This window comes from Vreelandella neptunia (assembly GCF_034479615.1).
GTDB classification, from domain to species: domain Bacteria; phylum Pseudomonadota; class Gammaproteobacteria; order Pseudomonadales; family Halomonadaceae; genus Vreelandella; species Vreelandella neptunia.
Window position 1 is genome coordinate 3,442,015 of record NZ_CP140255.1, and the last position, 115,343, is coordinate 3,557,357.

The following is a 115,343-nucleotide window of genomic DNA, read 5'->3' on the forward strand; positions in this document are numbered from 1 at the left end:
GCCATCCAACGCCTGAATCACGCCATAAGCCACCAACACATACACAAAATCTTCGCTAAGACCAAAATAGAATCCAGCTACCGCGGCGACAGGCAGCGTAGCCACCGCAGCACCGATATAAGGCACTAGCACCGAAAGCCCGACCAACACCGCCAAGAGCGCCGTATACGGCAAGCCAAAGAATGCAAAGGTAAAGAACGCCACCGTACCCACGATGATGATTTCAATAAACTTACCGCGAATATAGTTGGCAATTTGATCGTCCATCTCACGCCAAATACGCGATAGCAGCGTACGCTTCTGGGGCAGCAGCGAAAGCATAAAACCGACCAGCACGTCGCGATCCTTGAGCATAAAGAACACCAGTATCGGCACCAGCACCAGGTAAATAATCAGCGACATGATATTGCCGAGCGAGGCCAGTGAAAGCGTTAAGGCGCGCTGGCCTAGCTGGCTAATCTCGCGGCTTGCTACGCCTATCCAGCTCTGCATCTGATCCGGCGTAATAATGTTCGGGTAGCGCGCCTGCAGTTCATCCAACCAGCCCTGGCCACTGGCGAACATCCGCGGCGTCTCCTGCACCAGCCCCACTAGCTGGTTCCAGATCAACGGCATAAGAATAAACGCCAGGGTGAGCAGCACACTGATAAAGGCTAAAAAGACCAGGATCACCGCCAGCAAATGCGGCACCCCCCGCCGGGTAAACGCGCTTACTACGCCCTGCAACAGAAACGCGATCACCAGTGCGGTAAAAAATGGCGCCAACATGCGACCAAACCAGATGATCGCGGCGAAACCCGCCACCAGTACTACCAGTAGGATGAGTGCTTCCTCATCCGAGAAGTAGCGCTCAACCCAGCTTTTCAGAATCGTGCGCAGGGTCATGAGTGCGCATCTCCCGCTTTTCTAATCCAATACACATAAACATCGCCGCGCTGTTCCCGTCCCTCAAGGGCATGCGCACTCTGATCGGTAAACGATGCCATATCCCGCCACGACCCAGCATCCGTTGAACGTACTTCAAGCAACTGGCCTGCCGCCAAGCCTGACAGGGCCTGCTTAGCTTTTAGCAGTGGCAATGGGCAGTGCAGCCCACAAGCGTCAAGCACCGTGTCGGGTTGAAAGCCCCCGGTTTGCTCAGACATACATACTCCCTCAAGATGACCTGCCTATTTCACGGCGTAGATTTATACACGTCGTTGCATAAACATTGTTTAATAAACGCTGCGGCATAAACTGTCTTTAGCGATTGATTTCACTAGGCTGTCGATTTAACGGCACTTCCCAGTCTTTATCAATGTCACACTTTTAACCAATGCCACACCCAGACCACTTTGCTTAACTATTATTTATGAGGATGCCATGCCGACCCTTCGTACCACTTACCCAGGCTGGATATGTGCGTTCGCTTGTGCTTGTGGCAGCCTACTGTTTAGTCCGCCAAGCGTTGCTACCAATGATTACGGCTTGCCAAGCTTAGGGGCAGCGTCTACCTCCGTCAGCAATGAAGAGTACCGCTTGGGCCGCGCCTGGTTGCGCCAGTTTCGTGCCCAAGCCCCCCAGTGGCAAGACCCTATAACCAATGATTATTTGCAAAGCCTAATTGCCCGACTGGCCCCGCATAGTGATATTAACGGCCTGCGCACGATCACCGTGATGGTCGATAACGCGTCACTGAATGCCTTTGCCGTCCCAGGCGGCGTGGTAGGGATCAACTCTGGGCTATTCGCGTTTGCCGAAGATGAAGGTGCCTTTGTCTCGGTGCTAGCTCACGAGCTGGGCCACCTCTCCCAACGCCACTATGCCCGTGGCAGCGCCCGCGCGGCTCAGACCCAACTGCCCGCTATGGCGGCCATGCTGGCAGGCATGCTGATTGCTGCCAGTGGCGGCGGCGACGCTGGCATGGCGGCTGCCATGGGCTCCCAGGCGGCGCTGATTCAGGATCAGCTTAGCTACTCACGGCTGTTTGAACAGGAAGCCGATAACATCGGGCTTCAGGCCATGGCCGATGCAGGCTATGACCCCGAGGCAATGGTGCGCATGTTCTCGGCCATGCAGCGCATGGCGCGCCTTCAGGGCGATACGCCACCCGAGTTCCTGCTTACCCACCCGGTCACCGACAATCGTTTAAGTGCCGCGCAAGCCCGCGCCGCCCAGCTCAATGTCGCCGATGCATATACCAGCGACACTCTCTACGACATGATGCGCGCCCGAGCGTTGCTAAGCATTTACACTAACACACCGCAGCAAGCTGCTTCGCGCCTTGCTCAGGAAGGCGCCGAACAAGCCGCTCAGGACTACTTAGCCGCACTCATTGATGCTCGCAACGGTCAAACCGATAGCGCTCTGGGGCAGCTGGATAGGCTTGCTAACGAGCATCCCGACTTTGCCATGCTCCCCGCCTCTGCAGCCAGTGTCGCTCTGGAAGCAGGGCGCTACGATCAGGCGATTCAGCGCAGCCAGCAATTGCTACGCTTTATGCCCAACTACCTACCTGCCCAACTGGTACTGGCCGAAGCGCAGCTGCAGCGCGACCCACAGGCGGCCTATGACCTGCTGCGCGACATCACCTCCCAAAACCCGGAAAACCCTCAGGGCTTTAACCTGCTGGCGGAAGCCGCCGGACGTAGCGGACACGACAGCTGGGGGCATTTAGCCCGTGCAGAGCACCTTCAACTGACCGGCCGCGTCGATCGCGGCATTCGCCAGCTCTCCATCGCCCGGGATGCCGCGGAGCGGGAAAACAACCAGCAGGCGTTGGCAAGAATCGAGCAGCGCAGAGAAGAGTTTATTGAGTATCGTGAAGCGCTGGAAGATTTTAGTTGATGTCCTGAAGCATGCAAAAGCGCCCATGCGTTAAGCAGCACGGGCGCTACATGCTTTTAGCAGGCTCAGCCTTAAGCTATGGACTTCAAGCTATGATCTTCAATTCATGCATTGAAGTTAAGCATCCGCTCAAGGGGCTTTAAAGCCTGCAGGCGCAGCGCTTCATCCACCTGAATTTCTCCACTTCCCTTGCGCAACGCACCCGCCAGGTTATCCAGCGCGTTCATGGCCATCCAGGGGCAGTGCGCGCAGCTGCGGCAAGTAGCACCGTTGCCTGCCGTCGGCGCTTCAAACAGCGTTTTATCCGGTACCGCCTGCTGCATCTTGAAAAAGATGCCCCTATCCGTCGCTACAATCAGCTTATCGTTGGGCAGCTCTTTCGCGGCCTTAATCAACTGCGAGGTGGAGCCTGCCACGTCCGCCAGTTTTACTACTGACTCAGGCGACTCGGGATGCACCAGTACCGCGGCACCTGGATAGATGCGCTTCAGGTCTTCAACGCCCTTGGCCTTAAACTCTTCATGAACGATACAGGCGCCGTCCCACATCAGCATATCGGCGCCGGTTTTGCTCTGGATATAGCCGCCCAAATGCTTATCGGGCGCCCAGAGAATTTTCTCGCCCTTGGCCTGCAGGTGCTCAATCACCTCGACTGCAATCGACGAAGTCACCACCCAGTCTGCCCGTGCCTTAACGGCTGCAGAGGTATTGGCATACACCACTACGGTACGGTCAGGGTGGGCATCACAGAAGGCGCTGAACTCATCGGCGGGACAGCCAATATCCAGTGAGCAGGTGGCTTCCAAGGTGGGCATCAACACGCGCTTTTCAGGCGAAAGGATCTTGGCGGTTTCGCCCATAAAGCGGACACCGGCGACGACCAGCGTGGTGGCTTCGTGGCGAGCACCAAAGCGCGCCATCTCCAGCGAGTCAGCGACACAGCCACCGGTCTCTTCCGCCAACTGCTGAATGGCATCATCGGTGTAATAGTGTGCGACCAAAACGGCGTTATGGGCCTTCAACAGTCGTTTGATCTCTTCAACCCGGGCCTGATCTTCCGCCGGAATGCGGGTCGGGCAGTAGGCTGTGGGTAGCGGAGCCTCAAGCTTCGCTTGAGTAGTCATAATAGTCATTGTGTCTACCACTGTGACGAACAGGGAATCCCCCTGTTAAACACTGGGCTACGGCGCAGTACGTCTTGCACATGCGCCGCTCGTAAGGGCGATGAGCCGCTGCGTCTCTCGCGATGGCCATCGCTTAAAATCTGTTCTGAACAGATTTATTCTAAACCATTTTGGCGGGGAATAGCGTTTGACTGCAAACAGAATGTCACACACAGCAAAACGCCCCTGGCAGCTAAACTGCCAGGGGCGTTGAATTTGGTGGGTCGTGCAGGATTCGAACCTGCGACCAATTGATTAAAAGTCAACTGCTCTACCAACTGAGCTAACGACCCAAACTTGCTGTGCTGTTCACTGACCAGCTTTGCTAAACCTACTGTTAGTACATATACCTTAAACGTTCATCACCGAGTTCAAACTGACTTTTTCCAAACTGATCAGTCGTTTGAATGGTGGGTCGTGCAGGATTCGAACCTGCGACCAATTGATTAAAAGTCAACTGCTCTACCAACTGAGCTAACGACCCGCCTGAACGGATGCATATCCTACGCTTACACCTTATTGATAGCAAGCGTTTTTTCTCTTTCACTCTACAATAATGAACCATTTGCGAACCTGCTAGCGTCACTCAATGCTGACAGGCACGCTTATCAGCCTAACCGCTAACGACTGACCACCAAGCGGTTCAACAGGCTCTGCAAGGCGCGTTTAGCGCGCCTTGCTCTTCGGTTTGCGCAGTGCCTGTACCGGCTTACGCTTGTGCTTATCGCGGTTCCAGCGATTCTTCTCATCTGGCGTCAGGGCGGGCACTTTGCGGCTCTCTAAGTTAGCCAGCGTGGCCAAGTCATCCACTTCATCCTGGCTAAGCTCGACCCATTCGCCGGCTTTCGCCCGCTTATCTAGGAAGATGTTGCCGTAACGTACGCGTTTAAGGCGACTAACCGTCAGCGCCTGAGATTCCCAAAGACGACGCACTTCGCGGTTACGCCCTTCCAGAATCACCACGTGGAACCAGGTGTTGATACCTTCGCCACCAAACTCCTGAACATCGGTAAAGCGCGCCGGGCCATCTTCAAGCATGACTCCATCGACCATGGCCATGATATGCTCACGCTTCACTTCACCCATCACGCGAACCGCATACTCGCGCTCCACCTGGGTAGAGGGGTGCATCAAACGGTTGGCCAGCTCACCGTCGGTAGTGAACAGCAGCAAACCGCTGGTGTTGATATCCAGGCGACCGATCGCAATCCAGCGTTCGCCTTTAAGGCGCGGCAAGCGGTCAAACACCGTGCGGCGGCCTTCTGGATCCTTACGGGTGCACAGCTCGCCTTCCGGCTTGTTGTACATAATCACCCGGCGCGGCACTTCTTCTTCTGGTCGCAGTGCCACCGGACGGTCATCAAAACTGACTTTGTCCCGCGCTTCAACGCGGTCGCCCAGCTTAGCCACTTGGCTGTTCACTTTAACACGGCCGGCGGAAATCGCCGTTTCCATCTCACGACGCGAGCCAAGGCCTGCACGGGCCAAGACTTTTTGCAGCTTTTCGCTGGAGGGGGGCGTGGTGTTATTACTCTGACTCATGGTCGTCTGACCTCACATCGGTAGTCTCCGTGCTTTCGCGCTCGTCTTGTTGGCGCTTGGCACGTGCCGCGAGCCGAGCCTGTAGGTCGGCAAAGCTCAGCGGCTGGGTTAACGCCGTCTCGGCGTGCGTGTCGGCTATCTCAGCCGAGGTTATCTGTTCTTTCTGGGGTGGCGCATCCTGCACCGTTTTGATCGTTTCGTCTAGTGCTTCATCGTCTGAACCGGGGTCATTTTCTTCCTGAATGCCAGTATCCTTCGTCACCCCCGGCTCTTCAGGTAGTTCGTTTTCGTCCCAGCTTGCCAGGGTGTGCATGGGCGGCAACGCATCGAGGGTTTTTAACCCAAAATCGTCTAAAAAGCTGCGTGTAGTGGCGTATACCGCCGGACGACCGGGCACATCACGATGACCAACCACCCGAATCCAGCCGCGCTCTGCCAAGGTGCGCATAATGGAGCTACTTACGCTGACCCCACGCACCTCTTCAATATCCCCACGAGTAACCGGCTGCCGATAGGCAATTAACGCCAGCGTTTCCAGCAGCGCCCGCGAGTAGCGCTGGGGGCGTTCATCCCATAACCGCGACACCCACTGGGAAAGCCGCGGACGAATGCGCAGCTGATAGCCCGAGACCGTTTCCAGCAACTCCAGTGCACCGCCGGAATGGCGCTGCTGCAAACGTTCCAGGACGTCACGGAACTCTCTGCGCGTTGGGCATTCGCCCTCCAGAAAAAGCGTTTCCAAGCGCTCAAGGGGCAAGGGTTCGCCTGCGGCCAGCAGTGCGGCTTCAACAATGTCATCTAAAACAGTGTCATCTAACGCGGTGACGGCGTTACTCATGGCGCCTCCTCGCCAGGTTCAAAAGCGGACTCGCCATAGGCATCCTCATCTATCTCGCTCTCATCAAAAGCGCTCTCCTCGCCGTCAGCAAGGGCAGCGCGCCGCGCGCGCACGTGAATTGGCGACAGCGGCGCATTTTGGACAATTTCAATCATGGCTTCTTTGGCTAGCTCAAGAATCGCCATAAATGTGACCACCACGCCTGCGCGCCCCTCTTCTAAAGTAAATAGCGCTTCAAAGGGGGTATAGCGCTGATGGGCGTCATCGTGACTTAGCTGCTCCATAATCCTGAGCATGCGCTCGCGAGTAGAGAGTACTTCACGACTGATCTGGTGGGCCTGCACCAGCTCAGCGCGCTTGAGGATATCGGAGAGCGCGCTGAGCAATTCATCCAATTCCACCTCGGGGTGAATCACACGGGACTCCAGTGGCGGTAAGCCCGCCTGCACGCTGAACCAGTCACGCCCCATACGCGGTAGCGTATCCAGCGTCTCTGCTGCCTCTTTAAGGCGTTCGTACTCTTGCAGACGGCGAATAAGCTCAGCGCGTGGATCCTCCTCGTCATCGCCCTCAGCCTTCGGCGGACGGGGCAACAAGGTGCGCGACTTGATCTCAGCGAGCATAGCGGCCATGAGCAGATACTCCCCCGCCAGTTCGATCTCCATAGCCTTCATCAGCTCCACGTACTCGATGTACTGGTGGGTGATGGTGGCCACGTTAATGGTCAGAATGTCCAGGTTTTGGCGGCGAATCAGGTAGAGCAACAGATCCAGAGGGCCTTCAAAGGTCTCTAGAAATACCCGTAGCGCCTCGGGAGGAATGTATAAATCCTCCGGCATTTGCGTAATCGGCTCATCAAACAGACGCCCAAACGAAGCTGCCACTGGCTCGGTGGGTTCGGGATCAGGGCTCTCTATATCAACAGTAGCGCTTGGCGTCTCGCTCACGCGGGTCGGCTCTCTTGAAAAGTGGAAATCAGCACAGGCAAACAGTTTAGCAAACTCAGCGACATTCGCGTCTCTCTATCAAGAGGGTAAAACTAGCGTGATTACCCCGCCTCCACCGCTTTGCGGAAACGGCCAGCATAGTCAAACAGCTTGTCACGGATTTGGAAATGGCGCCCCACTTTGCGGCCTACGACGAAATCAGGATGGCGTAGGAGGCGCTGTTCGGCGACGACTTCCTCGGCGCTTAGCGGCTGCCATTTACCTCCCGGTGCGCGCAGATGGTAGCGCAGAAAGGCGGCATAGAAAGCGCGCCGCTGAGCGGGGGTTTCCAGCGCGTACCACTCGGAAAGATGGGTGCCATCTTCGTCATGATAGGTGACTTTTAAGCGCGGCAGGCCGCGGCCGTTGGTGGTCGCTTCCAGCTGCATACCGCTTACCCGCAGTACCTTGGCGTCTTTCAACTTTAGGGCGTCTTTGAGTTTATCATCCGCGTCTACCAGTAGTTTTTCGCAACCATGGCAGCGGCGAGCAGCAATATCATTCTCGGCGCCGCACTCATCGCAGACTTTGAAGCGGAACCTGAAGTCGCATTGGCGCCGCTTTCCTTCATCATCTTCAATTAGCCCCTGACAGCGACGGCCAAAGTGCTCAATCACTAAATCACCGTCGCGCTTACCCCAGTAAAGATTGGCATGACCGCAGTCAGGGCACTCTACCTGAACCGGTTCGCTGTCACTATCCGGCTTCGGCTCACCCACTTCCGGTGCGTAGATATCCCAGGGGTTCCCGGCGTAATCAAGAATCAGGCAGTCGCTCTTGCCCGGCGACAGGCGCAGCCCCCTGCCTACCATCTGCTGATAGAGACTCACCGATTCGGTAGGCCGCAAAATGGCGATCAAATCCACGTGAGGCGCATCAAAACCGGTGGTCAACACCGCCACGTTCACCAGGTATTTCAACTCCCGCGCTTTAAAGGCATCGATCAGCGCAGTGCGCTCTTTAGACGGAGTTGCGCCTGTGATTAACGCGGCATCTGCCCGGGGTAAATAACCGATAATTTCTTCAGCGTGGGCCACGGTGGCGGCAAAAATCATCACGCCCTGGCGATCAACCGCGCGCTCGACGATTTGCGCGATAATGCCCGGCGTCGCACGGCTCCCCGCCACCACACGATTAAGTTCTTCCTCTTGGAACAGGCCGCTTGAAGAGGGTTTGAGTGCAGAGAAGTCGTAGCCCTCAATCGCCATATCCAGGCGCTTGGGCGCGGCGAGGTACCCCTGCTTTACCATCAGACGCAGCGGCTGCTCGAAGACGCAGTCACGAAAAAAACTCTCTTCACTGCCCCGCACCATGCCGTGATGGTGGCGGTAATAAATAAACCCCTGCCCCAAACGGTACGGCGTAGCGGTTAGTCCGAGTATTTTAAGCTGCGGATTGTGCTGGCGCAGGTGCTCAATCACCTGACGATAGCTAGCGTCTTCGTTGAGCGATACGCGATGGCTCTCATCGATGACCAGCAGGGTAAAATTAGCGTCGTTAAAGCTCTCCAGGTTACGCACCACCGACTGCACCGAGCCAAATACCACTTGGCGACTCGCCTCTTTGCGCTTTAAACCAGCGCTAAAAATGTCCGCCTCAAGCCCATACGCCTGATATTTAGCGTGGTTCTGCTCTACCAGTTCACGCACATGGGCCAGCACCAGCACGCGCCCACGCGCTAATCTTGCCAGCTCAGCAATTACCAGGGATTTACCGCTACCGGTGGGTAGCACGACCAAAGCCGGATCGCTGGAAGCGCGAAAGTGCACTACCACGCGCTTGACCGCCTCCTGCTGATAGGGGCGAAGCTGGGGTGTTAGTGAAGTGGCTTGTGAGGAGCTAGGTGTCGACAAATTAATTAGCCCGCTACTGAACCATTACGACTTTCGTCGCGTCGTAGTAGTGATGGTTTAAATAATCCCTGAACTCGCAATGTTTATCAGCGAGAAGAGAATAGTGAGGTGAGCCATGACTACCAACCATTTCAGCCCTGAGTGCCCGGAATGCAGCAGTCGCTTAAAACGCCTTCCCGCCACGCGGCGTGGCAAAGCCCATGTGTTCTGCATGGATTGCGGACATGATTTTGGGCGCTTTGAATACCTCGTTGAGCGCTACCGGTTAGAGCTTGAAACGCTGGAGGCTAAACTAGGATTGCCGCCCGAAGGAGCTGATAAAACTCCGGCTAGCGCTCCCCAGCGGCACTCTTAATGACTGTTGTCACGACTCGCGTAACTGCTAACGGCGGAAAAAATCCGCCGTTAGCATGGGCGCTTAGGCCCAACGCACTATCGGGAGCATTACTGGAATCAGTTGAGCCACACCCGAGCGTTGCGGAATAGCCGCAGCCAGGCGCCATCTTCAGTCCACTCTGCCGGGCGCCAGGAGTTGGTGACCGCTCGAGCAACGCGCTCGGGGTGGGGCATCATAATGGTCACCCGGCCATCCGGCGTGGTCAGGCCGGTAATGCCCGCAGGCGAGCCGTTAGGGTTTGCCGGGTAGCGCGTGGTCGCCTGGCCGTAGTTATCGATGTAGCGCAGGGCGATTTGGTTACTCGACTGCATGCTGCGCAGATGAGCGCTGTCGCGGAACTCCGCCTGCCCTTCACCATGAGCAACGGCGATAGGCAACTGAGAGCCTTCCATACCGGCCAGCAGAATCGAGGGACTCTTTTCAACCCGCACCATCGAAACCCGCGCCTCAAACTGCTCGGATTCGTTGCGCACAAAAGTCGGCCAGTTTTCAGCGCCAGGAATTAGCGACTTCAACTGCGAGAGCATTTGGCAACCGTTACATACGCCCAGCGAGAAACTATCTTCACGGGCGAAGAAGGCCGCAAACTGCTCCTGGGCGCGCTCATTAAACAGCACCGACTTGGCCCAGCCACCGCCTGCGCCCAGCACGTCGCCGTAGGAGAAGCCACCGCAGGCCACCAGCCCTTTGAACTCTTCCAGCGAAACGCGTCCTTCCAGGATGTCGCTCATATGCACATCCACTGCCTCAAACCCGGCCTTATCGAAAGCCCAGGCCATTTCTACCTGGCCATTGACGCCCTGCTCACGTAGCACGGCCATGGCAGGCTTGGCAGTGTTAACGAATGGCGCGCTGATATCTTCATTAATATCGAAGGTGGGCGTGACAGATAGCCCCGGGTCGCGGATATCGAGCAGATTGTCGTATTCGTTCTTGGCGCATTCGGGGTTGTCGCGCAGCGCCTGCATACGGTAACTGGTTTCTGCCCAGGTACGCTGGGTAAGCTGGCGGGTGGTTTCCAGCAAGGGCTCTTCAAACAGTGTGACGCGCACTTGGTCATCGTAACGCGGGCGGGCGATAACGCCGCAGGTTTCGATACCTGCCACGGCAAACTGCGCCAGCACTTCTTCAGTGTGTTCACGATTGACCTGAATCACGGCACCCAGCTCTTCCGAGAATAGCGCGTTCAACGCCTCCACTGGCTCGTCGATCATCCAGTCGAGCTTGATCTCAAGCCCTGCGTGGGCAGCAAAGGCCATTTCCAGCAGCGTTACCAGCAGGCCGCCGTCGCTACGGTCATGATACGCCAGCAGCTTGCCGTCGCGGTTCAAACCCTGAATAACTTCGAAGAACGCTTTGATATCTTCCGGGTCGTCCACATCAGGGCAGTCATTGCCCACCTGGCCATACACCTGGGCCAAAGCGGAGCCACCCAACCGATTCTGACCGTTGCCCAGGTCGATCAAAATCAAATCCGACTCGTCTTGATCCAGATTGATCTGCGGCGTGAGCGTCGCCAGGGCGTTGGTCACAGGGGCAAAACCGGTCACCACTAGCGAAAGCGGCGAGGTGACGCTTTTGTCTTCGTGTTCACCCTCCTCTTTCTCATCGACCCAGGAAGTGCGCATCGACATGGAGTCTTTGCCCACCGGAATCGCAATGCCCAGCGCCGGGCACATTTCCATACCTACCGCATATACCGCATCGTAAAGGGCCTGATTTTCACCTGGGTGATCCGCCGCGCTCATCCAGTTAGCGGAGAGCTTGATATCGCTCAGTTTGGCAATCGGTGCTGCCGCCAAATTGGTAATCGCTTCGGCAACCGCTAAGCGAGCGCTGGCCGCAGGGTTGATCAAGGCGACCGGCGGACGCTCCCCCATGGCCATGGCTTCACCGGTGTGGGTATCAAAGCTTGCCGTGGTCACCGCCACATCGGCTACCGGCACCTGCCAGGGGCCAACCATCTGGTCGCGAGCCACCTGGCCGGTGATCGAGCGATCGCCAATGGTGATCAGGAAGCTTTTGGAGGCCACTGTGGGCAGACGCAGCACCCGATCCAGCGCTTCACGCAAGTCAAGGTTATCCAGCATTACACCGGAAAGCTCAGGGTCGTGACGCTCAAATTCGCGCTGCATCTTGGGCGCTTTGCCAAACAGTACACTCATCGGCAAATCCACCGGTTTGCTGTCAAAGTGGCCGTCGCGCACTTCAAGATGGTGTGCTTCCAGCGCTTCGCCGACGACCGCATAGGGGCAGCGCTCGCGCTTACAAAGCGCGTCAAAGGTGTCCAAATCCTCGGGTGCAACCGCAAGTACGTAGCGCTCTTGCGCTTCGTTACACCAGATCTCCAGCGGGCTCATGCCCGGCTCCGCGTTAGGTACTGCGCGCAGATCAAAGCGGCCGCCACGGTTACCGTCTTTGACCAGCTCCGGCAGCGCATTGGAAAGCCCACCCGCGCCCACATCGTGGATAAAGCGGATCGGGTTATGATCACCCAGCGCCCAGCAGCGGTCGATCACTTCTTGAGCACGGCGTTCAATCTCAGGATTCTCACGCTGTACCGAAGCAAAATCCAAATCGGCGCTGGATGTGCCGGATGACATGCTGGAGGCTGCCCCGCCGCCCAAGCCAATCAACATCGCCGGGCCACCCATCACAATCAGCTTGCCGCCGACGGGGATATCGCCCTTCTGAACATGGTGGGCGCGAATATTGCCGTAACCGCCGGCGAGCATAATAGGCTTATGGAAGCCGCGACGCTCAATGCCGCCCTCGTTAAGCGACTCCTGCTCGTAGGTGCGGAAGTAGCCGGTTAAATTGGGTCGACCAAACTCATTATTAAACGCAGCGCCCCCGATGGGGCCATCGAGCATAATATTGAGCGCCGACTGCATCCGCTCGGGCTTGCCGTAATCAAACGCCTCCCAGGGCTGTACGAACTCAGGGATGCGTAGATTGGAAACGGTATAGCCTGAAAGGCCCGCTTTAGGCTTGCCGCCAATGCCGGTAGCACCTTCGTCACGGATTTCACCACCGGAGCCGGTCGCCGCCCCCGGGAAAGGGGCAATCGCGGTGGGGTGGTTGTGGGTTTCCACTTTCATCAGGATATGAATGGGTTCCTGATGAGTGGCGTAGAGTGCACGCTCGTCATCAGCGCCGGTTAATGGCGTGGCAAAGAAGCGTCCGGCTTGGCTGCCCTTAATGACCGCAGCGTTGTCGCTGTAAGCCGAGAGCACGTTGTCCGGCGACGATGCAAAGGTATTCTTAATCATCTTAAACAGCGAGTGGCTCTGCAGCTCGCCGTCGACCACCCAATCGGCGTTGAAGATTTTGTGGCGGCAGTGTTCAGAGTTGGCCTGAGCAAACATCATCAGTTCAACGTCGCTGGGGTTACGCCCCAGCTCATTGAAAGCATCGACAAGATAGTCGATTTCATCTTCTGCCAGCGCCAGCCCCAGCGCCTGGTTGGCCGTTGCCAGCGCGTCACTACCACCCTCAAGAATATCTACACTGCCCAGCGGTGCCGGCTCGTGCTGGGTAAACAGCTTAGCGGCGTCCGAGGCATCGGCTAGCACGGTTTCGGTCATACGGTCGTGCAGCAGTGCAGCCAGCGCGCCCAAACTCTCTTCGTCCGGCATAGCGGTGAAGCTGACCCGGTAATCGATGCCGCGCTCGATGCGGCTAATTTGGCGCAAGCCACAGTTGTGGGCGATATCGGTGGCTTTCGACGACCAGGGCGACTGGGTACCTAGACGCGGCACCACCAAAAAGCGCTGAGCACGCTCAGGAACCTCTACGTTTGAGTGAGTACCGTAATCCAGTAACTGCACCAAACGTTCGTGGGCAGCGTCATCTAACTCGTCGCGGCGGTCATGGGAGTGAACATCGATAAAATGAACATAGTGGGCAGACAGCGCTTCCACCTCGGGAACACGTTCACGCAGCACCGTTAACAGCCGAGCATGACGGAAGGCAGAAAGGGCGGGCGCGCCTCGCAGTTCGAGCATATCCAGAAGCCTCTAGAGCAGGGAAATTCGAGCAGGGAAATCACCGGGCCGCTATGCGACCATGCTTTTATGGTGCCGAAAATAGCCTATGATACTGGAAACCAGCCGCCACACGAAATCAACAAGGTGACAGCCTGCCCCTGGCTGGGTATCGTGGCAGCTTGTTTCATGCCGACAAGACGCCATGCTGACGTTGATTTGCCGACATTTTGTAGCCTGCGCCAGCGCTTATTATGCGCTGATCGCTATTACGCTGCTGACTTTGGTACCGACTCTCTCCCTGGTTCCTCCCGGCGAGCATCTGACGCAGATCACTGCAAAAGATTTTATTACCGTTCATACCCGTAACACCCCTACTACTTATTACGAAGGTCGCCAAGGCCCTACCGGCTTTGAGTACGAGCTAATGCACCGCTTTGCCGACTACCTTGGGGTCAGCCTTAACCTTAACGCCCGCCATCACCCTGAAAGCGTGCTGCCGGCGGTACGTGAGAGCGGCGACCTGGGCGCGGCTGCACTCCCCCTGCTGCCCAATCCCCCTGGCGTTTACTACACCCGCCCGATTATCAAAATGCAGCCGCTGGTGGTATACCGGCGCGGCCTTAATGGTATTAGTGAACCGAGCGACCTGGTCGGCCTGGAGCTTGGTACGCTTAGCGAAGCGGGCACCAGCGAAGCACTGCGCGATCTGCAGCATCGCCACCCGACGTTGAGCTGGAAAGAGTCCCATGAGCTGGAGGTCGCTGAACTACTGGCCCGGGTTGAGAACGGCACCCTGGACGCAGCGGTTATTTTTGAACACCAGTTCCGCTTGAACCGGCTGTTTTTCCCTAACGTAGAGCGTGGTTTTATTCTCGGCGACCCGCTCTCCATGACGTGGGCCGTGCCCAGTGGTCGCGGTTTGGGTTTACTCGAAGCGGCTAACCGTTTCCTCCAAGACCTGCAGGAGAGCGGCACGCTAGACCAACTAGTCAGCCGCTACTTTGGCCATGACGACTATTTAGAGTATGTCGGCACCCGTACCTTTCTTGATCACCTGGATGCACGTTTGCCCCGCTACAGGGATCAGTTCCAGCAGTCTGCCCGCGAAACGGGGTTTGATTGGAAGTTACTCGCTGCCGTGGGCTACCAGGAGTCTCACTGGGATCCGGATGCAGTCTCGCCAACCGGGGTGCGCGGTTTGATGATGCTGACCAACCCCACCGCAAGCGAGATGGGCGTCAGTGACCGTACCGATCCGGTTCAGAGCATTGATGGCGGTGCCCGCTATTTACGCAGCATCAAGGATCGCCTACCAGAAAGCATCACCGGTGACGACCGCCTGTTTATGGCCATGGCTGCCTATAATGTGGGCCTTGGTCATTTATACGATGCTCGCAAGATTGCTGAAATGCGCGGCGGCAACCCCGACAGCTGGGTGGATGTGCGCGCTGCGCTGCCCCTGTTACAGCAGCGTGAATGGCATAGCCAGACGCGTCACGGCTACGCCAGAGGTGGCGAGCCGGTGATATACGTTCGCAATATCCGCCGCTACTACGAGATGATTGAGTATGTTGAGCGTAGCCGCCAGCAGTTTTTCCAACTAGAACAAACGCCTGTCAACGATGATCCGCTGCTATTGTTCGAGCTTGTGCCGCCGCTTAATTAACGTGAGGATGCAATGCCTTTTCCCATTGCTCGTGCTGCACATTGGCTACCGATTATTGCTGCCTTTTGTGCCGTTACACTTGTAGCGCTTCATCCTAATATTAGCTCTATCGCGCTGATGCTTGTGGCGCTAGCCCAGCTGAGTACGCTGAGTGGTTATCGTTGGCTCACCTACCTGCTGTGCAGTAGCGCTATTGGTTTACTGTTGCCAGGGTTTATAAGCTACTTAACCCCGGAAAACTGGGTTACCACCGCTAACTGGCAAGCACTGGTCTCCTGGGCGCATCCCGCCACGTTTGAAAGTTTCCGCGCGCCGCTACTAATGACCCTGGCTCTTCAACTGAGCGCCTTGTCGATACTGCTCCACCAGCGTGCCCGCTTAGGCGCACCGCTACTGCTGGTCGCAACTCTGCTACTCATTGGTTTACAGCTCGCTGCCAGCAGCCAAGCATTTACCCCCCTGCTGCGCTATGAGGCAGACTGGCCTAGTCTGCTCACCCTGGGCATAGTCCTGCTTGGGCAATATCTGCAGTCAGTTCAACACTGGCGCGACAAACACTGTTTGACCAAAGCTCTTTGGCCAGCCTGTGGGTTGCTCGTTGCGGTACTGCTACTCTGGGAGAAACTGCACAATGAGGCCGAACAAACGCTGTATCAGCAGGTTGAAGCGCGCGCACTGCAAGCGACCCACCAGCTCTCCCAAGAGATTGAGACCCACTTAAATGCCATGCGCGGTTTCGCCCGCATTTGGCAACTACAAACGACGCTACCGACTTCCCAGCAGTGGACGGATCAAGCGGCGGGGTACCGCCAGGACTTTACCTATTTAATCAATATTGCCTTCATCACGCCTGACAGCGTCATACGCCACGTGTACCCCATTAACACGCCCAACTTAAGCCTCTTGGGACGACGCCTTTTTGACGTTCAACCGGCAGGGCGAAACGTGCTTGAACCAGCACTCCGGGGGCAGCAAGAGGGCAGTACCGATGTGATTGAACTGCTCCAGGGTGATCCAGGCGTCATCCACTACTTCCCGGTACTCAATGCGCAGGGCGTCCCTTTAGGCGCAGCGGCGATGGCGGTGAGTTTCCCGATGTTCGCGGAAACGCTGTTTGCCCAACTGCCCGCCGAGGAGGGAGCTGTCCGTTGGCACGACGGAACTAAACTGCTGGCACACCACGGAGACGCTACCCTCCCAGGCCCCTGGGCATACGACTACCCGGTCAATTTATTGGATAAAACGCTTACGCTCTCCTATCAACCGCGCTGGGAATACCTCGTCAGCCAGCTTTCACGCCTGCCTACGATCAGTTTGGTTACTGGGCTAATACTGACGTATTTACTCTATCTCGTGCTGTATACCTTTCAGCGCCTGGGGCAGCAGCACAGCGCCATGCAGAACAGCAACATTCACCTGCAGCAGGAGATACACCAACGCAGTAAGTTGCAGCAGGAGGTCGAATGGCTGGCGCGCCACGATGAGTTAACCGGTATTGCTAACCGACGACACTTTTTAGAACAAGTCGAAGCCTTGCAGGGGGTACGCCCCATCAGTCTTGTATTGTTCGATATCGACTATTTCAAACGAATCAACGATCAATTGGGCCACTTAGTTGGCGACGAGCATTTACTCTTTTTTGCACAACTGGGCAAATCACATATCGAGCAATATGGCGGCATCTTTGCCCGCTATGGTGGAGAGGAGTTTGTTGCCTGGTTACCCAGCCACCACCAGCCATCAGCGTTTCAAGTGGCGGATGAGCTGCGTCAAAAATTGGCTGCCTCAAGCCTCTCACATGCCGACGGCAAGCCACTCACTTTAAGCGCCGGGATCGTGACCATCAGTCACCCTGAAAACGTTGATCTTGCGCGCATGATGCAAGCCGCCGACGAAGCGCTTTACCGCGCCAAGCACAACGGCCGCAACCGCGTCGAGTGCGGTGAACGCAATACCACAGAAGGGGCTTAACGCCTACTTACCGGCCAACTCTCGCCGCGCGGCAAAAAAGCTTTTTAGCAATTTTTGCGAAGCCGATGCCAACACCCCGCCAGTCACCGACACCTGATGGTTAAACCACGGCTGCGCCAACAGGTTAGCTTTGGATTCGACCATTCCCGCCCGAGGCTCAGCAGCACCGTAAACCAAACGGGCTAGACGTGCATGTATCATCGCCCCTGCGCACATCATGCACGGCTCTAAGGTAACAAATAGCGTGCAGCCCTCCAGACGATAGTTACCCTGCTGCTGCCCCGCCTCGCGCAGCGCACGAACTTCCGCGTGGCCGCTAGGGTCGCAGCTGGCCACCGGGGCATTGCAACCAACGCCAATGATTTCCCCCTGCGCATCGACAACAACCGCCCCTACGGGCACCTCATCTGCCGCAGCGGCCAAGTGGGCTTGGTCAAGCGCCCGGTGCATGTAAAATTCATCGCTGCGCATAAACGTAAACTCCGCTAAGGTAGCTAAACGATCGTATGAAAGGGTTGCCCCCTGTCCTAGCAACTCACTTTCATCGACAGCATTCGATTGAGACAGCCGCAAGGATACCGAGAATGACAGACGCGCTGAATAAACTGGTAGCGTTACTGGAGCTAGAAACGCTGGAAGAGACGCTATATCGTGGCCAGAGTCAGGATCTAGGCTTTCCTCAGCTCTATGGTGGCCAGGTACTCGGCCAAGCGCTTGCAGCCGCCGCACGCACAGTACCCATTGAGCGCCAACCGCACTCTCAACACGGCTATTTTCTGCGCCCTGGTGACCCCCACCGTCCCGTTGTTTATCAAGTGGATACCATTCGCGATGGCGGCAGCTTCACCACCCGTCGCGTCACCGCCATTCAAAAGGGCCGGCCGATCTTCTTCTGCAGCGCCTCTTTTCAAAGCGAAGAGGCAAGCTTTAGCCATCAGCGCGCCATGCCGGATGTGCCAACACCGGAAGCGTTAATCGAAAGCGGCGAGGCCAAACACGACCGCTTTCCCGGCCACCCCATTGAGTTTGTACATTTACCCGGCAACCCTGACCACGGCACACCTGCAGGCCAATGCTTATGGTTTCGTCTTTCCGGCACGCTGCCAGACGACCCGGCGTTGCACCGCCATCTGCTATCTTATGCTTCTGACTTCAATCTGCTGACCACCAGCCTGATTCCCCATGGCATTGAGTACCGAGACCCCAAGCTGCGCATCGCCAGCCTTGACCATGCCCTGTGGCTCCACCAGGACACCCGCCTGGACGACTGGCTATTATACGTTATCGATTCACCCTGGGCAGGCGGCGCCCGCGGGCTGGCGCGGGGGCATATTTACAGCCGCGATGGCCGCTTAGTCTCCTCCACCGCTCAGGAAGGGCTAACGCGCTATTCACAAGACTAAATAGGCAGTCTCTCAAAACACTTACGCCCGCAAGAAGCGGGCGTAAGTAATGGCGAGAGCGCAGCGATTTAGCCGCCATAGACGTCGTTAATTGACTGCAGCGGGTAGTGTGCAGGGAAAGGCTTACGGGCGACACCAGAATCAACCGCGGCTTGCGCTACCGCCGAAGAGACCCGTGCCAGCAGTCGGATATCGACCGGCGTGGGAATGATGTACTCGCGGCCAAAGCTCATTTCGGTGCGCTCGTAGGCGTCCAGCACCTCCTGAGGAACCGGCTCACGGGCCAGGTCTTTCAAGGCATGCACTGCGGCCAGCTTCATCTCTTCATTAATCCGCGTGGCGCGAACATCCAAAGCGCCGCGAAAGATAAACGGGAAGCCCAGCACGTTGTTGACCTGGTTGGGAAAGTCCGAACGGCCGGTGGCCATGATCACATCAGGGCGCACTTCTCGGGCAACGTCAGGGTGAATTTCCGGATCCGGGTTGGTGCAGGCAAAAATCACCGGGTCAGGCGCCATTTTCTTCACCTGCTCAGCAGAGAGCAGCCCCGGGCCTGACAGGCCGATAAAGACGTCAGCGTTGTCGATGGCATCGTCTAAGGTGCGCATCTCTGTATCGCGGGCGAATTCAGCCTTATATTCATTGATACCTTCGCGATCGGTATGAATAACGCCACGCCGATCCAGCATTATCAAGTTCTCTTTACTTGCACCACATGAGACCAGCAGCCGCATACAGGCAATCGCCGCCGCCCCTGCACCCATGCAAACGATTTTGACGTTCTCAATTTTTTTGCCAGCGATATCCAAGGCATTAAGCATGCCGGCTGCTGTCACAATTGCGGTGCCGTGCTGGTCATCGTGGAAGACCGGGATGCTGCAGCGTTCAATCAGCGCTTTCTCAATTTCAAAACACTCCGGCGCCTTGATGTCTTCAAGGTTGATGCCGCCCCAGGTATCGGCAATGCGCGCGACGGTATCGATAAACGCCTGCGGGCTCTCCGCATCCACTTCGATATCCACTGAGTTGATGCCAGCAAAGCACTTGAACAGCACGCCTTTCCCTTCCATCACCGGCTTGCTGGCTAGCGGGCCAAGATTACCCAGACCAAGAATAGCGCTGCCATCGGAAATAACCGCGACCAGGTTACCTTTACCGGTATAACGGTAGGCATTTTCAGCTTCCCGGGCAATTTCACGCACTGGCTCAGCCACGCCTGGGCTATACGCCAGCGCCAAATCCCGTGCAGTCGCGGTGGGTTTGGTCAACTCCACCGAAAGCTTACCGGGAATCGGTTTCGCGTGATAATCCAAAGCAGCCTGCTTATTTGCATCCGTCATGGTCAGAGTCCAGTTAACATAAAGTAGATAAGTCGCGTCAGAATATAGAAAAAACCATAGCGCCTCAAGCGCGCCGTCAACTTACGACAAAACGCTCGTTTAACTGAATTTTCCCTTCACATTCGTCACTTTTAGCCACTATTTGCAGAAACTTATGCAAATAGCCTTTGCTCATAACGCTTTACTTATTGCTGCATCACAGCATTTATGGAAAAATTTTCCACATACGGCTCATGCAGCAAGTATACCCCATTAACAAAAAACCCACGCCGGGGCGTGGGTTTTGCGCGAGCATAGCCTTATAGGAATAACCTGATATGAACAGGCATGCTGGCGATATGGCTATCCGACTGGGATTAGCCGCGCTTAACAGCAGCGCCGAAGCGCTTGTTGAAGCGCTCTACGCGGCCACCAGTGGTCGCTTGCTTCTGCTTACCAGTGTAGAACGGGTGGCAGTTAGAGCACACATCCAAAGAGAAGTCTTGACCAGAGGTCGTGCCTACTTGGAAAGTGGCGCCGCAAGAACAGCTGGCGGTGACCGTGTTGTAATTCGGGTGAATACCTTGTCTCATTTCGAGCCTCACGAAGCTATATGCCGCCACCTGATCTCGTGCCAGGTACCGCATACGGGTTTGGAAAAAACGACTAACCGGTTAGCCGCTCTGTCGTTACGATAGGTCTTTACAAATGGATCGGTAAAGATCGTTAGGATTCAGAGCGGTCGCATATTCTAGCAAAACTAACGCCGGAGGCCAATTGGCTGACTCTTTTTCTTCACAGGCATCTTCGCATAGACCGTCTCAAAGACCTTCTCAAGCACTCGGTCAAGTGCTCAAAGTGGCCCTGCCTTCGCCGCTGCGCCGCCTGTTCGACTACCTGCCATCCAGGGAAGCTCCCCCCTGCGGCTGGCAGCCGGGGCTGCGAGTGCGGGTGCCCTTTGGGCGGCGCGAAGTCGTCGGCGTGGTCGTCGAACTAGCAGACCGCAGCGACCTTCCGCGCAGCCAACTGCGTAGTATCAGTGAAGCGCTGGATGATGCCCCGTTGCCGGAAGATTGGCTGTGGCTATGCCGCTTCGCCGCCCGTTACTATCAGCACAGCCTAGGCGACACCTTGCACCATGCCATGCCTGCGCGGCTTCGCCAGGGGCACCCCATGGCGGGTCGTACCCAGACCCTCTGGCTTGCCCAAGGCGAAGGCGCAGAAGAAATGCTCAGCCGAGCGCCCAAGCAAGCCGAGCTGTATGCGCTGCTGCGCCAACATCCTCATGGGCTGCCAGGCCGAGCGGTTAGCGCCCACGGTTTTGCCCGCGACCAGCTGTTAGCGCTGGAGAAGAAAGGCCTGGCATCCAGCCAGGAACACATTCTCACTGCCCCAACGCCCCCCAGCGGCAACTTACTGGCAACGCCGGCTCTCCCCCTTAACCGTGAACAGGCGACAGCGCTAGCCGCACTGCATGAGAAGCTCGATGGCTACCACCCCTGCTTGCTCGAAGGCGTCACCGGCAGCGGCAAAACGGAAGTCTATCTGCAGCTTATTGAAGCAATCGCCGCCAAGGGCAAGCAGTCGCTGGTATTAGTGCCGGAAATTGGTTTAACACCACAAACGCTCGCCCGCTTTAGAAGCCGCTTTCGGGTACCCGTGGTGGCGCTGCACTCAGGTCTCACCGACCCCGAGCGACTAGACGTGTGGGAAGCCGCCACCAGCGGCCGGGCGCTGATTATCATCGGCACCCGCTCGGCGATTTTCACCCCGCTGGCCAACCCCGGCGCGATTATTGTCGATGAGGAGCACGACGGCTCCTACAAACAGCACGACGGTTTGCGCTACCACGCCCGCGATTTAGCCGTGGCGCGAGCCCACTACCATAAAATTCCACTGCTGATGGGCAGTGCCACCCCCTCCCTGGAGAGCCTGCACCAGGCGCTTAGCGGCGCCTATCGCCATCTGCGCCTGACCCAGCGCCCCAGCCAGCACCCGCCAGCTAAACTGGAACTGATTGATCTACGCCATCAGCGCCGTCAGGGCGGCCTGTTGCCCGCTGCCATCAAAGCGATTAAAAGCACCTTGAGCGCTGGTAAGCAGGTGCTGATTTTTATCAATCGGCGCGGCTTTGCACCGACACTTGCCTGCCACGCCTGCGGCTGGATGGCCGATTGCCATCAGTGCGATGCGCGCATGACGCTACACCGCCAGCCTCCCCTACTGGCTTGCCACCACTGCGATAGCCGCCGCGCCCTGCCGGACGCTTGCCCCGAGTGCGGCAGCGGCGATCTGCGGGCCTTGGGTAGCGGCACAGAACGCACCGAAGAGACGCTGCAAACGCTGTTCCCGAAAACCACTATCCACCGCATCGACCGGGATAGCACCCGGCGAAAGGATAGTTTTGAACAGGTACTCAAAGAGATCCAACGCGGCGAACCCTGCGTACTGGTCGGCACTCAAATGCTCGCCAAAGGGCACCACCTACCCCACGTCACACTTGTCGTGGTGGTCAATGCCGACGGCGGCCTCTACGCCGCTGACTTTCGCGCTCTGGAGCACAGCGCCCAACTACTTGAACAGGTGGCGGGCCGTGCCGGTCGCGCCGCCCACCCAGGCCGAGTACTGGTGCAAACCCTGCACCCCGACGACCCTCACTTGGGCCAGTTGGCTGAACACGGCTACGGGGCGCTCGCACGCAACATGCTGGAAGAGCGACGCATTTCCCAGCTGCCGCCGTTCTGTTTTATGGCGCTGCTACGCATCGAAAGCCCCAAGGAGGAGGCCGCTTTGGCGCTGGCGCAACAGGCAGCCCAAGCCCTACGCCAGTGGCTAAAAGAGTCCGGCGTAGCCACCCGCTGCCTGGGGCCGGTGCCCGCACCGATGGAAAGACGCCAGAACCGCTACCATTTACACGTTATGCTGGCAGCCGATAAGCGCAGCCAACTACACCCGGCCGTTAGCTGGCTGGTGCAGTGGCTGGAAGCCAATCGCGAGGCACGCAAGGTACGCTGGTCGATTGATATCGACCCACAAACCCTCGCGTAGCGCTTATCTCTTTATCTCTTGGTACTTGTTTAGCAACACGCCTTTGAAACTGCGGCTCAATTGCCGATAATAGGCCTATTCGTCATCTAGCGTGGGCTTAAGATTAATTGGCCATTTTATGTCTCACGGTTCAGATCGAAACACTATGCCAACTATATGTTGTGGGAGGCCGCTTCAGCGGGCGATGGGTGCCACAGGCATCCTCAAGGCTATCAGGCTAAATAGTCGCGAGCTAAAGCTACCTCCCACAGCTCAGTTATCAGGCTGGCAGAAATAATTGACGAAGAGCCGATAATAGCCGCCTTGTTGGCACACCTCGTACAGATGCACGCCACAGACGTAACCGGATACCCACATGAAAGATACGATAGTTTCTCTGCTCGAAGGCGCGGTCACCGCGCTCAAGCACCAAGGCGTGCTGCCAAACGACCTTCAGCCCACCATCAAAGTGGATCCTACCAAAGACAAGGCCCACGGCGATTACGCCACCAACTTGGCGCTGATGCTGGCCAAACCGGCAGGTCAAAATCCGCGCGAATTAGCCAACGCGCTGGTAGCCGCGCTACCCGAAAGCGACGCTATCCAAAAAACCGAGATTGCGGGGCCCGGCTTTATCAACTTTTTCGCCGCCGCCGATGCCGCGGCGCAAATCGTTGCCCAGGTGCTCGACTGCGGCGACACCTTTGGCCGCAGCATGGTGGGCAAAGGCGAGAAGGTTCAAGTCGAGTTCGTTTCCGCCAACCCCACCGGCCCGCTGCACGTAGGTCACGGCCGGGGCGCGGCCATAGGCGACTGCCTATGCCGCCTGCTCGAAGCCACCGGTTTTGATGTCACCCGCGAGTTCTACTACAACGACGCGGGTGCCCAGATCGCCAACCTCGCGCGTTCTGTACAAGCCCGGGTGAAAGGCTTTGGCCCTGACGACGATAGCTGGCCAGAAGATGGCTATCGAGGCGAGTATATCGTCGATGTGGCCAACGACTACCTGGCAGGTAAAACAGTAAGTGCCGATGACCGCGAAGTCACCGCCAAAAAAGACCCGGATGATTTAGCCGCCATTCAAGAGTTTGCCGTGGCGTGGCTGCGTCGCGAACAGGATCTGGATCTAAAAGCCTTCGGCGTGGAGTTTGACGTCTATTTCCTAGAGTCCTCACTCTATGAAGATGGCAAGGTGGACGCCACCGTTGAAAAGCTGGTGAACGCGGGCCACACCTATGAAGAAGATGGCGCCATGTGGCTACGCACCACCGACTTCGGTGATGACAAAGACCGCGTGATGCGCAAACAGGACGGTGGCTACACCTATTTCCTCCCCGATGTGGCCTACCACCTGGACAAGTGGCAGCGCGGTTTCAAAACCGTGATCAACGAACAGGGTGCCGACCACCACTCCACCGTCACCCGCGTACGCGCCGGTTTGCAGGCGCTGGAAGTCGGTATTCCCAAAGGCTGGCCCGACTACGTGCTCCACCAGATGGTCATGGTCACCCGTTCAGGCGTCGAGGTAAAACTCTCCAAGCGCGCGGGCAGCTATGTCACCGTGCGCGACTTGATCGACGAAGTGGGCCGTGATGCCACGCGCTTCTTCCTCGCCGCTCGCCGCGCGGACTCACAGCTCACCTTTGACATCGACCTGGCCCGCTCCCAGTCAAATGACAACCCGGTCTACTACATCCAGTACGCCCATGCCCGGGTCTGCAGCATGCTGCGCAAGGCCCAGGATGCTGACCAACCGTTTGATCACGCCTTAGCACTGGCCAACCTAGCGCTGCTGGACAGCGACCAGGAGAAAGCCGTACTTAACCGGCTAGCGCGCTTCCCTGAAGTAGTGGAAACCGCCGCCAGAAACCGCGAGCCCCAGCAGGTTGCCCAGTATTTGCTCGACCTTTCCGGCGACTTCCACACCTGCTACAACGCCGTCAAAGTGATGGTCGAGGACGACACCCTACGCAATACGCGTCTGGCGCTGGGCCTCGCCACCCGTCAAGTGCTTCGCAACGGGCTTGATTTAATGGGGGTTAGCGCCCCAGAGGAGATGTAAGCAATGGCTAGCCCGCGCAAAAAGCCCGCCCCCCGCCGCGGAGCCACCTCGCAGCGCAAGTCCAGCCGCAGTTCAGGCGGGGGCTTTCGCCTCCCCGGCTGGCTGTGGGGCCTTGCCGGTATGGCGGCAGGCTTCTTTCTGGCTCAGCACCAGCACGGCACCGCCCCCTGGCAAGAGCAGAGCGAAGCGCCTCAGGCCACGGTGCTACCCAAGCCCTCGGGTAGCGAAGAGCGCGCCGCCGCTCGGGAAACCGAGGAAGCCGCCGAACCTTCGATGCCGACGTTTGAGTTTTATACCCTGCTGCCGGAAACCGAGGTCATTGCCCCCGGCGTCACTCTGCCGTCAAGCGTTGTGCGCCCGGAGGCTCCTGAACAAACAGCTGATAGCGATGCGGGCGCTGCAAGCGACGACCCTATTGCCCAGGTCATTGCTGCCAATACCCGGCCTGAAGATCAGGTATCGGCAGCCCAAGAGAATGAGGCAGCCACCAATACCCCAGGGCGCTATATGCTTCAGGCGGCCTCATTTCGAGAGGCAAGTGATGCCGAACAGCTGCGCGGCCGACTGCGCAATTTAAGCCTGCTGGCGGAAATCAGCGAAGTACAGGCGGATGGCAATACCTGGCACCGGGTACAAGTGGGGCCTTACGAGGACACCCGGGAGTTGAACCGGGCCCAGGATTTAATGAATACCCAAGGTATCGAGCCCCTGCTTATCCAACTGCAAAACTAATATTCCCTCCTGGAATACCCTGCGGGCGGTTGATTTTTTATCAGCCGCCCGCATTTTGTTGTGAACGCTTAAACAATGGTCGCTTATTGAGTGGCCTGCCAGTCATCGGGAGTTCGCCTCCCCCAAGGAGTTATCTCCATGACCACTATTGTCTCCGTTCGTCGTGGTAATCAGGTCGCCCTCGCTGGCGACGGCCAAGTATCGCTGGGCAATACCGTAATGAAGGGTAACGCCAGCAAAGTTCGCCGCCTCTACCGCGGCAAGGTACTGGCCGGGTTTGCGGGTGGCACGGCGGATGCGTTCACCCTGTTTGAGCGCTTTGAAGCACAGCTTGAAAAATATCAAGGCCATTTGACCAAGGCAGCGGTGGAACTTGCCAAAGATTGGCGCACTGACCGGGCGCTGCGCCGCCTGGAAGCGCTGCTCGCCGTTGCAGATCACAGCGCCTCGCTGATCATTACCGGTAACGGTGACGTAGTCGAACCCGAGCGCGGCATTATTGCCATTGGCTCTGGCGGCAACTTCGCCCAAGCCAGTGCCCGAGCGCTACTGGAAAACACCGAGCTGTCAGCGCGTGAAATCACCGAGAAGTCGCTTTCGATCGCTGGTGATATCTGTGTATTCACCAACCACCACGTGACCCTCGAAGAGCTGTCGATTGACGATCGCTAATCAGCTTACGCGATCCCCTAACGCCGCTCATTGCACACTAAGGTTACTTATATGACTCAGATGACACCCCGCGAAATTGTTCACGCTCTAGACCAGTACATTATTGGCCAGCAGGATGCCAAACGCGCCGTTGCAATCGCTCTGCGTAACCGCTGGCGCCGTATGCAGCTCGATGACGACCTGCGCCCAGAAGTCACCCCCAAAAATATTTTGATGATTGGCCCCACAGGTGTGGGTAAAACCGAAATTGCCCGCCGCCTTGCCAAACTGGCCAAAGCGCCGTTTATTAAAGTAGAAGCGACCAAGTTTACCGAAGTTGGTTATGTGGGCCGTGATGTTGAGTCGATTATTCGCGATCTCATGGAAGCGGCGATCAAGATGGTGCGCGAGCAGGCCAAAGAGGAAGTTAGCCACCGCGCCGAAGATGCTGCAGAAGACCGCGTACTGGATGCCCTGCTGCCGCCGCCACGGGGTCAGGAAGATAAGCCGCGAGAAGAGAGCGGCACCCGCCAGACCTTCCGCAAGAAGCTTCGTGAAGGACAGTTGGACGATAAAGAGATTGATATCGAAATCGCCTCCCAGGGCCCCGGCATCGATATCATGACGCCGCCAGGCATGGAAGAGATGACCAGCCAGCTGCAGAGCATGTTCTCCAACATGGGCCAGCAGAAGCGTGAAAACCGCCGCGTAACGGTCAAAGAGGCGCTGGTACTGCTACGCGATGAAGAAGCGGGCAAGCTGGTCAACGAAGAAGAGATCAAATCCCGCGCGGTCTACTCGGTCGAGCAACACGGTATCGTGTTCCTGGATGAGATCGATAAAGTCGCCAAGGGCAGCGGCCAGTCCAGCGGTGGCGAAGTCTCCCGTGAGGGCGTCCAGCGTGACCTGCTGCCACTGATTGAGGGCTCCACCGTCTCGACCAAGTACGGCATGGTAAAGACCGATCACATTCTGTTTATCGCCTCCGGTGCCTTCCACCTGTCGCGCCCGTCGGATCTGATTCCAGAGCTACAGGGCCGCTTGCCGATCCGGGTTGAGCTTGACGCGCTAACGCCCAACGACTTTAAGCGCATCCTCACCGAGCCCTCTGCCTCGTTGACCAAGCAGTATCAGGCGCTGCTGGCCACCGAGGGGCTGGACGTTGAGTTCACCCCCGACGGAATCGAGCGCATCGCGCAGATCTCCTGGCAGGTAAACGAAGGCACTGAAAATATCGGCGCCCGCCGCCTGCACACGGTGATGGAGCGGCTGTTAGAGGAAGCCTCTTTCCGAGGCGGCGATATGGAGAGCCCGCTGGTGATTGACGGCGACTACGTCAATGCGCAGCTTGGCGAACTGGCGGTCGACGAAGATCTGTCGCGGTATATTTTATAAGCTACGTCTGCCGTTATTATCAGCACTGGTAGCGTCAGCAACAGCAAGCCCGCTCTTGGCGGGCTTGCTGCTATGTTCGTAAGCCATGGATACTTAGCGATGAGGTCTCATCATGAATGCCCCTACCCCCACTCGGGTTCACTACCACAAGCAGAACCGCGAACTGGAACTTGGCTACGCCAATGGGGAGAGTTTTCACCTCCCGGTTGAATTTTTACGCGTCTATTCACCTTCCGCCGAAGTGCGCGGCCACGGTGGTGACACGGCGGTACTGCAAGTGGGTAAAAAAGATGTCGGCCTGCAAAATATTACTCAGGCAGGCAACTACGCGCTGAAACTGCACTTTGACGATGGCCACGACAGCGGGCTGTTTAGCTGGAACTATCTGTATGACCTGGCAACCCATCAGGAAGCTTACTGGAACAACTACTTGCAACGCTTAAAAGAGGCCGGTGCCTCACGTGAGCCCGCCAGCATTCAATTCAAGCAACTGTGACTACCTGACTCAGCCCTATACAAGAAGCCAGGCAGACAAGGCTGGGTGGACAAGGCTACAATGGCGTTAACTTTTAATCGCGTCGGGCTTAAGGTCAAAAGACCTAAGGCCGATTTGCCACCGCCTCGAATTCGGGAGCTACTGCCCAATGAGCCCCACAGAAAAACGCACCACTGACTTTGGTTTTCAAGAAGTTCCTGTTGATGAAAAAGCCTCGCGAGTGGCCGATGTTTTTCACTCCGTGGCTGCCCGCTACGATGTGATGAACGACCTGATGTCCATGGGCATACACCGAGTTTGGAAACGCCTTACCATTGAACGTGCAGGGGTGCGCCCAGGCCACCACGTACTGGATATCGCGGGCGGCACGGGGGATTTAACGCTTAAGTTCTCCCGTTTGGTTGGCCCCCGGGGCAAAGTCGTACTGGCCGACATCAACGCCTCAATGCTCAAAGTGGGCCGCGACAAACTGATGGATAACGGCGTAGGCGGCAACGTCGAGTATGTTCAAGCCAATGCTGAAAGCCTGCCGTTTCCCGATAACAGCTTCGACTGCATTACCATTGCCTTTGGCCTACGCAACGTCACCGACAAAGACGCCGCGCTGCGCTCCATGGCCCGGGTGCTCAAGCCGGGTGGTCGCCTGCTGGTGCTGGAGTTCTCCAAACCCAACAATCCGCTGCTCTCCAAGGCCTACGATGAGTACTCTTTCCGCCTGCTGCCCAAAATGGGCGAACTAGTGGCGGGGGACGGCGACAGCTACCGCTACCTGGCGGAGTCGATTCGCATGCACCCGGATCAGGAAACGCTCAAAGCCATGATGGAAGAGGCAGGGCTTGAGCGGGTTGAGTACACCAATCTCACCGGCGGTATCGTCGCTCTACACCGCGGCATTAAGCTATGACGGTTTGCAACCTGATGTCTCCTGCCAAGAGGTCAGCATGCTGGTAACCCCGACCCTGCTGCTGGCCGGTTGTGAACGCACGCTCAACGCCCTACTCGCCCGCGACCCTGCGGCCCCCGCACGGCTAGCGGCACTGGCGGGCAGCCGTCTACTGGTGCGCCTTGAGCAGCCTCACTTAGCGCTGGTCATTCACTACCATTACGCCGGGCTCGACCTGATGCGCGGCGATGATGTTGATGAAACCGACGTAGATGCAGTGGTCGAGCTCACCCCGGAAACGTTTTCCGAGTGGATCAGCGGCGCTTCGATTGAGCGCCTTATGTTTGACGGCAAGCTGGCCGTGCGCGGGCGTATTCATCTGCTTGAAGCCACTCGAGACCTGCTCTTCGACCTGGACATCGACTGGGAGAGCGAGCTGGCCCGCTGGCTGGGCGATATGCCCGCCCACTCCCTGGCCGAGGGCCTGCGGCGCACTGCCCGTTGGGGGCTGCGCGCCAAAGACGAGCTGATGCAGGATGTGTCTGAATATGTCTTTGAAGAGGCACGCCTGCTGCCAGGGCCGCAGCAGCGTAGCCTGCTTCGCGAGCACCTGACCGAGTTAGAGGTGGCGACCGATCGCCTGGAAGCACGTTTAAACCGTTTACAGCGCCGGCTAGAACAGCTTCAGCCCGCGCCGCAGGAGTCGCGCCCATGAGCATGCGTCTGCTGCGGATAAGTTGGGTGATCAGCCGCCATAGACTGGACACACTGCTGCCGCTAGAGCGATTGCCCTGGTGGCTTCGGGCGCTGCTATGGTTCTCTCCGCTACGTCTTATCCCCGTTGGCAAACGCTCACGGGGCGAACGTCTGCGCTTGTCACTAGAGGCGTTAGGGCCGATTTTTATTAAATTTGGCCAAATGCTCTCGACCCGTCGCGACCTGCTACCAGCAGATATCGCCGATGAGCTAAAGCGTCTTCAGGATCAGGTGCCGCCTTTTCCCGGTGATCAAGCCGCCGCTCGCGTCGAGAAAGCCCTGGAAATGTCGCTGGAAGAGGCCTTTGCTGAGTTTGACCGAGTCCCACTGGCCTCGGCGTCGATTGCCCAGGTGCACGCGGCAAGGCTCCACGGCGGTGAGGACGTGGTGGTAAAAATTATTCGCCCCGGCATTGATCGCGTGATGCGTCAGGATATGGCACTGATGTACCAAGTTGCCAAGCTATTCTCCAAAATCCCCGAGGCGCGTCGCCTGCGTCCGCTGGAAGTCATTCGCGACTACGAAGCCACGCTATTTGACGAGCTGGATCTCTACAAAGAGGCCGCCAACACCTCGCAGCTCAAGCGTAACTTTAAAGACTCACCGCTGCTGTTTGTACCCACCATCTACTGGCCCTTCACCCGCCGCCATGTGATGGTGCAAGAGCGCATTCGCGGTATTCCGGTCGCCGATTTAGATACCCTGATTGCTCGTGGCACTAATTTGAAGAAGCTTGCCGAACGCGGCGTCGAGCTTTTCTTTACCCAGGTATTCCGCGACAACTTCTTTCACGCGGATATGCACCCGGGTAATATCTTCGTCAACTGTGACAACCCCGAAGATCCCCAGTACATTGCCATCGACTGCGGCATTGTGGGCAGCCTGACCCGGGAAGATCAGGACTACTTGGCGCGTAACCTACTGGCGTTTTTCCACCAGGACTATTACGAAGTCGCTGCACTGCATATTGAATCCGGCTGGGTGGGTGAGAACACCCGCGCTAATGAGTTCGCGGCAGCGATTCGCACCGTTTGTGAACCGATTTTAGAGAAGCCGTTGAAAGATATTTCCTTCGGCCAGGTGTTATTAGGACTGTTTCAAACCGCACGACGCTTTAATATGGAAGTGCAGCCGCAGCTGGTATTGTTGCAAAAGACGCTGCTCAATATTGAAGGTCTGGGCCGCCAGCTCTACCCAGATTTAGACCTGTGGAGCACCGCCAAGCCCTATTTAGAGCAGTGGATGAAAGAGCGTGCCGGGGTCAGCGGTTTATGGGAGTCGTTAAAGCGCCAGGCGCCGGAGCTTTCGCATCAATTGCCCGAACTGCCCGTACTGGCTCATCAGGCGCTAAGCCGTATGGAGCATGAGCATCGCCAGCGCCACCAGCAGGTCGACTCGATCAACGCCATGCGCGTGCAGATGGCGCGCCAGGGCAAACGCCTCTACCGCCTTCGGCTCGGCTTTATTTTGCTGGCGCTGGCACTGGCTTGGCAGCCATTAAGCGGTTGGATTGCGCTTCAAGAGTGGCCGATACTCGCGGCCGCAGCCATTGGCCTACTGCTGCTGGTGTGGCAATAGAGTGACGCACTCAACGTTTACAAGGATTCCCATGGACAGCAACGCATTATCGCCTAACAATTCGACTAGCCATACCGATGTACTGGGTACGCTCAATGAGGTGTTAAAGCAACGGCGCCATGCAGCGGCAGAAGAATCTTATGTTGCCTCCTTGCATCATAAGGGTTTGAACAAGATACTCGAAAAGGTGGGCGAGGAAGCGACAGAAACAGTGCTTGCGGCAAAAGATGCCGAGCATGGTAGCGAGGCTGATCGCCAAGCGTTGATTTCTGAAACCGCCGACCTGTGGTTTCATAGCTTGGTGATGCTGTCGCACCTGGGAATGGATCATCAGGCCGTTTTAGACGAACTGGCCCGGCGCTTCGGCATTTCCGGACACGAGGAAAAAGCCGCTCGCCAGCCTTAGTTGCCACAAATGGCTGTCGCATAGTGGTAACGCGCGTACTGTAGTACTGCTCCTAGCCATTGGGCTCGTATTCACTGGCTCAGTGGTAAAAGAGATAGCACTCAATTGATTGTTAACCTGCTCCCATGAGGAAACGCATATGTTAGGTGGTATTAGTATTTGGCAGTTGCTGATTGTGCTGGGCATCATCATTCTGGTTTTCGGCACCAAAAAACTGCGTAACGTGGGCACCGACCTAGGCGGGGCTGTCAAAGGCTTCAAGAAAGCCATGCACGATGAGGAGAAAAATAAAGACGCGGACAAAGAGGACGCCGACCAGCCCCATGCCAAAGTGAGCCATGACGAGCCGGGCAACACTTACGACGTTCAAGCTGAAGAGAAACAGGCCGCCCACGACCGCAACGAAGAGCGCAAATAAACCATGCTGGATATCGGCTTTCTTGAACTGATGCTGATTGGCGTCGTCGGGCTGTTGGTGCTTGGCCCGGAGCGGCTGCCACGCGCTGCCCGAACGGCGGGCATGTGGATTGGTAAAATCAAGCGTACGGTATCCGGTATGCAGCGTGAAATCAGCGCCCAACTGGAAGCAGAAGAGCTGCGCCAAAAGCTCAACGAACAGCAAAAGAAGCTCGATGACAGCTTGAAGAAAGCGAAGCTGGACGTAGAGAGCATTGCCGATAGCCCCTCAGACGCAGCGCCAGCGAAGCAGAGTGACACTGAGCAGCGCGTTGCCCAGGCCAGCTCTCGATTGGATGACGCCTTGCAAACGGTGCGAGAGGAAACGGTGCGTGAAGAAACATCTTCGTCATCATCTGCACCTGCCTCGACTACGCCCACCCGCGAGGCCAAACCTGAAACGCCTAACCCTGAGTCGGCTATACTTAATAAGGATCGTAATCACCAATGAGTATGTCTGGCGATTCAAAGGAGCCGCGGGAAGAGCCGAGCCAAGCCCCCCTGATTGAGCACCTGATTGAGTTACGCTCACGGCTTATGCGCGCCGTGATCGTGATTTTGGTGGTCTTTTTAGGCCTTTACTCCTTTGCCAATGATATCTATACCTTCGTTGCCGAGCCGTTAATGGCGCTACTGCCTGAAGGCTCGCAGATGATCGCCACGGAAGTCGCTTCGCCATTCTTAGCGCCGTTCAAGCTCACCCTGGTGGTCGCGGTATTTATCGCTATACCCTTTGTGCTGCATCAAGCCTGGGCGTTTATCGCGCCAGGGCTTTACGACAATGAAAAAGCGCTGGCGATACCGATTCTGGTTTCGAGCATTGCGCTTTTCTACGGCGGCGCGGCGTTTGCCTACTACGTTGTTTTTCCGCTGTTGTTTGAGTTTTTCACCCAAACTGGGCCGGAAAACGTCGCCGTGATGACCGACATTAACCAGTACTTGAACTTCGTGCTCAAGCTGTTTTTTGCCTTCGGTGTAGCGTTTGAGATTCCTATCGCGACCTTCTTGCTTATCTTATCTGGCGCCACGTCGGTGGAAAGCCTGTCTAAAAAGCGCCCTTATATTCTTTTAGGCTGCTTTGTTGTCGGCATGTTGCTAACGCCTCCGGATGTGATTTCTCAGAGCCTGTTGGCGATCCCGATGTATTTGCTTTACGAAGTTGGGCTGCTATTTGGCCGCCTGGTGCGCAAGCGTAAAGAGGAGAAGGAGGCTGCTGAAGAGCAAGAGGCTGACCTCTAAGCACGGGTTCAACGTGCAGATATTTAAAAGCCGCCGCCGTTAACGGCGGCGGCTTTGGTATCAGCACAGCGTCGAGCTTAATCCATCATTTCTGCAATGCGATCTACCAGCTTAAAAATACCGATAGCAGCTTCGCTAATACGCGTTGCCAGCATATAGGCAGGCGTAGTGACCACGCGGTGCTCAAGATCCACCACGATATCTTCTACGCCGCAGCTACGGTGCAGGCCGCCCATGGCGCTAATGGCCCCGGAAATCGCCGGGTCATTGCCCACCGTCACCGCAATGCCCTCGTCCAATAGGCGAGGCACCAGTACGGGGGAAATACACATCAAACCAATCGGCTTGGCCTCTTCACGAAACCCCACCAAGGCCGCTTTTAAAGCCTCTAGCACCTGCATGCTGTCACCGGCACTGGCGAAGTCCGACAAGTTCTTGGCGACGCCAAAACCGCCGGGTACGATCACTGCGCCGAAGCTGTCAGCATCTAACTCCTCCAGCGGGCTGATCTCACCCCGTGCCAAGCGGGCGGACTCCAGCAGCACGTTACGCTGCTCGCCCTCTACCACCTCTTGAGTGAGGTGATTGACCACATGGTGCTGCTCTATATCTGGGGCAAAACAACGGTAACCTATACCCAACTGATCCAAGCGCAGCAGCGTTAGCGTGGTCTCATATATTTCTGAACCATCGTAAACGCCGCAGCCGGCCAAAATCACTGCCACCTGTTTGGTCATGCCTATCTCCTTATCCCAGGGTCTGCCGAACGCAATACAGCAAAGCAATCGCCCACTTTAGTCAGTCTGCCGTGTCGCCACAAGACGGCTTTCGCCGCAAGGTATGGCTGATATACTGACGCCAGGCCTTCGGGCATGTTTATTTGCGACCCTGAGTGTTCACGTTCGCTGATCTTTACGACCTCTAATGGAGAACTCCCTTGAGTACACCCACTGCCCGCCATTTTCCCGCCACGCGCATGCGCCGTATGCGCCGCGATGACTTCTCACGTCGGTTGATGCAGGAGAACAGCCTGACTGCGTCAGACCTAATCCTGCCGGTGTTCGTCCTTGAAGGCACAAATCAGCGTGAAGCCGTCGCCTCCATGCCCGGCGTTGAACGGCTGTCTATCGATTTACTGATCGAGCAAGCTCGCGAGGCGTATGAACTGGGCATTCCAGCGCTGGCGCTGTTTCCTGTGGTTGGCCCCGAGCACAAGAGTGAGCTTGCTGAAGAGGCCTATAGCGCTAGCGGTCTAGTTCAGCGCAGCGTGCGCGCTCTCAAGGAGGCGCTGCCCGAATTAGGCATTATCACGGACGTAGCGCTTGACCCTTATACCAGCCACGGCCAGGACGGCATTCTTGACGAACACGGCTACGTGCAGAATGACCGCACGGTGGATACGCTGCTCAAACAGGCGCTCTCCCATGCTGAAGCCGGCGCCGACGTGGTCGCCCCTTCTGACATGATGGATGGACGGATTGGCGCTATTCGCCTGGTGTTAGAGCAGGAACATCTGCATAACGTGCGCATTATGGCTTATAGCGCCAAATACGCGTCACACTACTACGGCCCTTTTCGCGATGCGGTCGGTTCGGCTGCTAACTTGGGCAAAGCGGACAAGCGCACCTATCAAATGGATCCCGCTAACAGCGATGAAGCATTACACGAAGTGGCCATGGATATCTCCGAGGGCGCTGATATGGTGATGGTCAAGCCAGGAATGCCCTACTTGGATATCGTACGCCGGGTAAAAAGCGAACTGCAGGTACCCACCTTCGCTTATCAAGTCAGCGGCGAGTACGCGATGCACCGCGCCGCCTTTGATAACGGCTGGTTGGAAGCGGAGCCGGTAATACTGGAGTCGCTGATGTGTTTCAAACGGGCAGGCGCGGATGGCATTCTCACCTACTTTGCCCTCGACGCAGCGCGTTTACTTCAGCAGCGCTAAGATGACAAACAGGTGACACCTATTTGTCATCTTCTCCCCGCATACTGCACTGATATACAAGTATCAGGCTATGATACCTTCGAGCTATCAACGCGGGGAGATCCACCATGGACGAACAAGCTTCAGATTCCTTACCACTATCGTCTACCGATCACACCAGCAGCGACGGCGATATGCCGCTACGGATTAATCGTACCCCGACCGGCGTCCAGGCACGTGAAGCACAGCCTGAAACCGACCTCGACGATACCCAGCTCTACTTCAACCGCGAGCTATCGCATCTACAGTTCAATATTCGCGTGTTGGAGCAGGCGTTAGACGATGCTCACCCGCTGCTCAACCGGTTAATGTTCCTGCTGATTTTCTCCTCCAATATGGACGAGTTTTTCGAGATTCGCGTGGCGGGCTTAAAGCATCAAATTGCCCTGGGCGACGACACTACCGCCGCTGACGGCCGCCTGCCCAAAGCGGTGTTGGCAGAGATATCGCAACTTGCTCACGCGCAAATTGACCGCCAGTATCAGATACTCAACGACACCTTGTTACCCGCGCTGGAAACCCATGGGCTGCGCTTTCGGCGCCGCGATCAGTGGACTGATGAACAGAAAGCTTGGGTTAAAGATTTTTTCGATAACGAAATTATGCCGGTCATCAGCCCGATCGGCCTCGACCCCTCGCACCCTTTCCCGCGTTTAGTGAATAAAAGCCTCAACTTTATAGTTGAGTTGGAAGGTAAAGATGCGTTTGGTCGCGCTGGTGGTATGGCCATTCTACCCGCGCCGCGCTCGCTACCGCGCCTGATGGCACTGCCCAAGGAACTCTGTGAAGAGGGTTTCTCGGAGTATGTTTTTCTTTCGTCGATGATTCATGCCCACGCCGAGGAGCTATTTCCCGGCATGAGCGTACGCGGCTGCTACCAATTCCGGCTGACCCGCAACGCGGATATGAGCGTTGACCCTGAGGAGGTTTCGGATCTCGCCTCAGCGCTGCGCGGTGAACTGCTGGCGCGCCGCTACGGCAGCGGCGTACGCCTGGAAGTCGCCGACAGCTGCCCTGATGACTTAACTGATTTTTTGTTGCGCCAGTTTGAACTGGAAAGCGACGACTTATATCGCGTCAAAGGGCCGGTTAATTTAACCCGTATGATGTCGGTGCTGGGTGATGTGGATCGCCCCGAACTGCTCTATCGGCCATTCACCCCCAGCATTCCCAAAGCGCTCAAAGCGGGTAGCCTGTTTGACGCTATTGCCAAGAACGACATCCTGCTCCATCACCCCTTCCAGTCATTTACGCCGATTGAAGACCTGCTGCGCGAAGCCGCCCGCGACCCTCATGTGCTGGCAGTAAAACAGACCCTTTACCGCACTGGCGCTGACTCAGCCATCGTTAACGCGCTGGTAGAGGCGGCCAGCCAGGGCAAAGAGGTCACTGTGGTCATTGAGCTGCGCGCGCGCTTTGATGAGGCCGACAACCTACAGCTGGCTTCACGCTTGCAGGAAGCAGGGGCAATCGTTGTCTACGGCATTATGGCCTACAAGACCCACGCCAAAATGCTGCACATCGTTCGCCGGGAAAAAGGTGAGCTGAGCTATTACGCCCACCTGGGCACCGGCAATTACCACTCTAAAACTGCCAAGCTTTACACCGATTACAGTCTGCTGACCGCCAATAAAGCGCTATGTGCGGATGTGCATAAAGTATTTCAGCAGCTTTCGGGGATGGGCCGGGCACGCAAAATCGACACGTTGTTGCACGCGCCCTTCACGCTACATGAGCGGCTGGTGGAAATGATCGACCGGGAAGCGCAAATAGCGCGCAAGGGTAAGCGCGGGCACATCATCATTAAGTGCAACTCGTTAACCGAGCCAAAGCTTATCAAAGCACTCTACCGGGCCTCGCAGGCAGGCGTAGAGTGCGATTTGATTATTCGCGGTATGTGCTGTTTGAAGCCAGGGGTGCCGGGGGTTTCCGACAATATTCGCGTGCGCTCGATTATTGGCCGTTTGCTGGAGCATACCCGAGTCTTCCACTTCCACAACGACGGCAAATCGGAGACCTGGTGCTCAAGCGCGGACTTTATGTCGCGCAATATGTTCCACCGTGTGGAGACCTGTTTTCCGCTGTTGGATAAGAAGCTCGCCAACCGGGTGCGTAAAGACCTGGAGACCTACCTGGTGGATAACTGCCAGAGCTGGCTGCTTCAGACCGACGGCAGCTACCGACTCCAGGATCCGGGTGACAGCGATGCCATCAGTGCCCAGGAAACCCTGCTCTACGCCTATGCATCGAAAAGCTAGGCGTCAAAAAACTAAGCGCCGAAAAGTCAGTCCCCCGCTGCTTAGAGCAGCGGGGGTGATTCTGACTTCTTCCCGTTTATGCATAGCGTTGGCGTAACACCTTCGCCGCTTTCACCATATTGGCTAGCGCTGGCTCTACTTCCGCCCAACCACGGGTTTTGAGCCCGCAGTCCGGGTTTACCCACAGCCGTTCGGCGGGGATTTTTTCCAGGGCTTTCTCCATCAAATCGACCATCCAGCTCACTTCGGGAATATTCGGTGTATGGATATCGTAAACCCCTGGGCCGATTTCGTTGGGATACGCGAAGTCCTGGAAGGCATCCAGCAGATGCATATCCGAACGTGACGTTTCGATGGTGATCACATCGGCATCAAGTGCTGCAATCGCGCCAATGATGTCGTTGAACTCCGAGTAACACATATGGGTATGAATCTGAGTGGCATTAGCCACGCCTGCGGCACTCAGCTGGAAGCTCTCTACTGCCCAATCAAGGTACGACTGCCACTCATGTTGGCGCAGCGGTAACCCTTCGCGCAGCGCTGGCTCATCGATTTGAATAATGCTGATCCCGGCCTCTTCCAGATCCAACACCTCATCGCGCAGCGCCAGGGCAATCTGGCGGCAGGTGGTTTCCCGCGGCTGGTCATCGCGCACAAATGACCACTGCAGAATCGTCACAGGGCCGGTCAGCATGCCCTTCATGGGTTTGTCGGTCAGGGTTTGGGCGTATTCGCTCCAGCGCACCGTCATCGGTGCAGGCCGCGATACGTCACCGAAGATCACCGGCGGTTTAACGCAGCGTGAACCGTAGCTCTGCACCCAGCCAAATCGGGTAAAGGCAAAGCCTTCAAGCTGCTCACCAAAGTACTCCACCATGTCATTACGTTCGGCTTCACCGTGAACGAGCACATCGATATCCAGCGCATGCTGACGCTCAACGGCGTAGACGATCTCGGCCTGCATACGGGCTTCGTAGTCGGCTAACGCCAGCTCACCGGCCTTAAAAGCACGCCGGGCGGCACGAATTACGTCGGTTTGCGGAAAAGAGCCAATCGTCGTGGTAGGAAATAGCGGTAGCTTGAGCGCCCGGCGTTGCGCCTCGGCACGCACGGTGTAAGGCGCCTGGCGCTGACTATCAGCAGGGCGAACCGCCGCCAAACGCTCACTGACCACAGTCTGGTGAATACGCGTTGACTCGCGCCGGGCATCCAGCGCTCGAGTGGCCTGATCCAGCCGCTGCTCGTCGACTGGCGTAGTGCGGTTGTCGATCAAGCGCGCCAGGGTGACCACCTCGTCAAGCTTCTGCCGTGCGAAGGCCAGCCAGCTGATTAGCTCATCACCAAGCTCTGTTTCCTGAGCCAAATCCACCGGCACATGCAGCAGCGAGCAGCTCGGCGCCAACCAAAGCCGCTGGCCCAGACGCACTTTTAATGGCAGCAGACGTTCCCGCAAGGCAGCCAAATCGGCCCGCCAGATATTGCGGCCATCCACAAACCCTACTGATAGCACCTGATGGGGGCCAAGGCGGTCAATTACACTCTCGACTTGCTGCGGTGCGCGCACGGCATCAATGTGCAACCCCGCCACGGGCAAGCGGGTCGCCAGCGAGAGGTTGTCGCCCAAGCCGCCGAAGTAAGTGGCTAGCAATAGCTTTAGCGGCGCAGATTGAAGGCGATGATAGGCACGCTCATAGGCCTGCTGCCATGCCAGCGGCAGATCCTGCACCAAAGCAGGTTCGTCCAGCTGAACCCACTCAATGCCTTGGGTAGCAAGCCGCGCTAATATTTCGCTATACACGTCGAGTACGCTGTCGAGTAGCGTCAGGCGGTCAAAATCCCCGCCTTTGGTTTTGCCAAGCCATAGCCAGGTCAACGGCCCCGTCAGGGTTACTTTCGGGGTAAAACCCGCGCGCAGCGCCTCATCCACTTCGTCAAACAGACGGTTGGATGCCAGGGTAAAAGTTTGCCCCTCGTGCAGTTCGGGGACGAGATAGTGGTAGTTGGTATCGAAGTATTTGGTCATTTCACAGGCTGCGGCGGGCTCCCCCCTGGGCGCTCTACCCCGGGCCATACGAAAGGTGGTGTCGAGATCGATATCGCCACCAGCGACCTCTGCTTGGGCGTTAAAACGTGAAGGCACAGCTCCCAGCGCCACCGAAACATTCAGCACTTGATCGTAAAAAGCGAAATCGCCCACGCTAACGAAATCCAAACCCGCATCCTGCTGCGCCTGCCAGTGGCGCAAACGCAGCTTGCGGCCGGTGCTTTCAAGCTCGCTACGCGTGCACTCGCCTTTCCAGTACGCTTCCGTGGCTTTTTTAAGCTCGCGCTGAGCGCCGATGCGGGGATAGCCGAGAATATGAGAAACTGTCATGATGAACCCTACCAACGTGAATAATTTCACACAGTCTGGTCACCACACTCTAATGAATCAAACTAAAGTTTTTAATACTAAAGATGAAAAATACTCACAATGATAGAGCCACTATATGATTGAGTTACGACACCTCCGCACGCTGCTGGCTCTGCGCGAAACCGGCTCTCTTGTCGATGCTGCCGATCGCGTGCATTTGACCCAATCGGCGCTTTCCCACCAGCTCAAGGATCTTGAGAGCCGCGTGGACAGCGCGCTTTTTGTGCGTAAAACCCGTCCGGTGGAATTCACCCGAGCGGGACTGCGGCTGCTCGCCCTGGCCGACCAGATACTGCCTGAAGTACGCAAGGCGGAGCGTGATTTAACGCGCCTGGCAGGCACCGAGCAGGGGCGCTTGCATATGGCCATCGAGTGCCACAGCTGCTTTCAGTGGCTGATGCCTACGGTGGATTATTTTCGCGATCACTGGCCGGAAGTGGAAATCGACATTCCCAGCGGTCACCACTTCGACCCGCTTCCGGCGCTTGCCCGCGAGCAGCTGGATCTGGTGATCACCGCCGACCCCCAACCTCTTGAAGGGATTCACTACGCCCCGCTGTTTCGCTATGAGGGGCTACTGGCCGTCGCCCGCCAGCACCCTTTTGCAGGCCAGGGCTATATAGAGCCCCAGGCGCTGGCCGAGGAAACGTTGATCACCTACCCCGTTGAACAATCGCGGCTGGATATTTTTACCCAGTTTTTGCAGCCGGCGAATGTGCGCCCTCGGGAAATTCGTACCGCTGAATTGACGATTATGATGATGCAGCTGGTGGCCAGCGGGCGTGGCGTGTGTGCACTACCCAACTGGGCGCTGACCGAGTATTTGCAGCGCGATTATGTGAGCGCGGTGAAGCTAGGAGAGGATGGGGTATGGAGTACGCTGTATGCAGCGATTCGCGAGGAGACCCGCGAAGCACCATGGATGCAGGATTTTTTACGCACGGCGCGGGAGACTTCCTTTGCGGTGCTAACGGGGGTCAAGCCAGCGGATCGCGGCGCGGAACCAGCAGCGTAAACCGCGCGCCGCCCAAGGTGGGACTGGTATCGATGGTCACGCTGCCGCCGTGCCCGGCCATAATTTTCTGCACAATCGAAAGCCCTAACCCGTAACCGCCAGAGCTGCGGGCGCGGCTGTCGTCCAGCCGGGCAAACGGCTTGAAAATATCCGCCCGCGCTTCCGGCGGAATGCCGGGGCCGTCATCTTCAACGTCTATACGCACCAGATTGGGTTCATCCCAGAGGTGAATCACCACCTGGGACTTGGCATGGCGGCAGGCATTGCCGACTAAGTTCTGCACCGCGCGCTGGAGATAGCGCGGCTCTGCCAGCAGCTCGATTTCTGGCCCAGGCGCCAGCGCCAGCGCTAAGCCCTTATGCAGCGGCGACAGCGTATCAATCACCCGTTCCGCCATGGCCCGACACTCTACCAGCGCGGTTTCAAGCTCAGCGCCGTTAACCGTTTCCCCACCTAGGCGTGCATAGGTGAGAATTTCATCGACCAATTCATCGAGTTCGGCAATGTCCGCATCGATACCCTGTAGCTGACGACGAATAGCGGGTTGGTCGGTCATATCCTCGACCATCTGCACGGCAAAGCGAATGCGCGCGACGGGGGTGCGCAGCTCGTGGGAAACCGCCCGTATCATTTCCTGCTGGCCGCGCAGCAGACTTTGCACCTGATTGGCCATGCCATTAAAAGCCATGCCCAAGCGACCTAAAAAGTCGCCACTCTCTACCTTCACCCGGGTTTCCAGGCGGCCACTGGCAATCCGCGTGGCGGCTAGCTCCAGCCGCGCCATGCGGGCTTCAATGCTGCGCATAATCAAATAAATAATCAGGCTGAGAACGATCATTAGCCCCATCAAAAGGGGTAAGTGCAAATTTACCGGTAGGGTGTCGCCACGGGAAATAGGCCCCGCTTGCAGCCATTGTGACTCGTCTGGCAACTGGTAGAGCAGGGTAATAGAAAGCTTATCAGAAACGAGTCGGGTGATGACGTTGCCCCTGGCCAGCTGGGCCTGCTGCGCCGCCGTTAGGCCCGCAGGCAACGAAGGCAATAGCTGCAACGGCCAACTCCCTGGGCGCAGTTGGGCAATGCGATCATCACGCTCTTGCGCGGGCGCTGCAGCGAGCCACTCACCAAGCAGCTCAATGCTGCCATGCCACTGGTGCTCGCTCCAGTCATCAAGGCGTGCTTGCAGCAGCCAGGTGTCGCCAGGCAAACGCTGCTGCAAAAGCCAAGGGTCTTCGGCAACCAGTATTCTGCCTTGCTCCAGCCGAGACCGCTCAAAATAGCCCAAATCCGCCTCATTGACGGGCTGCAGTGTCAGTTGCAAATCGAGCTGCTCTGAAAAATGCTCAAGCACGGCATCTCGACGTTCTACAGGCGTCTCGGCTAGCTGCCGCGTCATCAATGACATGGGGAGCGCGGCGAGCTGCTCACGATAGTCTTCGCGGCGTACTTGTTCGATAAAGGAACGCCCCGCTAACGCGATCACAAACACCACTAATAGCGCGATGCCCAGCAGCAAATAGAAGCGTAAAAACGAGCCGTTACTGAGCACCCGCCGCATGATGCCGTCCCTCTGAATGATCAACTATCTTTGACGAAGAGATAACCTTTACTGCGCACGGTTTTGATCCGGTGAGGCTGATTAGGATCATCGCCAATTTTGGGTCGAATGCGCGATACGCGTACATCAATAGAGCGGTCTTGGCCGTCGTACTTAATGCCCCGTAAGTCGCTGAATATCTCTTCACGGGTGAGCACTCGGCCTGCGTTACGCCCCAGTAGCCAAAGCAGGTCAAACTCGGCGCTGGTTAAATCAATACGCTCACCGGAGAGCCATGCTTCGCGAGTCGCGTTATCGATCTCGAGGTTTTCAAAACGCAGCCGCATTTCGCCGTCCGGTGCAGGCCCGTCAGCGCGACGCAGTAGCGCTCGCATGCGCGCCAGCAGCACTCGCGGCTGAACCGGCTTAGGCACATAGTCGTCAGCGCCCATTTCGAGCCCCAAGACCTGATCGAGATCGTCGGTACGCGCGGTGAGCATCATAATCGGGCCGGCAAAATTAGGTCTAACGCGGCGACAAATCGCTAGACCGTCCTCCCCTGGCAGCATTAAGTCTAGAATCACCAGATCAGGCTGCAGGGTTAAAATACGATCGACCCCTTTTGCGCCGTCTGCTTCCAGCGTTACTTGGAAGCCGTTCGCTTCCAAGTAATCACGGGTAAGCTCGGCCAGACGCTGGTCATCTTCGATGATCAAAACATGATCTTGATCGGGATAGTCAGGCGTTACAGACTCTTGCGACTCAAGCGCCTGAAATTGCTGTTCCAAATGATCTACCATCCTCTTTATGCACTCCGCTTAGGCTGTTTGTTTTCTCACCTGCTCACCCAATATCAACGCAGGCGCCCATGATTGGCACTCAGGATAACTCAAAACCACCAAAACACCCGCTTCTGTCGTTACAACTGCGCGTATTGATGGAAGCGTGTGGCCGGACACTTGATTCTTCCTCAAGCGAGGACTAATGTGTAAACGCTAACTGTCGACAATCTGACAGGGGGAGCCTGCCATGGGAAGTAGCAAAACGAAAAGTGTTATAAAACGTGTTTACGTTCCAGCCCAAGTGCGCGACCTGCCCAATGGGGAGAAGTTAAAAATCCCGGGGCATTATAAGGCGCCGCCCGGGGAAGGAAACGACACCATTGAGTAATGTATTCAGCAACAATTGCTAAAGCATATCAAAAAGGCAGACCATCGGTGGTCTGCCTTTTTTTGGACTACTTTTCTCAACTACTTTTTCAGCTATACGCTTTGATACATTACTCGGAACGAGTACTTTTCAGCCGCTACCCTTTGGGCCCAAACAGAAACCATGCGATTAAGCCGACTAGCGGGAAAAACAGCAACACTAGTATCCATATCAGCTTACCCAGGCTACCTGCCCCACTTTTAGCCACTTTGACAATGGCCCATATCACAATGATGAGCCAAATTAATCCTAATAATCCACCTACTTCAATGCCCATAGCAACTCCTTGTCGTGTTGGCACTCGTGTCAATTTAGACAATCATATCAATGGCACATTCACAAGCTGGACTCACTGCTCGGGAAGGCTCAGAACCATCTCACCCGACTGTATTTCAATCGAAAATAAATTCAGAAAGCTCATGCCGAGGAGTACGGTGTCGCGCTCCATGCCGGGGCTGATTGACCCCTGCACATTCTGCACTTTAAGTCCGCCCAGCGAAACCTCATCGAGTTCGGTTAAGGTACCTTCTACCCGGCCATTGGCAGTATTGAACCAAGCGCTACGTCCAGGTTCGAGGCCTAGCTCGCTTGCCAAGTCGGCAGGTATGGCTACATAAGTGGCGCCAGTGTCGAGCAAAAAGGTCACCGGCTTGCCATTAATACTACCCGGCGCCTCAAAGTGCCCAGCACGATTGCGCTTTAGAGTAACCGGTTCCCCCGCAGGCAGCGTATGCACAATATTCGCATTGGGCCGCATCATCTCTTCCAGACCACCGTGAATCCACCAAGTGCCCACCGCCATTAACAGTACCCAAAAAAGCAGCATCATAACGATACCGCCACCCTGGGCTCTATGACTTGCCATGTGCGTTGCCATACTCCACCTCACTGAGGTCAGGGCGCCCTTTCAAGCTTTATAGTTGTTGATATGACTATTGGCCTCCCAGGCAAGCGCGGCCTCCCGGCCACGACGCTCGTTGACCCTGGCGCAAATCAGCATCGCGGTAACGAACAGGGCAACACATAATAGAATAGACGCTTGTAAGCCAATCAGCGTTTGCAACACCCCCAACATGACGATACCCAGAACGCCTGCGAGCTTATTAGCCAGCCCCCAGAAACCGAAAAACTCGGCTGATTTAGCCAAGGGTGAAAACAGCCCCACCAGAGCCCTGCTTGCCGATTGGCTAGAACCAAGGCTTAGCCCCGCCAGACAGCCGACCACCAGGAATACATGCTGAGCCTGCCACTGCAGTCCAAAGCGCCCGTTTACCCACTGAGTCACCTCGGGCGTTGCCCAGATGGCAATGATCGCCAGCACCCATAGCGCCAGCGTCATTTGGTACGTCCGCTTGGCGCCTAGCTGATCCTGTATCCAGCCGAACCCCAGTGCTCCCGCCGCCGCGGTGATTTGAACAATAATGAACATGATATTGCGCACGCTTTCATCCCAGCCAATCACTTGAGCACCATAAATGAAGGCGAAGGCGATGATGATGTAGACACCGGCCATTGAGAACAGCAATGAAATCAAAAACACGGTCAGATCTTTAAAGTGGCGCAATTCGTGAAAAGTGGTTGTGACGCGATTGAGAGCAATATGCCGATAAGAGACGCCGCGAGGCTGGGGCGTACCGCGCTCCTTTAGCCATAAAAAAGTCGGAATAGCGGTAATCAGAAAAAATCCGGCAGCGAAGGGCCCCACCCAACGGATGCGCTCAAAGTTATCTGCACTGGCCTCGCCTAGCACCACTAGAGTGAAGCCCGCCGCAAATAAACCACCAATGTAGCCTAACGCCCAACCAAAACCGGAAATTTTGCCCAGCGATTGCGGCGGCCCAAGCTCGGGTAAAAAGGAGGCGATAAATGACTCCCCCATGGAGTAAGCGTAGTTAGACAGCACAATCAATAATAAACCGATTATGACGTAGCCCGGTTCAACGAAGTAAAGCATCGCCGTGGTGACTACGGTGGCTAGGTAGCTAATCAGCAAAAAGCGTTTTTTCTCCGCCCGGTAATCCATCACGGCGCCGCATAGCGGCGCCGTGATCACTACCATTAGATAGCTTACCGCCAGGGCAAGACTCCATAGGAAGTTGGCAAGCCGGAAGTTATCGCCGCGATCCCCCACAATGACGGTGGTAAATACCTCACCAAATACCACGGTAATAATCAGTAGCGTGTAGGCCTGGTTGGCAAAATCGAACATCGCCCAGCCGAATATTTCACGACGCGATGCGTAGCCATCCGTCGCCTTAGCAGAGTTAGCAGACAGCATTAGTTTTCTCTCACAGGGGAAGCCGTAAGCCTAGCAGGTGCAGCCAGGAGGACGCCACGGCTTGCGTTGGTAGATTAGAGGTGACAGCCGACCAGCGTTGCTCTAAGTTTGATTGATTGATAAGTAATATGGATAGACTGCGATGGGATTAGCCCAGCCATCTCCACGGCGATTATATCGACCAAGATTAAATAGGTTGATGGTCGTGCTATGCCTCTGGCTGGCAAACGTCGCAAACGTAGAGGCTGACGCGTCCGATACTTTGGCAACATTAACCTTTATTACTGAAGAGTACCCGCCCTACAACTATATCGATGAGCAGCAGCTGACCGGCGTATCCATTGATTTGTTGGAGGCTATTTTTGCGACGACAAAAACGCCATTAAGCCGTCATGACGTCCGCTACTACCCTTGGGTTCGTGGCTATGAGCTGGCACTAAGCCAACCTAATACGGTGCTATTTTCCACCACTCGCACCCCAGCCAGAGAGTCCAGCTTTCACTGGGTGGGGCCGATTGCTCAAGACCGGGTCGTGCTGCTTGCCCACCGTGACGCACCGATGGTGATTGCTTCTTTGCCAGAGGCGATTGATCGCAGCCTGACCGTGGCAGTCATTCGTGAAGATATTGGCGCCCAGGCGCTGTTGGAAGCAGGCTACCCAGAACGACTACTGATACCGGCCATTGATAACCGTAGCGCGCTCAATATGTTGAATCGTGGACGAGTTGACTTATGGGCTTACAGTGAAGATGTGGCTGGCTGGATAGCTGAATCCGAAGGTTATCCTAAAAGTAGTTTAATCCCGATACACACCCTCAGTGAATCTTCGCTATACTTTGCCATTAATCAAGCCACTGACCAACGCTTGGTAACGCTAATGCAGCAGGCATTAGACAGGGTGCTAGCGGAACGGCCCCGGAGGTAGTCGACGATGACTAATCTGATAACTCACCGGTGGCGGTTCTGCATGGGCGTTGCTCTGCTAACGACTGTCGGTAGTTTTTCCCTGTCACTGCACGCGATGCCGTCAGAGGCTATGTCAACGGAAGCCCTGCCGCTAACGATCAATACCGAAGAGTACCCACCGTTCAACTATGCGGACGACCAAGGGCAAATTATCGGCAGTGCAACGTTACTGCTGCGGGATGCGCTACGCCAGGCAGACATTGAGGCTCGTTTTCGGCTACTGCCTTGGGCGCGCGCTTACACCGAAGCACGCTTGCGCGACCATCACTGCGTCTACTCCACGACGCGCACTCCAGAGCGTGAAGCGCTGTTTCACTGGGTGGGGCCGCTGGTGGTTAATGAGTGGGCCGCGTTTAGTTTAGCCGAGCGCGAGCTCAGCATTGCTTCACTTTCAGGTCTACACGCTTGGCGAGTAGGCAGTTTTCGCGAAGATGCCGTCGGCGATTACGTTGCCGCTCTCGGCATTAGCGTGCTGCTTGCTCCCTCGGAGCGAGACAATATCCTGCGTTTAGAGGCGGGCCTGTTAGATGTGATTGTGACAGGCAAAGCAACCGGTGAATTTATGGCACAAGAACAGAACATAGCGCTAGCGCATTTATTTACGTTTCACCGCGCACCGCTGTATCTCGCCTGCCATCCCAGCGTGTCGGAAGCACTGCTGGCGCGATTGCAAACGCAATTGGATGCCCTGCATAGTGATATGCAGAAGGACATGCAGTGATGATCCCACGTCCCCGATTTCCTCTTTCGGCCCCTGGCGCGGGGCCTAAAAAAGGCAGCTTGACCACTAAGCAAGCGCTACTCACCCTGCTGATCGCTATGCTGATTAGTAGCGTAGCAGGCAGTATTGAACTGCTCAGCCACGCCAATAACATGCGCCAGGAAACCGAACAACGCATCCAACAGCAGTTAGCGGTGGTCAACGGCGCAGCAGCAGAAGCCGCTTTCCAGCTTAACCCCGACCTCGCCCATCAAATAGCCTATGGGCTATTTAGTGATAGTGAGGTTGCCTGGGTATCTATTCGTGACGACTTTGGCCGCTCGCTCGCTGAATATGAGAGTCCCGAGCAGGCTGATTCGACCTGGCTCAGCCAGTATTTATTTGGTGACATACTGCACCATCAAACCGATCTCGCCTACTACATGGGCAGCGATATGCCGGAAGCGGTCGTCGGCAAGATTGAGCTGATGCTGGCAGAGGGTTATTTAACCCAGCAGTTCCTGGCGCGTATTTACACGGTGGTCGGGGTGAGTATTTTAGAAGCGTTTATTTTAAGCATACTGGTGATCGCTTTTTTCCATCTGTTTATTACTCGTCCGCTGCTCAAAGTACATGCTGCTATTACCCAAACGGATCCTAATCAGCCAGGCCAGTGGCCTAAGCCAGCGTTGCGTGGCCACCAGCATGATGAGCTGGGGCATCTGGTGGATAGTTTGGATCACCTGTTAAAAGCTTTCCAGCAAGGTTTAGAGCAGCGCGACCAGCTCCATCACCTTTCCAATATAGATGGCTTAACGGGCGTGGCTAATCGCCGCCACTTTGATGAATTTTATCAACGTCACTGGCATTTGGCACAGCAAACCCAGCAGCCGCTATCGGTGATTTTTATCGATATCGATAACTTCAAAGAGTTTAACGATCACTATGGTCATGCCATGGGCGACGATACGCTGCGCGCCGTGGCTAAAGCGCTCAATCAATGCATTGACCCCGCCAGCGACTTACTCGCCCGCTACGGCGGCGAAGAGTTTGTCTGTGTACTGCCAGGCCAGGATCATGACGATGCAGTGGGCGTTGCCAACTGTCTGCGCGAAGCGGTGCTCTCGCTGGCTATTCCCCATGCTTTTTCAAGCACCCATTCAGAGCTCACCGTTAGCATGGGTGTTGCCAGCATGTCGCCCGGCTTTTTAATTAGCGCTGAAGCGCTGATTGAGCGTGCCGACCAGCACCTTTATCACGCCAAACGGCTGGGCCGAAACCGGGTTGAAACACGCAAACGCCCGGCATAAAGCCAGGCGTTAAGCACACATATTGCGGATAGCAGGTACTTCAAAGCAGCCAGTGAGCGGCCACAGCAGCCAGGCCAATAATCATCGCCGTTAGCACCGCCACTGTGACTACCTTATCTAGCCAGCGATCGAAGGAGACTCCTTTAGCTTGCCTTCGTGTCGCTCCATGGCGCCCTTGCCGCGCCATCAGCATTTTCGCTTCATGTGTCGCTGCTCCCCATCTACCTTGCCCCGCAATCGAAGGCTTGGTCGCTTTTTATTAGTACTGATGAGTGATGCTAACTATTAATGCGCCGGTTGACCACACTCGGTGCACGACGTAAGCGCTCTTCTTCACCTAACAGCTCGGCTTCAAAAGCGTCCGCACCCACCGGCGTTTCGCCATGGCGGCGATAAAGCTGCGTTAACATCGCCTTGCGGTCTGCGCGCAGTTCCTGGACTAATACAAACACCATCATATACAGGATAAAGGTGAACGGCAGCGCCGAAAGCACCGAAGCCGACTGCAGCCCCGTCAAACCACCCGAGGCGATCAGCGTGAGACAGATAGCGGCGATCAGCACACCCCAGATGATGCGTTTGTAAAGCGGCGGATTGATCGAACCATTATCGGTCATTTGCGCCACGATATACGAGGCCGAGTCAGCGGAAGTGACCAGGAAAATAAAGATCAGCAGCATCGCGACAACCGACAGCAGGCCGGTGAAGGGCATCAGCTCAAACATCTCAAACAGCGCGACGGTTATATTATCCTGAGTCGCGGCAGCTAGGCCGATATCGGTGCCGTTTAACTCCATGTGAAGCGCCGCGCCACCGAATACGCCAATCCACAAGCAGGCGAGTAACGGCGGTACAAACAGCACCCCAAACACATACTCTTTGATGGTACGGCCACGGGACACCCGGGCAATAAAGGTACCGACAAAGGGCGACCAGGCAATCACCCAGGCCCAGTAAAAAATCGTCCAACTGCTCGCCCACTCATTATCGCTGTAGGGGGAAATGCGCAGGCTCATGCCGATAAAGTTCTGGAGATAGTCACCAATCCCCACCGTGATGGTCTCTAATATCGCCACGGTTGGGCCAGTAAACAGCACATACAGCATCAAACCGATACATAAAATCATATTCAGGTTAGAGAGGCGTTTAATACCTTTATCCAAGCCTGACCAGGTGGATGCCATATAGGCGCAAAACATCACGAAAAGAATCACAAACTGCCAAAAACCGTTTTCCGGGAGGCCAAACACGGCGTTTAAACCGCCGTTCATCTGCAGCACACCCAACCCCAACGAAGTAGCCACACCCATTACGGTGGCGACCACGGCAAACACATCCAGCCAGGAAGCATAGGGGCGAATTTTAGGATTCTTAGCCGTTATTGACGACAATACGGACGATACCAGCCCTGCCTGTCCCTTGCGGAACTGAAAATAGGCGATGATCAAGCCGACAATCGAGAAAGCCGCCCACTGGTGTATCCCCCAGTTAAAGTAGCTGTATTGAATAGCGTAGCGAGCTGCCGCTTCGGTTTCAGCGGTTCTGTCGCCATAAGGCGGCTCGATGAAGTGAAACATGGGTTCTGCCATGCCATAGAAGACAAGCCCCACACCAAAGCCTGCCGCCAGCAGCATGCTTATCCATGAAAAAAACGTATAGTTAGGCCGACTGTCCTGGGGGCCTAAGCGCACCTTGCCGTACCTGCTAAGCGCCAGGCCAAACAAAAAAATCACAAACCCAAAAACCGAAAATAGATAAAACCACCCGAATAGCCCGGTAATGGTGGACAGCGCCCCCTCCGCAGCGTTGGCAAATCCTTCAGGAAATGACGCTCCAACAACTACCAAGCCAAAAATAATCACCACCGATGAGATGAATACCGACTTGCCTCCATGATTAGCCATATAACCGTCCTGTTAGATGAGCTCTGTTTAGATAAGCACGACATATTAAGCGCATGCTTGTACAACTAAACTTGTCCTGTACAGCTTAATGGTAACAGTTGAAAAACCTACTCGCACTGTACGTAAGAATTGGAGGTATAAACCCTACGTAGAACCTGACACCTAAAGAATGGCGACACTACTGCCTGTTATAGCCAAGCAGTGAACTTGCTAGAGCACCTGTGTTCCAATGTGTGCGAACAACCCATGGAGGCTCTCATGCCACAGATGAATCGCGACCAACGCAACGCTGCATGGCAAGCGGCAAACCAATGGCGCGCCCGTGCTGCGCAAACCCAGCCCACCGGCTTGGCGGGTAGCCTTAAGCTACTGTTTACATGGCTGGCGTTTGGCGCGTTAATGATTGTAGGCGTGGTACTCGGCCTGTTTTTCTTGCTCATTGGCTGGGCAATGATGCCGTTTATGCGTCATAAAATGAAAAAGCGCATGGAGCAGATGCGCGCTCAGCAGGCTCAGGATATCGGTGGTGGCTATTCTCAAGGACATTCTCAAGGGCATGCTTCCACGCATTCGTCTGCGCAAAACCGTCCTGGTCATCAGGATGTCTTGGAAGGCAGCTACGAAGTTAAAGATGATCGTTAAGTAACCAGTTAGTCACTTTTTCGTGCCACCCAGTGCTAGGTACTTTATTAAAGTGGTGCGTAAACCCAGGTAAATGCCGCGGCCAAGGTCAGCGGCATAACTACCAAACTCCCCAGGTTACCAATCAGCACCAGCGAAGCCACTTTTTGTGGTGCCAACTTATACTGCTCCGCGACCAGGTAGTTCAACACTGCAGGTGGTAGTGCCGCAAATACCAGCAGCACCGCCGCCTGCAATTCGTTAAGCGGCAGCAGCCACATCAACGGCAAGGCAATCACCAACCCGGAAAGCGGGCAAAGCACCGCCCCCAGTATCCCCGTACGCCAATCGCTAAAATCGATCTCCAAGAGCCGCACCCCTAGCGCAAATAGCATCAGCGGAATAGATACTCCGCCCAGCATGTGCATTGCCTCTAGCAGCCAGCCTGGCAGCGGTAGGCCACTGATATTCACAGTAAGCCCCGCCAGACTCGCGAGCACAATCGGCATGCGCAGCATTCGCCATAGCGAAGTGCGCGGGTTAAGCATGTAGAGCCCCACCGAAAAGTGCAGCAGCATTTCAACGATAAACACCACCACCGCAGCTGGAAGAGCCTCAGCACCAAATGCCAACACCAGTAGCGGCACCCCCATATTGCCCGCGTTGTTGAACATCATCGGCGGCAGGAAGATTTTGCTATCAAGCTTTAGCCACTTAGCCAGCGGCCACAGCACAATCCCAGACCCCAGCACCACTGCCATCGCCGCCGTGGCAAGCCAGGCGTACTCGGCTAACGGGGCTTGACGGTCGGCCAGCACGGCGAACACTAATAACGGAACGAACAGCTCCATATTGAGCGTATTGAGACTGCGAATATCCGGCGTACGGTAGCGCCCATAGGCAGCGCCACACTCTGCAATTAAAAATACCGGCAATAGCGTGGCCAGAATATGTCCAATCATGCGGGCCGCCCTACCCTATTCCTTGTGATCACTGTTGATTCCTGGTTAGTAAAGCCGTCTACCTAGCTGTTATCAGCGGTGGAGGGTTCAAGAAAGCGCTGCCAGAGCGCGGTGACTATATCGCGATGAGAGCGGAACTCCTCGCCATCGCTGAGTGCTTTCTGACCGGTAAGCGCTGCTCGGTGCGTAGCGCTGCGATAAGCCAGATAAGCCTCGCGAAGACGTTCCGCCTCTTCAGCTGGTAAGTGCCCACTCTCCGTTAGACTCTCTAGAATGCGGATATTATCGCTATAGGTAAGTAACGCAGGCGTTTGGTGAGCAAGCGCTAACACCGCGTATTGGCAGAGAAACTCGATATCCACCATGCCGCCCGCATCGTGTTTGACGTTGAAAGTATTGCTGGTGGTTTTGCTGCCCAAATGGTCGCGCATTTTCTGGCGCATCTTGACCACCTCTTCGCGCAGTGCAGCTTTATCTCGCTCCTCGCCAAGAATATCGCCCCGCAGCTGACTGAATTTCTCGGCCAGCGCATCGCTACCCGCCACCACTCGGGCGCGCACCAATGCCTGATGCTCCCAGGTCCATGCATTCTGACGCTGATACTCGGCAAAGGCTTTGAGTGATGTCACCAATAGACCGGAATTACCCGAAGGCCGCAGGCGCATATCCACTTCATAAAGCGTGCCGGTGGGCGTTACCGCGGTGAGCAGGTGAATAATGCGCTGACCCAGGCGGGTAAAAAATACCGGTGTATCAATGGGCCGTGGGCCGTCAGTAGTGCCCTGCCCATCGCTGTCATGAAGGAAAACCAGATCTAAATCGGAGCTGTAACCCAGCTCAATACCGCCCAGCTTGCCGTAGCCGATAATCAGAAATGCCGCCTCGCGGGCATTCAGCCCCTCAGGAACACCATGCTTACGGGTAATATGCTTCCACGCCATAGCCAACACGGCATCGAGAATGACTTCGGCGATATAGGTTAAGTAATCGCTTACTTTCATCAAATGCCGGGTACCGACGATATCCGATGCCGCTACGTGCAGGGTTTGAGCGTGTTTAAAAACGCGCAATGCCTCCAACTGGGCCTCTTCGTCATCCTCTGGCAAACGATTCAGCGTTTGGCGCAGTTCATCGGCAAGGCGCGCTTTATCGGCGGGGGTATACAACGTTTCTGGCGTCAGCAGCTCGTCGAGCAGAATGGGATAACGCGACAGTTGTTCAGCTATCCAAGGACTGGCGGCGCACAGCCGCATCAGGTGTTCCAGCGCCTGGGGGTTTTCGCGCAGCAGGGCGAGGTAAGCCGTACGCCGTAGCACGGCTTCAATCAGCGGCTGCACCCGTTCAAGCGCGGTATCCGGTACCTCATTGTCCGCCACGGCACCTAGCAGTAGCGGCATCAGCGCATCCAGGCGCTCAAAGCCAATCCGCTGCATGCTTTGCACTTGCCGGGAGTGGTAAAGACTCTGCAGCCGCTTCAAGGCTTTTTCAGGCTCGTTAAAACCCGCCTCGGCAAGGTGGGCACTGGCCTCCTCCCCCTCTAACTCGCCGCGCCAAATAAGCCGCCATTGGGCCAAGCCTAGCTGGCTATCATCGTTGGCTTCGTCGACATCCTCTTCGGGGTCGGCAATCACTGCGTCGAAGTGTTGACGAACCCGCTCGCGCACTTCGTCAAGCTGGGCGACCAGCCCCGGCCAGTCTTCATGATTCATGGCGAAGGCTACCCGTTCACGATCACCGTCATCGTTGGGCAGGGTTTGTGTCTGGCGATCTTCCAACGCTTGGAGCGCGTGTTCGACATCGCGCAGAAAGGCGTAGTCAGGCAGCAGTTCATCGACCACTTCTTGGGGTAACAGGCCTAGCTCAGGCAAGCGATTAAGCGCCGTTTTCAGCGATGTCACCTGCAGCTCCGTATCGCGGCCGCCGCGAATTAGTTGGAACGCCTGTACCACGAACTCAACCTCGCGAATGCCGCCAGGGCCAAGTTTGATATTGCTCTGCATGCCTTTGCGCTTCACTTCGCGATTGATCATAGCCTTCAGTTCACGCAGCGACTCGATAGCGCCAAAATCGAGATATTTGCGATACACAAAGGGGCGCAGCCCGGCCAGCAGCTCATCTCCGGCGTCTAAATCCCCGGCGACCGGGCGCGCTTTGAGCATGGCGTAACGCTCCCACTCGCGGCCTTGATCCTGGTAGTAGCTGGAGAGCATGGCAAAACTGCCCACCAGCGGCCCGCCGTCGCCCAAGGGCCGTAAGCGCATATCGACACGGAAGGCGAAGCCGTCGGCGGTCATGGCGTCTAGTGCGCCAATCAGCTTTTGCCCCAGCTTGGTAAAGTACTCCTGGTGCTCTAAGGGCTTGCGTCCACCTTGGGTTTCGCCTTTTTCGGGAAAGGCAAAAATCAAATCGATATCGGAGGATAGATTCAGCTCCCCCGCGCCCAGCTTACCCATGCCCAGGATCACCAGACGCTGGGGCGTGCCATCTTTGCGTGGGGCAGGTAAGCCCCATCGTGGTGCGTAAAACTGCTCAAGCCAGGTTAATGCCGCTTCCAAGCAAATTTCGGCAAGCTCAGACACCGCCTTGGCGGTATCCCACATGCTATAGCTGGGAGCACGATTAAGGTCACGCCAGATAATCCCCAGCATTCGCTTGCGGCGAAAACGGCGAATCGCCCGCTGCATCGCCTCTTCATCTTCGGCGCTTTCCAGCGTCTCATTCAACCAGTTGGCTAGCTCATCGCGCCCTGGGTTTGCGTCCAATTCTCCGGCGATGTCCAGTTCAGCTAGCCAATGGGAGTGGCGCACCAGGGTATCCAGCGCGAAGGTCGAAATGGCCAGCACTCTCGCCAGGGCCTCGCGGCGCGGCTCAGAAAGCCCCTGCCAGCTACTGGAAGGCAACTCCTGCTGGGTCATCTCAGCGACATTATCGGCTTGAACAAGCGCATCGCTTAGCCGCTGCCAAGCAGCTTGGGTGGCTTTTTGTAACGACGCTGGCAGCGTCGACAACGGTAAAAAATCGTCGTTCCTAAGTCCTTTAAATGTTTGCATAACGACCTCGCTGACAGCGTGCTAAAAATGAGTGATTTTAAATCAGCTTAGCCAAAGAATTTTTCCCAGCCCAATAGCCCCCAGGTAAGGCCGGCCATCATCAGCGACAGCATCACTGCTGCCGAGCCAATATCCTTGGCCCGGCCGGAAAGCTCGTGGTGCTCGGTGCCGATCCGGTCAACCACGTTTTCAATCGCACTATTCAGCAGCTCCACTATCAGCACAAAAAACAGGCTACTCACCAACAGCAGCCAACTGATAGGGCCTTCGCCAATCCACCAAGCAAGCGGCAGCAACACCGCAGTAATGCCCACCTCCTGGCGAAAAGCCGCTTCGTTTCTAAACGCCGCTTTCAAGCCTTTCCACGAATAGCGCGTGGAGTGAACCAAATGTGTTAAACCAGTATGCCCAGGTTTCATGCAGGTCGCCTCACCTTGTGAGCGTGGAGTTTGTTCAGTTCGCTAATATCATGGCTTCTAGATCCAGTGACAACGGATCCAGCACCTCAGACCAGCTTAAGTAAGGCGTGCTGCTGTTACCATTGACCATGACACTAAACACTCCCCAGCGCCCTTGCGCAGTGCGAAAATAGCCCGCCGCAGCGCGCACGGCAAAGGGTTGGTTCAGCGTGCCGGTTTTGATCATGACATTGTTTTGAAACGTGGAGGGCCCCCGCCGAATAAAGCGCATTACCCCGTTAGCCGGCGACTGAAAGGCCGCTACAAAGCTGGGAAACAGGCTGCTTTGACGAAACATGTCCTCCAGCATCACGTTAACGCCTTGAGCCGATGTGCGGTTTTCAGTGGTTAGCCCGCTACCACTATACAGCGTTAACGGGCCGTGCCCTGGCAGGCTCTGGGCATAATTTTCAATGGCTTGCCCTGCTTGGCGGAGCTGCGCCTGAGGTATCTCGACGAGATCCAGCGCCAGCACGTCGGCCATGTAGTTATTGGAGTAGTTCATGATGCGCAGCAATAGCTCTTGCAGTGGTTGACTGTCCACCGCTGCCAGACGCTGGGCACTGCTGGGCGGCTGAGACGAGCTGATGCGCCATGGTTCGCGCACTTGAATACCCGCCTGATTCAACATGCCCGTTAACACTTGCGCGGTGGTTTCGGCGGCATCGCCCGCGCCGCGGTAGACATCTCGGGCAGTAGCGTTGGTGGAGATCTGCCCCGTCAAACGCATCACGTCGCCACGCTCATCGGTAATTCGCTCAGCGCTAATCTCAGTACCGCTATTGGCTGGGCGGGTGACCACCTGGTTATCAATGGTGATCAAAGACGTCTGGCTATCGCATAGCCCCACTTGGGCAGGCTCGCCTGCGGTAATGGCTGGTGCGACATTCACGCACCAGCTACCGAAGTTAACGCCAGCCGAGGAGAGCGGCGCACTATACGCATTGGTAACGCGGGTCAGGGCATTGCAGCGGTCGGTAGTAATGCAGTCCACTGAACCAAAGCGCCACTGGCTGACCACCAAAGCGCCATCGACCTCACGCACCCCGGATAAGTACAAACGCTGCACCAAGCGCCATAGGTTTTCAGTGGTTAGGCCCGGGTCTCCGCCACCTTCAAACACTAAATCGCCACGCAGCACGCCACCTTCGATGCTACCCGCGCTGACGAGTTGGCTGGTAAAGCGGTGTTGGGGGCCAAACCGGTTCAGCGCCGCCGCCGCAAGATAGGCTTTAGTGACCGAAGCGGGTGACAGCTGGCGATCCGGGGTGATGCTGCCTAACAGCGCATTGGCGCCGGCATCCAAAAGACGCGCCTCGGCACTAATCGCAAAGCCTTTATTCTGCAGTTGGCCCAGGCGGTTGAAATCGGCGAGCGCGCTGGCACTGGCGCACAGCGCCAGCGTGGCAACCCCGGCCATCAGCGACCAGCGCTGCAGACGCTTACTTGCAAAAAAACACCCCATTACGATACCTCAATGCACATTCATTTTAGAAAACACTTGCAGCATGACGACGCCCGCCACGATCAAGCTAATTCCGACCACTGCCGGTAAATCGGGCTTTTCACCGAATACCACTATGCCGACTAAGGTGACCAGCACAATGCCCAAGCCCGCCCAAATCGCATAGGCGACCCCCACCGGCAGCGTGCGCAGCACTAGGCTAAGCAAATAAAAAGCTAGCCCGTAGCCCACTACCACCACCACGCTGGGCAATGGGCGCGTAAACCCCATGGAGGCCTTTAAGGCACTCGTGGCGATCACTTCGGCCACTATCGCCAGCACCAAATAGACAAACGTCATATTCGCTCCAACTCAACGCATAAACGCCACAGAGCCTGACCACTTCGAGCATACTTAGCCTCGAAGGGAGTTAAAAAGTCATCTTTAGGCGCAATTTCAGTTACCGCTGCCTGCTTACCGGTTACCTGGGCCACCGCCAAGGCAAACTCTTCAACGTAGAGTGACCAGTTTGAACGCAGTTCAAGGTGCCCTCCAAGGGCCAGTAGTGTGGGTAAAACCGCATGGCCATGCCAGCGCATTTTTAAGTGCGCCGCCTTGGGGTAAGGATTTGGATAAAGCAGAAAGTGGTGCTCGGGCGCCCAGCCTGCTTGGTAGGCCAAACGCCAAAAATCGACAAGGTCGGCTCTCACCAGCAGCGCATTTTCTGGCAGCTTGCCGTGGTCGCGCCCCAGGCGATCCTCGCTGCGATCAACGCCAATCACCGCATGGGCGGGGAACTGCGCTGCCAGTTGACGTGTCGATATCCCCACGCCACAGCCTGAATCAAGTACCAAAGGCGTTTGACGACCCGCGAGCCACTCCGCCGCCAGGGCAAAGTTATACTGCGTATGCTCGGCGATCGGTTTACGCAGTGGATGCGCTAGCGCCCGGCTCACCCGGCGTGCCAAATCCTGATGCGGGCCTGGCTGGTTAGAAATCACTGGTCGAGAATTATGCTGCATGCCATTACCCGGCTGAAAAGCGTGATTCTATCAGTCTCGAACGCTTGCGGCATGACGCCGTTGCACAGCCGGTGCTATGATCACGCCTGACATAGTTATTAGTGACCTTATTAAGCGCATGGTACTGGACGAATTGTGCTCAGTAGCCATGCCAATAATTGTTATTACCACCACCGCACCACGAGGAACCCGGCTTGTCACACTTACCGGTGATTGTCGGCATGGGCGGCATCAATCCCGCTGGCAGAACCTCTGGCCATCAGGCCTTCCGCCGCACTGTGCTTGATGCTCTTCCTGCTGACCAGCAACGCCAGACACTGGAAGGCTTGGCGGCGCTTATGCGCCTAGTAGAGCACTCCGAAAAGGGGTGGCGCGACAGTCAAGGCCAACCCGTAGATGACCCGGCGCAGTCGCTGCGTGATCAGGTGCTGAAGCACACCCTGATTCGGCGCAACGAAGACCCGCGCTTTCTCGACCCTGGAATGCCGTCTAACCGGCAGGCAAGTATGCAGTTGGCCGAGCCGCTGCGCTTTACCCTGCGCCGCCGCCAGCTACCTGAAAATCTACCGCTGGATTGGCAGGTGCGCGACATTGATGCCCGCGAGGTAGAAGTAACGGTGCCCGCAGGGGTGCTGGAGGTTTTGCTACCCGACGCGCAACTGCCCAAAGTACGCGCGGCAGCTCAGCTACCCAGCGGCTTTGACCCCGCGAACCTCTACCGCAGCGTGCATCACCCCCGCGGGCTATCGCTGGCGGTGTTTGGCGCCAGCGACTGCCTGGGCGCCAGCGGTCTCTCCTGGGAGACACTACGCCAGCAGTTGAATCCAGATCATATTGCCGTGTACGCCGGTAACTCCATCGGCCAGCTAGACGATCAGGGTTGGGGCGGCTTACTGAAAAGCCTGGTGAGCGGCCAGCGCGCCACCTCCAAGCAGATGCCCCTGGGCTATGGTCAGATGCCCGCCGACTTTTTGAATGCCTATGTGTTGGGCAGCGTAGGTGGCACCGGCGCAGCGTTAGGCGCCTGCGCCAGCTTTCTCTATAACCTGCGCCTGGGCATTGATGACATTCGCGCCGGGCGCCGTCGTGTGGTGATGGTGGGTACCGCCGACGCGCCGATTACTCCGGAAATCATTGAGGGCTTCCGGGCCATGGGGGCGCTGGCTGACGACGCCGGCCTGAAAGCCCTGGATGCGCTGGAGCTGCTTACTGACAGCGATTATCAGCGCGCCTGCCGTCCCTTTGCCCGCAACTGCGGCTTTACCATGGCAGAAGCCAGCCAGTTCGTGCTGTTGATGGACGACGCCCTGGCACTGGAAGTCGGCGCGGATATCCTCGGCGCGGTGCCTGATGTGTTCGTGAATGCCGACGGTTATAAGCGCTCGATTTCAGCGCCGGGCATCGGCAACTACATCACCCTCGGCAAAGCGACTGCGTTGGTGCGCGATATGCTGGGCGAAAAAGCCCTTAAAGAGCGCAGCTTTTTGCACGCTCACGGCACCAGCACGCCCAAGAACCGCATTACCGAATCCCACGTGTTCGACGAAATTGCCCGCGCCAACGGTATTAGCGAGTGGCCGGTAGTTGCGATTAAAGCTTTTATCGGCCACTCCCAAGGCTCCGCAGCGGGCGATCAGTTGGCGAGTGCCTTGGGCAGTTTTGCCCACGACTTGCTGCCGGGCATTCCCACGCTGGATGCGGTGGCTGACGATGTCTATGCCGAGCGGCTGCGCTTTTCGCAAACGGCACAAACGTTTCGTGCGGACGCTGCTTTTATCAACGCCAAGGGCTTCGGCGGCAACAATGCCACTGGCGTGGTGCTTTCACCTGCGGTGACCGAACGCCTGCTGACGCAGCGCCACGGCGCGGCGGCAGTGAATGCCTGGAAAACCCGTCGCGAAACCACCCGGGAAGCGGCAGCGGCCTACCTTGCCCAGGCAGACCACGGTCAGTACGCCCCACGCTACCAGTTTGGTGAAGCGGTGCTGGAAGGCCCAGAGCTGGATATTCACGCTGACCGGATTCATATCCCCGGTTACGATCACGCCGTCTCATTAACCAGCGATAACCCGTTTGGCTGCCTGGACGAGGAGAGCGAGGAATGACCACGCGTAAACTGAATATCGCCGTCTACCCCGGCACCTTCGACCCCATCACCAACGGCCACTTCGACTTGATCGAGCGCGGTGCTCGCATGTTCGACAAGGTGGTCATCGCGGTGGCGGCAAGCCCTGGCAAAAGCCCCAACCTCGACCTGGAAACACGCATGGATCTAGCTAAAGCGGTCTGTGCGTCGCTGCCTAACGTTGAGGTGATCGGCTTCTCGACCCTGCTCACCACCATGATGCACGAACAGGGCGCGACGATTATTCTGCGCGGCCTGCGCGCGGTCTCCGATTTTGAGTACGAGCTCCAGTTGGCCAATATGAACCGCGCGCAGAACCCGGAGCTTGAAAGCGTATTTTTAACCCCGGCGGTGGAAAACTCGTATATTTCTTCGACCATCGTGCGCGAAATTGCCAAGCTAGGTGGCGATATTTCCCCCCTAGTGCATCCTCAGGTCGCCGAAGCGCTACGTAAGCACTACACTAGCTAGCCAACGCCATTGTTGAGTAAAACACTCAGGTATTAGACATCCTGGGTGTGAATGCCATCCGCGAGGTATGCCCATGGCCCTGATGATTACCGACGAATGCATTAACTGCGACGTCTGCGAGCCCGAATGCCCCAATGATGCTATTTCTCCCGGTGAGGAGATCTACGTCATCGATCCTAATCTATGCACCGAGTGCGTGGGTCACTATGACGAGCCCCAGTGCCAACAGGTCTGCCCGGTGGACTGCATTCCGCTTGACCCTGAGCGCCACGAAAGCCAAGAAGAGCTGATGAAGAAGTACCGCATCATCACCGCCGCCTAAGTCGAATGCGGATTTGGGCCCTTGCCTGGCCAATCATTCTCTCCAATATCACCGTCCCGCTGCTCGGGTTGGTGGATACCGCTGTGGTCGGTCATTTACCCGACTCCCGTTACTTAGCCGGCGTTACTCTCGGTGCCACGCTGTTTAGCTTTCTCTACTGGGGCTTTGGCTTTTTGCGCATGGGCACTACGGGGCTAGTCGCCCAAGCCATGGGGCGCGAGAGCGACACAGATGTGCGCAACCTGCTGGGGCAATCGCTGATCATGGCGCTGGTGATTGGTAGCCTGCTGATTGTGTTTGCCTCGCCGCTGATTACACTGGGTTTATGGCTGTTAGATGGTAGTGAAGTAGCGACCGATCTAGCCCGCGAGTACGCCCATATCCGCCTCTGGTCAGCGCCAGCAGTACTCGCCAACTACGCCATTCTGGGCTGGTTTTTGGGCCAACAGAACTCCCGCGTTACGCTGATGATTTTGCTGCTAACCAACAGCGTTAATATCGTGCTGGATTTATGGTTTGTAGTAGGCCTGGGAATGACCAGTAACGGCGTGGCCTGGGCGAGCGTAATCGCCGACTACAGTGCCCTAGCGTTTGGTAGCTACCTGGTGCTACGCCAGCTAACCCGGCTGGAGGGCCATTTTTTGCGCGAGCGCCTGCTCGCGCTCGCAGCTTACACAGCCCTGTTTAACGTTAACGCCAACCTGTTTGTGCGCACCCTCGGCCTGCTGTTTGCCATGGCGTTCTTTACTGCCCAGGGCGCGCGCCAGGGCGATACGGTACTTGCTGCCAACGCCGTACTATTGCAATTTATCATGCTCACCAGTTACGCCCTGGATGGCTTTGCCCACGCTGCCGAATCACTGATTGGGCGCGCCTTTGGCCGAGGGGATTGGCATGAGTTTGCCGCGACCGTGCGCGCCGCCGCGCGCTTTTCATTCTGGACGGCTGGCGCGGCTGCCCTGCTGTTCGCGCTGGGCGGCAATGCGCTCATTGCACTGCTCACGGGCCTTGAAGAGGTGCGTGCCACCGCGGCGCAGTACTTGCCCTGGATGGTCGTCATGCCGCTGATTGCGGTATGGAGCTACCTGCTTGATGGGGTGTTTATTGGCACCACTGCGGTGCGTGAAATGCGTAACAGTATCTTTATTGGCCTAGCCGCCTATCTGCCCGTTTGGTGGCTAACCCAGGGACTGGGCAATCATGGGCTCTGGCTGGCGTTTATGCTGTTCACGCTGGTGCGCTCGGCGGTGCTGATCGTCTACTACTATTTTCACTACCACCGCCCCTACCGGTTAAACCATTAGCGTTAAAACAGGCGCATTTAACCTCAACTACGCTAACGTAAGATTAAGCGGACAGCTTCAACGTGAAAATTTCCGTACTCACCCGTATATTAGCTATGCCGTTACATTTCCAAGACCTTGCTTAGCCACTTCCTAATAATGAATAAAGAGAGCATCCCATGCTTAAAATGATCTCAAAACCGGCGGTAAAGCTGGTGGAGCGCTATCTCCCCGACCCGTATATTTTCGTCCTATTGCTGACGTTAATTGCCGCGGTCGCCGCGATCGCCATTGAGCGCCAAACCCCGCTGGCAGTATTGCGCTTCTGGGGCGATGGCTTCTGGGGGTTGCTGACGTTCTCTATGCAGATGCTGCTGGTGCTGGTTACCGGCTTTATGCTGGCAAGCTCACCGCCGGTAAAACGCATTTTGCAGAAAATAGCCAGCACCGCTAAGTCACCCGGCGGAGCGATCATTCTAGTGACGCTGGTCTCATTGGTAGCCAGCTGGATTAACTGGGGGTTTGGGCTTGTGGTCGGCGCGCTATTTGCCAAAGAGCTGGCTCGGCTGATCCGCGTTGACTACCGGCTGCTCGTCGCCAGTGCCTACTCCGGCTTTGTGGTGTGGCACGGCGGTTTGGCAGGCTCGATCCCGCTAACCATCGCGACCGAGGGGCATTTTTCCGCCGACCAAATTGGGGTGATTGGCACCGGCTCTACGATTTTCGCCTTCTTCAACCTCGCTATTGTGGTCTGCCTGTTTATCGCCATCCCGCTGGTAAACCGCATGATGCTGCCGGACGAGAAAGATAGCGTCTACGTCGACCCCAGCGTACTGAATGATGAACCCGAGCCGGTTGGCCGCATTACACGCCCTGCGGAGCGCCTGGAGAATAGCTTTACACTCGCTCTGCTGGTCGGCGTGCCGGGGCTACTGTTCTTGCTTGATCACTTCCTGCTACGGGGTGGCGGCTTAAACCTTAACGTCGTTAACTTTATGTTTCTGTTCCTAGCCATTGTGCTGCACCGCACGCCGCGTAATCTGCTCAACAGCCTGCACGAAGCGATTAAAGGCGGCGCGGGGATTGTCATCCAGTTCCCGTTTTACGCTGGCATCATGGCTATCATGGTGCAGTCCGGGCTAGCCGAGAGCATGTCCGAGTGGCTGGTTTCCTTTGCAACCGCCAATACGCTGCCATTCTGGTCGTTTATCAGTGCGGGTATTGTCAATCTATTCGTCCCTTCCGGCGGCGGCCAGTGGGCAGTTCAGGCACCGGTGATGCTACCGGCTGCTCAGGCCTTAGGAGCTGATATTCCGCGGGTTGCTATGGCGGTGGCTTGGGGCGATGCCTGGACTAACCTGCTACAGCCCTTCTGGGCGCTCCCGGTGCTCGCCATTGCAGGCCTAAAAGCAAAAGATATTATGGGCTTCTGCCTGATTCAGCTTTTTATCACCGGCATTATTATTTCCGTCGGTCTGGTATGGTTTTAAAAAACCGCCAATGACTGCCCGCCGCTCAGTTTGCCCAGCCTATGGGTAGCGGGCAGCCGTTATTGGGCTTAAGTAACAGCAGGAGCAACGTATGACAGACGCCGAAATCAGCGCTAACGCTGCCCTGCCTGGGCAGCATGAGCTCTCCATGACCGTATTGATGACGCCCGATATGGCGAACTTCAGCGGCAAAGTGCATGGTGGCGCGATTCTTAAAAAGCTCGATGAAGTCGCTTTTGCTTGCGCCAGCCGCTATTCGGGCCACTATGTGGTGACGCTGTCGGTAGATCAGGTGCTGTTTAAGCAGCCGATTCATGTCGGCGAGCTGGTCACCTTTCTAGCCAGCGTCAATCATGTTGGTCGCTCGTCGATGGAAGTGGGCATCAAGGTCGTGGCCGAAGATATTCGTAATAAGCTGATCCGGCATACCAACAGTTGCTACCTCACCATGGTCGCGGTGGACGCTGATGGTAAACCTGCCAGCGTACTGCCGCTCAATTTGGCCACGTCGCTCCAGAAACTGCGTTTTGAAAAGGCTGCGCTACGCAAGAAGCTACGCAAACAGGCGGAAAGAGAGGAACTGCTGACCCAGCAGCATCATCAGTCCCAGGCCCACTAAAGACCCAACGATAAGGAGTTCGTATGCCCGCCAGGGATCGCTATCCGCACCTGCCTAAAGCGGTTGAATACGCCCATATTGGTTGGGATTTTTTCATTTTGACGCTGGTGGTGATTAATCTCTCGCTACTGCTGTTTGATTCACTGTTTCTACTCGGCCCTATTAACCAGGGCATCGCCAACCTCGCTCCCGGTTTTCACACTTTCTACGATGACGTGATTCATAGCCGCTTCATCACCATCGATTTGGTATTTGTCAGCTTTTTTATCGCCGATGTACTGCTGGGCTGGTCAATCGCCATTGCCGAGCGGCGCTACCACCGCTGGTTCTTTTATCCCTTCGTGCACTGGTACGACGTGCTGGGTTGTATTCCCCTAGCAGGCTTCCGCTTGCTGCGTATTCTACGTGTCATCTCGTTGATCAACCGACTGCATCGCCTCGGCCTTATTGATGTTACCCACTGGTACATCTATCAATTTGTGGCCAAGTATTACGACATTCTGCTTGAGGAGCTTTCCGACCGTATCGCCCTACGCCTGTTGGGCAACGTACAGCAGCAGATACGCGCCAGCGATTCGCTGACCGAGCGCGTGATCGAACGTGTGATCATGCCGCGTAAGGCCCAACTGATTCATGAGATCGCTCAGCGGTTAGAGAGCACTATCGGCAAAGCCTACCAGCACAACCGCCAATCCATTATGACGGCAATCAGCGATTTAGTTAGCCGTACGCTACGTGAAAGCCCCGAGATTCAGCGCCTGAATCGTTTACCCATGGGGGTGCAGGCCACCAGCGCGATGGAAGCATCGCTCAGCGGTGTTGCCCAGCGGCTCGTCGATGAGCTGCTGCTAGGCATTCATTCGGATGAGTTTAGGCAGTTAGTGGAGCGCACTGCCGACAGCGGCTTTGACACCTGGCTGACGGTTGACGAAGGCAGCAACCGGGTCACCGAACAGGTGCTGTACGACGTGCTCGAAATGCTCAAAGATCAGGTGCGCCACCAGGGCTGGAAAGACCGCTACGAGTAATTCACAACGTGACAGGGGCTAATGGGCGCTCGGTTAAACAGGCGGCGATGATATTCAATGCCTTAATCAGTTCACGGCGATCCGCCGCGGCCCCAATACATAGCCGAATCGCTTGCGGCGCTGGCGTGCTCCCCACACAAAAGGGCTCTGCGCTGCTGACCTTAACACCCCGCTGCAGTAGCCGCTCGCACAGCTCTACGGCCCGGCTCCCCTCTGGCAGCGCAAGCCATACATTGCTGCTGTGTGAGCGCCCGCTCAAGGAAAAATCTTTTAGCCATTCGGCGGCCAACTGCTGACGCTCCGCGAGCTCTTGGGTTTGCCAGTTAAGTAGTTTTTCCGCCGCGGCCTGATTAATCCAATGGCAAACCACATCGACCATTAGCGGTGGCACCATCCAACTCTGGGCGCGAAGGCTTGCCGCTAACCGCTCGTGCAAACCTTTAGGCGCACGCAGTACGCCAATTCGCAGACCACCCGCCAGCACTTTAGCGGTGCTAAATACAAACAGCGTGCGCTCTGGCGCAAGCAGGTAAAGGGGGGTACCGCGCTGCTCAGCGGGAAGATACTGCACGCCGTCTTCAATCAGCCAGATATCGTAGCGCCGTGCCAGCGTTACCAGTCGTTCGCGGCGCGATTCGCTTAAACACGCGCCGGTGGGGTTATTCTGTTCCGGCGTTAGATATATCGCTCTAGGTGGCTGCCGGGCACACTGCGCCTCAAGCAGATCCATGCGCATCCCTTCACTGTCTTGACCAATGCCTACCAACTTTAGATGCCCCTGCTGCGCTGCGCTGATGGCACCGGGATAGGTCAAGGCATCGGCGGCCAGCAGCTCGCCCGGCCTTAGCAAGGTGCTGAGCGCCAAACTAAGGCCATGCTGCCCACCCTGGGTAATGAGCAGTTCATCGGCCATCAGCGGCATACCCAAAGTATTTAACCAGCTAGCGAGTACTTCACGATGCTCATGACGCCCCTGTGCCTGTTGGTAGGTAACACCGCGCTCTAATGCTGCCCCTGATTGACTTAAAGCGAGCAGCGCTTCGCTCAACAGCGTCTGCCGTAACGGATGAGGCGGTGGCAGGCTAAGACTTAAATCGATCACACCGGCCGTTTCGTCAGCGGGAAACGTCAGGCTAAAAGCATTGTTTTGGGTTTGGCTCTTCACATAGGTGCCGCTACCCACCCTTGCCGATACCCAGCCATTGCGTTCAGCCTCAGCGTACCCCCTGGTTACCGTGCCGATAGTCACACCTAGCGCGTCCGCCAAGCGGCGCTGGGGCGGCAATCGCTGCCCAGGCAGCAGTGTTCCCGCCTGAATAGCGGCTTCAATGGCGCTGGCAATAGCCCGGTAGCGTGAACCAGAAAACTCCTTAAGCGAAGGCACCCAAATTGTCATGGTGACAATAAAACCTTTGACGTCAATTTAATCCCCATTATGCTGGTAAAAGCCACACTAAAACAATCCCCCACCCCATATTGTATGGATACAATCAGATGAACAGCGAATGGTTAATTCTCGGTCCTGCCGCGCTCTATATGATGTCGATGACGCTTACCCCAGGGCCAAACAACGTTATGTTGACCGCCTCTGGCGCCAACTTCGGCTTTAGGCGCACGCTGCCGCATATGTGGGGGATTTTAGGTGGCTGCTTTTTGCTGTTTGCGGGCATAGCGTTGGGCTTGGGCGTGCTGTTTGAAAGCTACCCGGCGATTCAAACGGCACTGCGCTGGATAGGCAGCGCGTATTTGCTCTATTTGGCTTGGAAAATTGCCAGCGCCCCGCCGCCTAATCTTAAGGCACAGGCTCATAGCGTACCCTTTACGTTTTGGCAGGCAGCGGCGTTTCAGTTCGCCAATCCTAAAGCGTGGGTAATGGGACTAGCGCTGATGGCGGGGTTTCTACCTGAAAGTGGCCAACCGGTATTTAATGCATTGCTACTTGCAGGCTTTGCGGAGATGGTGGCGCTGCCCTGTATTGCGCTATGGGCCGCCTTTGGTAGTGCGATCGGGCAGTGGATCAAAACAGATGTCGCGTGGCGGGCGTTCAATATCACCATGGGCATGCTGACCGCCGCCTGCGTCGTGCTGATTTTAGGATGAAATACCTTAGCCGCAGCGCAGCGCTTCTATAACATCTTGATCATCAAGATGAATATTCAAGCGATCCGGGCGGTGATCCATGGTAGCCATATCACCAGGGCGCAGCACGCGCACCTGTCGAGCGCCGCTATCACTTTGTAACTGCGAAACGTTAGCCTCTTCGAAGGGCTCCCCAATAGCGGATTGAATAGCGTCCAGATCACACTTGGCAGCCTGCTCATTACTGGAACCGTTCGGCGTTACCGTAGGCGGCGGTGGCGCTGCGTCTACGTCGTCGTTGGCAGGAGAAATCGGCATTTGGGAACTAACGCAAGCCGTTAGCAGCAGCGCGCAAGCGCTAACAGCGGCAAATTTAACCAGCGTAATACAGGGTTTCATCCTTGAATCTCCAAAAAGTAGGTTATGGGTATAGGCTATAAAACCCCACGGGCCAGGCGTTAGCCTGACCCGTGGGATACCACTATCTTTCTAATGAAAAGTTAACTCGCAGCATCCTGGACAGCTTTACCGCCTTCTTGCACATCCTGACCAGCGCCAGCGATGGTATTGCAACCAGTTAGAACACCCGCTGTCATCAGCAGCATAAAGCTCATGGCCAATATTTTTTTCATTTCCGTTCTCCTTAACGAGTCGTTCAACATCGGGAAACTCCACTGGCAACTTAATTTGCCACTTGGGAGTTTTTTCAGGGTAACAGCGTTTGAGCAATCGCGCTCGCTTTCACTAATTTACTTCACGGCTGCTATGCTAACAATCATTTAAAGCGCTGTCTGGAGCCTATCTTTTGATTAATTTCGAGCTAGATGAACGCCTTGCCGCAGATACCTTACCCATCGCAGACCTCCCGCTAAGCCGTGCGTTGCTGATGAATGACGCGCGCTATCCCTGGGTGATTTTAGTACCGCGCCAGGCCACTATCAGCGAAGTATTTGAGCTTTCTGGCGACGACCAGCAGCAGCTGTGGCGTGAAGCCACTCTGCTAGGCGAGGCAATGAAAACAGCGCTTAAGGGTGACAAAGTCAACATTGCCTCGTTAGGCAACGTGGTTAGTCAACTGCATGTACACGTTGTGCTTAGACGTCACAGCGATGCGACGTGGCCAGCACCGGTATGGGGCAATGGCAGTCCCGAACCTTACGATCTGGATGGTCAGGCGCAGTTAAGGGATCAGCTGCTGGCACTTATTGATGGGCTTGATGTGTAGAATACTTCTACCCCGTTAATGGGTGGCCTTGCCGAGCAGGCGGCTCATTGAGAAGCGGCCCACTGGCAGGCTGTGCGACACCCGCAACGCTAAGCGAAATCCCCAGCACTACTATCAGCGCACCGCCGGTCAGAGCCACCCAGCCGGTAGTTTTTTGTACACCGCGCTGGCTGTACTGCTGCCTAGATAAGCGCCGCTGCGCCCAGCCACGGGCAAAAATGCTCGCCAGGGCGAGCGCTGACACCGTGATCCCTGTGCCGACCGACATGGCCACTACCGATGCCACGCCCACCTCAAATTGACCCAGCAAGCTGGCCGCCCCCAGCATTAATACCGCTCCACTACAGGGGCGCATACCAATGGCGCCGACCGTCATCATCGCCGTACGCCAATCTAACGCCTGATGCGGTTCAATATGGTGAGCACCACCGCAACAGTGGCTGTGGTCATGACCATGGCTATGTTCATGGTCTTGATTATGTTCATGGTCTGGGCTGTGCGAATGAGCCGCTCGCTCGGGCTGGTAGGCTCTCCGCAATTGCTTGACGGCCCGCCAGCATAGCCACGCCCCTAACGCCGCCACCAGCAAAAAACTAGCCTGCTCCACCCAGACAACGCTGCCCATGGCCTGCCGGGTTACCCAGCCTAGGCCATAAACCAGCACAACGACCAGTGCAATGGCGGTCACGCCTTGCAGTAATGAGGCGGCGAAAGAGAGTCCCAAGGCACGCTTTACCGCACCTCCGTGGGTGGCTAGGTAAGTCGCCAAGACGGCTTTACCATGCCCAGGCCCAGCAGCATGAAACACGCCATAGGCGAAGCTGATACTCAGTAGGCTTACCCATGTCGCCATGGTGGGGGTGCGCGACAGTTCGGTAATCGCCAGCGTTAGCGAACGGTGCAGATCACGCTGCCAACCAAGTAACTGATAGCTCACGCTCTGAAACCTACCTTGCCAAACCATGATGAGCACCGCCGCGACTAGCAGCAGGCCCAGCATTAACCCTAACTGACGTGTAAAGGGTCGTGTTAAGGACATCTAACCGCTCCATCGATAAGTTGTTATAAGGTAACATAGCAATAACATAACACGGCACCGCCTGTTTTCGAACAGCGCCTAGCGACAATCAACTTGGCCGGTTTCGGCAAAATAGCGCCCCAAGCCGGGCTCACCACTCTCATCTTTATCGAGCAGCGCCGCTTGCATCACCAGCTCAGGGTCGGGGTCAGCGGGGAGAATAGACAACTCGCAACTAGGTTCACCGTGAAGAATCAGCGCATCATCCCGTGGCTGACCACCCTCCTCCTCGTGCACCACTTCGATGTAGTAGGTGGAGTCAAACACTTGGTACGTAAGCAGAGCGTCATTCAGCGCCTGGGGACTTTCCAGCGGCAGGATAAACATAAAGGTTAGCCGTCCATCCCGCTCCATGGCGGTATATTCGCTTACCTCGCCCAATGCCTGGCGTTCCCCGTTTATATTCACTTCGGTTAAATAGTGCTGCCCGGCAAGATTATCGCGAATCTCTTTACCAAGCTGATCAAGCCCCTCTTCTAGACTGGCGTTTTCCACCTGCTGTAGCTCTTCAAAAACGACCAGACTGTAGAAAGGATCCATCCGCCAGGTTTGATGCAGGCCACTCACCATGCCCTGATCATCGGTGATGACCCGCACACTCAGGTCGATCCAGCCGTGAGGGTGGGCACGGGCATCGGGACTAACCACAAGGCTACTCATGCCCAAGCAAACGGCGACTGCGCTACCTGCCCACTTCATGGTGCGACCCCCAGCTTATGCTGCAAGGCGACAAGCCAAGGATCGAGCAAATAGGGCGGCAAGGGTTGACTCCCCTTCAGCGCCGACACGCGCACGCGGCTGCCACTGCCCTCTTCACTCACCTGCAACTGCAGGCGGTACTCAGGCCAACGGGCAAGCGATGCCTCGGCGCGCCCCAAGGACAGATCCGCATGGCGTACCACATAGCCCTGCTCTACCATCAATTCCACGGCTTCGCGAAAGGTTTCCTCTGAAGAGGTAGCGTAAACCAATTCACGGGGTTCCAAAGGCGTTGTCGTCGCGCAGCCAGCCAATCCTCCCAGTAGCACCATTAACAACCAGTGGCGAATTTTCATAACGGCCTCCCGGTCGCAGGTACCGTTTGCGTAAAGCTGGTTTGAAAGCGCTGACAAAAATCGTCGTTGCTGGCACTGTAGGATTCACGCAGATCCCCCCAGTGATCGAAGCGGCGGATGTCTCGGGATATACGAATATGCGTGTCGTCCACCAATAGCGATACACGCTCCACCTCCACCGGCTGCTGGCCCACGCCACCGCCATAACCAATCCCCCCGATGCCAAAACCGACACCGGAACCACCGCGCCCTATGCCCAAACCACCAAACAGGCGCATTCCATGACCAAAGCTGTAAGCATCATCGTAAGGATCATAATAACCGTGCAGTGGCCGTTCACGGCTGGCGCTGATCAAGCCCAGGGAGGTATCGGTAGAGTTCAGAGTAAACCCCCATTCAGTGAGCACCTCAACGCTGGCTTCTAGCGCCCGTTCATGGGTGGCGGGAAAATAGCACGAGGCCGCAGGCGCTGGTTCTGCTTGCGGCAAGCGATCAGGAACCACTTGACAGCCAGCAAGCGCCAACAAGCAGGTGAAGCTAATAGGAATCGACTTCATGTTAGTCCCTCTAATGGGCGAGGTCGCTGGTTTGGCGCAGTCTAGCGCGCTAAGCTCGCCAAAGGTGGTCATACTTAACTGACATTGTAGGGTAATGAAGACACCGTCTTGAAGACACCGTTTTGCGGAGATCGTGCTAATGAATGTTTTGCTTTGCCCCGACAGCTTCAAAGATGCACTAAGCGCCCAAGACGCAGCGGCCGCCATGGCGCGGGGCGTACAGCGGGCTAACCCTGAGGCTCACGTTCAGGTCTGCCCTTTAGCTGACGGCGGCGAAGGCAGTTTAGACGCACTGATCGCCGCCACCGGCGCCGAGCGGCGCCAGCTAAACGTTCAAGACGCCCTGGGTCGTCCACGTCAAGCGGCCTGGGGCTGGCTGAGCGACCAGCGTACCGCGTTTCTTGAGCTGGCAGAAGCCAGTGGCTTACAGCATCTTGAGATTGATGAGCGCAATGCCCTCCACACTTCCACGTTCGGGGTGGGAGAGCTGCTGTTGGCGGCCCTGGATCAAGGCGCTGAAAAAGCGCTTTTGCTGCTTGGCGGCAGCGCTACCAATGACGGCGGCGCCGGTATGCTGCAGGCACTAGGTGCGCGCTTTTTAGATCGACACGGCGAACATCTCCCCCCAGGCGGCGCGGCGCTTAATCAATTGGCTAGCTTAGAGCTCAACGGGCTAGACCCGCGATTAGCCAAGCTTACCCTGGAAGCCGCCGTTGATGTAGATAACCCTCTGCTGGGCGAGCACGGTGCCAGCGCGGTATTTGGTCCGCAAAAAGGTGCATCGCCTGAAGAAGTCGAGCAGTTGGATCGTGCGCTTGGTCACTTCGCCGATATCAGCGCTCAAGCATTAGGCGATGATTATCGAAAGCTACCAGGCGCAGGGGCGGCGGGTGGCATGGGGTTTGCGGCCAAGGCTTTTTTAAATGCCACGCTAAAGCCCGGCATTGAGATGATTATGCAGCAGGCCGACATGGCTTCGCTCTTGGCATGCGCCGACCTGGTGATTACCGGCGAAGGCCGTTTGGATGGACAGAGCCTGGCGGGTAAAACTCCCATTGGCGTCTCCCGTGCCGCCAAGCGTCTTCGCAAACCCGTCATTGTGCTGGCAGGCAGCCTAGGAGACGGCTGGCAAGCCTGTTTTGATGAAGGCGTCACCGCCGCTTTCGCGTTAGCCGATGGCCCCATGACGCTAGCCGATGCGCTACCGCGCACCGCTGAGCTACTGGAAGCACGCTGTGAAAGCCTGCTTCGGCTGTGGGTGCACAGACCTTGAAATCTATGTAGACCTTGAAAAAAGCTCTTGCCGCCAGCATCTATTAAATTAGCAAAGGGTAACGACAGCGGCCTAATGTCAAAGCGCTAATGTCAAAGCTCTATGGCAGCGATGCAAAAAACTTGTTTTGCATCGCCCCAATGACACCCTATTCTGGAAACACGCATCAACCGCCGCCTACTGTGACATAAACACTGCGGCATAAAGAGGAAGCAGGATATGACTGACACCAATAGCATTGGTCTACACGAAGGAAGCGCTAGTCAACTCGCCGAAAAGCTCAACCACCTGCTGGCCAACTACCAAATTTTCTATATGAACGTGCGCGGCTACCACTGGAATGTTCGCGGTAGCGACTTTTTTGAGCTGCACGCTAAATTTGAAGAGTTCTATACCGACCTGCTAACCAAAGTGGACGAAGTTGCAGAGCGTATTCTGACCCTGGGCCACAAGCCGGTACACGCCTACAGCGACTACGTAACGCTGTCACGCATTCAGGAAGATAAAGACGTTCACGACGGCACCACCTGCGTCAAAGGCGTGCTGAAAGGCTACCAAACGATCATTGAACTACAGCGTGAACTGCTAGCGCTAGCGTCTGACGCCGACGATGAAGGCACCGCGGCGCAAGCCGGTGACTACATCCGCGAGCAGGAAAAAACCATCTGGATGCTCAACGCCTATTTAAGCAAGTAAGCGTCATGTTTTGATGTAAAAGCGGCACCGTCGAGGTGCCGCTTTGGTATTCGCGCGGGAGGATTAACGCTGATCGGCAAGATCTTCAATCAGCGCCCGCAGCATTGACCAAAACTCCGCCACAGAGGCTATCTCCACCCGCTCATCCGGCGAGTGAGCGCCGCGAATCAGCGGGCCAAAGGATATCATCTCCAAATGCGGGTATTTGCTGCCAAGAATGCCACACTCGAGCCCCGCATGTATCACCTTCACCTCCGGCTCACGATCCAGCAGCGCCGCATGGCGTGCTTTAAAGGTCGCTAGAAGCTCGCCGTTCGGATTCGGCGCCCAACCGGGGTAGCCGTTTTCCACTTTTACCCGTGCGCCGATCAATCCAAACAGCGCTTGAAAGCGATCCGCCATGGCCATCACTGCACTGTCGTGGAGTGAGCGTACCAGTGCACAAAGGTGCAACCGCCCATTCTCCAGACTTAGTACGCCCAGGTTATTGGAGGTTTCCACCACGCCTGGCACATCCGCGCTCATCCGTTCGACGCCACAGGGGGCCGCGTGAAGCGCTGCCAGCAACATAACGCTGGCGTCCAAGGTTAGCGGCTCCGCGTCGGGTATCTCAGTCAGACGTTGGGCGCTAACTTTAAGGCCGCTGTCGCCACTGCCTAACTCTCTTAATAGAATCGTTTCCAGCCCGGCGATAGTCACCATGGCCGCATCCACTTCATCGGCGGGCAGCGCCACCTGGGCAAAGGCTTCTCTGGGGATTGCATTGCGCAAGGTGCCACCATGGTAGCTAATCAAGCGCGCATCAAAGGCTTCCAGCGAACGCAGCACTCTGACCAACAACCGGTTGGCGTTACCCAGCGGCTTATGGATATCCGCGCCGGAATGGCCGCCCTTCAGGCCGGTCAAGGCGATTTCGATCACCCGCTCATGGTCACCAGCAGCAGCGCTGGGCAGTTGGGCATCAACTTCAACATCAGCCCCACCTGCGCAGCCAATATAAACCTGCCCCCGATCTTCGCTATCCAGGTTGAGTAGCAGCGAGCCTTCGAGCCAGTCCTCAGCCAGGTTCAGCGCGCCGCCCATCGAGGTCTCCTCCTCCAGAGTGAAAAGCGCTTCCAGCGGCCCGTGGCGTAAATCAGGGTCTTCCAGCACAGCGAGAATCGCCGCCACGCCCATCCCATTGTCGGCGCCCAAGGTGGTGCCCTCGGCGTGCAACCAGCCGTCGGCGACATAGGTAGCGATCGGGTCACGGGTAAAGTCGTGCGCATGATCGCTGTTGGCCTGGGCCACCATGTCCAGATGACCCTGGAGTACCACGCCCGGAGCCTGTTCACAGCCGGGAGAGGCCGGTTTACGCAGACGTAAATTACCGAAGGTATCCCGGTCGTGGGCGAGGCCTTGGGCATCGGCCCAGCTTTCGAGGGTAGCGACGAGTGCCGCCTCATGCCCAGAGGGGCGCGGCGTGTTACAAAGCGTTCGAAAGTGGCGCCAAACCAAGGAAGGCTCAAGCGCGTCAAGATGTGCGTTCATAAAGACTCTTCGTTATCGGTAACCGGGCTACTTTACCTCAATGAGACTATTAACAGCGAGGCGTAGGGCTTTCATGGCGTCATTGTGAGCATTTGCTAAGGCGATATTTTGAAACGCCCAGGCAGATAACTGTTGATGCGCCTGCTGTTGTGGCTCAGTTAAAGCACGGTGGCTGGCTACGCGGGCCAAGGCTTGCAGAGCTGGGCGGGCAAGAGCTGGGTCGCGATGGGCGGTCGCTACGTCCTCAATATCCTGACACTCTCGGTCACTCAGTGGCATGCTCGGCATTTGAGCCAGCAGCACTACGAGCACCTCAGCGGGCAGCGCTTTCAGCTCAAAGGCCAACAGAGCTGGAAGCGCCATCTGAAAGCGCTCACGGAGATCCCCAAGCACCGCCTCGCCCTCCGAAGTCAGCGCTTTGGCCACCATAACGGCAAACTCACCGGTGGACGTCTCCCGGGTCATCCCTAAACGTACCGGCGTAAAACCCAGCGCCAGCCAAAAACGCAGCAGTGACGCTTCAGCGCCAAAGGTCGCACCATAAAGTGCCACGCCTTGCTGTTTGGCAGCGGCCATATCCTCGTCTAGCAACGTTTGCCCCAAGCCTTGGCGACGCCGTTCGGGGTGGGTCGCTATACGCACTACCCGCCGCCAGCGAGCGGTCAGTGCTTCGCGGCTACCGACGTGGGTCGCCAGTGATTGCGCCAACAAATGCCCCTGAGGGCGTCGTTCACCGCGGGCGACCAGGTCGGCGAGGGCTGGCTCAAAGCCGCCCTCTTCACGGGTAACCAATACCGCTTGAGGCTCGCCTGCCTGCTCAATCATGCGTAGCTGAGTCCCTGGGCCGTCAAGTAGTTGGCGCAGGTCATTGGGTGAAGTGCGGTAGTGGGACTGTACCAGCAGCCCAAACAGCTTCTCCAACATAGCGTCTTGATGGGCGAGCCGAGCTCGATCAATCACCTTGGCTGCCACTGCTCCGCCATCCGTCTGAGCGCTGGGCAGCGGTGCTTTTAACAACAGCAGTTGATTGACCAGAGCTTCCAACGGGTCGCCGCTGCGCCAGCGAATGGGCGCGTTAAGCGTTAGCGCTTTCCACTGGGGCGTCAGGCGATCAAGGGTAGCGCGAAAGCGCAAGGCGAAACCTCTCCCCGACCCCTCATAGCCATGCACCGTGGTGGCAAAAGCAATACGCGGAAAAGCGGCGAGCCACTGGCCCAGCAGCGCCGCGGGAATCGCCGCCGCCTCATCGACCATTAGATAACTGCCATCACCGCCCTGCTGCTGGGCGGTAATCTGCTCGGTGAGAACATCCGGGGGTAAAAAAATCAGTTCGCTGCCCTGGGCCAGCACAAACTGGCCTGGGGCAGTGCGACGGCCGTCCGGGCAAAGTGCCGCTACCCGCTCGAACACGCTCTCCACCGCACTCAGCCGCGGCGCGGTGAGCACTACTCGTTGGGCTTTGCGGGTTAGCAGCCGAGCGCAGGCAATACCCAGCGCGGCGCTTTTGCCACGCCCACGATCAGCGGTTATGACCAACGGACGGCGGCGCTTTAAACCAACCAGCTGTTTCACTGCGTAAGCTTGATCTGAGGTCAGGCAGTCGCTATCGCCACTTGCGGTTTCGCCTGCTTTGCACACAGGCAGTCGAGGCAGATACAGCGCCTGGTCAGCCCGCCAGCGCACTATCTGAGGCGCGGCCTGCAGATGACGCACCAAGCGCGCCAGGTAGTGACAGCTCAGCTCTGACCAGTGCCAAGGATGATCAGCAAAGCGTACGTAGTCCGGATCTGGTGACTTCCCCCACGGCTGCGGGGTAAGCAATACCAGCAAACCTCCGGCGGTGAGCGTTCCCGACAATGCCCCCAAGGCTTCGGGATCAAACCCGGTGCCGTGGGTGTCGAGCACTACCAACTGATGCTCTGCACCCAGGCGCGTGCGTGCCTTGCGTGGCGAAAGGTGCTCATCTCCCACCCATAACGGCGCACTCCAGGCGTGGACTTGCCATAAAGCCTGCGCAATGGACTGGCACTGCTCGGCATCGCCGCTTAGCCACACTAGCTGGCGCCAATGGCGGCGGGCTAAGCGCTGGGCATGATGAACCAGCGCCACCACCATCCGCTCTTGCGATTTATTCGCTAGCACAGGGGTATTTAGCAAATGACTCTCCATTTCAGAGCGACTGCTTCCCATCACGTTACCCTTTTAAATGTGTCAGTGTGCTGGTGAGCGTCTTATCGCGTGCCTTATGCTTACAACTTTGGTTGAACAATTTAACTCCTTTCAACGTTTTCGAGCTACTTAGCCACTCTCCTTGACGCTAAAAAATACACATAACGATTTGTTTTAATTATTTTTATAAAGTTTTTCTATACAAACCCATGACTGAAATCTCTTACATTACTGATATTGCACCGCAGCGGGGTTGATGTGCTAATTTAGCTCTGAAGCGCCAAAATACTTGTTTACGTAAACGTAACCCAGTGGCGCTGCACTTTCCTGACTTCAGGTAACCAACACTAATAACGCCACACGCCAAACCAGGAAATACATCATGAAAAAAATGACCAAATTTGCCCTCACTGGCCTCGCCGCTGGTATTGCCTTAGCGACTCTAACAACCACCGCACAAGCACAAGAACAGTGGACAATGACCACCACCTGGCCGGAAAACCTTGATCTGATCAAGATTGACCAGCACTGGGTGGAGCTGGTCAATAAACTGGCGGGCGAAGAGCTGCAGATCAACTTCCGTGCCGGCGGCACGCTAATGCCCGGCACTGAAGTGTTCGATGCCACCGAAACAGGTGCTATTCAAGCCTCTGGCGATTGGCCCGGTTACTGGGCAGGTTTAAACCCGGCTTTCTCACCTCTGGCGACCACCACCAGCCTGTTTAATGCCGTGGATTATATGAACTGGATCCAGCAGTGGGGCGGTTTTGAGCTCTATCAGGAGATCTATGGCCAGTACAATATGGTGTACCTGCCCTACGGTGTTACTAACAATGAATCCGGCTTTATGGGCCGAACACCGATCGAAAGCATCGCCGACCTAGAGGGCAAACGTCTGCGTCTTTCGGGACGCGACCAGGGACGTGTGCTTGAAGAACTGGGCGGTTCGCAGGTCACCCTGGCGGGTGGCGAAGTGTACCAAGCCATTGAGCGCGGCGTTATCGATGCCGGTGAGTTCTCCACGCCCGGCGTAGACTTCAACGCGGGCTTTGCGGAAGTGGCCGACTATTGGGCAACGCCCGGCTGGCACCAGTCGGCCAGCGTCTTCGGCGTTATGATCAACAAAGATGCCTGGGATGCCCTTTCCGAAGAGACCCAGGAAACACTAAAAATCGCTTCGAAAGCGACGATGGCTTGGTCGCTTTCTTGGTCTGAGCACGAATCAGCCGCAGCCACGCAGAAGTTTATTGACGCGGGCGTGACAATCAATCAGTTCTCCGAAGAAGACTTGGCCCGCATTCAAGACGTGACTAACGAAGTCATCTTGCGGGGCGCGTGTGAAGACTCCGATCACGCAAAAGTGTACCACTCAATGATTACTTATATGCAGGAGTATGCCCCTTGGCGTGATGTGACGGCACCGTTCAATATGACCCGCACTATCGACAATCTGCCTTCACTAGAAGAGATCGAAGCCTGCCTGTAAGGCGTTTAGGTACCGCCCCAGCTACTCTGGGGCGGTTGGTTTTGGGCTGTGGAGAGTTTCCATGAATGCGATTGCCAAGGCGATCGATGCGATTAACGAGCTGTTTGGCCGCATTATTGCGCCTTTAATTGCCATCATCACCCTGATAGTGCTGTACGACATAGTGTCCCGCTTTTTCTTTGGTCGGCCAAGCGACTGGGCATTTGATGTCACCAAAATGTTATTTGGCGCTCACTTTATGCTGATGGCCGCTTATGGGCTACGCCACCATGCGCATGTGGAAGTCGACGTGTTGAAACGATTACTGTCGCGCAAAAAGCAGGCAGTTTTAGAGCTAATCAGCTACTTGGTGTTCTTTGTTCCGTTTATTTGGCTGTTGCTAACCTACGGCTGGAGCTTTTTTGAGCGCTCGTTCAGTCGTGGCGAAACCACCTACGGCATGGTCGCTATTCCCGTTTACCCGGTAAAAGGGGTCATTGTAGTGGCAGCAGCGCTTATTCTGTTACAAGCGATCGCTATTGTGCTGCGCGCCATCATGCAGCTTCGTGAGGAGGAGACCGCATGAGCGCAGAACTACTGACCCTGGTCATGTTTGGGGGGCTGTTAGTCGGCCTGTTTATGGGCCACCCGCTGGCCTTCGTTCTCGGTGGAATGGCGGTAATAGGCGCCTATCTAGGGCCAGGTACCAACACACTTGGAATCATTATTAACAATGTCTATGGCAACGCGATGGATAACTATGTCCTGGTCGCTATTCCGCTGTTTATTTTGATGGCGCGCTTTCTTAACGACTCGGGCGTTACCGAAAAAATGTTTGATGCTATGCGGCTACTGCTAGCCAACCTTAGGGGCGGGCTTGCGCTTACCGTTGTAGTTGTGTCAGTGCTACTGGCGGCAACTACCGGCATCGTTGGAGCCTCCATTGCCGTCATGGGCATGATTGCCTTGGTGCCAATGCTAAAGTATGGCTACAACAAAGAGCTAAGCGCCGGTGTCATCATGGCCAGCGGCTGTTTGGGCATTCTGATTCCGCCTAGCATCATGCTGATTTTAATGGCTAGCTACTCACCGGTTTCCGTGGGCGCACTATTTGCGGGCGCGCTAATACCCGGCTTACTGCTCGGTGTAATGTACGCTCTGTATGTGCTGGTGATCTGCTGGCTGAAACCCAGCTATGGCCCGAAAGTGCCTGCAGAAGAGCGCGCAGAAGTTAGTACTAAACAGCTGCTGATCATGCTGGGGAAGTATGTAGTGCCGCCGATGACGCTGATTCTTGGCGTACTGGGCGCACTATTCACAGGGGTAGCGACTGCCACTGAAGCTTCAGCGATTGGTGTGTTTATCGCCTTCTTACTGTTTTTGATTTTCGGTGATCGTAAATTATCGACCTGCTATCACACGCTTATTGAGGCGGGTAAAACCACCACTATGGTGATGTTGGTACTGGTTGGGGCAACAGCCTTTACCGGGGTATTCTCGATTGGCGGCGGCATGACCGTGATAAGCGACTTTGTTCTGGCCATGCCTGGCGGCACCGTTGGCGCGCTGATCCTAATGCTCTTCCTGGTATTTATCCTGGGCATGTTCCTGGATTGGACCGGCATCGTGCTGCTGAGCTTCCCGATCATGCTGCCCATCGTCGAAACCATGGGCGTGGATATACTCTGGTTCGTGGTGATGGTGGCAGTAGTGCTACAAACCTCATTCCTGACTCCGCCCTTTGGCTATGCGCTGTTTTACTTAAAAGGCGTGGCTCCCCCCGGGGTCGAAATCGTCGACCTGTACAAAGCGGTAGTGCCTTTCGTCGCTTTGATACTACTAGCGTGTACGCTAATGGCGTTCTTCCCCTGGTTGATTACCGGCCTGCCTAGAATGCTGTTGGGTGGTTACTAGGCCCTCTGAACTTAAAGCTTAACGTGCAACCATTATGGCCCGCTTCGGCGGGCTTTTTTGCACCGCCTACCCGCCTGCAAAGCTGCAGCAGCGCAGCGCCAGTGCTACTATTCACGCCCGTCACTATTTCGTATTGAGTTTCGCATTACGTGTGCTGCGCTACTTTCCGGTTTTCTATTACTGCTTTTAGTCAAGGCAAGGAGTGTTCGCTTGCTCAGATCCAGCTATCGCGGGCTATTCGCCTTCTCCTCTTCGCTTAGCCGTCGCGCTAGCCCCTGGTCAATTGCCCTGATCGCAGTGGCGCTCGTCGTAGCGCTGCCTGTGCTGGTGGTATTTGCCCATATCGCGATGCCCACCGACGGCGTTTGGCAACACTTGGCCAGCACCGTACTTGGCCGCTATTTAAACAACACCTTCTGGCTCGTTGTGACCGTAGGACTCGGCACGCTGATCATAGGCACAGGGACGGCCTGGCTGGTGGTGATGTGCCGCTTTCCCGGCAAGCGGCTATTCGAGTGGGCGCTACTGCTGCCGTTAGCCGTACCCACCTACGTTATCGCCTACGCTTACACCGACTTTCTCCAATTTGCTGGGCCGTTACAAAGCCTGCTACGCGAGACGTTTGGCTGGGGGTATGGCGATTACTACTTTCCTAACATTCGCTCCCTGGGTGGCGCAGCAACGGTGATTACCCTGGTGCTCTACCCTTACGTCTATCTGCTGGCCCGCGCCTCGTTTTTAGAACAGTCGGTCTGCGTGCTGGATGTAGGCCGCACCCTCGGCCGCGGCCCCTGGAAACTGTTTGCCAGCGTCGCCGTACCGTTGGCACGTCCGGCGCTGGTGGGTGGGGTATCGCTGGTGCTGATGGAAACACTTAACGAGTTTGGGGCGGTTCAGTTCTTCGGCGTCGATACCTTTACCACCGGTATCTATCGCACCTGGTTTGGCATGGGTGAACAGGTAGCGGCGGCGCAGCTGGCAGCGTGCCTGCTCACCTTCGTGATTGTGCTAGTGCTGCTGGAACGCTGGTCACGGGGTAAGCGCCGCTATTTCCACACCACCAATCGCTATCAGCAGTTGCCCGAATACGTATTGAACGGCTGGCGCGCTGCAGCGGCGACACTAGCCTGCCTGGTGCCGGTACTGGTGGGCTTTTTACTGCCCAGCGGAATTCTGCTCAATTTAGCCTTGCAAGGGGGCGATTCGCTGTGGGGCTCACGCTTTATCGGCTACGCCTGGAATAGCCTGGGGCTGGCAACGGTGGCCGCGGTGATCGCCGTCGGCTTGGCCGTTGTGCTGAGTTACGGCGTGCGCATGCACGATACGACGTTTGCGCGAGTGGCTTCTCGAGTCGCCTCTATGGGCTACGCGATTCCCGGTTCGGTAGTGGCGGTGGGTATTCTGATTCCGTTTGCCTGGCTGGATAACGCCCTCAACACCTGGCTGAATAATCACTATGAGTACATCGTTGGCTTGGTCTTCAGTGGGTCGGCATTTATTTTGTTATACGCCTATGTCGTGCGCTTTTTAGCCGTCTCGTTCAATGCCGTTGAGGCGAGCTTAGGCAAAGTGACACCCAGCATGGATGCCGCCTCGCGTACCCTGGGCCAAACGGCGGGGGGCACGCTGCGCCACATTCATACGCCAATGATGCGCAGCAGCCTGTTGGCGGCAGGAATTTTAGTCTTCGTTGACGTCATGAAGGAGCTGCCCGCGACAATTATCCTGCGCCCCTTCAACTTCGACACTTTGGCCGTGCGGGCGCATAACCTCGCCTCTGACGAGCGGTTGGCCGAAGCATCGACGTCGTCATTGGCCATTGTGGTGGTGGGCATCCTGCCGGTTATTCTGCTTAGCATGGCCATGCGCCGCTCACGACCCGGGGCTAAATCCTAAGGTTTGAGCGGGAAAACAAACACCTGGGAAAGGTCGAGGTGAATATCCACCGGCTGCCCCTCAGCGGGTAAAAACACCCCTGGTACACGGGCGTGCAGGTGGGCCTCAAGACCGTTTTCACCATGAGCACACAGGTGCAGAAGGCTGGTACGGCCCAGCAGCTTCGCCATTACCACATGACTATGACGGTGCTCATCCGCAGGCAGTTCACGTTCAACAATCCGCAGCGCCTCAGGCCGAATCATGACCTGTGCGTCGCTGCCTTCCGCTAGCCCACCGGCTGGCACCCGCCCCACTGGCGTGTTCACCGCACCATTATGCACCTTGCCCTGCAGCTCATTGACATCACCAAAAAAGGTCACGACAAAAGGGTCTTGAGGGGCGCAATAAAGCTCTCGTGGCGTTCCCGTTTGGACGATCCGTCCGTCCCGCATCAGCGCGATGCGATCGGCCATAAACATGGCCTCTTCGGGGTCATGGGTCACCAACAGCGTCGCCGCGCCGACTTTTTTCAGCACGTGCAGCGTGTCGTCGCGGATGCGATCGCGTAGACGCGCATCCAGGCTTGAGAACGGTTCATCCAACAGCATTAAGCGCGGAGATGGCGCCAGCGCTCGTGCCAGGGCCACCCGCTGCTGTTGCCCGCCTGAAAGCATGTGCGGGTAAACATCGATATACGCGGCCATACCCAACTGCTCCAGCAGCTTGGCCGCCCGCTCTCGACGCTCGCGAGAGGCTAAATGTTTAAGCCCAAAGGTGACATTCTCCAAAACGGTTAAGTGGGGGAAAAGAGCCGAGTCTTGAAACGCCAACCCGACATTGCGCTTTTCAGGCGGCACGTGACGCTGCCCCGGGCCTGCAATATAAATATCCTCCAAGGAAACGCTGCCCTCTTGCAGAGCTTCTAAGCCCGCCGCGATACGCAGTAGCGTAGTTTTACCGCAACCAGAGGGACCCAATAGGCAGACCACCTCGCCTGGAGCAACGCTTAAGTCCACCCCTTTGACGACCGTATGGCCATCATAAGCGTGGCGTACATTGTGCAAGGTTAACGCCGATGAGCGAGTTGCTGCCTCAGCATCCCTTCTTTCAATTACCTTTAGAGTTGCTGTCATAAATCACCGCTATTAATTAGCACTGCCTGAATAGCACTTTTCAGGTGAGCAAGCCGCACCTTAAGAAGAATAAACGCGGATTCAGTACATTTGAAAGTTGTTTGCATTCTATTTTTTATTGGCCGGTTATGCACGTACCACCTTTTAGGTAGGCGTTTCCTCTTGACGTAGGACAAATGAAACGCTTCAATAACAATGTTAATAATGTAACTTATTATCATTCAATAAATAAGGATGTACTTGATGAAAACCGTACGCTTTGTTGCTCCGATGGCAGCGATGATGGTGGGTGCTACGTTTGCCGGTCAGGTCGCTGCAGACGAGCTCAACCTTTACTCCGCGCGCCACTACGACTCTGACGAGCGCCTCTATGATGCGTTCACCGAAGAGACAGGCATCGAAGTCAACATCCTTGAAGGCGATTCCGACCAGTTGATTGAACGCATTCAGCGCGAAGGCGTGGCCAGCCCTGCAGACATCATGCTCACCGTCGATGCTGGCCGCCTCTGGCGCGCTGAAGATGAAGGCATCTTCCAAAGCGTCGAGTCGGACGTTCTCAATGAGCGCCTGCCTGAAGCCATGCGCCACCCTGACGGCCTGTGGTTCGGCTTTAGTCAGCGTGCCCGGGTTATTTTCTATAATCGCGAAAACTTCGATCCGAGCCAGATCTCTAGCTACGAAGATCTTGCTGACCCGCAGTTTGAAGGCAAGGTATGCATTCGCTCTTCCAACAATATTTACAATCAGTCCCTGCTCGCCGCGATGATTGAGCACCATGGCGAAGAGGGTGCCGAAGAGTGGGCCCAGGGCGTGGTTAACAACATGGCGCGGGATCCGGAAGGTGGCGATACCGACCAGATTCTGGGCGTGGCCAGCGGCGAGTGTGACATCGCAGTGGCCAATCACTACTACTATGTTCGCCTGCTGAAGTCTGATGACGACGCCGAGCGCGAAGCCGCCCGCAAAGTGGGTATCATTTTCCCCAACCAGGATGACCGCGGCACTCACGTGAACGTTGGCGGCGCCGGTGTGGTGGAAGGAGCACCTAACCGCGAAAACGCCATTCGCTTCCTAGAGTACCTCTCTTCCGACACTGCTCAGGAAATTTTCGCCTCCGGCAACAATGAGTTCCCGGTAGTTGAAGGCATCAAGAAGGATCCGGTGCTGGAATCCTGGGGCAACTTCAAAACGGATGACGTGAACATCAGCGTGCTGGGTGAAAACAACCCTGAAGCGATCCGCATTTTTGATCGCGTCGGCTGGCGTTAAGCCCCCCTTCCCGCTTTAAGGGAAGAACATCGCTAGACCAAAATCGCCTAAGTAGAGGCTAGAAACACCCGCATCTGCGGGTGTTTTGCGTTATAACGCGCCTAAACATGCTGGCACTGGCGGCAAGCTTTGGAGACGACCATCTTCCTGCATATAGAGGGTACGCACCTGACTTTCAGGCAGCTCTAATGGTACGTGGCTAGAAATAACCAGAATCCCATGCTGAACACGGCGCACAAGGCTAGTGACGACATGACGCCGAGTTACCGCATCAAGCCCGGCTAACGGTTCATCAAGCAGCAGAATGGGCCTTTGCGCCAGCAGCACGCGCCCCAGGGCAATACGTCGCGCCTGCCCACCGGAGACGGCTGCGCCATACTCACCCAAAGGCGTCTCCAGCCCCAGGGGTAACCCTCGCGCCCAGGAGCCCAGCGCTAGATCATCAAGCACGCTCCATAGCTTTCTATCACTGGCATTGCGGTCTCCAAGGCGTAGGTTTTCGGCCAAACTCATGTCGAACAAATCCCACTGTTGAGGCAGATAGCCGACGGTATTGTTCATCGACCACTGCTCAATGGGGTAGCCGTTAAGCCAACACTCCCCGGACTGCGGCAGCAACTCACCGGCCAATACCTGTAAAAGAGTCGATTTCCCACACCCAGAGGGGCCATGCAAACAGAGTATTTCCCCGCTCGTTAATGCTAGGCTTATACGCTGCGGCCCCACCAGTGCGCCGGGCAGGCGCGCTGTTAGTTGGCTGATATTTAGCTGCCAGGTGAGCGGTGTGGTTTGCGACCCTTGAGTAGCGGTTTGCGTCTTTGGCGCTGTTTCCGTCAAAGCATTGAGACGATCCCGGGCGGCAAGGCTCGCGCCCAAAGCAAGAAAACTAGCTGTCAGCGGTGCCAGTATTTCCCCTAATGCCAGGATCGCTAAAATCGCCGCCAACAGCATTGGCACCGTCAACAAACTGGCCGCTAACAGCGCCTCTGCCTGCCATAGCACGCCAACAATGCTCATCCCCAGCGCCACCTGCTGCAACGCCGTGGTCAGGCTGGCAAGCAGTAATTGGCGTTCCTGATGCGCCAGGTAGGCAGCATCACAATACTTCACTCTTTGCGCCATCTCCGCCCATCGTCCCCACAGCACCAGTGAGGTAATCGACGGCAAAGGTTCGATCAGCGCCATGCGGCGGCGCTCGGCAAACTCGGCACTCTGCCGGGCCTGACCAATACCGCGCCATAACGCCAGCAGCGGCAATCCCAGCCAAGCCACCAGCAACCCCGGCATCGCGGCCCATAACAGTGGGTCACTTAGCCAGTAAAGGCCTGCCATAACGACCATCGCCATTAGCCCGGCCCACCCCCAGGGTAGTAGCGCCCGCAATACAACCTGATCCAGCTGGTCAATATCGGTGACCAGCCGATGCATGGTGCTGGCCGTGGTGTGACAGGAAGTGAGGGATGAGTGGGAATCCACCTGCAACGGTTTTTGCCCCAATGCCACAAAAAATCGACAGCGCAGATCCTTGAGCAATCCCAGCGCGGCATCATGTGAGGCTAGGCGCTCACCATAGCGCCCGGCCGTGCGAACGATGGCACACAGCCGAATCAGCGCTGCAGGGCGAAAATAGTCGAAACCGAAGGCGGTCGCCGTCATCGTACCGGCAACTGCAGCCGCGGTAATAAACCAACCCGAGATAGCCAGCAAGCCAATCACAGCCAGCAGCGTAGCGGCGCCTAGCAAGAACGCCAGCGACCAGCCGCCACGCCGAAGCAGCATCAAATCACGCAGCCGGATGGTGGCAGGCTGTTCCGCAGAAGGTGTCTTGTTTAGCCGCAGCATGCCATGGCCTCTCTTGATGTCAGCTCTATTGCGCGGTCAACCCACTCCAACCCCGCCGACTCGTGACTGACGATGATCACACTACGCCCGCGGCTAAGCTTTCCGATCAATGTATTGAGTTGCCAAGCGGCATCTGGATCGAGATGCGCCGTGGGCTCATCGAAGAGCCATAGCGCAGCATCGCGAAGTAGCAACTGCGCCAATCCCAAACGTTGTAGCTGGCCACCGGAGAGCCCCTGTCCGCGCTCGCCCAACTGCGTGGCAAGCCCATTACCGCGCTGTAAAATCGGCCAGAGCCCGACCAGGGTCAGAACCTCAACAAGCTCTTCATCTGTTTTATCCGGGCCCGCCAGGCGTAGGTTTTCCCCAACGCTGCCAGACTGTATCGGCGGTTGCTGACTCAGGTAGCCAAGCTGGCCTTGCCAAGCGATGCGAGACCACTGGGAAAGCTCGCGACCATTCGCCTTCAGGTTGCCCTGGTAGGCGGTAAATCCCAGCAGGGCTTGCAACAGGCTCGATTTGCCCACCCCGCTTTCCCCCTGCACTAGCAGCCGTTCGCCCGCGGCCAGCGTCAGGTTAAGTGGGGCCAGACGCAGGCGCCCGCCCTCACCGCTAACACTCAGTTCGCAACATGCCAAGGCCAGGGGCTCAGCGCTGTCCACTACCGGAAATAGCGGCGCCCCTTGGGGTTGCCAAGTGTTAGCATCCAGCAGCGGCGTCAACACCTGCATGGCACCGACGGCCTCAGCACGAGCATGATAATCGCTGCCCAATTGGCGCAGCGGCGCGTAGAACTCGGGTGCCAGCAGTAAAATAAACAGCGCCCCCTGATACGGCACCGGCACTTCTGCTTTCGCCCAGGGCAACAGGCCAAGTAGCCCCAAGCCAAGGTAGAGCGCCACCAGGGCAATCGCCAAGGCAGCAAAAAACTCCAGCACCGCGCTGGATAGAAAGGCGAGTCTAAGTACCCGCATGGTACGCACACGGTAGGCGTCACTTGCCTGGGCGACCTTGGCCTCTGCTTGGTCAGTTGCTCCCAGACGCTGCAGCGTCGCCATCCCACGAACCAGGTCGAGGAAGCGGCCCCCCATACGCGCCAAGGCGACGAACTGCTGCTGACTGGCCCCCGCAGCAGCACGCCCCACCAGGATCATAAACAGCGGCACCAATGGCGCGGTCATCAGCATCAATCCCGCGGCCAACGGGCTATAAAGCGCTACCACTGCCGCTATCAGGCAGGGCACTAGCACCGCCAGCAAGCTCTGTACCCGATAGCGGCTAATGTAGCCGTCCAAGGCATCCACCTGCTCCAGCATCTGGGTGGCCAAGGCGCCATCACTGCCAAACTGACGTCTAACCGGCCCAAGGTGGCCAAGCTGCGTTAATAACTGGCTGCGTAAGGCGTCACGGGCACGCAGACTGGCCTGACGAGACAGCCATTCCCGGCCAGCGTGGAGAAAGGGGCGTAGCACGATGCAAATGACCAGACCTGCTAGCCAAGCCGTCGGATGGCCCGTCGACTCCCTACCCTGCCAAAGCAGTAACCAATGGTGGAAAAGCGTGGCCAACAGCCAACTCTGAGCAATCAGCAGCACCACGCCGATCATTGCCAGCAGCGTGGCACCCCGCAACCACCAGCATTGCGGGGCTAGGCATCGCTTCAGTCGCTGCGCTGGGTCAGTGGCTTCAGTCGCTCCGCTCATGCTCGGATTCGCCTTCATAGCCATTCACTTCAAGCCACATGGCGTTAAGAATACTGACGGCAGCGGCCAGCGTGACACCCAAAATCCAAGCGAAATACCACATACGATCCCCTCCTCAGTAAAGCGCTTTGTCGTTATCACGAATAAACTGCTCATTCAGACGACCGCGCATGACCCAGTAACTCCAGGCGGTATAAAGCAATATCAACGGCACGAAGATACACACCACCACGAACATGATTTTGAGCGTCAGCTCACTCGCCGTGGCATCCCACATGGTCAGGCTATGATTGGGGTTCAGCGACGACGGCATCACGAAGGGAAACATCGTCACGCCCGTTGTGACCACCACCATCGCCATGGCGACAGCCGAACTGGTAAATGCCAGCGCATGGCGACCCAGCTTCATGGTCAGCGCGCAGAGCACAAAACCCAGTACGCCCAGTACTGGCAGTAACCACAACAGCGGGAAGCGGCTGTAGTTGGTCATCCAGCCGCCAGCACGCACCGCCACGATTTTACCGGTGGTATCGTTGTACCCCTGGGTGTCGATGACGCTAGTCACTTGGTAGCCATCAATGCCCAGGAGCAGCCACACACCACCCAGCACGAACAGTGCCGCGCATACCAGCGCTGTCAGGCTGCCGATGGCCGCACTACGGCTGCGCAGTTCGCCCTCGGTTTTAAGCTGCAGCCAAGCTGCTCCGTGGGTGACGAACATCAACAGACTCAAAAGCCCGGCCAATAGTGCAAAGGGGTTCAATAGGCCTAGCAAACCACCCTGATACTCCAAGCGCAGATAGTCATCGAACTGGAAGGGCACACCCTGAAGAAGGTTGCCAAAGGCAACACCAAAGATCAGTGCAGGAACGGCGGAGCCGATCGTCAACCCCCAGTCCCAGCGACTGCGCCAGGTGGAGTTTTCCAGCTTGGAGCGATAATCGAACGCTAGGGGACGCAGGAACAGCGCAAACAGCGTCAGCATCAAGGCGAAATAGAAGCCGTTGAAAGCTGCCGCGTAAACCGGCGGCCAGGCGGCAAACAGTGCGCCCCCAGCAGTGACCAGCCAGACCTGATTGCCATCCCAATGAGGCGCCATGGAGTTGATCATCACCCGGCGCTCCTCGTCGCCATGCCCGACTATTTTGAGCAAGGTGGCAACGCCCATATCAAACCCATCGGTGACCGCAAAGCCTATCAACAGCACGCCAATCAGCACCCACCAGACAAACCTAAGTGTTTCGTAATCCATCATCATGCCTCCCGTGTGGGGGTTGGGAGTGGATAGTCAGCGTCGGTTTCCTCATCCAGGTAACCGCTGCCGGAGGGGCCCTTGCGGGCAAAGTGCTGCATCAACCACATTTCGATAATGACGAAGGTGGTGTAGAGGATGCCGATGGCAATCAGAGTAGTGAGCACCTGTTCGGCCGTTAGGCTGGAAATAGCTAGGTGCACCGGTAGGATCTCGCCGATGGCCCAGGGCTGGCGTCCATATTCAGCCACGAACCAGCCTGCTTCAGAGGCAATCCAGGGTAGCGGTAGGCTGAACAGCGCAAAGCGAAGTAGCCACGGGGACTTCTCTGGCTGACGACGTACGCTATGCCAGAAGGCCAGTGCAAACAGTACCAGCATGCTAAAACCCGCGGCGACCATGGCCCGAAAAGACCAGAAAAGCGGCCAAACCTTGGGGATCGACGCCTCTACGGCTTGGTTAATTTCGGCTGTGGTCGCATTGGCTACATCGTCGCTATAGGCGCTAAGCAGTAGCCCATAGCCTAGATCGCTGCGCACTGCTTCGAACCGGGCCTGATCCCCATCGCGCTCCTCACCACTGCGCAGGCGCTGCATGAGAGCGTAGGCTTCCTGGCCGTTGACGATGCGTTCGCGGTGCTCCTCTTTAAGCTCGCGAATGCCCATCACTTCGGTATCCAGCGAGCGCGTGGCGATCAAACCCATCACGCCAGGTATGCGGATGGCAAAGTCGGTGTGCTGTTTCGACTCGCTGGGGAGCCCAAAGAGTGTGAAGGCAGCCGGCGCGGGATGGGTTTGCCATTCAGCCTCAATGGCGGCCAGCTTGACCTTCTGCACGTCCCCCAGCTCATAGCCGGACTCATCGCCCAGTACAATGACCGATAGCACGCTGGCCAACCCGAAGGCAGACGCAATAGCGAAGCTGCGTCGAGCAAAGGCAACCTCGCGGCCCTTGAGCAAGTACCAGCTTGAAATCGCTAGCACAAACACCGCGCCGGTGACGTACCCCGCTGACACGGTATGCACAAATTTGACTTGGGCGACGGGATTGAGCAGCACTTCCGCAAAGCTGACCAGCTCCATGCGCATGGTGGCAAGGTTAAGCTCAGAGCCGACAGGATGCTGCATCCAGCCATTAGCCACCAGAATCCATAAGGCTGACATATTGGTTGCCAACGCCATGAGCCAGGTAACCGCTAGATGCTTCTCTTTCGACAGCCGATCCCAGCCAAAGAAGAATAGCCCGACCAGCGTCGATTCAAGGAAGAACGCCATCAAGGCTTCTATTGCCAGAGGCGCACCGAAAATATCGCCGACATAGTGAGAGTAGTACGACCAGTTGGTTCCGAACTGGAACTCCATGGCGATGCCGGTGGTTACCCCCAGCGCAAAGTTAATACCAAATAGCTTGCCCCAGAACTTTGTCATCTGACGATAAATGGTCTTACCGGTCATCACATAGACCGACTCCATGATCGCCAGCAGTATCGACAGCCCTAGCGTTAAGGGTACAAACAGGAAATGCACCATCGCCGTAAAGGCGAACTGCAACCTGGATAATTCAACAATGTCCATGAGTGACTCCCGATGGATAGCGTAAATACACCCCTCGCTCCACCGGGAAGCCGCAAGTTGGAACTCACCCAGGCAAAGCGATGGATATAAGCTTATTCCTCCACCTGAGCCAAAAATTTGACCTTGATCAACTCCTTATCCATGCACTCCACGGTTGCGACAAAATGCCCTCCAAGCCAACCTAGCAGCCTGTCGGGCTTGACCGATCGTCGCGAGATGCACGGATTCGCAGTAGATCAGTGTTAAGTCCGACAGGCTGCTAGTGCGCCTCATCCCAATTGGCGCCACTCTCGGCTTCCACAATTAGCGGCACTTTCAGTTCAGCCGCGCCCTGCATGCGCTTTTGCACCTGCTCGATAAACGCCTCGACCTGCTTCTCGGCTACCTCAAACACAAGCTCATCGTGCACCTGCATGACCATCAGCGCATCGAACTCGCCTTCCGCGAGCCATGCATCCACGTCGATCATCGCCTGCTTGATAATGTCGGCGGCAGTGCCCTGCATCGGCGCGTTAATCGCAGTGCGCTCGGCGCCTTGGCGGCGGTTACGGTTTTGCGACTGAATTTCCGGTAGATAAAGCCGCCGCCCCAGCACGGTTTCGACAAAACCATCCTCCGCCGCTTGAGAGCGAATACGCTCCATATAGCGGGCCACGCCGGGATAGCGGTCAAAGTAGCGATCAATATAGGTTTGCGCCTGGTTGCGCTCGATATGAAACTGGCGGGACAGCCCCCAGGCACTCATGCCATAGATCAAACCAAAGTTGATCGCCTTGGCGCTGCGGCGCTGATCGCCAGAGACCTTTTCAAGGGAGGTGCCGAAGACTTCCGCCGCCGTGGCGGTGTGAATATCACGCCCTTCGGCAAACGCTTCCAACAGCCCTTTATCTTCAGATAAATGCGCCATAATGCGCAGCTCAATTTGCGAGTAATCGGCGGCGACAATACGGTAGCCGGGGCGGGCAATAAACGCCTGACGAATTTTGCGTCCCTCTTCGGTACGGATGGGGATGTTCTGTAAATTGGGATCCGACGACGACAGCCGCCCGGTCGCGGTGACCGCTTGATGGTAGCTGGTGTGTACCCGACCAGTGGCTTTATTGAGCAAGCGGGGTAGCTTATCGGTGTAGGTGGACTTCAGTTTGGCCAGCCCCCGATGCTGCATAATAACCTTGGGCAGCGGGTAATCCAGCGCCAGTTCCTCCAGAACGCCTTCGGCGGTGGAGGGTGCGCCTTTGGGCGTTTTCTTGAGCACCGGGATTTTCTGCTCTTCAAACAGAATTTGCCCCAACTGCTTGGGCGAGCCGAGATTAAATTCGCGCCCGGCCAGCTCAAACGCCTCGCGTTCTAATTCGCCAATGCGCTGCTCTAACTGTTGGCTCTGTTTGTGCAGTAGCTCGGCATCTACCGCTACCCCGTTGCGTTCAATGCGCGAGAGCACCTTGATCAGCGGTAGCTCGATATTGTCTAACACTTCGGCCAGGCGCCCTTCGCTTTCGACCTGGGGACGCAACGTTTGCTGCAGCCGCAGGGTAATATCAACATCTTCGCAGGCATAAGGCGCCGCTTGTTCCAGGGCGATCTGGTTAAAGGTCAACTGCTTGGCGCCCTTACCGGCAATCTCTTCAAAGGAGATGGTCTTTTCACCCAGATACTTGAGCGCCAGCGAATCCATATCGTGCCGGGTGGCGGTGGAGTTGAGCACATAGGAGGCCAGCATGGTGTCAGCAAAAGGGCCTGCCACGGAAATCGCATAGTTGGCCAGCACGGAAATGTCGTACTTGAGGTTTTGGCCAATCTTGGTTTTTGTCGGGTCTTCCAGCAGCGGTTTTAGCGCCGCCAGCACCGTTTTGCGGTCAAGCTGCTTAGGTGCATCCAGGTAGTCGTGGGCAAGCGGAATATAAGCCGCCTCCCTCGCTTCCAGCGAAAAGCCAACCCCGACGATTTCTGCGTCCATGTAATTAAGGCTGGTGGTTTCCAGATCAAAGCAGAAGCGCTCGGCGTTTTGCAGTCGATCCAGCCAGCGCTCGAAGTCTGCCTGTTCGAGAATGACCTGATCTTCACGGACAGAGGCTTGCACAAAAGTGCTCGCATTCTCGGATTCGCTACTAACTTCCTCGGCGCTTGCAGGCGCAGGCTCGCCGCCTTTAACGTCATCCACACCTTCGTCTTTGCCTTCCAGCAGCTCGCCCAGCCACTGGCGGAACTCCATCTCTTTATACAGGGTGACCAACGCTTCACGATCCGGATGGGCAATATCTAAATCGTCCAAGCCCACCGGCAACTCGCAGTCGACTTTGATGGTGGCCAACTGATAGGAGAGAAACGCCTGCTCGCGATGCTCTTCAAGCTTCTTGGGCAGGGTTTTGGCGCCCCGGAAGGTGAGCGTTTTTACTCGCTCTAAATCGCCATAAATGGTCTCCAGCCCACCACCCATGCCTTGTAGCAGGCCGATAGCGGTTTTTTCCCCTACGCCGGGCACGCCGGGAATGTTATCCACCTTGTCACCCATCAGGGCGAGAAAATCGATAATCAATGCGGGCGGCAGGCCGAATTTTTCTTCTACGCCCGCCTCGTCCAGGGTTTCATCCTTCATGGTATTCACCAGGGTGATATGGGCATTGACCAGTTGCGCCATATCCTTATCGCCGGTGGAGATCACTGCATCGCGGCCCGCCTGGGTGGCGTGATGGGCCAGGGTGCCAATCACATCGTCCGCTTCGACGCCTTCAATACACAGCAGCGGCAGGCCCAGCGCTTTTACGCAGGCGTGCAGTGGCGCGATCTGGCTGCGCAGATCATCAGGCATCGGCGGACGGTGCGCTTTATAGTCGCTGTACAGGTCATCACGGAAGGTTTTGCCCGGCGCGTCAAACACCACGGCCATAGGGCTTTCAGGGTAATCCTTAATCAGCCGCTTGAGCATGTTCAACACGCCCTTCACCGCGCCCGTTGGCTGACCATTGGAGGTCGTTAGCGGCGGCAGCGCATGAAAGGCACGGTACAGATAGGAAGAGCCATCGACGAGGACGATCGGAGCGCGAGCCATAACCAAGTTCCATTGTTAAATAAAATTGCTTCAAAGAATTGCCAATAAGAGTGACTCATATGATACGCGTTGCACAGGCAGCCTGCAGAACCAAACTCGACTCTCTTATCACAACAACGCTGCCAACTGAGCGACCAAGCCGCTACAATAATGGGCTTAGCAACCTGGGCGAGACTCTCATGGCTGTATTTACTCCGCTTAGCGACGCACAGGTCGCCGCGTTTTTAGAAAAATTTGATGTGGGCAGTTTTGTTTCCCTTAAGGGAGTCGCGAACGGCACCGAAAATTCGACATTTTTTGTGACTACCGACCACCGCGAGCTGGTGTTAACCCTGTTCGAACAGGGCGAGCACGCGGAACTGCCGTTCTTTGTCGAACTGCTGGACTACTTGGACGAGCACCGTTTACCGGTGCCCGGCACGATTCACGATCGTGAAGGGATCGCGCTGCATAGCCTGGAGGGCAAGCCGGCGCTGCTATTTCCGCGCCTGCCTGGCCGCCATCCAGAAGCGCCCAATTTAGCCCAATGCCGTGCCTTAGGCGATACTTTGGGTCGCCTACACGTGGTCTCAAAACATTTTCCCGGCCACCGCCCCAACCCGCGGGATCTCAACTGGCTGCACGTGATGCACCATAAAGTTTTGAGTTACCTAAGCCCCGCGGATCAAACGTTGATGAAGGACGAAGTCGACGATTTCGAAAGCGCCTTTATGCAACACGGTGAATTGCCCCAAGGCGCCCTGCATGGTGATCTGTTTCGCGACAACACCCTGTTTGAGGGTGACCAGCTTGGCGGTATTATCGACTTTTATAACGGCTGCACTGGGGATCTTCTGTTTGATCTGGCGATTGTGGTCAACGACTGGGCCTCTAATGACGATGGCACGCTCAACGCTGAGCGCTACAATACGCTGTTGAGCGCCTACCTGGCGCGCAGGCCGTTAACGGCAGATGAACGGGAGCTATGGCCCACCATGCTGCGCATGACAGCACTGCGCTACTGGCTGTCACGCCTGCTGGTGGTCTATGTTGACCCTCCGGCCCACGATTTGACGCCCCACGACCCCGAGCGTTTTCGAACCATATTAACTGCGCGCATTGCCCACGGTGCACTGCCGCTACCTGAGGTTTCTGCATGAGTGTGATGGCTACGACTAGCCCTGCCCTTCGCGCACGGCGCACCTGGAATATCGATCAATGGGGTAGCGGTTACTTCGACGTGGATGACCAAGGCCAGGCCCTGGTGCGGCCGCTGGGTAGTGATGCCGAAGGCCCGGCACTACCGCTGAGCGGCTTGGTTCGTCAGCTGCAAAGTGCCGGGCTGCGCCTGCCGGTGCTGGTACGCTTTAGCGATATTCTTCACGATCGGGTGGAGCAGCTGTGTGGCGCTTTTGATGCCGCCATGAGCGACTGCGACTACCAGGGCGGCTACACCGCCGTTTATCCGATTAAAGTGAACCAGCAGCGCCGGGTGGTCGAAGAAATTCTGGCTACCGCCGAGCGCGGCAATGGCCGTGTGGGGCTGGAGGCGGGCAGTAAGCCGGAGCTGCTGGCCGTGCTGGCGCTTTCCGACGGCGGCTCCTCGCTGATTGTCTGCAATGGCTACAAAGACCGCGAGTATGTGCGGCTTGCGCTGCTGGGTGAAAAACTCGGCCACAAGGTCTATTTGGTGGTCGAAAAGCTCTCCGAGCTGCAGTTGATTTTGGAAGAGGCGAGAGAACTGGATGTTACTCCGCGTATTGGCCTTCGCGCCCGCCTAGCCTCGGTGGGTAAAGGCAAATGGCAGAATACCGGCGGCGAGAAATCTAAGTTCGGCCTCACCGCCAGCCAAATTCTTGAGGTGGTAGACACGCTGCGTCGCGAGGAGGCGCTGGAAAGTCTTCAGCTGGTGCACTTCCACCTGGGCTCCCAGATCGCCAATATTCGCGATATTCAGCGCGGGCTGCGTGAGTGCGCGCGCTTCTACCAGAACCTGATGCAGCTGGGAGCGCCCATTGACACCGTGGACGTAGGCGGCGGTCTGGGCATCGATTACGAAGGCACTCGCTCGCGCAGCTTCTGCTCCGCCAACTACTCGATGCGTGAATACGCCCGTAACGTCGTCAGCGCCTTTGCCCAGCTGTGCCAAGAGGCGGATCTGCCCCAGCCTCATCTCATCAGCGAATCAGGCCGCGCGCTGACCGCCCACCATGCGGTGCTGATCACCAACGTGATTGGCGAAGAGCGTATTGATGACACCCCGCCTGAACGACACGCCCAAGAGGATACTCAAGTTGAGTTACTCTGGCGTGTGTTCGAACAACTCGCCACTGCCCAAGAACCGCGCATGTTGGTCGAAGCTTGGCACGACCTGCTTCAAGCTGTGAGCGAGTTGCAGGAACGTTTTGTGATGGGGTTGAGTGATATTACCGCCCGCGCTGAAGGCGAGCGGGTCTATATGGCCGCCTGCGCGCGACTGCGCACCCAGCTGGATACCCGTAACCGTGCCCATCGGGAAATTATGGACGAGCTGGCGGAGAAGCTCGCCGATAAACTGTTCGTCAACTTCTCGCTGTTTCAATCAGTGCCTGACGTTTGGGGTATCGAGCAGATCTTCCCGGTACTGCCCCTTAGCGGGCTGGATCAAGCGCCCACCCGGCGGGCAGTGATTCAGGACATTACCTGCGACTCCGACGGCCGCATCGACAGCTATGTCGATGGCCAAGGCGTAGAGAGCACCCTGCCGCTTCCAGAGTGGGCTTCAGAGGATGAACGCTGGCTGGGGTTCTTCCTGGTGGGCGCCTATCAGGAAATTCTTGGCGACCTACACAACCTGTTCGGCGACACCGACTCCGTAGACGCTGCGCTCAATGCAGATGGCGAGTGGACGCTATCCAACCCGCTAGCCGGGGACTCGGTGGCCCAGGTGCTTGCCTACGTCAACTTCAATGCCAATGTGCTCAAGCAGAAGCTTACCGACCAGCTAGCCGCAAGCGGCTTTACTGCTGACGAGCAAGCGCGCTTCGCAGCGAGCCTAAGCGAAGGGCTGGAAGGCTACACCTATCTTGAATAACCGATCTTGAATAACCGATCTTGAATAACCGATCTTGAAACTCAGTCTTGAACAGCTCGTCTTGAATAGCCCACACTAAATAGCAAGTGTTGGGTTATGCCAAACAGAAACGCCACCCTGATTTTTGGGGTGGCGTTTCTTTACGATCCCACACTGTCTAGCAATTCGCTACTCGACAACGCTGGTTTCAACTTCCAAACCGCCGGTCAGGGTTAAACGTAATTTTGAACCGCGAACCAGTTCACCAACCCCTGAAGGCGTACCGGTCAAAATCACATCGCCCGGCTCCAATGTGAAGTGGCGGCTCATTTCGGCAACCAGCGTAGGTACCGCAAAAATCATATCAGCACCTTCACCATGCTGACGTTCTTCACCATCAATCTCAAGCGTGAATGCTAGTGCATTCCAGTTAGGAACACGGCTTAGCGGCAGAAACGCCGAAAGCGGACAAGCACCATCAAAGCCTTTAGCGATTTCCCAAGGGTGCCCTTTCTCTTTTAGCTTCGTCTGTACATCGCGTAGCGTTAGATCCATCGCTAACCCGATACCGACAATCGCACGCTCGGCTTCATCCAGGGTGGCGTGGGTTAAGGTTTCACCCACCAACAACGCAAGCTCGACTTCAAAATGCATGTCACCGAGTGAAAACGGCGGATCCAGCGGTTTAGCGAGATCCACAACGCTGGTGGAGGGCTTTATGAATAGCAGCGGCTCTGTGGGAACCGGATTATCCAACTCTTTCGCATGGTCAGCATAATTACGGCCAATGCAGACAACCTTGCCCAGCGGGTGGGGAAACTCCTGGCCATCGGTAAATTGTGGAACAAAACGCATGGCGGGTATTCTCCTTCTCATTATGCGTGCCGCATTTGCAACGACAGGCGCAACAGTTTACCCCACCTATACTAAGGTTCCACACCCTTCAGCCATGAATTTGTTTCCCCACTGCACGTTAGCGATATTGCTGAGCCTGCTGATCAGGGCTATGAGCCAGGAAATCAGGCCGTTGTTTAGCCGCCGCATAAGGCTCCCGGCAGCGATTATCCTGGCGATTGAACACGAAGAAGACGTTGCTACGCGGATCAGGCGATAGGTTGGCGTTAGAAGCATGCAGCGTATTGCAATCAAACAGCAGCAAACCGCCCGCTTTGCCTTTTGGCGCTTCAATACCGTGTTCAGCCACTAGCTCGGTAAGTGCCTCGGGGCTTGGCACGCCAACTTCCTGTGCTTTCAGCGAGCTTTTGTGGTTATCCTCAGGCGTTTCCCCTAAGCACGGCACAAACTTTTTGTGCGAACCGGGAATCAACATTAACGGGCCGTTGAACTCATGGTTGTCGGTTAAGATCAGCGATGCGCTAACCGCGTGCATCGCAGGCATGCCATCTTCCGCGTGCCAGGTCTCAAAGTCGGAGTGCCAGTTAAAACCCTTACCGGCAAATCCAGGCTTATAGTTAATACGCGACTGATGCACATAAGGGTCGTCGCCAATAATTTGACGAGCGGCGCCCGCGACACGCTCATCGCTGGCCAGCTTTCCCAACCGCTCAGAGAGGAAGTGCACCGCAAACAGCGAGCGGATTTCCTGGCTCTCTGGCTCAGTGACACTGAAGTCTTGATTGAGATATTCATCGTTGCTCATCAGCGCCTTCATTTCCTGGCGCAGCTCTTCAAGCTCTGCGCCTTCAATGAGGTTGGGAATAAACAGAAACCCTTTACGCTCAAACTCATCAAGTTGCGCCTGGCTTAAAGGGCCGGAAAGCTGACGCCCCTTAACCACTGCATCTTGGCGTGGCAGCCAGGTTTGTGCAGGAGCACTGGCTAAGCGCGACGGGTAGGCATCCTGACCCTGTGTCCGCTGACCCTGCGTACTGCGAACGTTCCTATTAGTAGTATGAACGTTAGGTGTATCGGCCATTTCGCTATATTGCTTATGGGCGGTTACAGCATTTAGCGGTGTGCTTTTGACTGTCATCTAATCCACTCCTTGTATGATTAGGTTTCAGATCGAACATATTGCACGTATAAAGATTAGCGTACATATAAACAAAGAGCACGGTTGTAACGTCGTGCAGGCAGTAGCCTAGACCACTAAAATTCCCTCGCAAGGCATAATTTCTGGTTTGATAACGTAGGTTACGTGAAAAAAATTGAAAAGTGGCTTGTTAGGCAATAAGTCACCTAAACAGCTCACTTCAAGCCACAATGATAGCGGCTAATGTTACTCATCTTTTTATCTAACTAAATGGGAAATCATGCTTTGAAAAGGCGGCTACCGAATTATGGATTTATCAGCGCGCTATTAATAACCGCCGGGTGCTCCTCAGCAACAATGGATACCCACGAGACAGCGCATCACCCTAATGAAGCATTGATCAACACCTACTGGAAGCTGGTGACGCTTGATGGAGCGCCGGTCGTCACCCATGAGAATTTCCGTGAAGCGCATTTGGTTCTTCATCAAGAGGCTTCCCGCTTAGCCGGCGCTACCGGCTGTAATACCCTGATGGGCAGCTACCTGATGGCAAACGATCGCATCGCATTTGGGCAAATCGCCAGCACTAAAATGGCCTGCCCTGCGCCTCAAATGAAAACTGAGCGAAATTTTCTAGCCGCACTCAAGCAAGTAACAGCATGGAGTGTGGATGGCTCAAAGCTTGTGCTGCTGGGCGATGACAGTGAACCATTGGCGGCCTTCGAGGCAGTGCATCTTTATTAGCACTATGGGCAGGCAACATTATCTTTAAGGTTATAACATTGGCTGGTTATCTGACGTATATGCTGATGAAAGCAAGCATTATGGATAGCTCGTTATCCACAGGCATATCTAAGTAGTGGGTGTGGATAACGTCAATACTGGATAGATACTACAGATACGAAAAAGCCGCCCTTTCGGACGGCTTAATCTAATTCTCTAACGCTTAACTTTTAACCACTAATTAGTGGTGCCGACACCAGGAGTCGAACCCGGGACCTACTGATTACAAGTCAACCTAATTAATGACTTATGTAGTCACATACTGTGTTAGCTAGAACTGCGTACCACATTATAAGCCACTGATACTACGTGTCAAATTCGGTTTATTTTGTAATTTGCCATGCCGTTTCCTCTCATTGGATCTCATATAGTGTCACGAGAAACGGCACGCATACGGTACGCAAAATGAAAACGGAAAAAAATACTAATTCTCAAAGACGACTACTCACAGATGCCGATATTCGTGCGCTCCCGAAGGGCAAAACGGCGACAGAGTCACAAGCTGGACGAGGGACGGGTGCCACTATATTTGAGGCTCGCGAGTCTGGTGATATTGATGCTTACTTCAGAGTACGGATGAATGGCAAATCTACAAAAATTAAAATCGGCATATTCAAACGCACTGACAAAAAATCAGGTCTCACCTTGAAAGAAATTCGCGATAAAGCACGCGATTTGTCAGCGATTGCCGTTAAACACGGCGATGTTAAGAAATATCTAGAGTTGCAAAGGGAAGCTGAAGAGCGGGAAATTCGTGAACGTGAACTCGCCTTTTCAGAAGCATTAGTAGCCGCTGAAGAAGAAAACAAGACGGCAAGCTTTGAAGAGCTATTCATAGACTATATTGATAGTCTGGAAGGAACGAGAGGGATTGAGTATATCAAGGAATTGAGAAGGGTTTTAAATAACGAGCTTAAGCAAAATCACCAAATAATAATGAACAAAAAAGCAAATTCAATAACTCCAAAAGATATAATAGAGATATTACAACCCATTTGGGACCGAAACTCAAAGAGCATGTCCGGAAAAGTTCGGGCATATCTCCATACAGCGTTTGAGTTTGGGTTAAAAAATGAACACTCACTTAAGCGCAAGAATAAGTCAATTTATTGCTTAGACAGTAACCCGGTCTCATCAATACCCAAAGACCACAAGACAAAAGCCATAAAAAGATCTTTAAACTCAAAGGAGCTCAATTATTTCTGGCACTCATTCTTGAAGTACGAATCAGTTGGCCCGGTTGTCACGCGTTTTTTACTTTTTCTTACCGCCACTGGTGGACAAAGGGTCATGCAGGTAGCGCGAGAGCCGTGGACAAGCTACGATTTACGCAGAGGAGTGTTGAAGACAGAACATCGAAAGGGAAAAATTGAACCTCGTATACATTTAGTTCCTCTTACTGAAAGAGCAATTAAATTATTGCAAGAAGCACATTCCATCAACCCCAGTTCAAAATACCCTTGGTCTACAAATGGCAAAAAACCGATTGATATTAATACCCTAAGTGACGCTGTAAATAAGTGGATTAACTCACCATTATCGGTCATGGATGGTGAAGAGTTTGAGAAATTCACACCGCGTGATTTAAGAAGGACCTGTGCACAAATAATGCAATTTAAAGGAATACCAGACCTAGATTCTGACATTCTTCAGTCGCATGGAATAAATGGTGTTGTAGAAGATCACTATCGAAATAACCCCTACGCTTTTATGCCAAAAAACTGGAACACTATTAATGCATTTGAAGAAGCACTAAATGATATCTTGAATGGGAAAGACCTCGACAAGGATGACATCTATAAGTTTGACTTCTTATAAAAGCTGACAAGCGAGCGTCCAGTAACGGATAAATGTTTATCTATATATAACCATAGTATTCAATGGACTAACTATGAAAATCACTTTTGAAGTTGATGATGACTTATATGCACAGGCACTAGAGTTTGCCGAACCAGGCTTAGATAAACCATCAGACATTGTTCAAGCTGCGTTGCAAACCTATGTGCGAGTAAAAGCAGCGCGCCGTCTTGCTGAATTAGGCGGTAATGCACCATCGATGTCGGATATTCCACAACGTCGTGGGGAACCTCCAAAGGAATGAAAGTGTTGTCTTACATACTTATTATTTTAGAAACGAGGGTCGACGTCGCGCTCAAAGTACGTTTTTTCCCATTGCAGCTATCGGCCGAGGCTGTGTGAAAACGCTTGAAGAGTCTCGGTCCGGCCAAAAAATGATCAAAAATCGCGCTCCCTCGCTAAATTTGAGTCATCTTCATTGCGAAATTTCTCCAGATTTCGCGTACGGGCATCAACTTCTGGACGGCTTAACAGTTTTCACACAGCCTCGACCGAACCCCGACCTTAAATTAACCTTAGCACATGCCGTGCACGAATTGATCCATTCCCGTAGCCACCTATAATGCCATTTTTTGCTTGCCCCCTATCTCTGCCCTTTCCAAACTGGATCTACTATCTTTACCGTTAGCAACTCCTGTAGGGAAATGATCATGCCATCGTCAACCGACTGTGAAAGTAATTTTGAGAGACAAGTGGCTGTACTATTCGGTGCTAGTGAGGATCACAGCTTAGATGTACTGATCCGACAGGGAGCCCCTCTGTCGGCTATTGATAGGGTCGCCGAATATGGCGTGAACGCTGGGGAGCTGGGTATTATCAGTAAAAATGCTCTCAAGCGTAGATTGAATAAAGGAAAGCCTCTCACCCCCTGCGAGGGTGACAAACTTTATCGAGCTATTATGGCAACACTCTTCGCAACATCGATTTTCCGCAACAAACGAAAATCAGATATTTGGCTTAATAAGCCGCGAAAAGCGTTCGAAGGGCGCACTGCGCTGGAGGCTACTGCAACCACACCGGGGTACAAGTCCGTTGTAACGCTTCTTGATCAACTTCGTCACGGATTTGCCGCTTGAATTTATTTTTCAATCAGTCGCTACGTCGTCGGCTTTCTTGATTTTCACATTCACCCAGAGCACCTTAGCGCCACCACTCTATTTTTTCGCCCGGTACTCGCGGCTGTCACTGCGCCGTCTGAGGGTATTAGCGGTACATGTCGCCGCCATAGCAAAGTGGACTACATTTTCTTGGTCAATACCTCGCATGGTAATTCTGAAACGGTGCAGTACCATTTCCGGCGGTTTCTAGACAGGGAAGCGAAAACTATGAGCATGCACTCATCAAGCTAGGGAAGGTCTGAATAACTGCCGATATTCATCAACGCTTACTTGAGCCGACAAAAAATCGAAAATTCAGACACTCTTCTCCCTTTCTTTGTGTATTTTTGCTCCTTTCCCGCTCATTGAGCGGGAAAGGAGCGCAATCGCCTTATTCCCATAGGTATTTCTCACTGATCAGCAGGTTGCTGAACGCCGCCAGCAAGTGCAGGCGCTGAGTGTTTTTGGCCAGTCCACGATAGCGAGCCTTGCCATAACCAAAAACTTGTTTGATGTACCGAAAGGGGTGCTCCACCTTGGCACGGATACTGGCTTTGATGTTTTCGACTTTCTGTCGCCTGGCATCTAGCTTCTTGCGGGTGCCAGGCCGTTTGGCAATATACCAAGAGATATCGTTGCGGTGCTTGTGCTCGTCGCGTTTTTGAATACCCAGGTAACCGGCATCACCGAAGACGCGTTGCTCTTCACCGTGAAGGAGCTTATCGGCAGGCACAATGTCATGGACATTGGCAGCCGTGGTCTCGATGCTGTGAATCAACCCAAGCTTATCGTCGACACCTATATGCATTTTCATGCCAAAGTGCCAAGAGCTACCTTTTTTAGTCTGGTGCATTTCCGGATCGCGCTCGCCTTTTTTGTTTTTGGTGGAACTAGGCGCAGAGATGATAGTGGCATCGACAATGCTCCCTTCGCGCAGCATCAGGCCATTTTTCTCTAGGTGGTTGTTCACTTCCTGGAACAGCACCTTGCCAAGGCCGTGGTGTTCCAGAAAATGGCGAAACTTGAGAATCGTGGTTTCGTCCGGCAATCGGTCTAGTTTCAAACCGGCGAATTGGCGCATGGACTCGATCTCGTAGAGGGCGTCTTCCATGGCCGGATCGCTCAGGTTGTAAAACAACTGCATGCAATGGACGCGGAGCATGGCAGACAACGGATACGGAGGCCGCCCGCTCTCGCCCTTGGGGTAATAACGGGCTATCTTCTTCTCCAGCTGCGTCCAGGGGATCAGCTTGTCCATCCGCTCCAGAAAGAGTTCGCGGCGAGTCTTTCTCTTCTTGTTCTGGTACTCGGCTTCGGAGAAGGTGATTTGATCCATGGCAGCACTGAATCCTATGCAGTTGACGATAGCCGTATTATCACTGATGGCAGTGACTTTTTCAGAGCTTCCCTAGGAACGCTGGCGTCCAAAGCGCCCCTCTTAAAATGAGTGGTACTAAGATATAAGCATGATTATATGATTGAAGTACGAGCCCTCGGACTCTCGAAAATTACTAGTGAAGTGAAGCTACCCAAAAAATTATTTCAATGAAATGACGAGCGGAATATGGCATACCGAGGCATGTCGGTGCCGCAGGTAAATTAGAAACTGCGTTTTATTCGCGCGCCGTCTTGTCTCAACTCTTACCTCGCTCAACTTTTCTAATGTTCTTGTGGGCTTACAACAGCAGTCCTGACAATAAAAAGGGCCATAAAGCTCACGGTTGGTTCGCTTCATACGCTGCCATTTTATGACCTCTTTCTCTCAGGTGCATGGGCTTCGCACAGAGGGAGTAGCTCTCCAAGTGTATACAGGGTATCTCACAGAGCGCCACAGGTTCGTTTTCGCCTACAGAGGTGAGTATGACACTGTCGCGGAGTTAATCTCGGGAAGCCGCGATGACGTATGACCCTCGTTAATCATAGGCCGTTTGGTTTAATCGAACACTGGATCGATGTGCCATCGTCAATAAACGTACAATGGGATTAGTTTAACTTTTAAAGCAGAATAGCATTCGCAGTTGCCAACTTGCTGTATTAGGCACGCCCAACAATAATGCGGTGAGTGAGGGAACCTTAAGCTGTTTAAAAAGTGTGCCAGGAAATCCAGAATACAAGAACCACGGCTTGTATTAGCAAGCGCCATAATTCTGGTAACCCGCGACGATTGCTTTAACGTAACGCTCAGCATCAGCCTGCGCGCGGTGAGGTATAGGTAGGTCTTTAAGTACGTGTTGAAGCGACAATATGTGCTGTTTGCTGAGCAATTTATGCAGCTGATGAAAATCAGCTAATTGGAACGAAGGCTCTATGTTTGCGGCATCGAAGAGCCTGCTAATCCAGAAAAAATCTGAATCCAAAGCATCACAAAACACTGTTTCAAAGCCGAGCATGTCATTCAGCTTTTCCGCAGCATCAACGACATTTAACCCTCGCTCGAACAATTCATCACGAGCGATCCCGTGTATAGACTCTGCAACATGATCCCAATGCGACCACTCATCAAGGGGGCAAATAAGAAAGCCTTCACTGTTACCTAATGTGTCGGCCCACCCAAGCTCTATTGGATAGCTGCTGGGCCCAAGCCCGGACGCTTCAACATCAATGAAAGTTATCAAAGGAAGATCAATCGCGGCTAAAAAGTCCACTTGGTCGCTACACTCCTGCTTCTGTTACGGTTTGTTTGTGACCGTTCTTTGCGAAAAAAACCTAGCAACCCCTCCCTGTACGATAAGGCACTTAGCGCTTTAATCTGGTATGAAAAGAATTTTCAAACAAGCACTTTTGTAAATAATTATCAAAATATAATTCAGCTTAGAGTACTCATTAATTCACTGTCAGAGTCAGACAGCAGGCTTTATCGAAGCCCAAGCCTAAAATTAACCTACAACAGTAAACAGGAAGATTTAAACTTCATTATTCACAATAAATCAATTTATCTTATCTTGGCTATATTGATATCACCTAAACAGATCACATCAGTTATTTTTTTTCATTTTTTCGACGCCGAAGAACATACCCCGCTGCAATTAGCGTCCCAAACATAATGATCAAAATTGGTGAAACGCCAATTAAAAACTGTAATAACTCGCTCATAAATTTCACCTTATTAAATTTAATGGTACAATAATATTATAGTATAAAACACCTTCCTGACTATAAAAATTATAAAAAAATACAATATCATTTTAGCTTACCACCCCCCCTCACCAATCCTCTAATACAAACTAAAAACATTACCTACCCCCACTTTTACTTTTTAATTAGCACCACACAACATTGCGCTTTATAATTTAGCTCTTTGAATTGTTATGATGCAAGAATTTTTATACCCACACGGCAATGTTTCATTGCTATAAATGTAATCCTTCAATTTTTAGAAGGGCCGGCACATTAACCGTTCATGTCACTCAGCCACACTCAATAGCATGTAGAAAACGCCGAACCTGCATTGCTCCGGTCCCCTTTCCATAAAGCATGATAGGTGCCCTAGTCTCTAAGCATTTTGCTCGAACGAGACAGCCACTTGATTGCGGCCCGCTTGTCCTCGATTATCTTAATCGCAAGATGACTAAAGGTCGCAATCCTATCAAAACGTTCCGACGCCACGGAGTCAAGGTTCTTGCCTCCACGTCTGGGGCTGCTTACTGACGATTTTTTTAGATTAATAACTACGCTCGAAGGTCAACCTGATGCATAGCCACGATTTTCGCAGGCATCTACTCCGCCCACTTCTGCTTGATCATTCTCAACAATGATGCCATGAAACCACACTGGCAAGCATTTGAGAGGCTCGACCTCATGTGATGAAATTATGCGAGGCTGCAAATGACGCCAAGAAACCGCATTGGCAAGCGTTCGAGGGTTCGAACTGCACTTAAGACGAGTGACCATTTCTTACCCCGCCCCTGATGAAGACTTTATAAAGTCAGCAGCTTTATTGCGGATCCACTCGACGCCCATGTACGCCTGAAAGGTACAACCATCGAATGCCAGCACCGACGGCCAGCCCATGCTTTCTGCAATCCAGAGCAACAATGTGTAAAGGGACAGTGAAAGTATCGTACTCACAATTGCACTCATCAATACCTTAGGCAGGCGCCGCTCCGAGGTCAATGTAGGACGTTGATACACCCAACGATGAACGTGGCAGCTCCCAATATTAGTCAGGGGATAGCATTCACAAGCCACTGTCAGTTGTTTGGGTCGCGATTTAGCATGGTGTGCGTTTTTCTTTTCGCTTTGAGCTCGTGAGTGACATCTTGGCAGCCTGTGTTAGTCAGGTGGCACGGCTCTTTAATACTACGCGCTCATACCAAGTCTTATCTTCGTCACACAACACGCAGTGGGCACGCTTGTGTTCATACAGCAGGCGTTCTAATGAGTACTCATGCTGTCCATAACCAAAACCTGGCAGCGAGGGCCCAGATATTCCGGCATCAATTGATAGCATCAGCGATGCTGACCTTGCTGGATAAGCGGAAGCGACTTCTACTCTCGTATTTGCTGAGTCCTGGCTCAAGGGGCTAAAGTCAGACAGGCCCAACTGGTCTCGATATTTCAACCAGTAACAGATTAGCTGCTGATACCAACCTACCCGCGGTTGAGCTCAAGCACTTCCGGATATGAACCAACTTCTGCGTGTCGTCGTCATAATCCGTCATTAAAATCAGCTTGCTGGAGATGGGCCCAGCATTGAGGCAGTAACCGTTATTGGTACACGGACCCTCAAGTTCACCATGCCGATCTCAGCAAATGCCAGCGTATCCAGGAAGCCGCACATGTTGACACCGTACGCTTGGACAGAAGTGTTCACAGGCTTAAATTCACTTGATGTAAGAAAGTCCCGCATGAAGGGGGTAAGGTGCATTAAATGACCCCCAAAGGAAATGCGGAAAGCAAAAAGCCCCGCAACAAGCGAGGCTAATTAATATAATTACAGGTGGATGATTAAGATTTTTTCAGCTTAGCCATCAGCATTTCCTTCATCTTTTTAGAAGAACGTTCTACAAACATATCTTCTGTTTCTTCCCGCTTGGGCTCACCAATGGCATCACTTAACTCTTTAACAAAGCCATCATCTTCAGCGATATTTTTGGCCAGATCATAAAGCTGTGCGCTTTTCACATCCTTTGGTAAATCAGTCTTCTCTGCAGCGGAAACTACGCTTTCAGCTATGACAACCGGGAAGGAACTATTCTTTGCAAGAAGATTTCGATTTTCCGGGGCTTTTTGAAAAGTGTAGTAATTATAAAAACTGCTCATTGACGGCCTCCCGAGCTCGCACCATTGGAGTTGCTCCCTGAAGTCTTAGCTTGCTCAGCATTCGTCTCTTGATCACGCATTTGCTGAAAATATCTACGAAATAAGCCTTGAAATGCTTCTACGATAATATCGACTATTTTTTCTTTAGTTTCCGTCTCAAGCTTAGAGAACAGACCAAATAACTTTTTCAATAACCATGATATAGGGTTTGCCATAGTGCCTCCATTTATGTGTCTAAGGCTATCTATCGGCAGCTACAAAGAAAAATTAAATAAAAAATTCCCGTCGGGTGACCGGCAGGGCTTAATGGTCTGTGGCGGCTAGAACTATTCAGCGCCAGCCTAGGAACATAGTAGGGCAGCCGTTGAGCTAATACAGCATGTGGTATTTAATTAAATAGCGCACAGTTTCGCGCACCCCACTTTGCCAGCGCCATAGAGAAGTTTTCAGCCGCATCCTCTATGCTGTGCTAGTTCTGAGTTGGGTAATAGCAGCTTGCTCTTTATGCTCACTCTCGATAACCGCAAGAGACTCTCGATATTCCCAGGCCTCTGCCTTCATTGTCCAATGAACCTCAGCCTGATGATCATCCACTACCTCACGCACCTGAGTAAGAGGCACATTGAAAAATTCCTTTCGTGCATTAAGGCGATTGACCTGATGGGCAGCAAACCTCTTGTGCAGCTCACGTTCAAGCGTTGGCGCATCCTCTGAGAATATCATGGCATGCACATCAAACGAGAAAGGTGAATCGCCCCGAGTATTCTAGACACCCGTTAGGCTCTTAAAGTAACGCCTTTCATACTCAACCGGTGATAAGTTATCACTTGTCCCGTGTCGGCGCTTTGGGTTATAGAACATTTCAATGTAATTGAACACGTCACGTCTAGCCGCTTCGCGTGTCGAATAAATCTGTCGCTTGATTCGCTCTCGCTTGAGGAGTTGAAAGAAGCTTTCAGCAACGGCGTTGTCATGACAGTTACCACGTCGACTCATGCTGCCCACCAACTGATTAGCTTTCAGAAAGCTTTGCCAGTCTCCACTGCTGAACTGGCTTCCTTGATCCGAATGCACCATCACCGATCCTTGCGGCTTGCGTCGCCAGACTGCCGATAACAAAGCATCCAGCACTAATTCCGAGGTCATACGAGACTTCATCGACCAGCCAACCACTTGACGAGAAAACAGGTCGATAACCACCGCTAAGTAAAGCCAGCCTTCGTATGTTCGGATGTACGTGATATCCGTCACCCAAGCAACATTTGGCGCTGTTACTTCAAACTGACGGTCTAAATGGTTAGGTGATACAACAGCCGGTTTTCCACCGCCATAGCAGCCAGGGCGTCGTCGGTAGCCCGTCTGGGAGCGTAAACCTTCCCTACGCATCAGGCGGGCCACTCGGTGCTTACCGCAGGCTTCGCCAGCCTCACGCAAATCCTGGTAGACCTTGCGATAACCATATACACCGCCGCTTTCAAGCCACGCATGCTTGACCAATCCCAAGAGACGCTGATCATCCCGGTCTCGATTAGACAGTACTTTTTTGCACCATGCGTAGTAGCCGCTAGGATGCACGGCCATCATGCGGCACAAACGCCGTATCGGATATTGGCTCGCATGGTTTTGAATAAACGCGTACCTCAGTCGGACTCCCTGGCGAAGTACGCGGTGGCCTTTTTTAATATATCTCGCTCTTCTGACACGCGCTTTAGTTCAGCCTTCAAACGACGGTTTTCAGCGTGGAGATCATCATCTTCTTGTCGTTGTTCTACCGGCTTATCGTAGCGCTTGATCCAGTGGTACAAGCTGTGGCCTGACACGCCTAACCGCTCAGCGACTTCGGCAACGCGATGGCCGCGCTCTACCACCTGTTTAACGGCTTCGATTTTGAATTCTTCAGTGTAACGGGGACGGTTCATGGATCCTCCTAGATGCCTTTAGTATAAGGCCTAGAGGTGTCTACGAAACCCGGGGCGATTCAAGGAACACTTGCGTCACCTAGCTCGCGTACACGATCAAGGGGCTCTAAACGACGTGTCATTCCTATTTTGAAAACGCTTTCACCAAACGAGCCAACATTAGAGATGATGTAAACATGACCGCGCCTAGTCTGCTGAGCCATGGAGATCGCACGCTGTTCTTTCGACTCCGCGGCTTGTAGTTGAAGCTCAAGCTCTGCAAGCCGAGCCTCATACTGGGAGCGCTCAGCTTCAGTGGCATTTTCAAGCTGTTTTCGTGCTTCGGCCATGGCCTTGGCCAGCATCCTCTCTTCTTTTTCTGCCTCTTTGATAGCCTTCTCAAAATCCCTTCGCGCTTTCTCTTCTTCGCGCATTTGCTCTCGAATGGCGCGCTGCTCTTCTTGCTCGATTCTACGGAGCTCCATAACGGAGACTGCCCACTTCAGCTCCTCAAGCCTGGCCTGCAAATAGAGATCAGTAATGCGCGCGTCTTTAAAAGGCTTGCCGTTATGGTTGACCAGCGCAAAAGCATCCATTATGCCTTGGCGGAGCTTTCCGTAATTGTCATGCTTTACCTTGGAAAGAATTGAATCCACCTTTCCGTTAAATGCATCGACAGCAAAATGGATGGCATATTCGCGGCGGATACGCTCAACATAATCGCAATCACCAGCACGGCCATTCTTAGCCATGTCAGTGCTTTGTTTGCGAACCTGCTTTAGCCGCTGCCCAGCATCTTTATGAGAAAAGTCTTCGGCCAAATCATCAAGCAGGCTGGCGTTAGGCACTATGTAATCGTCGTGATACCCCTCAATAATATTCTTCATGGCTTGCGCAGTGCGTTCATAAAGCTTGGCGTTTTCTACTGCTTTGAGTGCGTCACCAGCTGTTTCTTCAGCCTGCTTGCGAGCATTGGCAATAATGTCGCTAGCGCGATCATGCGCACCTGCAAGCACTTCCTGGGCTTTACTATCAACATTCTTAGCGCGCTCGCGAATAGCCTTAGCTTCTTCTCGGGCATCAGAAATCATCTTATCTGACTGTTCTCCTGCCTTTCTTCGCACGCTTAACGCATCCAAACCTGCATTTTCACGAGCTTTTAGTGATTCCGCCAACAGCCGCTTACACTCCAGATCAGACTCCTGCCACAAGCGACCAGCCTCTTTTTTGGCATCAAGTATCAACCTAGTGGCTTCTGCCTCAGCATCTTCAATAGCTTGGTATTTAATTAAGTGCTCAACCCTGCCACTCAGGTTTGATATTTCTCCATCTCTAGTAGCTAGTGCCTCCTCCAGACTGGCTATTAGCTTGCTTTTTTTCTTATTTTTCAGCGAGGTCAATCCATAAAACCTGAATTCAAACATTAAGCGCAGCACCCGCGGTTTCCAACGCTCCTGAATACTCTCCCAGGAACACTTGTGCCGGTGTCCGATATCCCAAGCGTTTTCTGGGGCGGTTATTCAGCTTGGCAACGACTCGCCTCAGTGCTGAGTCGCTCACCTTTCGGAAGTCCGTCCCTTTCGGGAAATATTGGCGGATCAGTCCGTTGGTGTTTTCATTGGTGCCACGCTGGCATGAGCGGTACGGATCGCAAAAATAGGTCGTGGCCGAGACGGCCTTGGCAACCTGTCGGTGCTCGGCGAATTCCGAACCGTTATCCAAGGTGATGGTTCGCACTGCACCTCGGCGTGGTTTTAATAACCGGGTCATCGCTTTGGCCGCCCCTGTGGCTGTGATCGTCGGCAGGCGCGCTGCCAAGAGGTATCCGCTGCGTCTCTCGACCAGGGTCACTAGGCCGGATTCTTTGTGGCCCTTGAGCACCGTATCGCCTTCCCAATGGCCGATATAGCGCCTTTCTTCCACGTCGACAGGGCGTTGTTCAATGCCTACCCGGTGTGGAATTTTGCCCAATCCCGCATGCTTGGCCAATTGACGCTGATAGCGCCGCTGGCGTGGTAGGCGGAGTCGCTTCCATAATTCGCCGCCGTGTTTCTTGTCGTCCCAGATTAACGCATAGATCCACTGATGGCTTACGTAAACCCCGTTGGCATTCGCCATGAAGCCACTAATTTGCTGGGGGCTCCATTCGTCCATCAGTTGATCAGTGACCCATCGAATTAGGCTGGGCAGTCGCTTCGTCACTTTCCAGGCGCTGCGTCGACGCCGATCACTTCTCAATTGAGCCTGCTCAGGCGCATAGCCAGCAGTAAGCCCATTGCGTTTTATCTCCCGGCTAATGGTGCTGCTGTGAACCCCGATAGCCTTGGCTATCTGTCGCTGGCTGATGCCAGTCTCAAGGTAAGCGAAAATTTGGTATCGTTGGGCCTGGGTCAGTTGTCGGTATCCCATTCTCTGCTTCACTTTGGTCGGTAAAGTCGAGAGGGTACCGGCGCTGGCCCTCCTTCCTCTACTGTGTGATCCAAAGTGCTGCGGTTATTCTATGAATCCAGGAAAGAACACCCTAGAAGAGCTAGCAGCAGCAAGCCCCCAGTTATTAATTCATTTTCCATCGTCAAATCCCCTGTTTGTTACTTGCTTATACAGGGGTAACATTAACTAAGGTGAGGCGAATTTACTATTTACTTCACTTTTACATACGTCCCGTCGCAGGGGCAGGACTTGTCATCTCGTATTTTTACAATTGCGCCAACAACAAAAGCTGCACCCTCGCTTTTTTCACGGCGTCATTGATCGACTGCTAATTCCTAACTCTGCCTTTTGCAACCATCCCTTTTCAGGCTGGTACTAGTTCTGGATTCTGCGATACCGTTTCCGTTTCGGGTTCTGGAGGGATCACCAAGCCAACAGCCTCACGGCCAGCAGCGATTTTAGTAAACGATGGGTTGGAGTCTTCAAGCGTTGCTTGCCAGTGAATTACTACCTTCGATTTTTAATCACCTCGCAGTATTTTTGATCTAGTTCCATGAGCCGGAAGTGACGATGTAGATTCTCGCAGGCAATCATTGTTGAGCCGAAGCCACCAAATCAATCCACTACCATATCGCCGATCTTGTTGGTGTTGCCCCAAAAATTCTCAACAAACTCAACCAGCATCTGTGTGATGTGGAATTGCCGCATTGTCGAGCCGCGACTCATATACCCCCTTTCATGCAATTAACTATCTATTGCATGAAAGCCCCTCCCATGCAATTAAGTCAACGTAATGTGCCCCTCCCCCCTTCCATGCAAGTAGTTATTGCATGGAAGCCCCAAAATTCGAATAAAAATTATGAGAGCTCTTCTTAAAAAGCTAATGCATCATGCCCCCCTTTCGTGCAACTACTACTTGCATGAGAGGGGGGTACAGTGCGGTATTGCATGAGAATGTCGTTTTTTAATTGTTTCAGTTACCTCATCCACTAATAATCTGAGAGCTCTTCTTAAAAATTCTATTGCATCGCCACCCCCTCTCATGCAAGTAGTAGTTGCATGGGAGGCGGTCGCGATGCGGTATTGTATGAGAATGTGATTTTTATTTGCATCAGATACCAAATCAGCTATTAGTGATCACACGTTTTAAATTTCGTAACCAAGATGATTGTTCAAATAATGCGTGGTTTTTTTACCAGCGCTCAAAGTACGCTGTGTGTACTTTTCAGTACTCCACAGATACTCTCAGCGCACTTGGCGTTGACACTATTACTTCAAGCCAACAATATTAAACATTACATCGCTGAAAATGTGCTCTAAAAGTACACTGAGTGTACTTTAGAGACTTCTTAGAGTGCAAAGCTAGCAATTTAAATTTTTAAAATGATGTCTCCGCAAAGACCTATTTTTGCGACCCGTACCGCTCATGTCAGCGTGGTACCAATGAAAACACCAATGGCCTGATTAGACAGTATTTTTCTAAAGTTACTGGTTTCCGAAAAGTGACCAATGCCGAGCTACGAAGTATCGTCAATAAGCTAAACGATAGACCAAGAAAGCGGCTGGGATACCGAACCCCAGCCCAGGTGTTCTTAGGTGAATACTCAGGGCCACTTAAAACCGCAGGTGCTACACTTATTAGTTGAATTTAGAAAACTGATAGCACAGGGCAACGGCAGCGTCTTTTTTCGCGAATTCTCTTTGACTGCGTCGTATTGATGCATGTCATCCAGCTTGGGCAGCTAAGGCTATGGAAGCAGGGTACAGGTTGTTCAGAGTTAAATTTTCACACGACTAAGCCGTGAAAATGCCATGCGTAAAAGCACCGCACATAGCTTAGTCGAGCACAATTCTCTGGTGGGTTAGCCCAGCACCACAAGCGCTGGGTTTCTAGCTTTATTAAGCAACGATTTAACAACTTACTTTAAAAGACTAGCCAGCTCTTTTTCTCTCTTCGATGACTAGTACTATACCTGGGAAAAGCCTTCCTATTTCATCGTTAAAGTATGCTAAGCACTCATATGGAAAATAACTCGCGTAAGCAACTTTCCTTCCCTTAACGCGTTCAAAGCCATCGCAGTTCTTCAGCCAACTTTCTACTCGGTCCCTTATATACCTTTTTTGGTCTTCCTCACCATCGGGAAG

The 115,343-nt window shown here is 55.2% G+C and carries 99 protein-coding genes, 2 tRNA genes and 2 pseudogenes (2 of these 103 only partly in view); 48 read left to right on the plus strand and 55 right to left on the minus strand.

All coding sequences use genetic code 11. The features are described 5' to 3' along the window. Positions 1 to 885, minus strand: the 5' portion of a protein-coding gene (locus tag SR894_RS16050; RefSeq protein ID WP_133732128.1) for an AI-2E family transporter. 225 nt of this gene lie to the left of the window's left edge; the window shows 885 of its 1,110 coding nt (coding positions 1-885); its start codon is at positions 883 to 885; its stop codon lies off the left edge, out of view. Then, positions 882 to 1,145 carry a sulfurtransferase TusA family protein gene (locus SR894_RS16055; RefSeq protein WP_133732127.1) on the minus strand — a complete coding sequence of 88 codons (264 nt, stop codon included), beginning with the start codon at positions 1,143 to 1,145 and terminating at the stop codon, positions 882 to 884. The genes SR894_RS16050 and SR894_RS16055 overlap by 4 nt, the downstream gene beginning before the upstream one ends. 217 nt (positions 1,146 to 1,362) lie before the next feature. Between SR894_RS16055 and SR894_RS16060 the strand changes: the two genes are divergently transcribed. Beyond that, complete coding sequence (locus SR894_RS16060) at positions 1,363 to 2,826, plus strand: M48 family metalloprotease (protein WP_223288089.1); 1,464 nt, start codon at positions 1,363 to 1,365, stop codon at positions 2,824 to 2,826. Positions 2,827 to 2,930: 104 nt separating this feature from the next. Here the strand turns inward: SR894_RS16060 and nadA are convergent, their stop codons facing one another. From nadA to radD, 7 genes are all read right to left on the minus strand, one after another. Then, entirely contained in the window at positions 2,931 to 3,959 is a 1,029-nt protein-coding gene (gene nadA, locus SR894_RS16065; protein WP_133732125.1) for a quinolinate synthase NadA, read from the minus strand. A gap of 247 nt (positions 3,960 to 4,206) precedes the next feature. After that, positions 4,207 to 4,282: transfer RNA gene (locus SR894_RS16070), tRNA-Lys, on the minus strand. 115 nt (positions 4,283 to 4,397) lie between these two features. Further along, positions 4,398 to 4,473 (minus strand) — tRNA-Lys (locus tag SR894_RS16075). 182 nt (positions 4,474 to 4,655) lie between these two features. Further along, positions 4,656 to 5,531, minus strand: a complete 876-nt coding sequence (gene rluB, locus SR894_RS16080; RefSeq protein WP_223288090.1) for a 23S rRNA pseudouridine(2605) synthase RluB — start codon at positions 5,529 to 5,531, stop codon at positions 4,656 to 4,658. Further along, positions 5,518 to 6,369, minus strand: coding sequence for an SMC-Scp complex subunit ScpB (gene scpB / locus SR894_RS16085; protein ID WP_223288091.1), 852 nt, complete (start codon positions 6,367 to 6,369; stop codon positions 5,518 to 5,520). The genes rluB and scpB overlap by 14 nt, the downstream gene beginning before the upstream one ends. Beyond that, positions 6,366 to 7,316 carry a segregation and condensation protein A gene (locus SR894_RS16090; protein WP_223288092.1) on the minus strand — a complete coding sequence of 317 codons (951 nt, stop codon included), beginning with the start codon at positions 7,314 to 7,316 and terminating at the stop codon, positions 6,366 to 6,368. Before SR894_RS16090 ends, scpB begins: the two co-directional genes overlap by 4 nt. Positions 7,317 to 7,417: 101 nt before the next feature. Further along, positions 7,418 to 9,208, minus strand: coding sequence for a DNA repair helicase RadD (gene radD / locus SR894_RS16095; protein WP_223288093.1), 1,791 nt, complete (start codon positions 9,206 to 9,208; stop codon positions 7,418 to 7,420). Positions 9,209 to 9,323: 115 nt separating this feature from the next. Here radD and SR894_RS16100 point away from each other — a divergent pair, with 115 nt between their 5' ends. Further along, complete coding sequence (locus SR894_RS16100; protein WP_133732120.1) at positions 9,324 to 9,563, plus strand: hypothetical protein; 240 nt, start codon at positions 9,324 to 9,326, stop codon at positions 9,561 to 9,563. A gap of 98 nt (positions 9,564 to 9,661) precedes the next feature. On the opposite strand, the gene purL is transcribed toward SR894_RS16100, so the two are convergent. Then, on the minus strand, positions 9,662 to 13,612 hold the full coding sequence (purL, locus tag SR894_RS16105) for a phosphoribosylformylglycinamidine synthase (protein ID WP_223288094.1): 3,951 nt from the start codon (positions 13,610 to 13,612) through the stop codon (positions 9,662 to 9,664). Positions 13,613 to 13,796: 184 nt separating this feature from the next. On the opposite strand from purL, the gene mltF reads away from it, so the two are divergent. Both mltF and SR894_RS16115 read left to right on the plus strand, forming a co-directional pair. After that, on the plus strand, positions 13,797 to 15,260 hold the full coding sequence (mltF, locus tag SR894_RS16110; protein WP_223288095.1) for a membrane-bound lytic murein transglycosylase MltF: 1,464 nt from the start codon (positions 13,797 to 13,799) through the stop codon (positions 15,258 to 15,260). Between the two features lie 12 nt (positions 15,261 to 15,272). Beyond that, entirely contained in the window at positions 15,273 to 17,231 is a 1,959-nt protein-coding gene (locus SR894_RS16115; RefSeq protein WP_223288096.1) for a diguanylate cyclase domain-containing protein, read from the plus strand. Between the two features lie 3 nt (positions 17,232 to 17,234). On the opposite strand, the gene tadA is transcribed toward SR894_RS16115, so the two are convergent. Continuing rightward, entirely contained in the window at positions 17,235 to 17,702 is a 468-nt protein-coding gene (tadA, locus tag SR894_RS16120) for a tRNA adenosine(34) deaminase TadA (RefSeq protein WP_223288097.1), read from the minus strand. Positions 17,703 to 17,815: 113 nt separating this feature from the next. Between tadA and SR894_RS16125 the strand changes: the two genes are divergently transcribed. Next, positions 17,816 to 18,634, plus strand: coding sequence for an acyl-CoA thioesterase (locus SR894_RS16125; protein WP_223288098.1), 819 nt, complete (start codon positions 17,816 to 17,818; stop codon positions 18,632 to 18,634). Between the two features lie 68 nt (positions 18,635 to 18,702). On the opposite strand, the gene SR894_RS16130 is transcribed toward SR894_RS16125, so the two are convergent. Beyond that, positions 18,703 to 19,974, minus strand: a complete 1,272-nt coding sequence (locus SR894_RS16130; RefSeq protein WP_223288099.1) for a malic enzyme-like NAD(P)-binding protein — start codon at positions 19,972 to 19,974, stop codon at positions 18,703 to 18,705. Positions 19,975 to 20,330: 356 nt separating this feature from the next. Then, on the minus strand, positions 20,331 to 20,546 hold the full coding sequence (gene rpmE / locus SR894_RS16135; protein WP_081742600.1) for a 50S ribosomal protein L31: 216 nt from the start codon (positions 20,544 to 20,546) through the stop codon (positions 20,331 to 20,333). 256 nt (positions 20,547 to 20,802) lie between these two features. Here rpmE and SR894_RS16140 point away from each other — a divergent pair, with 256 nt between their 5' ends. From SR894_RS16140 to tatC, 13 genes are all read left to right on the plus strand, one after another. Further along, a complete protein-coding gene (locus tag SR894_RS16140) occupies positions 20,803 to 23,001 on the plus strand; it encodes a primosomal protein N' (RefSeq protein WP_479694297.1) in 2,199 nt (732 codons plus the stop codon). 355 nt (positions 23,002 to 23,356) lie between these two features. Then, positions 23,357 to 25,042 (plus strand): arginine--tRNA ligase, encoded by a 1,686-nt coding sequence (argS, locus tag SR894_RS16145; RefSeq protein WP_133732112.1) that lies wholly within the window; start codon positions 23,357 to 23,359, stop codon positions 25,040 to 25,042. A gap of 3 nt (positions 25,043 to 25,045) precedes the next feature. Beyond that, positions 25,046 to 25,774, plus strand: a complete 729-nt coding sequence (locus SR894_RS16150; protein WP_223288101.1) for an SPOR domain-containing protein — start codon at positions 25,046 to 25,048, stop codon at positions 25,772 to 25,774. Between the two features lie 138 nt (positions 25,775 to 25,912). Beyond that, positions 25,913 to 26,446, plus strand: coding sequence for an ATP-dependent protease subunit HslV (gene hslV, locus SR894_RS16155; protein WP_007113850.1), 534 nt, complete (start codon positions 25,913 to 25,915; stop codon positions 26,444 to 26,446). Between the two features lie 51 nt (positions 26,447 to 26,497). After that, entirely contained in the window at positions 26,498 to 27,820 is a 1,323-nt protein-coding gene (gene hslU / locus SR894_RS16160; protein WP_133732110.1) for an ATP-dependent protease ATPase subunit HslU, read from the plus strand. Between the two features lie 112 nt (positions 27,821 to 27,932). Next, entirely contained in the window at positions 27,933 to 28,316 is a 384-nt protein-coding gene (locus tag SR894_RS16165; RefSeq protein ID WP_071694195.1) for a gamma-butyrobetaine hydroxylase family protein, read from the plus strand. A gap of 148 nt (positions 28,317 to 28,464) precedes the next feature. Beyond that, positions 28,465 to 29,220 carry a bifunctional demethylmenaquinone methyltransferase/2-methoxy-6-polyprenyl-1,4-benzoquinol methylase UbiE gene (gene ubiE, locus SR894_RS16170; RefSeq protein ID WP_009287442.1) on the plus strand — a complete coding sequence of 252 codons (756 nt, stop codon included), beginning with the start codon at positions 28,465 to 28,467 and terminating at the stop codon, positions 29,218 to 29,220. A gap of 37 nt (positions 29,221 to 29,257) precedes the next feature. Continuing rightward, positions 29,258 to 29,914, plus strand: a complete 657-nt coding sequence (locus SR894_RS16175) for a ubiquinone biosynthesis accessory factor UbiJ (RefSeq protein WP_223288102.1) — start codon at positions 29,258 to 29,260, stop codon at positions 29,912 to 29,914. After that, positions 29,911 to 31,533 (plus strand): ubiquinone biosynthesis regulatory protein kinase UbiB, encoded by a 1,623-nt coding sequence (gene ubiB, locus SR894_RS16180; RefSeq protein ID WP_223288103.1) that lies wholly within the window; start codon positions 29,911 to 29,913, stop codon positions 31,531 to 31,533. The genes SR894_RS16175 and ubiB overlap by 4 nt, the downstream gene beginning before the upstream one ends. Before the next feature lie 31 nt (positions 31,534 to 31,564). After that, complete coding sequence (locus SR894_RS16185; RefSeq protein ID WP_133732107.1) at positions 31,565 to 31,939, plus strand: phosphoribosyl-ATP diphosphatase; 375 nt, start codon at positions 31,565 to 31,567, stop codon at positions 31,937 to 31,939. A gap of 139 nt (positions 31,940 to 32,078) precedes the next feature. Further along, positions 32,079 to 32,357 (plus strand): Sec-independent protein translocase subunit TatA, encoded by a 279-nt coding sequence (tatA, locus tag SR894_RS16190; protein WP_133732106.1) that lies wholly within the window; start codon positions 32,079 to 32,081, stop codon positions 32,355 to 32,357. A 3-nt stretch (positions 32,358 to 32,360) separates the two neighbouring features. Next, positions 32,361 to 32,846 carry a Sec-independent protein translocase protein TatB gene (gene tatB, locus SR894_RS16195; RefSeq protein WP_133732105.1) on the plus strand — a complete coding sequence of 162 codons (486 nt, stop codon included), beginning with the start codon at positions 32,361 to 32,363 and terminating at the stop codon, positions 32,844 to 32,846. Beyond that, positions 32,843 to 33,634 carry a twin-arginine translocase subunit TatC gene (gene tatC / locus SR894_RS16200; RefSeq protein WP_133732104.1) on the plus strand — a complete coding sequence of 264 codons (792 nt, stop codon included), beginning with the start codon at positions 32,843 to 32,845 and terminating at the stop codon, positions 33,632 to 33,634. Before tatB ends, tatC begins: the two co-directional genes overlap by 4 nt. 77 nt (positions 33,635 to 33,711) lie before the next feature. Here the strand turns inward: tatC and elbB are convergent, their stop codons facing one another. Continuing rightward, positions 33,712 to 34,371 (minus strand): isoprenoid biosynthesis glyoxalase ElbB, encoded by a 660-nt coding sequence (gene elbB / locus SR894_RS16205; RefSeq protein ID WP_133732103.1) that lies wholly within the window; start codon positions 34,369 to 34,371, stop codon positions 33,712 to 33,714. A gap of 200 nt (positions 34,372 to 34,571) precedes the next feature. Between elbB and hemB the strand changes: the two genes are divergently transcribed. Beyond that, positions 34,572 to 35,582 carry a porphobilinogen synthase gene (hemB, locus tag SR894_RS16210; protein WP_133732102.1) on the plus strand — a complete coding sequence of 337 codons (1,011 nt, stop codon included), beginning with the start codon at positions 34,572 to 34,574 and terminating at the stop codon, positions 35,580 to 35,582. 107 nt (positions 35,583 to 35,689) lie between these two features. Continuing rightward, positions 35,690 to 37,879 carry a polyphosphate kinase 1 gene (gene ppk1 / locus SR894_RS16215; protein WP_133732101.1) on the plus strand — a complete coding sequence of 730 codons (2,190 nt, stop codon included), beginning with the start codon at positions 35,690 to 35,692 and terminating at the stop codon, positions 37,877 to 37,879. A gap of 76 nt (positions 37,880 to 37,955) precedes the next feature. On the opposite strand, the gene metE is transcribed toward ppk1, so the two are convergent. Then, a complete protein-coding gene (gene metE, locus SR894_RS16220) occupies positions 37,956 to 40,253 on the minus strand; it encodes a 5-methyltetrahydropteroyltriglutamate--homocysteine S-methyltransferase (RefSeq protein ID WP_223288104.1) in 2,298 nt (765 codons plus the stop codon). Positions 40,254 to 40,368: 115 nt separating this feature from the next. Here metE and SR894_RS16225 point away from each other — a divergent pair, with 115 nt between their 5' ends. Beyond that, the gene (locus tag SR894_RS16225; protein ID WP_133732099.1) at positions 40,369 to 41,307 is read left to right on the plus strand and encodes a LysR family transcriptional regulator; all 939 of its coding nucleotides are present in this window, start codon (positions 40,369 to 40,371) and stop codon (positions 41,305 to 41,307) included. Here the strand turns inward: SR894_RS16225 and SR894_RS16230 are convergent. The 5 genes from SR894_RS16230 to SR894_RS16250 all read right to left on the minus strand — a co-directional run bounded on the left by SR894_RS16230 (position 41,270) and on the right by SR894_RS16250 (position 46,331). Beyond that, on the minus strand, positions 41,270 to 42,865 hold the full coding sequence (locus SR894_RS16230; protein WP_223288105.1) for an ATP-binding protein: 1,596 nt from the start codon (positions 42,863 to 42,865) through the stop codon (positions 41,270 to 41,272). The two genes, SR894_RS16225 and SR894_RS16230, sit on opposite strands and share 38 nt — an antisense overlap. A 20-nt stretch (positions 42,866 to 42,885) precedes the next feature. Then, positions 42,886 to 43,644: a winged helix-turn-helix domain-containing protein gene (locus SR894_RS16235; protein ID WP_064234128.1), complete on the minus strand. Its 759-nt coding sequence runs from the start codon at positions 43,642 to 43,644 to the stop codon at positions 42,886 to 42,888. Between the two features lie 506 nt (positions 43,645 to 44,150). Next, positions 44,151 to 44,330 (minus strand): PLDc N-terminal domain-containing protein, encoded by a 180-nt coding sequence (locus SR894_RS16240; protein ID WP_223288106.1) that lies wholly within the window; start codon positions 44,328 to 44,330, stop codon positions 44,151 to 44,153. Positions 44,331 to 44,402: 72 nt separating this feature from the next. Further along, positions 44,403 to 44,918, minus strand: coding sequence for a retropepsin-like aspartic protease family protein (locus tag SR894_RS16245; protein WP_133732096.1), 516 nt, complete (start codon positions 44,916 to 44,918; stop codon positions 44,403 to 44,405). Between the two features lie 42 nt (positions 44,919 to 44,960). Beyond that, positions 44,961 to 46,331 carry an MFS transporter gene (locus SR894_RS16250; RefSeq protein ID WP_223288107.1) on the minus strand — a complete coding sequence of 457 codons (1,371 nt, stop codon included), beginning with the start codon at positions 46,329 to 46,331 and terminating at the stop codon, positions 44,961 to 44,963. A gap of 262 nt (positions 46,332 to 46,593) precedes the next feature. Between SR894_RS16250 and SR894_RS16255 the strand changes: the two genes are divergently transcribed. From SR894_RS16255 to SR894_RS16265, 3 genes are read left to right on the plus strand one after another with little or no spacing between them, the layout of a single operon-like run. After that, positions 46,594 to 47,256: a substrate-binding periplasmic protein gene (locus SR894_RS16255; RefSeq protein ID WP_227405770.1), complete on the plus strand. Its 663-nt coding sequence runs from the start codon at positions 46,594 to 46,596 to the stop codon at positions 47,254 to 47,256. Positions 47,257 to 47,262: 6 nt separating this feature from the next. Beyond that, a complete protein-coding gene (locus SR894_RS16260; RefSeq protein WP_227405771.1) occupies positions 47,263 to 48,018 on the plus strand; it encodes a substrate-binding periplasmic protein in 756 nt (251 codons plus the stop codon). After that, positions 48,018 to 49,307, plus strand: a complete 1,290-nt coding sequence (locus SR894_RS16265) for a GGDEF domain-containing protein (RefSeq protein WP_133732093.1) — start codon at positions 48,018 to 48,020, stop codon at positions 49,305 to 49,307. Before SR894_RS16260 ends, SR894_RS16265 begins: the two co-directional genes overlap by 1 nt. 278 nt (positions 49,308 to 49,585) lie before the next feature. On the opposite strand, the gene SR894_RS16270 is transcribed toward SR894_RS16265, so the two are convergent. After that, positions 49,586 to 51,211 carry a BCCT family transporter gene (locus tag SR894_RS16270; RefSeq protein ID WP_133732092.1) on the minus strand — a complete coding sequence of 542 codons (1,626 nt, stop codon included), beginning with the start codon at positions 51,209 to 51,211 and terminating at the stop codon, positions 49,586 to 49,588. Positions 51,212 to 51,469: 258 nt separating this feature from the next. Here SR894_RS16270 and SR894_RS16275 point away from each other — a divergent pair, with 258 nt between their 5' ends. After that, positions 51,470 to 51,853 carry a hypothetical protein gene (locus SR894_RS16275; RefSeq protein WP_133732091.1) on the plus strand — a complete coding sequence of 128 codons (384 nt, stop codon included), beginning with the start codon at positions 51,470 to 51,472 and terminating at the stop codon, positions 51,851 to 51,853. Positions 51,854 to 51,900: 47 nt separating this feature from the next. On the opposite strand, the gene SR894_RS16280 is transcribed toward SR894_RS16275, so the two are convergent. The 6 genes from SR894_RS16280 to trmB form a co-directional block, all read right to left on the minus strand. Next, positions 51,901 to 52,794 (minus strand): AEC family transporter, encoded by an 894-nt coding sequence (locus SR894_RS16280; RefSeq protein WP_223288108.1) that lies wholly within the window; start codon positions 52,792 to 52,794, stop codon positions 51,901 to 51,903. Positions 52,795 to 52,856: 62 nt separating this feature from the next. Then, positions 52,857 to 55,844 (minus strand): bifunctional [glutamate--ammonia ligase]-adenylyl-L-tyrosine phosphorylase/[glutamate--ammonia-ligase] adenylyltransferase, encoded by a 2,988-nt coding sequence (gene glnE, locus SR894_RS16285; protein ID WP_133732089.1) that lies wholly within the window; start codon positions 55,842 to 55,844, stop codon positions 52,857 to 52,859. A gap of 47 nt (positions 55,845 to 55,891) precedes the next feature. Beyond that, a complete protein-coding gene (locus SR894_RS16290) occupies positions 55,892 to 56,263 on the minus strand; it encodes a diacylglycerol kinase (RefSeq protein WP_133732088.1) in 372 nt (123 codons plus the stop codon). Between the two features lie 34 nt (positions 56,264 to 56,297). After that, positions 56,298 to 57,767 carry a D-alanyl-D-alanine carboxypeptidase/D-alanyl-D-alanine endopeptidase gene (gene dacB / locus SR894_RS16295; protein ID WP_133732087.1) on the minus strand — a complete coding sequence of 490 codons (1,470 nt, stop codon included), beginning with the start codon at positions 57,765 to 57,767 and terminating at the stop codon, positions 56,298 to 56,300. Positions 57,768 to 57,776: 9 nt separating this feature from the next. Further along, positions 57,777 to 58,106 carry a DMT family transporter gene (locus SR894_RS16300; protein WP_133732086.1) on the minus strand — a complete coding sequence of 110 codons (330 nt, stop codon included), beginning with the start codon at positions 58,104 to 58,106 and terminating at the stop codon, positions 57,777 to 57,779. Further along, positions 58,103 to 58,768, minus strand: a complete 666-nt coding sequence (trmB, locus tag SR894_RS16305) for a tRNA (guanine(46)-N(7))-methyltransferase TrmB (RefSeq protein WP_133732085.1) — start codon at positions 58,766 to 58,768, stop codon at positions 58,103 to 58,105. Before trmB ends, SR894_RS16300 begins: the two co-directional genes overlap by 4 nt. A gap of 221 nt (positions 58,769 to 58,989) precedes the next feature. On the opposite strand from trmB, the gene SR894_RS16310 reads away from it, so the two are divergent. The 7 genes from SR894_RS16310 (at position 58,990) to SR894_RS16340 (ending at position 66,106) form a co-directional block, all read left to right on the plus strand. Continuing rightward, a complete protein-coding gene (locus SR894_RS16310) occupies positions 58,990 to 60,873 on the plus strand; it encodes a beta-ketoacyl synthase (RefSeq protein ID WP_133732159.1) in 1,884 nt (627 codons plus the stop codon). Further along, positions 60,870 to 61,364: a pantetheine-phosphate adenylyltransferase gene (coaD, locus tag SR894_RS16315; RefSeq protein ID WP_071694222.1), complete on the plus strand. Its 495-nt coding sequence runs from the start codon at positions 60,870 to 60,872 to the stop codon at positions 61,362 to 61,364. Before SR894_RS16310 ends, coaD begins: the two co-directional genes overlap by 4 nt. Before the next feature lie 73 nt (positions 61,365 to 61,437). Next, a complete protein-coding gene (locus SR894_RS16320; protein WP_133732084.1) occupies positions 61,438 to 61,686 on the plus strand; it encodes a YfhL family 4Fe-4S dicluster ferredoxin in 249 nt (82 codons plus the stop codon). Positions 61,687 to 61,691: 5 nt separating this feature from the next. Then, positions 61,692 to 62,990, plus strand: coding sequence for an MATE family efflux transporter (locus tag SR894_RS16325; RefSeq protein ID WP_133732083.1), 1,299 nt, complete (start codon positions 61,692 to 61,694; stop codon positions 62,988 to 62,990). A gap of 158 nt (positions 62,991 to 63,148) precedes the next feature. Continuing rightward, entirely contained in the window at positions 63,149 to 64,459 is a 1,311-nt protein-coding gene (locus SR894_RS16330; protein WP_133732082.1) for a short-chain fatty acid transporter, read from the plus strand. A gap of 91 nt (positions 64,460 to 64,550) precedes the next feature. Then, a complete protein-coding gene (locus SR894_RS16335) occupies positions 64,551 to 65,078 on the plus strand; it encodes an acyl-CoA thioesterase (RefSeq protein ID WP_223288109.1) in 528 nt (175 codons plus the stop codon). Positions 65,079 to 65,101: 23 nt separating this feature from the next. Beyond that, on the plus strand, positions 65,102 to 66,106 hold the full coding sequence (locus tag SR894_RS16340) for an ion transporter (protein WP_223288110.1): 1,005 nt from the start codon (positions 65,102 to 65,104) through the stop codon (positions 66,104 to 66,106). 1 nt (position 66,107) lies between these two features. Here SR894_RS16340 and SR894_RS16345 read toward each other — a convergent pair whose 3' ends face one another. Further along, a complete protein-coding gene (locus SR894_RS16345) occupies positions 66,108 to 67,502 on the minus strand; it encodes an aminotransferase-like domain-containing protein (protein ID WP_133732079.1) in 1,395 nt (464 codons plus the stop codon). A gap of 98 nt (positions 67,503 to 67,600) precedes the next feature. On the opposite strand from SR894_RS16345, the gene SR894_RS16350 reads away from it, so the two are divergent. Beyond that, positions 67,601 to 68,206 carry a LysE family translocator gene (locus tag SR894_RS16350; protein WP_223288111.1) on the plus strand — a complete coding sequence of 202 codons (606 nt, stop codon included), beginning with the start codon at positions 67,601 to 67,603 and terminating at the stop codon, positions 68,204 to 68,206. A gap of 6 nt (positions 68,207 to 68,212) precedes the next feature. Here the strand turns inward: SR894_RS16350 and SR894_RS16355 are convergent, their stop codons facing one another. Both SR894_RS16355 and SR894_RS16360 read right to left on the minus strand, forming a co-directional pair. Continuing rightward, positions 68,213 to 68,584 carry an I78 family peptidase inhibitor gene (locus tag SR894_RS16355; protein WP_223288112.1) on the minus strand — a complete coding sequence of 124 codons (372 nt, stop codon included), beginning with the start codon at positions 68,582 to 68,584 and terminating at the stop codon, positions 68,213 to 68,215. Between the two features lie 101 nt (positions 68,585 to 68,685). Beyond that, on the minus strand, positions 68,686 to 68,817 hold the full coding sequence (locus SR894_RS16360; RefSeq protein WP_223288113.1) for an entericidin A/B family lipoprotein: 132 nt from the start codon (positions 68,815 to 68,817) through the stop codon (positions 68,686 to 68,688). A 173-nt stretch (positions 68,818 to 68,990) separates the two neighbouring features. On the opposite strand from SR894_RS16360, the gene SR894_RS16365 reads away from it, so the two are divergent. Further along, the gene (locus SR894_RS16365) at positions 68,991 to 69,410 is read left to right on the plus strand and encodes an HIT domain-containing protein (protein WP_133732076.1); all 420 of its coding nucleotides are present in this window, start codon (positions 68,991 to 68,993) and stop codon (positions 69,408 to 69,410) included. A 7-nt stretch (positions 69,411 to 69,417) separates the two neighbouring features. Here SR894_RS16365 and SR894_RS16370 read toward each other — a convergent pair whose 3' ends face one another. From SR894_RS16370 to SR894_RS16385, 4 genes are all read right to left on the minus strand, one after another. Next, positions 69,418 to 70,449: a nickel/cobalt transporter gene (locus SR894_RS16370; protein ID WP_223288114.1), complete on the minus strand. Its 1,032-nt coding sequence runs from the start codon at positions 70,447 to 70,449 to the stop codon at positions 69,418 to 69,420. 78 nt (positions 70,450 to 70,527) lie between these two features. Further along, entirely contained in the window at positions 70,528 to 71,187 is a 660-nt protein-coding gene (locus SR894_RS16375; RefSeq protein ID WP_223288115.1) for a DUF1007 family protein, read from the minus strand. Further along, complete coding sequence (locus SR894_RS16380; RefSeq protein ID WP_223288116.1) at positions 71,184 to 71,543, minus strand: hypothetical protein; 360 nt, start codon at positions 71,541 to 71,543, stop codon at positions 71,184 to 71,186. The genes SR894_RS16375 and SR894_RS16380 overlap by 4 nt, the downstream gene beginning before the upstream one ends. Next, a complete protein-coding gene (locus tag SR894_RS16385; protein WP_166650395.1) occupies positions 71,540 to 72,100 on the minus strand; it encodes a hypothetical protein in 561 nt (186 codons plus the stop codon). Before SR894_RS16385 ends, SR894_RS16380 begins: the two co-directional genes overlap by 4 nt. A 139-nt stretch (positions 72,101 to 72,239) precedes the next feature. Between SR894_RS16385 and SR894_RS16390 the strand changes: the two genes are divergently transcribed. Together SR894_RS16390 and SR894_RS16395 are read left to right on the plus strand one after the other, a co-directional pair. Further along, positions 72,240 to 73,373: a glycerate kinase gene (locus SR894_RS16390; protein WP_223288117.1), complete on the plus strand. Its 1,134-nt coding sequence runs from the start codon at positions 72,240 to 72,242 to the stop codon at positions 73,371 to 73,373. A gap of 219 nt (positions 73,374 to 73,592) precedes the next feature. After that, positions 73,593 to 74,069, plus strand: a complete 477-nt coding sequence (locus SR894_RS16395; RefSeq protein ID WP_027958621.1) for a Dps family protein — start codon at positions 73,593 to 73,595, stop codon at positions 74,067 to 74,069. 63 nt (positions 74,070 to 74,132) lie between these two features. Here SR894_RS16395 and SR894_RS16400 read toward each other — a convergent pair whose 3' ends face one another. Next, positions 74,133 to 75,599: an aminoacyl-histidine dipeptidase gene (locus SR894_RS16400; RefSeq protein ID WP_223288118.1), complete on the minus strand. Its 1,467-nt coding sequence runs from the start codon at positions 75,597 to 75,599 to the stop codon at positions 74,133 to 74,135. Positions 75,600 to 75,626: 27 nt separating this feature from the next. Further along, entirely contained in the window at positions 75,627 to 77,768 is a 2,142-nt protein-coding gene (locus SR894_RS16405) for a tRNA(Met) cytidine acetyltransferase TmcA (protein WP_133732158.1), read from the minus strand. 382 nt (positions 77,769 to 78,150) lie between these two features. Here SR894_RS16405 and dctP point away from each other — a divergent pair, with 382 nt between their 5' ends. From dctP to SR894_RS16425, 4 genes are all read left to right on the plus strand, one after another. Then, the gene (gene dctP / locus SR894_RS16410) at positions 78,151 to 79,254 is read left to right on the plus strand and encodes a TRAP transporter substrate-binding protein DctP (RefSeq protein WP_223288119.1); all 1,104 of its coding nucleotides are present in this window, start codon (positions 78,151 to 78,153) and stop codon (positions 79,252 to 79,254) included. A 61-nt stretch (positions 79,255 to 79,315) separates the two neighbouring features. Next, the gene (locus tag SR894_RS16415) at positions 79,316 to 79,819 is read left to right on the plus strand and encodes a TRAP transporter small permease subunit (RefSeq protein ID WP_133732069.1); all 504 of its coding nucleotides are present in this window, start codon (positions 79,316 to 79,318) and stop codon (positions 79,817 to 79,819) included. Further along, positions 79,816 to 81,147, plus strand: coding sequence for a TRAP transporter large permease (locus SR894_RS16420; RefSeq protein ID WP_133732068.1), 1,332 nt, complete (start codon positions 79,816 to 79,818; stop codon positions 81,145 to 81,147). Before SR894_RS16415 ends, SR894_RS16420 begins: the two co-directional genes overlap by 4 nt. 210 nt (positions 81,148 to 81,357) lie before the next feature. Beyond that, on the plus strand, positions 81,358 to 83,043 hold the full coding sequence (locus tag SR894_RS16425) for an ABC transporter permease (RefSeq protein ID WP_223288120.1): 1,686 nt from the start codon (positions 81,358 to 81,360) through the stop codon (positions 83,041 to 83,043). Here the strand turns inward: SR894_RS16425 and SR894_RS16430 are convergent. Next, on the minus strand, positions 83,040 to 84,158 hold the full coding sequence (locus SR894_RS16430) for an ABC transporter ATP-binding protein (RefSeq protein WP_133732066.1): 1,119 nt from the start codon (positions 84,156 to 84,158) through the stop codon (positions 83,040 to 83,042). The genes SR894_RS16425 and SR894_RS16430 overlap by 4 nt on opposite strands. A gap of 243 nt (positions 84,159 to 84,401) precedes the next feature. Here SR894_RS16430 and SR894_RS16435 point away from each other — a divergent pair, with 243 nt between their 5' ends. Then, the gene (locus SR894_RS16435) at positions 84,402 to 85,427 is read left to right on the plus strand and encodes a Fe(3+) ABC transporter substrate-binding protein (protein WP_133732065.1); all 1,026 of its coding nucleotides are present in this window, start codon (positions 84,402 to 84,404) and stop codon (positions 85,425 to 85,427) included. Between the two features lie 90 nt (positions 85,428 to 85,517). On the opposite strand, the gene cydC is transcribed toward SR894_RS16435, so the two are convergent. The 6 genes from cydC to polA all read right to left on the minus strand — a co-directional run bounded on the left by cydC (position 85,518) and on the right by polA (position 94,847). After that, positions 85,518 to 87,269: a thiol reductant ABC exporter subunit CydC gene (cydC, locus tag SR894_RS16440; RefSeq protein ID WP_223288121.1), complete on the minus strand. Its 1,752-nt coding sequence runs from the start codon at positions 87,267 to 87,269 to the stop codon at positions 85,518 to 85,520. Beyond that, positions 87,257 to 88,972, minus strand: coding sequence for a thiol reductant ABC exporter subunit CydD (gene cydD / locus SR894_RS16445; protein ID WP_227405788.1), 1,716 nt, complete (start codon positions 88,970 to 88,972; stop codon positions 87,257 to 87,259). The genes cydC and cydD overlap by 13 nt, the downstream gene beginning before the upstream one ends. Further along, a complete protein-coding gene (gene cydX, locus SR894_RS16450; protein WP_053856982.1) occupies positions 88,956 to 89,075 on the minus strand; it encodes a cytochrome bd-I oxidase subunit CydX in 120 nt (39 codons plus the stop codon). Before cydX ends, cydD begins: the two co-directional genes overlap by 17 nt. 12 nt (positions 89,076 to 89,087) lie before the next feature. Continuing rightward, complete coding sequence (gene cydB, locus SR894_RS16455) at positions 89,088 to 90,230, minus strand: cytochrome d ubiquinol oxidase subunit II (protein WP_290277407.1); 1,143 nt, start codon at positions 90,228 to 90,230, stop codon at positions 89,088 to 89,090. Continuing rightward, positions 90,227 to 91,798 (minus strand): cytochrome ubiquinol oxidase subunit I, encoded by a 1,572-nt coding sequence (locus tag SR894_RS16460; RefSeq protein ID WP_133732061.1) that lies wholly within the window; start codon positions 91,796 to 91,798, stop codon positions 90,227 to 90,229. Before SR894_RS16460 ends, cydB begins: the two co-directional genes overlap by 4 nt. Positions 91,799 to 92,057: 259 nt before the next feature. Next, the gene (gene polA, locus SR894_RS16465; RefSeq protein WP_223288124.1) at positions 92,058 to 94,847 is read right to left on the minus strand and encodes a DNA polymerase I; all 2,790 of its coding nucleotides are present in this window, start codon (positions 94,845 to 94,847) and stop codon (positions 92,058 to 92,060) included. A 179-nt stretch (positions 94,848 to 95,026) separates the two neighbouring features. Between polA and SR894_RS16470 the strand changes: the two genes are divergently transcribed. Next, positions 95,027 to 95,986 (plus strand): homoserine kinase, encoded by a 960-nt coding sequence (locus SR894_RS16470; protein WP_133732059.1) that lies wholly within the window; start codon positions 95,027 to 95,029, stop codon positions 95,984 to 95,986. Further along, positions 95,983 to 97,899, plus strand: a complete 1,917-nt coding sequence (gene speA / locus SR894_RS16475; RefSeq protein ID WP_133732058.1) for a biosynthetic arginine decarboxylase — start codon at positions 95,983 to 95,985, stop codon at positions 97,897 to 97,899. The genes SR894_RS16470 and speA overlap by 4 nt, the downstream gene beginning before the upstream one ends. A 168-nt stretch (positions 97,900 to 98,067) precedes the next feature. Here the strand turns inward: speA and SR894_RS16480 are convergent, their stop codons facing one another. Together SR894_RS16480 and thpD are read right to left on the minus strand one after the other, a co-directional pair. Then, entirely contained in the window at positions 98,068 to 98,733 is a 666-nt protein-coding gene (locus SR894_RS16480; protein WP_133732057.1) for a fumarylacetoacetate hydrolase family protein, read from the minus strand. A gap of 118 nt (positions 98,734 to 98,851) precedes the next feature. Further along, complete coding sequence (gene thpD / locus SR894_RS16485) at positions 98,852 to 99,871, minus strand: ectoine hydroxylase (protein ID WP_133732056.1); 1,020 nt, start codon at positions 99,869 to 99,871, stop codon at positions 98,852 to 98,854. Between the two features lie 357 nt (positions 99,872 to 100,228). On the opposite strand from thpD, the gene SR894_RS16490 reads away from it, so the two are divergent. From SR894_RS16490 to SR894_RS16505, 4 genes are all read left to right on the plus strand, one after another. Beyond that, complete coding sequence (locus SR894_RS16490; protein ID WP_166650393.1) at positions 100,229 to 100,615, plus strand: META domain-containing protein; 387 nt, start codon at positions 100,229 to 100,231, stop codon at positions 100,613 to 100,615. 444 nt (positions 100,616 to 101,059) lie between these two features. Beyond that, the gene (locus tag SR894_RS16495) at positions 101,060 to 102,472 is read left to right on the plus strand and encodes an integrase family protein (protein ID WP_223288125.1); all 1,413 of its coding nucleotides are present in this window, start codon (positions 101,060 to 101,062) and stop codon (positions 102,470 to 102,472) included. A gap of 73 nt (positions 102,473 to 102,545) precedes the next feature. Continuing rightward, complete coding sequence (locus SR894_RS16500; RefSeq protein ID WP_223288126.1) at positions 102,546 to 102,755, plus strand: type II toxin-antitoxin system VapB family antitoxin; 210 nt, start codon at positions 102,546 to 102,548, stop codon at positions 102,753 to 102,755. A 406-nt stretch (positions 102,756 to 103,161) separates the two neighbouring features. After that, on the plus strand, positions 103,162 to 103,587 hold the full coding sequence (locus SR894_RS16505) for an antitoxin Xre/MbcA/ParS toxin-binding domain-containing protein (protein WP_223288127.1): 426 nt from the start codon (positions 103,162 to 103,164) through the stop codon (positions 103,585 to 103,587). A gap of 412 nt (positions 103,588 to 103,999) precedes the next feature. On the opposite strand, the gene SR894_RS16510 is transcribed toward SR894_RS16505, so the two are convergent. The 9 genes and pseudogenes from SR894_RS16510 to SR894_RS16550 form a co-directional block, all read right to left on the minus strand. Further along, entirely contained in the window at positions 104,000 to 104,944 is a 945-nt protein-coding gene (locus SR894_RS16510; protein ID WP_153844212.1) for an IS5 family transposase, read from the minus strand. A 793-nt stretch (positions 104,945 to 105,737) separates the two neighbouring features. Beyond that, positions 105,738 to 106,253 (minus strand): hypothetical protein, encoded by a 516-nt coding sequence (locus SR894_RS16515; RefSeq protein WP_223289242.1) that lies wholly within the window; start codon positions 106,251 to 106,253, stop codon positions 105,738 to 105,740. Positions 106,254 to 106,587: 334 nt separating this feature from the next. Next, complete coding sequence (locus tag SR894_RS16520) at positions 106,588 to 106,701, minus strand: LPXTG cell wall anchor domain-containing protein (protein ID WP_223289241.1); 114 nt, start codon at positions 106,699 to 106,701, stop codon at positions 106,588 to 106,590. A gap of 1,854 nt (positions 106,702 to 108,555) precedes the next feature. Further along, positions 108,556 to 108,870, minus strand: coding sequence for a hypothetical protein (locus SR894_RS16525; RefSeq protein ID WP_223289240.1), 315 nt, complete (start codon positions 108,868 to 108,870; stop codon positions 108,556 to 108,558). Continuing rightward, entirely contained in the window at positions 108,867 to 109,085 is a 219-nt protein-coding gene (locus SR894_RS16530) for a hypothetical protein (protein ID WP_223289239.1), read from the minus strand. Before SR894_RS16530 ends, SR894_RS16525 begins: the two co-directional genes overlap by 4 nt. A gap of 244 nt (positions 109,086 to 109,329) precedes the next feature. After that, positions 109,330 to 109,611 (minus strand): annotated as a pseudogene (locus SR894_RS16535) (GIY-YIG nuclease family protein); the annotation flags it as partial. A gap of 24 nt (positions 109,612 to 109,635) precedes the next feature. Further along, positions 109,636 to 110,789, minus strand: a protein-coding gene (locus SR894_RS16540; protein WP_223289246.1) for an IS3 family transposase whose coding sequence is annotated in 2 segments (ribosomal slippage) — positions 109,636 to 110,552 and positions 110,552 to 110,789 — 1,155 coding nt in all. Because the reading frame shifts where the segments join, the coding sequence is not laid out codon by codon here. Positions 110,790 to 110,848: 59 nt separating this feature from the next. Beyond that, positions 110,849 to 112,192 carry an SNIPE associated domain-containing protein gene (locus SR894_RS16545; RefSeq protein WP_223289245.1) on the minus strand — a complete coding sequence of 448 codons (1,344 nt, stop codon included), beginning with the start codon at positions 112,190 to 112,192 and terminating at the stop codon, positions 110,849 to 110,851. Then, entirely contained in the window at positions 112,185 to 113,177 is a 993-nt protein-coding gene (locus SR894_RS16550) for an IS30 family transposase (protein ID WP_223289248.1), read from the minus strand. Before SR894_RS16550 ends, SR894_RS16545 begins: the two co-directional genes overlap by 8 nt. 1,418 nt (positions 113,178 to 114,595) lie before the next feature. On the opposite strand from SR894_RS16550, the pseudogene SR894_RS16555 reads away from it, so the two are divergent. Next, positions 114,596 to 114,844: pseudogene (locus SR894_RS16555) on the plus strand (IS30 family transposase); the annotation flags it as partial. A gap of 286 nt (positions 114,845 to 115,130) precedes the next feature. Here the strand turns inward: SR894_RS16555 and SR894_RS16560 are convergent. Next, on the minus strand, positions 115,131 to 115,343 hold the final stretch of the coding sequence (locus tag SR894_RS16560) for a hypothetical protein (RefSeq protein ID WP_223289134.1). 507 nt of this gene lie beyond the right edge of the window; the window shows 213 of its 720 coding nt (coding positions 508-720); its start codon lies beyond the right edge, outside the window; the stop codon is at positions 115,131 to 115,133.

Excerpts from the sequence above, each read along its gene's own strand:
- SR894_RS16055 (WP_133732127.1), bottom strand. The coding sequence starts at position 1,145 with ATGTCTGAGCAAACCGGGGGCTTTCAACCCGACACGGTGCTTGACGCT.
- SR894_RS16060 (WP_223288089.1), top strand. The coding sequence starts at position 1,363 with ATGCCGACCCTTCGTACCACTTACCCAGGCTGGATATGTGCGTTCGCT.
- nadA (WP_133732125.1), bottom strand. The coding sequence starts at position 3,959 with ATGACTATTATGACTACTCAAGCGAAGCTTGAGGCTCCGCTACCCACA.
- rluB (WP_223288090.1), bottom strand. The coding sequence starts at position 5,531 with ATGAGTCAGAGTAATAACACCACGCCCCCCTCCAGCGAAAAGCTGCAA.
- scpB (WP_223288091.1), bottom strand. The coding sequence starts at position 6,369 with ATGAGTAACGCCGTCACCGCGTTAGATGACACTGTTTTAGATGACATT.
- SR894_RS16100 (WP_133732120.1), top strand. The coding sequence starts at position 9,324 with ATGACTACCAACCATTTCAGCCCTGAGTGCCCGGAATGCAGCAGTCGC.
- purL (WP_223288094.1), bottom strand. The coding sequence starts at position 13,612 with ATGCTCGAACTGCGAGGCGCGCCCGCCCTTTCTGCCTTCCGTCATGCT.
- mltF (WP_223288095.1), top strand. The coding sequence starts at position 13,797 with ATGCTGACGTTGATTTGCCGACATTTTGTAGCCTGCGCCAGCGCTTAT.
- SR894_RS16115 (WP_223288096.1), top strand. The coding sequence starts at position 15,273 with ATGCCTTTTCCCATTGCTCGTGCTGCACATTGGCTACCGATTATTGCT.
- tadA (WP_223288097.1), bottom strand. The coding sequence starts at position 17,702 with ATGCGCAGCGATGAATTTTACATGCACCGGGCGCTTGACCAAGCCCAC.
- SR894_RS16125 (WP_223288098.1), top strand. The coding sequence starts at position 17,816 with ATGACAGACGCGCTGAATAAACTGGTAGCGTTACTGGAGCTAGAAACG.
- SR894_RS16130 (WP_223288099.1), bottom strand. The coding sequence starts at position 19,974 with ATGACGGATGCAAATAAGCAGGCTGCTTTGGATTATCACGCGAAACCG.
- rpmE (WP_081742600.1), bottom strand. The coding sequence starts at position 20,546 with ATGAGACAAGGTATTCACCCGAATTACAACACGGTCACCGCCAGCTGT.
- argS (WP_133732112.1), top strand. The coding sequence starts at position 23,357 with ATGAAAGATACGATAGTTTCTCTGCTCGAAGGCGCGGTCACCGCGCTC.
- SR894_RS16150 (WP_223288101.1), top strand. The coding sequence starts at position 25,046 with ATGGCTAGCCCGCGCAAAAAGCCCGCCCCCCGCCGCGGAGCCACCTCG.
- hslV (WP_007113850.1), top strand. The coding sequence starts at position 25,913 with ATGACCACTATTGTCTCCGTTCGTCGTGGTAATCAGGTCGCCCTCGCT.
- hslU (WP_133732110.1), top strand. The coding sequence starts at position 26,498 with ATGACTCAGATGACACCCCGCGAAATTGTTCACGCTCTAGACCAGTAC.
- SR894_RS16165 (WP_071694195.1), top strand. The coding sequence starts at position 27,933 with ATGAATGCCCCTACCCCCACTCGGGTTCACTACCACAAGCAGAACCGC.
- ubiE (WP_009287442.1), top strand. The coding sequence starts at position 28,465 with ATGAGCCCCACAGAAAAACGCACCACTGACTTTGGTTTTCAAGAAGTT.
- SR894_RS16175 (WP_223288102.1), top strand. The coding sequence starts at position 29,258 with ATGCTGGTAACCCCGACCCTGCTGCTGGCCGGTTGTGAACGCACGCTC.
- ubiB (WP_223288103.1), top strand. The coding sequence starts at position 29,911 with ATGAGCATGCGTCTGCTGCGGATAAGTTGGGTGATCAGCCGCCATAGA.
- SR894_RS16185 (WP_133732107.1), top strand. The coding sequence starts at position 31,565 with ATGGACAGCAACGCATTATCGCCTAACAATTCGACTAGCCATACCGAT.
- tatA (WP_133732106.1), top strand. The coding sequence starts at position 32,079 with ATGTTAGGTGGTATTAGTATTTGGCAGTTGCTGATTGTGCTGGGCATC.
- tatB (WP_133732105.1), top strand. The coding sequence starts at position 32,361 with ATGCTGGATATCGGCTTTCTTGAACTGATGCTGATTGGCGTCGTCGGG.
- tatC (WP_133732104.1), top strand. The coding sequence starts at position 32,843 with ATGAGTATGTCTGGCGATTCAAAGGAGCCGCGGGAAGAGCCGAGCCAA.
- elbB (WP_133732103.1), bottom strand. The coding sequence starts at position 34,371 with ATGACCAAACAGGTGGCAGTGATTTTGGCCGGCTGCGGCGTTTACGAT.
- ppk1 (WP_133732101.1), top strand. The coding sequence starts at position 35,690 with ATGGACGAACAAGCTTCAGATTCCTTACCACTATCGTCTACCGATCAC.
- metE (WP_223288104.1), bottom strand. The coding sequence starts at position 40,253 with ATGACAGTTTCTCATATTCTCGGCTATCCCCGCATCGGCGCTCAGCGC.
- SR894_RS16225 (WP_133732099.1), top strand. The coding sequence starts at position 40,369 with ATGATTGAGTTACGACACCTCCGCACGCTGCTGGCTCTGCGCGAAACC.
- SR894_RS16230 (WP_223288105.1), bottom strand. The coding sequence starts at position 42,865 with ATGCGGCGGGTGCTCAGTAACGGCTCGTTTTTACGCTTCTATTTGCTG.
- SR894_RS16235 (WP_064234128.1), bottom strand. The coding sequence starts at position 43,644 with ATGGTAGATCATTTGGAACAGCAATTTCAGGCGCTTGAGTCGCAAGAG.
- SR894_RS16240 (WP_223288106.1), bottom strand. The coding sequence starts at position 44,330 with ATGGGCATTGAAGTAGGTGGATTATTAGGATTAATTTGGCTCATCATT.
- SR894_RS16245 (WP_133732096.1), bottom strand. The coding sequence starts at position 44,918 with ATGGCAAGTCATAGAGCCCAGGGTGGCGGTATCGTTATGATGCTGCTT.
- SR894_RS16250 (WP_223288107.1), bottom strand. The coding sequence starts at position 46,331 with ATGCTGTCTGCTAACTCTGCTAAGGCGACGGATGGCTACGCATCGCGT.
- SR894_RS16260 (WP_227405771.1), top strand. The coding sequence starts at position 47,263 with ATGACTAATCTGATAACTCACCGGTGGCGGTTCTGCATGGGCGTTGCT.
- SR894_RS16265 (WP_133732093.1), top strand. The coding sequence starts at position 48,018 with ATGATCCCACGTCCCCGATTTCCTCTTTCGGCCCCTGGCGCGGGGCCT.
- SR894_RS16270 (WP_133732092.1), bottom strand. The coding sequence starts at position 51,211 with ATGGCTAATCATGGAGGCAAGTCGGTATTCATCTCATCGGTGGTGATT.
- SR894_RS16275 (WP_133732091.1), top strand. The coding sequence starts at position 51,470 with ATGCCACAGATGAATCGCGACCAACGCAACGCTGCATGGCAAGCGGCA.
- SR894_RS16280 (WP_223288108.1), bottom strand. The coding sequence starts at position 52,794 with ATGATTGGACATATTCTGGCCACGCTATTGCCGGTATTTTTAATTGCA.
- glnE (WP_133732089.1), bottom strand. The coding sequence starts at position 55,844 with ATGCAAACATTTAAAGGACTTAGGAACGACGATTTTTTACCGTTGTCG.
- SR894_RS16290 (WP_133732088.1), bottom strand. The coding sequence starts at position 56,263 with ATGAAACCTGGGCATACTGGTTTAACACATTTGGTTCACTCCACGCGC.
- dacB (WP_133732087.1), bottom strand. The coding sequence starts at position 57,767 with ATGGGGTGTTTTTTTGCAAGTAAGCGTCTGCAGCGCTGGTCGCTGATG.
- SR894_RS16300 (WP_133732086.1), bottom strand. The coding sequence starts at position 58,106 with ATGACGTTTGTCTATTTGGTGCTGGCGATAGTGGCCGAAGTGATCGCC.
- trmB (WP_133732085.1), bottom strand. The coding sequence starts at position 58,768 with ATGCAGCATAATTCTCGACCAGTGATTTCTAACCAGCCAGGCCCGCAT.
- SR894_RS16310 (WP_133732159.1), top strand. The coding sequence starts at position 58,990 with ATGGGCGGCATCAATCCCGCTGGCAGAACCTCTGGCCATCAGGCCTTC.
- coaD (WP_071694222.1), top strand. The coding sequence starts at position 60,870 with ATGACCACGCGTAAACTGAATATCGCCGTCTACCCCGGCACCTTCGAC.
- SR894_RS16320 (WP_133732084.1), top strand. The coding sequence starts at position 61,438 with ATGGCCCTGATGATTACCGACGAATGCATTAACTGCGACGTCTGCGAG.
- SR894_RS16325 (WP_133732083.1), top strand. The coding sequence starts at position 61,692 with ATGCGGATTTGGGCCCTTGCCTGGCCAATCATTCTCTCCAATATCACC.
- SR894_RS16330 (WP_133732082.1), top strand. The coding sequence starts at position 63,149 with ATGCTTAAAATGATCTCAAAACCGGCGGTAAAGCTGGTGGAGCGCTAT.
- SR894_RS16335 (WP_223288109.1), top strand. The coding sequence starts at position 64,551 with ATGACAGACGCCGAAATCAGCGCTAACGCTGCCCTGCCTGGGCAGCAT.
- SR894_RS16340 (WP_223288110.1), top strand. The coding sequence starts at position 65,102 with ATGCCCGCCAGGGATCGCTATCCGCACCTGCCTAAAGCGGTTGAATAC.
- SR894_RS16345 (WP_133732079.1), bottom strand. The coding sequence starts at position 67,502 with ATGACAATTTGGGTGCCTTCGCTTAAGGAGTTTTCTGGTTCACGCTAC.
- SR894_RS16350 (WP_223288111.1), top strand. The coding sequence starts at position 67,601 with ATGAACAGCGAATGGTTAATTCTCGGTCCTGCCGCGCTCTATATGATG.
- SR894_RS16355 (WP_223288112.1), bottom strand. The coding sequence starts at position 68,584 with ATGAAACCCTGTATTACGCTGGTTAAATTTGCCGCTGTTAGCGCTTGC.
- SR894_RS16360 (WP_223288113.1), bottom strand. The coding sequence starts at position 68,817 with ATGAAAAAAATATTGGCCATGAGCTTTATGCTGCTGATGACAGCGGGT.
- SR894_RS16370 (WP_223288114.1), bottom strand. The coding sequence starts at position 70,449 with ATGTCCTTAACACGACCCTTTACACGTCAGTTAGGGTTAATGCTGGGC.
- SR894_RS16375 (WP_223288115.1), bottom strand. The coding sequence starts at position 71,187 with ATGAAGTGGGCAGGTAGCGCAGTCGCCGTTTGCTTGGGCATGAGTAGC.
- SR894_RS16380 (WP_223288116.1), bottom strand. The coding sequence starts at position 71,543 with ATGAAAATTCGCCACTGGTTGTTAATGGTGCTACTGGGAGGATTGGCT.
- SR894_RS16385 (WP_166650395.1), bottom strand. The coding sequence starts at position 72,100 with ATGAAGTCGATTCCTATTAGCTTCACCTGCTTGTTGGCGCTTGCTGGC.
- SR894_RS16390 (WP_223288117.1), top strand. The coding sequence starts at position 72,240 with ATGAATGTTTTGCTTTGCCCCGACAGCTTCAAAGATGCACTAAGCGCC.
- SR894_RS16395 (WP_027958621.1), top strand. The coding sequence starts at position 73,593 with ATGACTGACACCAATAGCATTGGTCTACACGAAGGAAGCGCTAGTCAA.
- SR894_RS16400 (WP_223288118.1), bottom strand. The coding sequence starts at position 75,599 with ATGAACGCACATCTTGACGCGCTTGAGCCTTCCTTGGTTTGGCGCCAC.
- SR894_RS16405 (WP_133732158.1), bottom strand. The coding sequence starts at position 77,768 with ATGGAGAGTCATTTGCTAAATACCCCTGTGCTAGCGAATAAATCGCAA.
- dctP (WP_223288119.1), top strand. The coding sequence starts at position 78,151 with ATGAAAAAAATGACCAAATTTGCCCTCACTGGCCTCGCCGCTGGTATT.
- SR894_RS16415 (WP_133732069.1), top strand. The coding sequence starts at position 79,316 with ATGAATGCGATTGCCAAGGCGATCGATGCGATTAACGAGCTGTTTGGC.
- SR894_RS16420 (WP_133732068.1), top strand. The coding sequence starts at position 79,816 with ATGAGCGCAGAACTACTGACCCTGGTCATGTTTGGGGGGCTGTTAGTC.
- SR894_RS16430 (WP_133732066.1), bottom strand. The coding sequence starts at position 84,158 with ATGACAGCAACTCTAAAGGTAATTGAAAGAAGGGATGCTGAGGCAGCA.
- SR894_RS16435 (WP_133732065.1), top strand. The coding sequence starts at position 84,402 with ATGAAAACCGTACGCTTTGTTGCTCCGATGGCAGCGATGATGGTGGGT.
- cydC (WP_223288121.1), bottom strand. The coding sequence starts at position 87,269 with ATGCTGCGGCTAAACAAGACACCTTCTGCGGAACAGCCTGCCACCATC.
- cydD (WP_227405788.1), bottom strand. The coding sequence starts at position 88,972 with ATGAGCGGAGCGACTGAAGCCACTGACCCAGCGCAGCGACTGAAGCGA.
- cydX (WP_053856982.1), bottom strand. The coding sequence starts at position 89,075 with ATGTGGTATTTCGCTTGGATTTTGGGTGTCACGCTGGCCGCTGCCGTC.
- cydB (WP_290277407.1), bottom strand. The coding sequence starts at position 90,230 with ATGATGATGGATTACGAAACACTTAGGTTTGTCTGGTGGGTGCTGATT.
- SR894_RS16460 (WP_133732061.1), bottom strand. The coding sequence starts at position 91,798 with ATGGACATTGTTGAATTATCCAGGTTGCAGTTCGCCTTTACGGCGATG.
- polA (WP_223288124.1), bottom strand. The coding sequence starts at position 94,847 with ATGGCTCGCGCTCCGATCGTCCTCGTCGATGGCTCTTCCTATCTGTAC.
- SR894_RS16470 (WP_133732059.1), top strand. The coding sequence starts at position 95,027 with ATGGCTGTATTTACTCCGCTTAGCGACGCACAGGTCGCCGCGTTTTTA.
- speA (WP_133732058.1), top strand. The coding sequence starts at position 95,983 with ATGAGTGTGATGGCTACGACTAGCCCTGCCCTTCGCGCACGGCGCACC.
- SR894_RS16480 (WP_133732057.1), bottom strand. The coding sequence starts at position 98,733 with ATGCGTTTTGTTCCACAATTTACCGATGGCCAGGAGTTTCCCCACCCG.
- thpD (WP_133732056.1), bottom strand. The coding sequence starts at position 99,871 with ATGACAGTCAAAAGCACACCGCTAAATGCTGTAACCGCCCATAAGCAA.
- SR894_RS16490 (WP_166650393.1), top strand. The coding sequence starts at position 100,229 with ATGGATACCCACGAGACAGCGCATCACCCTAATGAAGCATTGATCAAC.
- SR894_RS16495 (WP_223288125.1), top strand. The coding sequence starts at position 101,060 with ATGAAAACGGAAAAAAATACTAATTCTCAAAGACGACTACTCACAGAT.
- SR894_RS16500 (WP_223288126.1), top strand. The coding sequence starts at position 102,546 with ATGAAAATCACTTTTGAAGTTGATGATGACTTATATGCACAGGCACTA.
- SR894_RS16505 (WP_223288127.1), top strand. The coding sequence starts at position 103,162 with ATGCCATCGTCAACCGACTGTGAAAGTAATTTTGAGAGACAAGTGGCT.
- SR894_RS16510 (WP_153844212.1), bottom strand. The coding sequence starts at position 104,944 with ATGGATCAAATCACCTTCTCCGAAGCCGAGTACCAGAACAAGAAGAGA.
- SR894_RS16520 (WP_223289241.1), bottom strand. The coding sequence starts at position 106,701 with ATGAGCGAGTTATTACAGTTTTTAATTGGCGTTTCACCAATTTTGATC.
- SR894_RS16525 (WP_223289240.1), bottom strand. The coding sequence starts at position 108,870 with ATGAGCAGTTTTTATAATTACTACACTTTTCAAAAAGCCCCGGAAAAT.
- SR894_RS16530 (WP_223289239.1), bottom strand. The coding sequence starts at position 109,085 with ATGGCAAACCCTATATCATGGTTATTGAAAAAGTTATTTGGTCTGTTC.
- SR894_RS16545 (WP_223289245.1), bottom strand. The coding sequence starts at position 112,192 with ATGTTTGAATTCAGGTTTTATGGATTGACCTCGCTGAAAAATAAGAAA.
- SR894_RS16550 (WP_223289248.1), bottom strand. The coding sequence starts at position 113,177 with ATGGGATACCGACAACTGACCCAGGCCCAACGATACCAAATTTTCGCT.